General features: G+C 61.5%; 91 protein-coding genes, 1 tRNA gene and 3 pseudogenes. 40 read left to right on the forward strand and 55 right to left on the reverse strand.

Annotated features, from left to right (window positions below):
- Positions 1-447: 447 nt before the first annotated feature.
- Both AC1DUR_RS20240 and AC1DUR_RS20245 read left to right on the forward strand, forming a co-directional pair.
- On the forward strand, positions 448-906 hold the full coding sequence (locus tag AC1DUR_RS20240) for a tetratricopeptide repeat protein (protein WP_477720437.1): 459 nt from the start codon (positions 448-450) through the stop codon (positions 904-906).
- Positions 907-1,100: 194 nt separating this feature from the next.
- Complete coding sequence (locus AC1DUR_RS20245; protein ID WP_477720438.1) at positions 1,101-1,400, forward strand: hypothetical protein; 300 nt, start codon at positions 1,101-1,103, stop codon at positions 1,398-1,400.
- Positions 1,401-1,497: 97 nt separating this feature from the next.
- Here the strand turns inward: AC1DUR_RS20245 and AC1DUR_RS20250 are convergent, their stop codons facing one another.
- From AC1DUR_RS20250 to AC1DUR_RS20300, 11 genes are all read right to left on the reverse strand, one after another.
- Positions 1,498-1,920, reverse strand: coding sequence for a DUF2784 domain-containing protein (locus AC1DUR_RS20250; RefSeq protein WP_477720439.1), 423 nt, complete (start codon positions 1,918-1,920; stop codon positions 1,498-1,500).
- 117 nt (positions 1,921-2,037) lie between these two features.
- Positions 2,038-2,499 carry a DUF1810 domain-containing protein gene (locus AC1DUR_RS20255; RefSeq protein WP_477720440.1) on the reverse strand — a complete coding sequence of 154 codons (462 nt, stop codon included), beginning with the start codon at positions 2,497-2,499 and terminating at the stop codon, positions 2,038-2,040.
- Positions 2,500-2,651: 152 nt separating this feature from the next.
- A complete protein-coding gene (locus tag AC1DUR_RS20260) occupies positions 2,652-3,104 on the reverse strand; it encodes a metallophosphoesterase family protein (RefSeq protein ID WP_477720441.1) in 453 nt (150 codons plus the stop codon).
- A gap of 128 nt (positions 3,105-3,232) precedes the next feature.
- Positions 3,233-3,610, reverse strand: a complete 378-nt coding sequence (locus tag AC1DUR_RS20265; RefSeq protein WP_477720442.1) for a RidA family protein — start codon at positions 3,608-3,610, stop codon at positions 3,233-3,235.
- 307 nt (positions 3,611-3,917) lie between these two features.
- Positions 3,918-4,763, reverse strand: coding sequence for an NADPH-dependent 7-cyano-7-deazaguanine reductase QueF (queF, locus tag AC1DUR_RS20270; protein ID WP_477720443.1), 846 nt, complete (start codon positions 4,761-4,763; stop codon positions 3,918-3,920).
- A 142-nt stretch (positions 4,764-4,905) separates the two neighbouring features.
- Positions 4,906-5,799 (reverse strand): alpha/beta fold hydrolase, encoded by an 894-nt coding sequence (locus AC1DUR_RS20275; protein WP_477720444.1) that lies wholly within the window; start codon positions 5,797-5,799, stop codon positions 4,906-4,908.
- Positions 5,800-6,017: 218 nt separating this feature from the next.
- On the reverse strand, positions 6,018-6,851 hold the full coding sequence (locus tag AC1DUR_RS20280; protein WP_477720445.1) for a 2OG-Fe(II) oxygenase: 834 nt from the start codon (positions 6,849-6,851) through the stop codon (positions 6,018-6,020).
- Between the two features lie 19 nt (positions 6,852-6,870).
- A complete protein-coding gene (gene yaaA, locus AC1DUR_RS20285; protein WP_477720446.1) occupies positions 6,871-7,647 on the reverse strand; it encodes a peroxide stress protein YaaA in 777 nt (258 codons plus the stop codon).
- 106 nt (positions 7,648-7,753) lie between these two features.
- On the reverse strand, positions 7,754-8,344 hold the full coding sequence (locus AC1DUR_RS20290; RefSeq protein WP_477720447.1) for a DUF3501 family protein: 591 nt from the start codon (positions 8,342-8,344) through the stop codon (positions 7,754-7,756).
- Between the two features lie 24 nt (positions 8,345-8,368).
- A complete protein-coding gene (locus AC1DUR_RS20295; RefSeq protein WP_477720448.1) occupies positions 8,369-9,718 on the reverse strand; it encodes a heterodisulfide reductase-related iron-sulfur binding cluster in 1,350 nt (449 codons plus the stop codon).
- A gap of 224 nt (positions 9,719-9,942) precedes the next feature.
- Positions 9,943-10,365, reverse strand: coding sequence for a rubrerythrin family protein (locus AC1DUR_RS20300; RefSeq protein ID WP_011484607.1), 423 nt, complete (start codon positions 10,363-10,365; stop codon positions 9,943-9,945).
- 376 nt (positions 10,366-10,741) lie between these two features.
- Here AC1DUR_RS20300 and AC1DUR_RS20305 point away from each other — a divergent pair, with 376 nt between their 5' ends.
- From AC1DUR_RS20305 to AC1DUR_RS20320, 4 genes are all read left to right on the forward strand, one after another.
- Positions 10,742-12,499: an FAD-dependent monooxygenase gene (locus tag AC1DUR_RS20305; RefSeq protein ID WP_477720449.1), complete on the forward strand. Its 1,758-nt coding sequence runs from the start codon at positions 10,742-10,744 to the stop codon at positions 12,497-12,499.
- Entirely contained in the window at positions 12,496-12,717 is a 222-nt protein-coding gene (locus AC1DUR_RS20310) for a DUF2783 domain-containing protein (protein WP_477720450.1), read from the forward strand. Before AC1DUR_RS20305 ends, AC1DUR_RS20310 begins: the two co-directional genes overlap by 4 nt.
- A gap of 52 nt (positions 12,718-12,769) precedes the next feature.
- The gene (locus AC1DUR_RS20315) at positions 12,770-13,834 is read left to right on the forward strand and encodes a S1C family serine protease (RefSeq protein ID WP_477720451.1); all 1,065 of its coding nucleotides are present in this window, start codon (positions 12,770-12,772) and stop codon (positions 13,832-13,834) included.
- A gap of 150 nt (positions 13,835-13,984) precedes the next feature.
- Positions 13,985-16,885 carry a valine--tRNA ligase gene (locus tag AC1DUR_RS20320; RefSeq protein ID WP_477720452.1) on the forward strand — a complete coding sequence of 967 codons (2,901 nt, stop codon included), beginning with the start codon at positions 13,985-13,987 and terminating at the stop codon, positions 16,883-16,885.
- Positions 16,886-16,947: 62 nt separating this feature from the next.
- Here AC1DUR_RS20320 and AC1DUR_RS20325 read toward each other — a convergent pair whose 3' ends face one another.
- Positions 16,948-17,934, reverse strand: a complete 987-nt coding sequence (locus AC1DUR_RS20325) for an NAD(P)-dependent oxidoreductase (protein ID WP_477720453.1) — start codon at positions 17,932-17,934, stop codon at positions 16,948-16,950.
- A 142-nt stretch (positions 17,935-18,076) separates the two neighbouring features.
- Between AC1DUR_RS20325 and galU the strand changes: the two genes are divergently transcribed.
- Positions 18,077-18,976, forward strand: a complete 900-nt coding sequence (gene galU, locus AC1DUR_RS20330; protein WP_477720454.1) for a UTP--glucose-1-phosphate uridylyltransferase GalU — start codon at positions 18,077-18,079, stop codon at positions 18,974-18,976.
- 42 nt (positions 18,977-19,018) lie between these two features.
- Here the strand turns inward: galU and AC1DUR_RS20335 are convergent, their stop codons facing one another.
- From AC1DUR_RS20335 to cysM, 3 genes are all read right to left on the reverse strand, one after another.
- Positions 19,019-19,246, reverse strand: a complete 228-nt coding sequence (locus AC1DUR_RS20335; protein WP_477720455.1) for a sulfurtransferase TusA family protein — start codon at positions 19,244-19,246, stop codon at positions 19,019-19,021.
- A 113-nt stretch (positions 19,247-19,359) separates the two neighbouring features.
- The gene (locus AC1DUR_RS20340) at positions 19,360-19,893 is read right to left on the reverse strand and encodes an NUDIX domain-containing protein (RefSeq protein WP_477720456.1); all 534 of its coding nucleotides are present in this window, start codon (positions 19,891-19,893) and stop codon (positions 19,360-19,362) included.
- 89 nt (positions 19,894-19,982) lie between these two features.
- Entirely contained in the window at positions 19,983-20,885 is a 903-nt protein-coding gene (gene cysM, locus AC1DUR_RS20345) for a cysteine synthase CysM (protein ID WP_477720457.1), read from the reverse strand.
- 40 nt (positions 20,886-20,925) lie between these two features.
- Between cysM and AC1DUR_RS20350 the strand changes: the two genes are divergently transcribed.
- Positions 20,926-21,010, forward strand: a tRNA-Leu gene (locus AC1DUR_RS20350).
- 214 nt (positions 21,011-21,224) lie between these two features.
- Here AC1DUR_RS20350 and AC1DUR_RS20355 read toward each other — a convergent pair.
- On the reverse strand, positions 21,225-21,845 hold the full coding sequence (locus tag AC1DUR_RS20355) for a flavin reductase family protein (protein ID WP_477720458.1): 621 nt from the start codon (positions 21,843-21,845) through the stop codon (positions 21,225-21,227).
- 210 nt (positions 21,846-22,055) lie between these two features.
- Between AC1DUR_RS20355 and AC1DUR_RS20360 the strand changes: the two genes are divergently transcribed.
- Positions 22,056-22,850, forward strand: coding sequence for an SDR family oxidoreductase (locus tag AC1DUR_RS20360; protein WP_477720459.1), 795 nt, complete (start codon positions 22,056-22,058; stop codon positions 22,848-22,850).
- A 60-nt stretch (positions 22,851-22,910) separates the two neighbouring features.
- On the opposite strand, the gene AC1DUR_RS20365 is transcribed toward AC1DUR_RS20360, so the two are convergent.
- The gene (locus AC1DUR_RS20365) at positions 22,911-23,834 is read right to left on the reverse strand and encodes an SDR family oxidoreductase (RefSeq protein WP_477720460.1); all 924 of its coding nucleotides are present in this window, start codon (positions 23,832-23,834) and stop codon (positions 22,911-22,913) included.
- Positions 23,835-23,895: 61 nt separating this feature from the next.
- Between AC1DUR_RS20365 and AC1DUR_RS20370 the strand changes: the two genes are divergently transcribed.
- Both AC1DUR_RS20370 and AC1DUR_RS20375 read left to right on the forward strand, forming a co-directional pair.
- The gene (locus AC1DUR_RS20370; protein ID WP_477720461.1) at positions 23,896-24,936 is read left to right on the forward strand and encodes a CDP-6-deoxy-delta-3,4-glucoseen reductase; all 1,041 of its coding nucleotides are present in this window, start codon (positions 23,896-23,898) and stop codon (positions 24,934-24,936) included.
- 71 nt (positions 24,937-25,007) lie between these two features.
- Complete coding sequence (locus AC1DUR_RS20375) at positions 25,008-26,012, forward strand: Bug family tripartite tricarboxylate transporter substrate binding protein (protein ID WP_477720462.1); 1,005 nt, start codon at positions 25,008-25,010, stop codon at positions 26,010-26,012.
- Here AC1DUR_RS20375 and AC1DUR_RS20380 read toward each other — a convergent pair whose 3' ends face one another.
- The 9 genes from AC1DUR_RS20380 to AC1DUR_RS20420 all read right to left on the reverse strand — a co-directional run bounded on the left by AC1DUR_RS20380 (position 26,013) and on the right by AC1DUR_RS20420 (position 35,905).
- On the reverse strand, positions 26,013-26,360 hold the full coding sequence (locus AC1DUR_RS20380) for a sensor histidine kinase (protein WP_477720463.1): 348 nt from the start codon (positions 26,358-26,360) through the stop codon (positions 26,013-26,015).
- A 371-nt stretch (positions 26,361-26,731) separates the two neighbouring features.
- Positions 26,732-27,448, reverse strand: coding sequence for an ABC transporter ATP-binding protein (locus tag AC1DUR_RS20385; RefSeq protein WP_477720464.1), 717 nt, complete (start codon positions 27,446-27,448; stop codon positions 26,732-26,734).
- Between the two features lie 13 nt (positions 27,449-27,461).
- Entirely contained in the window at positions 27,462-28,229 is a 768-nt protein-coding gene (locus AC1DUR_RS20390; protein ID WP_305640435.1) for an ABC transporter ATP-binding protein, read from the reverse strand.
- 11 nt (positions 28,230-28,240) lie between these two features.
- Positions 28,241-29,326: an ABC transporter permease subunit gene (locus tag AC1DUR_RS20395; RefSeq protein ID WP_477720465.1), complete on the reverse strand. Its 1,086-nt coding sequence runs from the start codon at positions 29,324-29,326 to the stop codon at positions 28,241-28,243.
- Between the two features lie 26 nt (positions 29,327-29,352).
- Entirely contained in the window at positions 29,353-30,282 is a 930-nt protein-coding gene (locus AC1DUR_RS20400) for a branched-chain amino acid ABC transporter permease (RefSeq protein ID WP_477720466.1), read from the reverse strand.
- 270 nt (positions 30,283-30,552) lie between these two features.
- Entirely contained in the window at positions 30,553-31,860 is a 1,308-nt protein-coding gene (locus AC1DUR_RS20405; protein ID WP_477720467.1) for a replication-associated recombination protein A, read from the reverse strand.
- Positions 31,861-31,893: 33 nt separating this feature from the next.
- Complete coding sequence (gene lolA, locus AC1DUR_RS20410) at positions 31,894-32,610, reverse strand: outer membrane lipoprotein periplasmic chaperone LolA (RefSeq protein ID WP_477720521.1); 717 nt, start codon at positions 32,608-32,610, stop codon at positions 31,894-31,896.
- A gap of 194 nt (positions 32,611-32,804) precedes the next feature.
- Positions 32,805-35,150 carry a DNA translocase FtsK gene (locus AC1DUR_RS20415; RefSeq protein WP_477722073.1) on the reverse strand — a complete coding sequence of 782 codons (2,346 nt, stop codon included), beginning with the start codon at positions 35,148-35,150 and terminating at the stop codon, positions 32,805-32,807.
- A 77-nt stretch (positions 35,151-35,227) separates the two neighbouring features.
- Positions 35,228-35,905 (reverse strand): Crp/Fnr family transcriptional regulator, encoded by a 678-nt coding sequence (locus tag AC1DUR_RS20420; protein WP_477720469.1) that lies wholly within the window; start codon positions 35,903-35,905, stop codon positions 35,228-35,230.
- 159 nt (positions 35,906-36,064) lie between these two features.
- Here AC1DUR_RS20420 and trxB point away from each other — a divergent pair, with 159 nt between their 5' ends.
- From trxB to rpmG, 3 genes are all read left to right on the forward strand, one after another.
- Positions 36,065-37,009, forward strand: coding sequence for a thioredoxin-disulfide reductase (trxB, locus tag AC1DUR_RS20425; RefSeq protein WP_477720470.1), 945 nt, complete (start codon positions 36,065-36,067; stop codon positions 37,007-37,009).
- Between the two features lie 210 nt (positions 37,010-37,219).
- On the forward strand, positions 37,220-37,453 hold the full coding sequence (rpmB, locus tag AC1DUR_RS20430; protein ID WP_477720471.1) for a 50S ribosomal protein L28: 234 nt from the start codon (positions 37,220-37,222) through the stop codon (positions 37,451-37,453).
- An 11-nt stretch (positions 37,454-37,464) separates the two neighbouring features.
- On the forward strand, positions 37,465-37,632 hold the full coding sequence (gene rpmG, locus AC1DUR_RS20435) for a 50S ribosomal protein L33 (RefSeq protein ID WP_007863188.1): 168 nt from the start codon (positions 37,465-37,467) through the stop codon (positions 37,630-37,632).
- A 406-nt stretch (positions 37,633-38,038) separates the two neighbouring features.
- Here rpmG and AC1DUR_RS20440 read toward each other — a convergent pair whose 3' ends face one another.
- Positions 38,039-39,238: a DesA family fatty acid desaturase gene (locus tag AC1DUR_RS20440; RefSeq protein WP_477720472.1), complete on the reverse strand. Its 1,200-nt coding sequence runs from the start codon at positions 39,236-39,238 to the stop codon at positions 38,039-38,041.
- Positions 39,239-39,439: 201 nt separating this feature from the next.
- On the reverse strand, positions 39,440-40,774 hold the full coding sequence (locus AC1DUR_RS20445; protein ID WP_477720473.1) for an RsmB/NOP family class I SAM-dependent RNA methyltransferase: 1,335 nt from the start codon (positions 40,772-40,774) through the stop codon (positions 39,440-39,442).
- Positions 40,775-40,838: 64 nt separating this feature from the next.
- Between AC1DUR_RS20445 and AC1DUR_RS20450 the strand changes: the two genes are divergently transcribed.
- From AC1DUR_RS20450 to AC1DUR_RS20470, 5 genes are all read left to right on the forward strand, one after another.
- Positions 40,839-41,075 carry a DUF1653 domain-containing protein gene (locus tag AC1DUR_RS20450; RefSeq protein ID WP_477720474.1) on the forward strand — a complete coding sequence of 79 codons (237 nt, stop codon included), beginning with the start codon at positions 40,839-40,841 and terminating at the stop codon, positions 41,073-41,075.
- 36 nt (positions 41,076-41,111) lie between these two features.
- Positions 41,112-42,728: a peptide chain release factor 3 gene (locus AC1DUR_RS20455; protein WP_477720475.1), complete on the forward strand. Its 1,617-nt coding sequence runs from the start codon at positions 41,112-41,114 to the stop codon at positions 42,726-42,728.
- Between the two features lie 363 nt (positions 42,729-43,091).
- A complete protein-coding gene (locus AC1DUR_RS20460) occupies positions 43,092-44,024 on the forward strand; it encodes a tripartite tricarboxylate transporter substrate binding protein (protein WP_477722076.1) in 933 nt (310 codons plus the stop codon).
- A 33-nt stretch (positions 44,025-44,057) separates the two neighbouring features.
- Entirely contained in the window at positions 44,058-45,812 is a 1,755-nt protein-coding gene (locus AC1DUR_RS20465) for an IlvD/Edd family dehydratase (protein ID WP_477720476.1), read from the forward strand.
- A 1-nt stretch (position 45,813) separates the two neighbouring features.
- Complete coding sequence (locus tag AC1DUR_RS20470; protein WP_477720477.1) at positions 45,814-46,743, forward strand: 2-hydroxyacid dehydrogenase; 930 nt, start codon at positions 45,814-45,816, stop codon at positions 46,741-46,743.
- Here the strand turns inward: AC1DUR_RS20470 and AC1DUR_RS20475 are convergent.
- Entirely contained in the window at positions 46,740-47,693 is a 954-nt protein-coding gene (locus AC1DUR_RS20475; RefSeq protein WP_477720478.1) for a LysR family transcriptional regulator, read from the reverse strand. The genes AC1DUR_RS20470 and AC1DUR_RS20475 overlap by 4 nt on opposite strands.
- 280 nt (positions 47,694-47,973) lie before the next feature.
- Between AC1DUR_RS20475 and AC1DUR_RS20480 the strand changes: the two genes are divergently transcribed.
- From AC1DUR_RS20480 to AC1DUR_RS20515, 8 genes are all read left to right on the forward strand, one after another.
- A complete protein-coding gene (locus AC1DUR_RS20480) occupies positions 47,974-48,894 on the forward strand; it encodes a dihydrodipicolinate synthase family protein (RefSeq protein WP_477720479.1) in 921 nt (306 codons plus the stop codon).
- 187 nt (positions 48,895-49,081) lie between these two features.
- The gene (locus AC1DUR_RS20485; RefSeq protein WP_477720480.1) at positions 49,082-50,404 is read left to right on the forward strand and encodes an ABC transporter substrate-binding protein; all 1,323 of its coding nucleotides are present in this window, start codon (positions 49,082-49,084) and stop codon (positions 50,402-50,404) included.
- Positions 50,405-50,425: 21 nt separating this feature from the next.
- The gene (locus AC1DUR_RS20490) at positions 50,426-51,400 is read left to right on the forward strand and encodes a carbohydrate ABC transporter permease (RefSeq protein WP_477720481.1); all 975 of its coding nucleotides are present in this window, start codon (positions 50,426-50,428) and stop codon (positions 51,398-51,400) included.
- A 2-nt stretch (positions 51,401-51,402) separates the two neighbouring features.
- Positions 51,403-52,254: a carbohydrate ABC transporter permease gene (locus tag AC1DUR_RS20495; RefSeq protein ID WP_477720482.1), complete on the forward strand. Its 852-nt coding sequence runs from the start codon at positions 51,403-51,405 to the stop codon at positions 52,252-52,254.
- Between the two features lie 42 nt (positions 52,255-52,296).
- Entirely contained in the window at positions 52,297-53,409 is a 1,113-nt protein-coding gene (locus AC1DUR_RS20500) for an ABC transporter ATP-binding protein (RefSeq protein WP_477720483.1), read from the forward strand.
- Positions 53,410-53,411: 2 nt separating this feature from the next.
- On the forward strand, positions 53,412-54,437 hold the full coding sequence (locus AC1DUR_RS20505) for a Gfo/Idh/MocA family protein (protein ID WP_477720484.1): 1,026 nt from the start codon (positions 53,412-53,414) through the stop codon (positions 54,435-54,437).
- Positions 54,438-54,530: 93 nt separating this feature from the next.
- Entirely contained in the window at positions 54,531-55,382 is an 852-nt protein-coding gene (locus AC1DUR_RS20510) for an amidohydrolase family protein (RefSeq protein ID WP_477720485.1), read from the forward strand.
- A 102-nt stretch (positions 55,383-55,484) separates the two neighbouring features.
- Positions 55,485-55,763, forward strand: a complete 279-nt coding sequence (locus tag AC1DUR_RS20515; RefSeq protein WP_198140946.1) for a hypothetical protein — start codon at positions 55,485-55,487, stop codon at positions 55,761-55,763.
- Positions 55,764-56,177: 414 nt separating this feature from the next.
- On the opposite strand, the gene AC1DUR_RS20520 is transcribed toward AC1DUR_RS20515, so the two are convergent.
- Positions 56,178-57,101, reverse strand: a complete 924-nt coding sequence (locus tag AC1DUR_RS20520; RefSeq protein ID WP_477720486.1) for a DUF3616 domain-containing protein — start codon at positions 57,099-57,101, stop codon at positions 56,178-56,180.
- A gap of 271 nt (positions 57,102-57,372) precedes the next feature.
- Here AC1DUR_RS20520 and AC1DUR_RS20525 point away from each other — a divergent pair, with 271 nt between their 5' ends.
- Positions 57,373-58,821, forward strand: a complete 1,449-nt coding sequence (locus AC1DUR_RS20525) for an IS1182 family transposase (RefSeq protein ID WP_477720487.1) — start codon at positions 57,373-57,375, stop codon at positions 58,819-58,821.
- 248 nt (positions 58,822-59,069) lie between these two features.
- Here AC1DUR_RS20525 and AC1DUR_RS20530 read toward each other — a convergent pair whose 3' ends face one another.
- Positions 59,070-59,693, reverse strand: a complete 624-nt coding sequence (locus tag AC1DUR_RS20530; protein WP_477720488.1) for a tyrosine-type recombinase/integrase — start codon at positions 59,691-59,693, stop codon at positions 59,070-59,072.
- A 520-nt stretch (positions 59,694-60,213) separates the two neighbouring features.
- Here AC1DUR_RS20530 and AC1DUR_RS20535 point away from each other — a divergent pair.
- Together AC1DUR_RS20535 and AC1DUR_RS20540 are read left to right on the forward strand one after the other, a co-directional pair.
- Positions 60,214-60,627 (forward strand): (R)-mandelonitrile lyase, encoded by a 414-nt coding sequence (locus AC1DUR_RS20535; RefSeq protein ID WP_477720489.1) that lies wholly within the window; start codon positions 60,214-60,216, stop codon positions 60,625-60,627.
- Between the two features lie 236 nt (positions 60,628-60,863).
- On the forward strand, positions 60,864-61,526 hold the full coding sequence (locus AC1DUR_RS20540) for a TetR/AcrR family transcriptional regulator (protein ID WP_477720490.1): 663 nt from the start codon (positions 60,864-60,866) through the stop codon (positions 61,524-61,526).
- 132 nt (positions 61,527-61,658) lie between these two features.
- On the opposite strand, the pseudogene AC1DUR_RS20545 reads toward AC1DUR_RS20540, so the two are convergent.
- From AC1DUR_RS20545 to AC1DUR_RS20570, 6 genes and pseudogenes are all read right to left on the reverse strand, one after another.
- Positions 61,659-61,982 (reverse strand): annotated as a pseudogene (locus AC1DUR_RS20545) (S-(hydroxymethyl)glutathione dehydrogenase); the annotation flags it as partial.
- A 23-nt stretch (positions 61,983-62,005) separates the two neighbouring features.
- Entirely contained in the window at positions 62,006-63,157 is a 1,152-nt protein-coding gene (locus AC1DUR_RS20550) for an ABC transporter substrate-binding protein (protein WP_477720491.1), read from the reverse strand.
- Between the two features lie 260 nt (positions 63,158-63,417).
- Positions 63,418-63,987 carry a YceI family protein gene (locus tag AC1DUR_RS20555; protein WP_477720492.1) on the reverse strand — a complete coding sequence of 190 codons (570 nt, stop codon included), beginning with the start codon at positions 63,985-63,987 and terminating at the stop codon, positions 63,418-63,420.
- A 5-nt stretch (positions 63,988-63,992) separates the two neighbouring features.
- Positions 63,993-64,529: a cytochrome b gene (locus AC1DUR_RS20560; RefSeq protein WP_477720493.1), complete on the reverse strand. Its 537-nt coding sequence runs from the start codon at positions 64,527-64,529 to the stop codon at positions 63,993-63,995.
- 132 nt (positions 64,530-64,661) lie between these two features.
- Positions 64,662-65,234, reverse strand: a complete 573-nt coding sequence (locus AC1DUR_RS20565) for a YceI family protein (protein ID WP_477720494.1) — start codon at positions 65,232-65,234, stop codon at positions 64,662-64,664.
- A gap of 61 nt (positions 65,235-65,295) precedes the next feature.
- Positions 65,296-66,120: a hypothetical protein gene (locus AC1DUR_RS20570; protein ID WP_477720495.1), complete on the reverse strand. Its 825-nt coding sequence runs from the start codon at positions 66,118-66,120 to the stop codon at positions 65,296-65,298.
- Between the two features lie 313 nt (positions 66,121-66,433).
- Here AC1DUR_RS20570 and AC1DUR_RS20575 point away from each other — a divergent pair, with 313 nt between their 5' ends.
- A complete protein-coding gene (locus AC1DUR_RS20575) occupies positions 66,434-66,559 on the forward strand; it encodes a hypothetical protein (protein ID WP_477720496.1) in 126 nt (41 codons plus the stop codon).
- A 352-nt stretch (positions 66,560-66,911) separates the two neighbouring features.
- Here AC1DUR_RS20575 and AC1DUR_RS20580 read toward each other — a convergent pair whose 3' ends face one another.
- From AC1DUR_RS20580 to AC1DUR_RS20605, 6 genes are all read right to left on the reverse strand, one after another.
- The gene (locus AC1DUR_RS20580; protein ID WP_477720497.1) at positions 66,912-67,301 is read right to left on the reverse strand and encodes a DUF3861 domain-containing protein; all 390 of its coding nucleotides are present in this window, start codon (positions 67,299-67,301) and stop codon (positions 66,912-66,914) included.
- Positions 67,302-67,374: 73 nt separating this feature from the next.
- The gene (locus tag AC1DUR_RS20585; RefSeq protein ID WP_477720498.1) at positions 67,375-68,610 is read right to left on the reverse strand and encodes an ABC transporter substrate-binding protein; all 1,236 of its coding nucleotides are present in this window, start codon (positions 68,608-68,610) and stop codon (positions 67,375-67,377) included.
- 11 nt (positions 68,611-68,621) lie between these two features.
- Entirely contained in the window at positions 68,622-69,635 is a 1,014-nt protein-coding gene (locus AC1DUR_RS20590) for a branched-chain amino acid ABC transporter permease (protein ID WP_477720499.1), read from the reverse strand.
- Complete coding sequence (locus AC1DUR_RS20595) at positions 69,632-70,513, reverse strand: branched-chain amino acid ABC transporter permease (RefSeq protein WP_477720500.1); 882 nt, start codon at positions 70,511-70,513, stop codon at positions 69,632-69,634. Before AC1DUR_RS20595 ends, AC1DUR_RS20590 begins: the two co-directional genes overlap by 4 nt.
- A gap of 1 nt (position 70,514) precedes the next feature.
- Entirely contained in the window at positions 70,515-71,225 is a 711-nt protein-coding gene (locus AC1DUR_RS20600; RefSeq protein ID WP_477720501.1) for an ABC transporter ATP-binding protein, read from the reverse strand.
- Positions 71,222-72,022 (reverse strand): ABC transporter ATP-binding protein, encoded by an 801-nt coding sequence (locus tag AC1DUR_RS20605; RefSeq protein WP_477720502.1) that lies wholly within the window; start codon positions 72,020-72,022, stop codon positions 71,222-71,224. Before AC1DUR_RS20605 ends, AC1DUR_RS20600 begins: the two co-directional genes overlap by 4 nt.
- Positions 72,023-72,606: 584 nt before the next feature.
- Here AC1DUR_RS20605 and AC1DUR_RS20610 point away from each other — a divergent pair.
- From AC1DUR_RS20610 to AC1DUR_RS20625, 4 genes and pseudogenes are all read left to right on the forward strand, one after another.
- Entirely contained in the window at positions 72,607-73,077 is a 471-nt protein-coding gene (locus AC1DUR_RS20610) for a cupin domain-containing protein (protein ID WP_477720503.1), read from the forward strand.
- A 13-nt stretch (positions 73,078-73,090) separates the two neighbouring features.
- Positions 73,091-73,321 (forward strand): annotated as a pseudogene (locus tag AC1DUR_RS20615) (aldehyde dehydrogenase family protein); the annotation flags it as partial.
- A 43-nt stretch (positions 73,322-73,364) separates the two neighbouring features.
- Positions 73,365-74,375 (forward strand): tripartite tricarboxylate transporter substrate binding protein, encoded by a 1,011-nt coding sequence (locus tag AC1DUR_RS20620; RefSeq protein ID WP_477720504.1) that lies wholly within the window; start codon positions 73,365-73,367, stop codon positions 74,373-74,375.
- Between the two features lie 156 nt (positions 74,376-74,531).
- Positions 74,532-75,332: a substrate-binding domain-containing protein gene (locus AC1DUR_RS20625; RefSeq protein WP_477720505.1), complete on the forward strand. Its 801-nt coding sequence runs from the start codon at positions 74,532-74,534 to the stop codon at positions 75,330-75,332.
- Between the two features lie 99 nt (positions 75,333-75,431).
- Here AC1DUR_RS20625 and AC1DUR_RS20630 read toward each other — a convergent pair whose 3' ends face one another.
- From AC1DUR_RS20630 to AC1DUR_RS20665, 8 genes are all read right to left on the reverse strand, one after another.
- Positions 75,432-76,157 (reverse strand): RraA family protein, encoded by a 726-nt coding sequence (locus AC1DUR_RS20630; RefSeq protein WP_477722074.1) that lies wholly within the window; start codon positions 76,155-76,157, stop codon positions 75,432-75,434.
- Between the two features lie 109 nt (positions 76,158-76,266).
- Positions 76,267-77,808, reverse strand: coding sequence for a CoA-acylating methylmalonate-semialdehyde dehydrogenase (locus tag AC1DUR_RS20635; RefSeq protein WP_477720507.1), 1,542 nt, complete (start codon positions 77,806-77,808; stop codon positions 76,267-76,269).
- A complete protein-coding gene (locus AC1DUR_RS20640) occupies positions 77,805-77,999 on the reverse strand; it encodes a DUF1508 domain-containing protein (protein ID WP_477720508.1) in 195 nt (64 codons plus the stop codon). The genes AC1DUR_RS20635 and AC1DUR_RS20640 overlap by 4 nt, the downstream gene beginning before the upstream one ends.
- Before the next feature lie 20 nt (positions 78,000-78,019).
- The gene (locus AC1DUR_RS20645) at positions 78,020-78,679 is read right to left on the reverse strand and encodes a glutathione S-transferase family protein (protein WP_477720509.1); all 660 of its coding nucleotides are present in this window, start codon (positions 78,677-78,679) and stop codon (positions 78,020-78,022) included.
- The gene (locus AC1DUR_RS20650; RefSeq protein ID WP_477720510.1) at positions 78,676-79,506 is read right to left on the reverse strand and encodes an amidohydrolase family protein; all 831 of its coding nucleotides are present in this window, start codon (positions 79,504-79,506) and stop codon (positions 78,676-78,678) included. The genes AC1DUR_RS20645 and AC1DUR_RS20650 overlap by 4 nt, the downstream gene beginning before the upstream one ends.
- Before the next feature lie 2 nt (positions 79,507-79,508).
- Positions 79,509-80,471, reverse strand: coding sequence for a Bug family tripartite tricarboxylate transporter substrate binding protein (locus AC1DUR_RS20655; RefSeq protein WP_477720511.1), 963 nt, complete (start codon positions 80,469-80,471; stop codon positions 79,509-79,511).
- Positions 80,468-81,427 carry a dipeptidase gene (locus AC1DUR_RS20660; RefSeq protein WP_477720512.1) on the reverse strand — a complete coding sequence of 320 codons (960 nt, stop codon included), beginning with the start codon at positions 81,425-81,427 and terminating at the stop codon, positions 80,468-80,470. The genes AC1DUR_RS20655 and AC1DUR_RS20660 overlap by 4 nt, the downstream gene beginning before the upstream one ends.
- Before the next feature lie 138 nt (positions 81,428-81,565).
- Positions 81,566-82,372, reverse strand: a complete 807-nt coding sequence (locus tag AC1DUR_RS20665) for an IclR family transcriptional regulator (protein ID WP_477720513.1) — start codon at positions 82,370-82,372, stop codon at positions 81,566-81,568.
- Between the two features lie 79 nt (positions 82,373-82,451).
- Between AC1DUR_RS20665 and AC1DUR_RS20670 the strand changes: the two genes are divergently transcribed.
- The 3 genes from AC1DUR_RS20670 to AC1DUR_RS20680 are packed head-to-tail and all read left to right on the forward strand — an operon-like array spanning position 82,452 to position 85,022.
- Entirely contained in the window at positions 82,452-83,927 is a 1,476-nt protein-coding gene (locus AC1DUR_RS20670) for an aldehyde dehydrogenase (protein WP_477720514.1), read from the forward strand.
- Positions 83,924-84,457 (forward strand): hypothetical protein, encoded by a 534-nt coding sequence (locus AC1DUR_RS20675; protein ID WP_477720515.1) that lies wholly within the window; start codon positions 83,924-83,926, stop codon positions 84,455-84,457. The genes AC1DUR_RS20670 and AC1DUR_RS20675 overlap by 4 nt, the downstream gene beginning before the upstream one ends.
- Position 84,458: 1 nt before the next feature.
- The gene (locus tag AC1DUR_RS20680; RefSeq protein ID WP_477720516.1) at positions 84,459-85,022 is read left to right on the forward strand and encodes a thiamine pyrophosphate-dependent enzyme; all 564 of its coding nucleotides are present in this window, start codon (positions 84,459-84,461) and stop codon (positions 85,020-85,022) included.
- Positions 85,023-85,188: 166 nt separating this feature from the next.
- Here AC1DUR_RS20680 and AC1DUR_RS20685 read toward each other — a convergent pair.
- The 4 genes and pseudogenes from AC1DUR_RS20685 to AC1DUR_RS20700 all read right to left on the reverse strand — a co-directional run.
- Positions 85,189-85,291 (reverse strand): annotated as a pseudogene (locus AC1DUR_RS20685) (magnesium chelatase domain-containing protein); the annotation flags it as partial.
- A gap of 561 nt (positions 85,292-85,852) precedes the next feature.
- Complete coding sequence (locus tag AC1DUR_RS20690; protein WP_477720517.1) at positions 85,853-87,388, reverse strand: amidase; 1,536 nt, start codon at positions 87,386-87,388, stop codon at positions 85,853-85,855.
- Positions 87,389-87,391: 3 nt separating this feature from the next.
- On the reverse strand, positions 87,392-88,384 hold the full coding sequence (locus tag AC1DUR_RS20695) for a Bug family tripartite tricarboxylate transporter substrate binding protein (RefSeq protein WP_477720518.1): 993 nt from the start codon (positions 88,382-88,384) through the stop codon (positions 87,392-87,394).
- A 247-nt stretch (positions 88,385-88,631) separates the two neighbouring features.
- Positions 88,632-89,660, reverse strand: coding sequence for a 1-aminocyclopropane-1-carboxylate deaminase (locus AC1DUR_RS20700; RefSeq protein ID WP_477720519.1), 1,029 nt, complete (start codon positions 89,658-89,660; stop codon positions 88,632-88,634).
- A gap of 228 nt (positions 89,661-89,888) precedes the next feature.
- Between AC1DUR_RS20700 and AC1DUR_RS20705 the strand changes: the two genes are divergently transcribed.
- Together AC1DUR_RS20705 and AC1DUR_RS20710 are read left to right on the forward strand one after the other, a co-directional pair.
- Positions 89,889-90,353, forward strand: a complete 465-nt coding sequence (locus tag AC1DUR_RS20705; RefSeq protein WP_011484717.1) for an Lrp/AsnC family transcriptional regulator — start codon at positions 89,889-89,891, stop codon at positions 90,351-90,353.
- 29 nt (positions 90,354-90,382) lie between these two features.
- Positions 90,383-90,728 (forward strand): hypothetical protein (locus AC1DUR_RS20710; RefSeq protein WP_477722075.1); only part of this gene is annotated, 346 nt, incomplete at its 3' end.

Consider the following 90,728-nt stretch of genomic DNA (forward strand, 5'->3'; position numbering starts at 1 on the left):
AACTCCGGAACTCCGGACTCGTCAGAACGTTGAAGAATTCCACCGCCTGGGTCGATCTCGCCCGGCGTCCAATGCTGCTGCAACGTTGATGCAAGACGCTTTGGGCATTACGATCCATGGTGGCTGGCCTTTGGGAAGATGGTTTGGGTGCTTCGTAAACAACCATCCTATCGACCCTTTGGTCAGCCATCTCCCTTTGCTTTCAAGCACTTACGCACGTCGCCGAAGGCCAACCTGCCAAAGTAAGTGCCATTCGCTCTAAGCCGACCTTCAAAGAACAAACCCGACCCCAGCCTGAGCGATCGCCACCCGCTCCCACCCGCGACCACCCAATTACAAACTACAAACAAATACGAATTGCCCTGCATCCGCTTTTCAGGTTCCGTCGTTTATCCCAGGTGCTGACCTGCAGCGCATTCAATCCATCAACGATTAAAGGAGCCCGACATGAATACGTTTTCCATCCGCAACTTCATCGCATTGCCCGTCCTGGGCCTGGCTTTGGCCGGTGCCGTGCTGGGCGCCGATATCCAGACCACACCGGTGCAGAACGCACAGATCGACGACTTCGCTGCCGGCAAAAAGGCCCTGGACGCCAAAAACTGGGCTGAAGCCGTGAGCAGCTTCAGCAAGGTCGTCGCCAGGAACCCCACGAATGCCGACGCCTACAGCTACCTCGGTTATTCCAACCGCTGGCTGGGCAAATACGACGAGGCCTTTGCCGCCTACGGCAAGGCGCTGGCGCTGGACCCCAGGCACAAGGGCGCGCTGGAATATTCGGGCATCGCCTACCTGAAGACCAACCAGAAAGCCCAGGCCGAAATCCAGCTCGCCAAGCTGCAGGCCATCTGCGCGACCTGCGAGGAAACCAGCGACCTGGCCAAGGCCGTTGCAGCGGCCAAATAACCCAAAAGCCTTGCCCTTTGCCGCCCTGCCATCCTGGCAACCCGCCGGGATGGTTTCTCGCCTCGTCTCGATCCTGATCCCTTCCCATTGCCCCGGGAGGCTTGCCGTAGCCCGTCCCGGCCTATGAAACGGGTGTCGCAGCATTGACAGAACCTTTCACGAAACTTACAGTAAAGTCTCTGCACGGAGGCTTTATGTCAGACCCTTCCAGATACCATCCGCACCACATCACGTTGGTACACCTGCAGCGTGTCAAGAACTGGCGTGTGGCCCAGCATGGGGCGCACCCTGTGGAATGCCAGGTGTGGGAGGCTGTGCTGACCTTGTGGGTGATGGGATGGACAGGCTGGCTGCCTGCTTACACCTTTGAGGCCCCCTGGGCGTATCCGCTGTGCCTGCTGGGTGTTTTCGCACCGCGGCTTTATGTGCACTGGCGGGCACATGCCCATGCCAGGCAGCTCATCCGGTGCGAATGGCTGGATCTGGTGCGCTGACTTCGCCTGACCGCGCTCAACGGGCAACCGAAGGCAGCCAAGGGCAAACAACACCATCGGTCAGGCTCTTGCCGTTGAGGGGCGCTTGAGCGATGGGTCAAGCGCCGCCTTTGCGCCCAGGTTTTCTGAACTTTGGCGGAAAGTACCACCAAGCCGCCACCACAAGCAAGCCGAACAATGTGTATACCGCACTGAAAACCCATGGTGGTGCCTCGTAGAAAAGCAGGCGCTGAACCCAATACTCAATGAAACTCTCGCGGTAGAACGTGGATCCGGCCTGTATTCGAAGCCAGACTTCCGCTGCTGTCAGTGGGCAGATGATGCCCAGCCACGACTCGGCGACAACAAGCCCTATTGCCGCGATGTGCCCGAGGCGAAACCACAGGCTGTTGACCCAACGCCAGGCCCGCAAGTTGCCGGCGACGATTAGAAGCAGGCCACCGACAACGAACAGGACCACAGCGAAATGCAGGACCAGCACCGCGTCCGCGAGAAGCTGATACGGCAGCGATGCAGGCATTTCGGAGGCGCCTAACATTCGACGTGAAGCGGGACCGACGTGTGGGCTCGCGGAGCGCGACCATACCCCTGGCCGTGGAGCCGGCCCATGCCCCTGGGCCTCGCATCGACGGAGGGGTCAGGCCTCACGCGATTCTCCGCGCTGCGCTGCGAGCAGGACAAGTGTCTGGCGATCAGGCTCGCCCTGGTAATACCTGTTCAACGCCTGACCGAAAAGCGAATCCGGGCCCTCCACCTGGGAAAAGAGCGTCAGGCAGGACCGGAATTTGGCGGCGTCAACGTCGCCCAGGACTTGAGTCGCACTCACACCAGGAAGCGCGTTCAGGGCTGACACGCACTCCTTGAGCCTTGGGCCCAGCAACGGATGCCCGATATATGCGCGCGCCTCCGCGATTGACTTGATCGCATAGAAGGCCGACATCGCACTCGAACCTAAACCCTGCAGCTGAGGCAGGATGTACCAAATCCAGTGCGTTCGCTTCTTTCCTGCGCGGAGTTCACCGAGGGCTCGCTCGTAGTCACTCGCCTGGGCCTGAACGAAGCGGTCGAGGTTGTACGGGTCAGGTGGTTCGTTTGACATGAGGCTGGCGTTGCGACATGGGGTGTTTCGTGAAGCCTGGACAAAAATGGTTTCGTGAACTCGGGTGGCCCGTCCCTCAAAGCCAAACTATCGCTCAGTTTCTTGCACTTGTGGGGGAGTCCATATAGGAATGGTTAGGTGGCATTCTCGCCTCAAAACTCAACGGTGCGTGCAGACACTGCGCGGCCGGTGACGAGCTCTCCGACGGCAATGGGAAGCTTGAAGCGACGTGGCCCAGCACTTCCCGGATTGACGTAGAGGACCCCATCGCGCTCGTTGACCAGTGGCTTGTGCGAGTGACCGGAAACGACAACACGCACTCCAGCGGCACTTGGATCGATATCGATTTGAGCAAGATCGTGCACAACGTAGACAAACACCTCGCCAACCTGCAGAAATTCGGTCTCTCGCAGACGTTCCGCCCATGAGCCCTTGTCGTTGTTGCCTCGCACCGCAGTGACCGGCGCAATGGCTGCGAGTTCTTCGAGGATCCTCGGATCGCAGATGTCGCCGCCGTGAACGATGTAGTCACTACCTTGCAGAAAAGCTCTTGCCTCAGGCCGAAGAAGACCGTGCGTGTCAGAGATGAGGCCTACGCGGAGCATGGCACCGGGCTTTGGTGGCACTTAGACAAGATGGCTTGGCAGCGGGAGGCGGGCGAAGCCCGCTGGAAGCTGTCCGCTCGATGGAAGGCTTAGGCGCGTATTCACGGTACCGGCTCCAACATGCCGCCTCATGGCTTATAGGCAATGACCTCAATCTCAATCTTGGTGTCGACCATGTTTTTCGCCTGCATTGTCGAGCGCGCCGGCCTCTTTCCAGGGAAGAACTCGCTGTAGGCGCGATTGAATTCATCGAAGTCGCGTGCGTCATCGAGCCAAACCATGGTCTTCACCACGTCCTCCAGCGTGCAGCCGGCCAATGCAAGTGCGTAAGCGACATTCGTCATCGTCTGGCGCGTTTGAGCTTCAATGCCCCCGGCGATCATGTTGCCGTTTTCGTCCCTGCCTACTTGGCCGGACACAAACACAAAGCCGCCGGCCTTTGTCGCCAGTGAGCGCGGCAGCGTTCGTGTACCCGCATTACTCTCCTCGAAGTATTCAATGGTCATTTTCGGCACCTTTCGCGAAGAAGGACTCATCGATTCTGTGCGACCGGGCTATTCACGCCCACCTCATAGTCTCGGCAGAACCAACCGTCTGCCCAAGATTGTCCCGCGTTGGCTGAGTCTCCGCAATCACGTTACGTGTCCCGCAAGCACGGTTTTTTGTTTGCCGACATGGCCGGGGCGGCACACGGTAAGGCCGGTGCGCTGGCCGGCCTGGTCTACTGCACCGCAACACGCGCGAAGTCACGCGGACATGCCCTGCACTGCAAGGCTGGCCAACCCATGCGCAAATCAAATACACAAATACAACTTACTGCCGCGCCATCCGGATATTGGCCGGCAGGGCCTGTGGATGGCTGGTGCGAAACGGGTTGATGTCCAGCCCGCCGCGGCGGGTGTAGCGGGCGTACACCGACAGTTTCAGGGGTTTGCAGCGCGTCCACACATCCATGAAGATGCGCTCCACGCACTGCTCGTGAAATTCGTTATGGTTGCGAAAGCTCACCAGGTATTGCAGCAGGCCCTCCTGGTTGATTTGCGGCCCCGAGTAGCTGATTTGCACACTGCCCCAGTCAGGCTGCCCCGTCACCAGGCAGTTGCTCTTGAGCAGGTTGCTGGTCAGCACCTCGCTCACGGGCTGCTCTTCAAAGCTGGCAGTCAGCACCTCGGGCGCGGGCGTGTAGCGCGTGCACTCGACGTCGAGCCGGTCCAGGCTCAGGCCGTCGAGTTCATGCACCGGCTCACGGTCAAAGAGTTCGGGCAGCAGCAGCTTCACGCCCACCGAAGACGGCGAAGGCGCGCCGCGCCACGCGGCTTCGCTGATGTCCGCGCGTATGCGTGCCTGCACCTCGCCGGCATTGGCAAAGCGGGTGTTGTTGAAACTGTTCAGGTAGAGCTTGAAGGACTTGCTCTCGACGATGTTCGGCGTTTCACAGGGCACGGTGATGTGTGCCAGCGCCAGCTGCGGCTTGCCGCGCGCATTGAGCCAGCTCAGCTCGAACGCGGTCCAGATGTCGGCGCCAAAAAAAGGCGGTATTCCGGTGACGCCGATTTCGGCACGTTTTCCCGCACGGGGAATCGGAAAGAGCAAGGAGGCATCGTACTGGTCAACATAGGCCGATGCCTTGCCGAGCTGGGAGTGTTCAGGGGTGTTCATGGGTCGTAAATTCTCTGATCATCTTGATCAATGTAGCTGACCGCGCCGTGAAGGGCCGCGCCGGGCAAGTGAAGACCCTTTTACTAAGGAAAGGGGCAGCGTGCCGCCGAAGACAGGCGAAGCGACAGGCGTGAGGGCCATATCAAGTTGTGGCCTGAAAGTGCGGAATCAATAGCGCCAGCAGGCGGTCCACCACGCCGGGCGGCAAATCATGGCCCATGCCCTCGATGCCGGCCAGTTTCGCGCCCGGAATGCGGCGGGCGAGGTCTTCGCCGCAGGCAAATGGCACCAGCGGATCGGCCTTGCCATGCACCACCAGCGTAGGCACGGCGATGCGAGCCAGCGCTGCGGCACGCGTGCTGTCGGCCACGGCGGCCGCCATCTGGCGGGCAATGCCCCGCGGGTGGTAGCTGCGCTCGGTCGCGGCCGTCACGCGTTCGCGCAGCATCGCGTCATCCATGGGAAAGCCGGGGCTGCCGATGGCCTTGAAGAGTCTGACCGTATGGTCAATGGCGGCCGGCATGCCCTTGCCCGCCGGGCGGCTGAGCAGCGCTCGCGTCACCGCGGGCCGGGCTTCAGGCAGGCCGCGCGCGCTGCTGGAGCTCATGATGCAAGAAAGACTGAGCGCACGCCCAGGGGCCAGCAGCGCAATCCGCTGCGCGATCATGCCGCCCATGCTCACGCCGACCATGTGCGCCTTGTCGATTTGCAGCGCATCGAGCAGGCCCAGCGCATCGCGCGCCATGTCCTCCACGCTGTATGGCGGTGTGATGCGCAAGCCAATCCGGTACTTGAGCCCTTCCCACAGCAGGTTGGGTGTTCCCAGGTGGTCAAAGTGCTGGCTTAACCCGGTATCGCGGTTGTCAAAGCGCACCACGCGAAAGCCGGCGTCCTGCAGGCCCTGCACCAGCTCCGGCGGCCAGGCGATCAGCTGCATGCCTAGGCCCATGATGAGCAGCACCGCAGGCCGGCCCGTGGCGTCGCCCGGGTGGGTGTCTTCGATTTCTATATCGATGTGGTTGGCTCTTATCTTCATGATGGTGATTATGTACACCCCTGTTGAGGCTCACTTCGTGTAGCCTCCTCTCCCCTTGCAGGGGACGGGCGCCTGCGGGCCGGCGTAGCCGGACCCGCGGCCCCCGCAGGTAGGATCCGCCGCCCTCAGCGGGGGCCGCGGAACTGGCTTTGCCAGGCCGCAGGCGCCGCCCCCTTGAGGGGGGAACAGGCTACACGAAGTGAGCCTGGACGGGGGTGTTAAGTGAACTCCCGTTCACGCAGCCACTTGGTGGCAATCCACTTTTCTCCGGCCTTCACGGGCTCGCCGCCGTGCTTGGTGAGGCTGGCGGGATTCGCATTCGGGTAGCTGAAAAAAACCGCGGTGCCGCGGCGGGGTTTCACCTGCAGGGAAATGTCCGGAAATACCGTGGCGCCGCCCTGCTCCGGCTCGTTCAGGTACATGATCAGGGTTGCCACGCGCTGCCCGCCCCGCTGCAGTATGGCAGGCGTGCCGGGCTCGGCCGGATCGAAGTAATCGTAGTGGGGCTTGTACTGGGCGCCCTGCCGATAACGCAGCACCTGCAGGCCCTCGCCCTTGTGCACCGGCCAGTCCAGCAGCCTGGCAATGCGCGCTTCGACGCGCTGCACCACCGGATTCTCGCCACGCGCAAAAAACATGCCCTGGCTGGTGCGGTCACGGTTGCGCTCCTCACCGCCGGTCTTGGTGTTCACTGTCAGTGAGCGCGACAGGCGCGGCCGCGCCGCCTCCATCAGGGCCTCGCATTCGCTGTCGCTGAGCAAATTGCCGAACACCACCAGATCGGGCACCTGCAGGCGCTGGAGCACTTCAACCCAGCGGTCTCCGGCGTCCAGCATCGTGCCGGACCCACCCGCCGGCAAGGGGGGCAAGGCAAACGCCGCTTGCTCCGCCAGCGTCAGTCGCAAGGCACGGCAGGCCGTGGCATGCTGCCAGCCGGCGTCCAGCATCGCCTGGAAGATGGCGGCCCGGGGGTGACCCAGCGCCGTTTGCGCGGCTACCCAGGCCCGCAATTCGCGGCTGACAGGCTGGGCGCTGGCGGGTTGCTGCTTCACACCGGGCCTGTCTAGCGCTTCAGGCCGCCTGCCGGCGCCGGAACACGAGGCGGTCGGCCTCCGATGCGGCGGGGTCAAAGCGGTAACCTTCGGCAGCAAAGCCTTCCAGCTTCTTGACCGTGGCCAGTTTGTGCTCGGTGGCATAGCGCACCATCAGGCCGCGGGCGCGCTTGGCCATGAAGCTGATGATTTTGTACTTGCCTGCCCTGAACTCCTCGAAGACACAGCTCACCACGCGTGGCTTGAGTGCCTTGCGGTCGACCGCCTTGAAATACTCTTCGCTCGCCAGGTTCACGATAACCGGCGAGGTGTGGGCGGCGGCGCGCTGATTGAGGTAATCGGCAATTTGCGAGCCCCAGAACTGGTAGAGATTTTTACCCTGGCCGGTAGCCAGCGCAGTGCCCATCTCCAGCCGGTAAGGCTGCATCCAGTCGAGCGGGCGCAGCACACCGTACAAGCCGCTGAGGATGCAGACATGGTCCTGCGTCCAGCCGAGCTGCTGCTCGCTCAGGGTCTTCGCGTCCAGTCCCCCGTAGACATCGCCATTGAAGGCCAGCACGGCCTGTTTGGAGTTTTTGGCCGTGAATTTGGGGGACCACGCCTGGTAGCGCGCGAAATTCAGGCCGGACAGCGCATCCGACAGCTTCATCAGCGTGCTGATCTGCTGCGGCGTTTTTGTCTGGAGCACGTCAATCAACTCAGCCGACTGGCGTGTGAACAGCGGCTTGGTGTACGTGGAGACGTGCGGGGGGGTGTCGTAGTCCAGTGATTTGGCAGGCGAAATGAGAAACAGCATGGTCCGGCAAAATTAAATTGACAAGCAAGCCTGTGACTGTACGACAGCCAGCGCCCCGAAAGACCGGAAGGCTGCGACAAGCCCTCCCGCACGGGGAGCAGGTTTCTCAGCGCAAGTCGCTAGCCAGCGACGCCAGCGATTCCGCCGGAATCATCGTGTGCGCCGGGTAATTGGTATGGTCGCAGCCCAGCTTGACGCTGGCTCCGGCCTTGACGGCGGCGCACATGGCGGGGTCCAGCTCGAAACGCACAAAATGCACGGCCGAGGTTTTCTCGTCGTTTTCGCGGTCCATGTCTTCGTCGGCAATCGCATAGACGCGGGCGTGGCCTTCCACCTCGACAAACAGGCGGTCTTCCACGCCGATCAAGCGGGCCAGCTCACGCTTGCGCTCGTTGACATCGGGGTACTCCAGCATCATGGTGGCCTTCCAGTTGCTGCCGTCGGGCATCAGGGGCGCATAGGCCTCGATCTCCTGCTCAATGCCTTCTACCTCAAAGATTTTTTCGAGACGCAACATTTCCTGGATCTGGTAGCGGATGCTGGTCTCGCTCTCGAACTGCACGTTGATGTACTCGCCCAGGCGCACGCTGCGCAGCTTGCGGTGGGCCATGATGGCGGCCTTGTGTTCCTTGCGGTACTTGCTGTATGCCTCAAGCGTCATCAGAGACTCGCGCGTGATTTTTCCGGTGGTTTCCATGGGATGCATCCAGGTTTGTGGCGGTTACTTCAGGCCATACGCCGTGCGTATCAGCGTCAGCGGATGTTTTTGCGGCGGCGCGCCCAGGTTGTTGACGTCAAAGCCCTGGGCAATGTGGTGGCCACCCAGCGGGCAGTCACTGCTGATGACATCGGGCAGGCCGCCATCCTTGTGGTTGGCCATGGCCTTGAACAGCGGCTTGCCGATTTTCATCGCCTGCTGGTGGTAGGGCACCTTGACGCCGAAGGTGCCGGCATGGCCCGAGCAGCGCTCGTGCGTCTGCACGCTGGTGCCGGGCACCATCTTGAGCATTTCCTCGGTTTTCTTGCCGATGTTCTGCACCCGGCCGTGGCAGGGAATCTGGTAGCTGATCTTGCCCAGCGGCGTGGGAAACTCGGTCTTCAGCAGGCCGTCACGCTTGCGCGCCATCAGGTACTCGAAGGGATCCCACATGTGCTCCTTGACCAGTTGCACCTCGGCGTCATCCGGGTACATCAGCGGGATCTCCTGCTTGAACATCAGCGTGCAGCTGGGCACGGCGCTCAAAATGGCGAAGCCGTCGCGGGCGTATTTGGCCAGCACCGGAATATTGGCCTCCTTGCTGGTGTTCACCGAATCCAGGTCGCCCAGCTCCAGCTTGGGCATGCCGCAGCACTTTTCCTTTTCCACCAGCACATAGGGCACTTCGTTGTGGTCCAGCACCTTGAGCAGGTCGTGGCCAATGCCCGGTTCGTTGTAGTTGATGTAGCAGGTCGAATAGATCACGACCTTGCCCGGCGTCTTGGCGCCGTCCTTCACCGGATGCGGCGGTGACTCCAGTGCACCCGAACGGAATTTTTGCGTGGCCAGCTCGGGCAGCCAGGCGTTTTTGTCGACGCCCAGCACCTTTTCCATCACGGCGCGCGCGGGCTTGGTCTTGTTGACCGCGTTGGCCACCTGCACCACGATGGGAATGCCGGCAAATTTGCCATGCACATCGGTGGAGGCCAGAAACCGCTCACCCGCGCCGACCTCGCCCTTCTTGAACTTGATGGCCTTGGCGCGCAGCATGGTGTGCGGGAAGTCGACGTTGAACTCGTGCGGCGGCACATACGGGCACTTGGTCATGTAGCACAGGTCGCACATGTAGCACTGGTTCACCACCTTCCAGTAGTCCTTTTTCTCCACCCCGTCGACTTCACCGGATTTGCTCTCGTCCACCAAGTCAAACAGGGTAGGGAATGTGCCGCACAGGCTCACGCAACGGCGGCAACCATGGCAGATGTCGAAGATGCGCTCCAGTTCATGAAAGGTCGCTTCCTCGTTGTAGAACTGCGGATTTTTCCAGTCAATTGCATGACGGGTAGGTGCTTTCAGATTGCCTTCTGTAGCCATGGCGCTGTCTCTCGTTTTGAGGATGAAGGTTTAAGAAATGACTCTGCGGCACTGGGGCTTTCGCGGCAGAACTCTTTCTTAAACTCGCTACCCCGGGGATAGCGAGCAGCAGGTACGGACTGTACGGACGACCCCGGACGTCGCCCGGGTGAGCTACCCGAGACGACGCCGCCCTGCAGCCGTTCCAGCACCGGCAGGGCCGGCGCGCCTGGTCAGTCCGCTGGTCAGTCCACCAGTTCGGCCAGGGCCTTGGTGTAGCGGTTCGCATGCGAACGCTCGGCCTTGGCCAGGGTTTCAAACCAGTCCGCTACTTCGTCGTGACCTTCATCGCGCGCGGTTTTGGCCATGCCCGGGTACATGTCGGTGTACTCGTGGGTTTCGCCTGCTATGGCAGATTTGAGGTTGTCGCGGGTGGCGCCGAAGGGCATGCCGGTGGCGGGGTCGCCGCACTGCTCCAGCCATTCCAGGTGGCCGTGGGCGTGGCCGGTTTCACCTTCTGCAGTCGAGCGAAACAGTGCTGACACATCGTTCTGGCCTTCAACGTCGGCCTTGTTTGCGAAATACAGATAGCGGCGGTTGGCCTGTGATTCGCCGGCAAACGCGGCTTTCAGGTTCTCTTCCGTCCTGGAGCCTTTAAGAGCAGCCATGGAAATCTCCTTCGTGGGTTGATGAATACCTTGCTTGAAGCCTCGGGCAAAGCCAGCCGAAGACGATTCAACCTTAGCGCTGTTGGCGTGACGCGTCCAGTTGCCGCAATCAATGATTGAAATAGCCAATAGCTATCAATAATCACATATTGATAACCATAGACAATTTTTGCAAATGTTAGCAGGATCTGGGCGACGGCCCCAAAAACGCGGCTGCAAGCCAATGGCATTGACGTGATCGACGTGACGGATCACCATATCTTCAAGAGCATTTATTCGCAATGACCGGCCCGAAGTTGCCGCGAGAGCTGGCCAGGGATTGCAGTAGAAAATCGTGCAAGTACATGCAGAAATGCAGGCAGGAGGGACACCACCCATGCAAGAAGAACATCCGGACTACGCCGAAACCGCCTTCACCAACGGTTATGAATTCACGCAGGGCACCGGCTACCATCTGCCCGAATACCCGTTTATCGCGCCACCCGAACTCACCTCGGGCGAGATCAAACGCCACCCGATTGTCATCGTGGGCGGCGGCATCACCGGCCTGACGCTGGCCTGCCTGCTGGCGCATTACGGTGTGCCGGCGGTGCTGCTCGACGAAGACAACACGGTGGGCGTCAAAGGGGCTTCGTCACGCGGCATTTGTTACGCGCAAAAGACACTCGAAATCTTCAAGCGCCTGGGCATTTACGGGCGCATTGCCGCCAAGGGCGTGCAGTGGAGCGTGGGACGCACCTTTGCCGGCGAGGACGAGGTCTACAGCTTCGACCTGCGCCAGCAGCAAACCCACTCCCTGAGCAAGGAACCGCCCTTCATCAACATCCAGCAGTTTTATGTGGAAGGTTTTCTGGTCGAGCGGATCTACCAGCTGGCCCAGGCCCAACCGGGCGTGGAGCTCCGATGGCGCCAACGGGTTACCGGGTTTGAGCAGAATGCCGAATTTGCGACGCTTTCCATAGACACCCCGGCCGGGGCCTATTCGCTGCAGGCCGACCATGTAATTGACTGCACCGGCTCCCACAGCCCGTTTCGCAACTGGTGCCAGGCCACGGCCGCCGCCAAAAAGGGCGACGACCGCTGGTGCATTGCCGACGTGCGTTTCAGCAACCCGCCGCCCGCAGAGCGCCACACCTGGATTGAGGCGCCGTTCAACGAGGGCCGAGCCGTCTGGCAGCACCTGATGGCCGACGGCGTCTGGCGCATCGACTACCAGATGCCGCCCGATGCCGACCTGCAATCGATGAGCCGTGAAGATGTCGTGCGCGCCCGGCTGAACGCCCAGTTCAAGCGCGAGCTGAGTCCGGAGGAATGTGAAATCGTCTGGGTGGGCCCTTACGCCTACCGCAGCGAATGCCTGGACATGCTGCGCCACGGCCGGGTATTTTTTGCCGGCGATGCCGCCCATGTGGTCAGCCCCTTTGGCGCGCGCGGCGGCAACTCGGGGGTGCAGGATGCCGACAACCTGGCCTGGAAGCTGGCCGCGGTGGTGGAGGACCGCGCCGCGCCCCAGTTGCTGGACAGCTACAGCGACGAGCGGCGTGAGGCCGCACAGTTCAACATGCGGGTCACCAACCGCACCACACGCTTTTTGCGTCCCACCGATGGCGCGGAACGCCTGTTTCGCAACGCCGTCCTGAGCCTGGCCAGGCAGCATGTATTTGCCCGGCAACTGGTCAACACCGGCCGCATGTCGACCCCCAACACCTACACCCAATCCAGCGTGTGCGGCAAGACCGGTGGACTGGCCACGCAAAACTGCGCCCTCACCTGGCCCGACGGGACCCGGGGCGAGCTGATTGACCTGCTCAACTGGGCCGGCAGCCGCCTGCTGCTGCTGGTGTTTGGCGACCTGCCCGTCGCCGCCGCCCGGCGGCTCCAGGAGCTGGCCGTGCAAACCGACGTACGCTGCGTGCAGGTGATTCCCCCCGACAGCCGGGCCAGCGCTGTGGAACATGTGATTGACCAGGAGGGTCATCTGCAGGCCAGCTGCCACGTCTTTGGCCATGCCTGGGCACTGCTGCGGCCCGACAGCTACGTGGCCGCGACCGGCGAAAGCATTGACACCTCGCTGGTGCATGCCATTGCCATGGCGCTTGGCACCCATTGGAGCCTGCACGGAGAAACCGCATGAAAACCAACGTCAACTTCCAGGATGCCGATGCGTTTTACGAATCCCTGCTCGACGCCCACCAGGGCCTGAGCCGGGAGCAGTCCGAGCTGCTCAATGCCCGCCTGATCCTGCTCATGGCCAACCAGATTGGCAACACGGCGCTGCTGCAAGCCTGCATCGCGGCTGCGGGCGAGGCAGCGACCCGGCCCGCCATGGCCCCGCACTTGCACGGGATTTGAATCGGGCGCATTCTCTGGATACGCCTGTCACGGCGTTTCCCGGGAGTCCATCATGGGTGCTTCACTTGTCCGGACGCTTCTTGCCTTGTCCCTTGCTTTAGCGCTGGCCCCGGGAGCGCTCACTGCGTCACTCGCTGCGAGCCCACCGCCGCCGCCCACGGTTCAGGCTGTGATCGATGCCCTGAGCAAGGCCAACGCAGCGGTTGTCGGCATCCAGGTAACCGCCATTCCGGATGCCCGGTCAATACAGACACTGGGACGGGAGCGCACCGGCTCGGGCGTGGTGATCGGAACCGATGGCCTGGTCCTGACGATCGGCTACCTGATGCTCGAAGCGCAGCGAATCGAGGTCGTCACGCAGGACAACAAGAGCTTGCCGGCCACCGCTGTGGCTTACGACATCGCCACAGGTTTTGGCCTGGTCAGGCCGCTGCTGCCCTTGCGCGGCGTGGCACCCGTGACGCTGGGAAATTCCCAGGACGTCACGCCCGGTGAATCACTGATGGCCGCCACCGGGGCAACCGTCGACGGCGAAGAAGGTGACGTGAGCATGACGCAGCTGGTCAGCAAGCGCGCTTTTTCGGGCAACTGGGAGTACCACATCGACACCGCGCTGTTCACCAGCCCGCCGGTCACCGCAGGCCAGGGTAACCACAGCGGCGCGCCGCTGTTCAACCAGAAGGGCGAGCTGGTCGGCATAGGCTCCCTGCTGGTGATGGACGCCAGCGGCGAAAACCGCCGCCTGCCCGGCAACATGTTCGTCCCCATCGATCTGCTCAAGCCCATCCTCGCTGAAATGCAGCAGTCGGGCAGCAGCCGCCAAAGCCACCGGCCGTGGCTGGGCCTGACGTCGAATGACCACGAGGGGCGCGTGCAAATCATGCGCGTCAGCGCGGACAGTCCGGCGGAGAATGCCGGCCTGCAGCCAGGCGTGGTGGTACTGGCCGTGGACGGCACCGAAGTCACGACGCTGGAGGGTTTTTACAAGAAACTGTGGGCACGGGCGGCGCCCGACGAGCCGGTCACGCTCACAGTGCGCCAGGGCGATGAAGTCAAGACCATTGTCATCAACCCCGAAGACCGGATGCTGACGCTGAAGAAACCCCCGGGTATCTGAGGGCGCAAAGTGAGGGCTCAACGTGAGGGCGCAAAGACCGGTGATGGCGCAGATAGGGACCACACGGGCACCGACTGGCCAGTCGAATAAAATCGGGGCAGTTACCTCCAACACCAAGCGGCATCCCGGATGCCGCTTTTCCATTGCCCCATGACCAACGCCGCCATCCCCACCCCCGCCAGCCCCGCTCCCGACACCGCCAAGGCGCCTGTTCCCACGCCCGGGCTGGACAGCCTGGCCAAGTCCTTTGAACCGGCGGCCATTGAAAGCCGCTGGGGCCCGTTGTGGGAGCAGAGCGGGCAGTACGAGCCCACGCTGGATGCGGCCAAACCGTCGTTTTCCATCCAGCTGCCACCGCCCAATGTCACCGGCACGCTGCACATGGGCCATGCGTTCAACCAGACCATCATGGACTCGCTGACGCGCTACCACCGTATGCGCGGCCACAACACGCTGTGGGTGCCCGGCACCGACCACGCCGGCATTGCCACGCAAATCGTCGTGGAACGGCAGCTGCAGGGTGAAGGCAAAAGCCGCCACGACCTGGGACGCAAGAACTTTGTCGCCAAGGTCTGGGAGTGGAAAGAGGAATCCGGCTCGACCATCACACGCCAGATGCGCCGCATGGGCGACTCGGTGTCGTGGAAGCACGAGTACTTCACCATGGACCCCAAGATGTCCACGGTGGTCACCGAGACCTTTGTGCGGCTGTATGAGCAGGGCCTGATCTACCGCGGCAAGCGCCTGGTCAACTGGGACCCGATCCTCAAGTCCGCCGTGTCCGACCTGGAAGTGGAGAGCGAAGAGGAAGACGGCTTCCTCTGGCACATCCGCTATCCGCTGGCCGATGGTTCCGGCTCCCTGACGGTCGCCACCACCCGCCCCGAAACCATGCTGGGCGACGTGGCGGTGATGGTCCATCCCGAAGATGAACGCTACAGACACCTGATCGGTCAGCTTGTGAAGCTGCCGCTGTGCGACCGCGAGATCCCGGTGATTGCGGACGACTATGTCGACAAGGAATTCGGTACCGGCGTGGTCAAGGTCACGCCCGCGCACGACACCAACGACTATGCCGTGGGCCAGCGCCACCAGTTGCCCATCATCGGCGTGCTGACGCTGGACGCCGCGATCAACGACAACGCACCTGAAAAATACCGCGGCCTGGACCGCTTCGATGCCCGCAAGTCGGTGGTGGCCGACCTCGAGGAGCAGGGCCTGCTGGTGGAAGTGAAGAAGCACAAGCTCATGGTGCCGCGCTGCGCCCGCACCGGCCAGGTGATCGAGCCCATGCTGACCGACCAGTGGTTTGTCGCCATGACCAAGGTCAGCGACCAGGACCCGACCGGCAAATCCATCGCGCAAAAAGCCATCGACGCCGTCGAGAGCGGTGCCGTGAAGTTTGTCCCCGAACAATGGGTCAATACCTATAACCAGTGGATGGGCAACATCCAGGACTGGTGCATTTCGCGCCAGCTCTGGTGGGGCCACCAGATCCCGGCCTGGTATGACGAAGAGGGCAAGGTCTACGTGGCGCGCGACGAGGCCGAAGCGCAGCAGCAGGCACCCGGCAAGAAGCTCACGCGCGACGAAGACGTGCTCGATACCTGGTATTCCTCGGCGCTGGTGCCCTTCTCATCCATGGGCTGGCCCGAGAAGACCAAAGAACTGGACCTGTTCCTGCCATCCAGCGTGCTGGTCACCGGCTACGACATCATCTTTTTCTGGGTCGCCCGGATGATCATGATGACCACGCATTTCACCGGCCAGGTGCCCTTCCACCATGTGTACATCCACGGTCTGGTGAAGGATTCCCACGGCAAGAAGATGAGCAAGTCCGAAGGCAATGTGCTGGACCCGGTCGACCTGATTGACGGCATTGAACTAGCGCCGCTGCTGGACAAGCGCTCACAGGGCCTGCGCAAGCCGGAGACCGCCCCCCAGGTGCGCAAGAACACCGAAAAAGAATTTCCCGCCGGCATTCCAGGCTATGGCGCCGATGCGCTGCGCTTTACCTTCGCCTCGCTGGCCAGCCTGGGCCGCAGCATCAACTTTGACAGCAAGCGTTGCGAGGGCTATCGAAACTTCTGCAACAAGCTCTGGAACGCCACGCGCTTTGTGCTGATGAACTGCGAAGGCCAGGACTGCGGCCTGGCACAACACACCAAGGCGCAATGCGCACCCGGTGGCGAGTTTGAAAATTACCTGAGCTTCTCGCAGGCCGACCGCTGGATTTCATCGACCATGCAGCGTGTCGAAGCCGACGTGGCCAAAGGCTTTGCCGACTACCGCCTCGACAACGTGGCCGGCAGCATTTACCAGTTTGTCTGGGACGAGTTCTGCGACTGGTACCTGGAAATTGCCAAGGTGCAGATCCAGACCGGCACGGATGCGCAAAAGCGCGCCACGCGCCGCACGCTGATCCGCACACTGGAAGGCGTGCTGCGCCTGGCGCATCCGCTGATTCCCTTCATCACCGAAGAGCTGTGGCAAAAAGTGGCACCGGTGGCGGGCCTCAAAAAAGGCCCCTTGATCGGCCAGGCCGCCTACCCGCAAAGCCAGCCGGAAAAAATCGACCCGCAAGCCGAAGCGCATGTGGCCAAGCTCAAGACGCTGGTCGATGCCTGCCGCAACCTGCGCGGCGAAATGAATGTCTCGCCCGCCACGCGCCTGCCGCTGTTTGTGCTGGGCGACACCGCCTTCATGAACAGCGTGGCGCCCGTGCTCAAGTCATTGGCCAAGCTCAGCGAAGTCAAGGTGTTTGAGGACGAGGCCGCCTGGGCCGCCGCCGCCCAGGCGGCGCCCGTCGCGGTCGTCGGCGAAGCACACATCTGCCTGCACATGGAAGTGGATGTGGCTGCCGAAAAAGCGCGGCTGGGCAAGGAAGCGACCCGCCTGGAAGGCGAGTTGGTCAAGGTCAACGCCAAGCTCGCCAACGAGGCCTTTGTCACCAAAGTGCCCCCTGCCGTGCTGGAGCAGGAGCGCAAACGCCTGACCGATTTCACGGCGACGCTGGAAAAAATCAGGGACCAGCTGGCGCGCCTGGCATAAGCGCATAGGCAGCGCATAGGCAGGCCGGAGCCGCTGTGCCGGCGCCGGGGCAGGCCAACCGCCTACACCGAGAGGTCCGGTTCGGGCCACTGCGACAGTGAGGCTGCGGCGGGCAGCGAATCCAGCCCGCTTTGTGGCGCCCCGATGGCTTCATGCATGCGGTGCGCCACATACCAGCTCGCACGCAAGCGCGCCTCCCGCGTGTACGACCCGAGGCGCGGGGTGGCAAACAGGTTCTTCAGGCCCTTGAGCGGCGAGGTGTCGCCCACAAAACCGGGTTCGACACCATCGAGAATGCAGGCCTCGATGCGGCCATCGCCCAGCGCTGCAGCCAGCGCCGCTTCCTCAAACAAATCGCTGCGGCTGATGCCCACCCACAGCTGGTCACGCCTGCAGGCGGCCAGCAATTTGGCATTGACGAAGCCCCTGTACCGCGTGGCATAGACCATCTGCACCGACACCGCATCGGCCTGGCTCACCAGTTCGTGCAACGAGACCGGCTGAATGCCCAGACGCTCCCAGACGGGCGCGGTGTGGTGCACCGCCGGGTCATAGCCGATCAGGCGAACCCCGAGGCCGCTCAGCATGCCGGCCAGCGTATGCGCGGCGGGCGCCAGGCCCAAAATGCCGACGGTGCTGCCGTGAAGCTCACGCCCTATCTGGGCGCTGGGGTGCTTGTGGCCCATCAGGGCCGATACCAAACCGCGCCGGCAAAGCAGCAGCAGGCTGCTCAGCAAATACTCGGCGTTGGAGCGTACATTGGCGCTGCTGGCGTGTACGACCTTGATGTCCCGCTCCTTGCAGGCGTCGATGTCGATGTTGTCCGTGCCAATGTGGAGGCGGCCAACAGCCTTGAGCTTGGGCAGAAAATCCAGAAACCCCCGGGTGACGATGGTTTGCCTGGGAAAGACAATGCCCCTGGTTTTATAAGCCACCTTGCGCAGGGCGATGAGATCGTCAGCCAGTTCGGGACGGTATTCCACGCTGTGCCTGGTCTGAAGCCAGGTCACAGCCTCCGGCACCAATGCATCAAGAAGTAAGATGTCCACCCAGTTGTCCTTTTTGTCCTTTTCCTGCCAATCCGGCTCGTCCTGTTCATTGCGCGGTTCGCGCACGCCGACTCGGGATGTCGTCCGACGTAGCGTGCTTTACCTGAACCGCAACACTTGAGTTTTTCACTTATCAAAGTCGATGCCAAAATTCACCTTGAACAAAGCCGTTTTCCCCGTTGCCGGGCTCGGTACCCGCTTTCTGCCCGCCACCAAAGCCCAGCCCAAGGAAATGCTGCCCGTCGTGGACAAGCCGCTCATCCAGTACGCGGTAGAAGAAGCCTATGCGGCGGGCATTCGTCACATGATTTTTGTGACAGGACGCAATAAACGGGCCATCGAAGATCACTTCGACACCGCCTACGAACTCGAAAACGAGCTGGAGGTCGCGCAAAAGCAGGATTTGCTGGCCTTGGTGCGTTCGGTTCAGCCCGACGACATGAATTTTTCCTATGTCCGGCAGCCCCGTTCGCTCGGCCTCGGCCATGCGGTGCTGTGCGCCGAACACCTGGTGGGCAACGAGGCTTTTGCGGTGCTGCTGGCGGATGACCTGATGGTTGGGCCGGCGGGCGGCCTGCCAGTGCTGGCCCAAATGGCCGTGCAGTACCAGGAGCTTCAGCAGTCAGTGCTGGCGGTGCAGGAAGTGCCCCTGGCGCATACGCGCCGCTACGGCATCGTGGCGGCGCAAGCTGCCAGCCCGGGAGCCAATCCGAGGCTCATGAAGGTGGAAAAAATCGTGGAAAAACCGGCGCCGGAGGTGGCTCCATCCCGCATGGGCGTTGCCGGTCGCTACATTCTCACACCCGCCATTTTTGAGCATATACGCCGCCAGGCGAGCGGTGTAGGGGGCGAAATCCAGCTGACCGATGGCATCTCAAGCCTGCTGGCCGAGGAAACCGTTTATGCCCTGCAATACCAGGGCAAGCGTTACGACTGCGGCAGCAAGGAAGGGTTCCTGGAGGCCACCGTTGAGCTGGCGCTGCAACACCCGGAAGTCGGGCAACACTTTCGCCAATACCTCAGCGGGCTCAAGCTCGACTGAAGGCCGAACCGCGGGGGGAACCCGGGCAGACGGTGGTGAACTTCAGCGCCGCTTCAGCACATGAATGAAGTCGCTGCCGACGACCTGCTGCTCCACCAGTTCATTGCCGGTCTGCTTGGCAAAGGCCTGGAAGTCGCGGGTTGAGCCGGAGTCGGTGGACACCACGCGCAGCAACTGTCCGCTGAGCATTTCGGTCAGCGCTTTTTTGGCTTTCAGGATGGGCAGCGGGCAATTCAGGCCGCGGGTGTCGAGTTCTTTGTCGATATGCATGCTTATCCTTGGGTTGCTGTTATTTTAAGCACTAACAGGGCACCGCACAGCCGCCGCCGGTGCCACCACCAACCACCGCTATTTCGCTGTTACGCTGTTATTCGCTGTTACTGTTATTCCGACCTTTTGTCCCAGGCCAGAAACTCGGGCTCGTAGCCACGCGTGCGCAGCCAGTCGGCCAGCGCATAGCCGGTACCCGCAGGCCAGCACTTGAGTTTGTCAAAATCGTACAGCCGGTAGTCCACCAACTCCGGCGACAGCCTGACCTCGCCGTTGCAGACGGCGTGGTAGGCGATGATGACCTGGTTCATGCGCTGAAAATCGTACACCCCGATCAGGTCCAGCGCGGTGGTGTCCAGGTTGGTTTCTTCCTTGATCTCGCGCCTGATGCCGTCCTGCGGGGTTTCACCTGCCTCCATGAAGCCGGTGATCAGTGCGTACATCTTGCCGGACCAGGCCGCATTGCGCGCCAGCAAAATCTGCCCCTGGTATTCGACCACCGCCGCCAGCACGGGCGTGGGATTGTTCCAGTGGGTGTAACTGCAGGCCGGGCAGCGCAGGCGCGCCTTCTCCCCACTGTCCTCCATTTGCACCACCATGGCCAGCGGCGTCGCACATTGGGGGCAAAAGCGGAATTCATGGGTCATGGCTGATGCCCCGCGCGCAACAATTTGCTATATTTTCCGTAGCAAACTATCCCAACAAAATATGGGCCTAAAACAGTATTCACGGTCAATCAGGCGGGGAAGACGCCGGTAGACAGGTAGCGGTCGCCGCGGTCGCACACGACGAACACGATCACCGCGTTGTGGACGGTTTTGGCGATCTCCTGCGCCACCCAGCAGGCGCCAGCCGACGAGATACCGGCAAAAATACCCTCTTCGCGCGCGAGCCGGCGGCACATGTCTTCCGCATCGCTCTGGCTGACCAGCACCAGCTCGTCCACATGGCTGGGGTCATAAATTTTGGGCAGGTATTCTTGCGACCATTTGCGGATGCCGGGAATCCGCGAGCCTTCGCTGGGTTGCGCACCGATGACGCGTATGGCCGGATTTTTCTCCTTCAGGTAGCGCGAAACCCCTGTAATCGTGCCGGTTGTGCCCATCGCACTGACAAAATGTGTCACTTTGCCTGACGTATCTGTCCATATTTCGGGGCCGGTGGTCTCGTAATGGATGCGCGGATTGTCCTGGTTGGCAAACTGGTCCAGCACCCGGCCTTTGCCCTCGTTTTGCATCTGCTCGGCCAGGTCCCGGGCGTGTTCCATGCCACCGCTTTTGGGGGTGAGCACCAGCTCGGCGCCAAAGGCCTTCATCGTCTGGGCGCGCTCAATGCTCAGGTCCTCCGGCATGATCAGCACCATGCGATAGCCCTTGATGGCCGCCGCCATGGCCAGCGCGATGCCGGTGTTGCCCGAGGTGGCCTCGATGAGGATGTCGCCGGGCTTGATGTCGCCGCGCTCCTCGGCGCGCTTGATCATCGACAGCGCCGGCCTGTCCTTGACGGAGCCGGCCGGATTGTTGCCTTCGAGTTTGCCGAGGATGACGTTGTTGCGTTCGGTGTTTTCAGCGGCTGCGATGCGCTGCAACGCGACCAGCGGCGTTTTGCCGATCGCGTCTTCAATGGTTGGATAGTTCATACGCCACACTGTGCCATAATTTCAGTCTTCGCTTCTTTCCGCCCGGGTGGTGAAATTGGTAGACGCAGGGGACTCAAAATCCCCCGCCGAAAGGCGTGCCGGTTCGATTCCGGCCCCGGGCACCAGTGGTTTCGCGCTATACATTCGATAGCTGCATACCCTGGGATTGTTGCGCCGTTTCCGCATAACGGCAAATCAACACCCAACTCCCGCCCTGCTTCACCACGACCGGCATGTTCTGCCACCCAAGGGCACCAGCGCACAAACATCAGCGCGGCCGCCTGCCGCTCAATACACGGGCACGGCAATTGACCCCGTCAAGGCTTTCACCATACGGCCTTATCTGGGGCGGCGCATGTGGAACAACTGCTCGGGTCCGATGGAAAAATAATCTCCCGGCCCGCCGCCGCGCAGGATGTGACCGGCGGCCGCGGTGTCGTAAACACCGTCCTTGAGCAGGGCCTGGGCGATATGCACGGCCACGACTTCGCCCAGCACCAGCCAGGTCGGCACCTTGTCGCCGCTGGCCCCCTGAAGCTGCACGATCTGCGTGACGCGGCACTCGAACGAAACCGGGCTTTCGGCGACCCTTGGCACCGCGATCACGCGCGAATCCTGCGGCGTCAACCCCGCGAGCCCGAATTCACTGACCTCGGGCGGCACCGGGGCGCAAGTCTGGTTCATGGCCTCCGCCAGCGGCCGCGTGGCCAGGTTCCAGGCGAATTCACCTGTCTGCTCGACGTTGCGCACCGTGTCCTTGTAGCCGATGCTGGCAAACCCCACGATGGGCGGCGTGTAGTTAAAGGCATTGAAAAAGCTGTAGGGCGCGAGGTTGAGTGCGCCCTCCGCATTGCGTGACGAAATCCAGCCGATCGGTCGCGGCCCGACGATCGCATTGAAAGGGTCATGGGGCAGGCCGTGGCCGTGACGGGGTTCGTAGAAATGATTGGCGTTGGACATGGGCAATTCGCAATTTCGCTGTGAGTCTGGAGCCGACGATAACCTCAAACGCCCTATCGGCATGTCTCCCGTGCCGGGGTCGCGGTCACCCGGCTGCACCCGGCTGCCGGGCCGTTGTCAGGCAAGCCATAACCTGATGGTGCCTGGCGAGGTCAGGTGGTGTCCGCCGGACATTCGGACTAGTATGGAGCCTTCCCGAAGGAGTTGATGATGTCCAGCATACCCACAACGATTCTGGTGACAGGCGCGACCGGTGGCATCGGGCGCGCCGTCTGCCGCAGGCTGGCGAGGGCCGGCAACTCCCTCCTTCTTGCGGCACGCGATGCCGACAAACTTCAGTCACTGTGCACTGACCTGTCCAACGCCTCTCCCGGCAGCCACTCATGGATTTCCGTGGACATGACGCGTGATGCGTCGGTCGGGGAATTTGCCGGGGAGCTGGCTGCAAGGAAGATGACGCTGGACGGGGCGGTGCTGATGCCGCCACAGGACCCGCCCACCAACGATCCGCTCCCCAGCAGTGACAAGTGGCGCGAGGTCCTTCAGAACAGTTTTGTGGGCCCGCTGTCGCTGCTCAAGGTGGCCATCGCCGCCATGAAACCGGACCTGGCGACGGGCAGGCGCGCCAAGATCGTCATCATCTCCGGCATCTCATCGGTGCAGGTCCTGGGCCACTATGCCTCCAGCAATGTGATTCGCTGCGCCTGGCTGGCCGAAGCCAAGACGCTGGCGTTCGCGTTGGGCGACCAGGGAATCCATGTGAATACGCTGTCCCTGGGCGGCACGCTCACGCCCGGGTATCAGGCATCTCTTGAAAAGCGCGCAACCAACGCGGGGATGACGTTTGAACAGCGCCTGGCCGAAGAGACATCGAATGTTCCCCTGCACAAGTACGGCACGCCCGAAGAGGTGGCCGTTGCGGTTGAGGGCCTGTTGTCGCCGTTCTCCGACCACATGACCGGGCTCAATATCCTTCACGATGGCGGATTCACGAGAGCGTATTGAGGGACTCCCCCATCAACGGGTAGATGGAGCCGCCCGTTGCATGCTGTGCCTCAACCCGCCTCAGCCCCGCAAACCCTCCTCCACCGTCGGGTAACGCAGTACCAGCTTCAATTCTTCCTTCATCCGCCGGTTGTCCAGCCGCCGCGACTCACCCATGAAACTCAACAGCATCAGCGGTAACTGTTCCTTGGCGGTGCTTCGCGGCAGGCGCGGAGGTCGCGGCAGCTGGTACAGATCGGCCGCCAGGTCAAAGTAGTCACCCATCTTCATCTGCGTGTCGTCGCTGGCGTTGGTCACCCGTTGCGGCTTGCCGCGCCACAGGGCCGCGACGCAGGCACGGGCCAGATCGTCCGCGTGAATATGGTTGGTGTAGACGTCGTCCTGCGCGCGCAGCACGGGCGTTCCCTTGAGCAAGCGCCCGCGCGGGGTGCCGCCTTCACGGTCGGGGGCGTAAATGCCTGGAATCCGCAAAATGTGGCTGTGCGTTGCGGTTGCGCGTCCGAACAGGCGCACGTGGGCTTCCGCATGCACGCGGCGCAGGGCCCGGGGGGTGTTCGGATTGACGCCCCGCGTTTCGCTGACCCAGTCGCCCTGGCAATCACCGTAGACCCCGCTGGTTGAGCCATAGACCAGCGACTGTGGCCGGCCGCGTAAACGCAGCGTCCTGAGCAGGGCCAGGGTACGTGGATCGCTGCGCCAATCGGGGTTGTCGCCGGGCGGTGGCGCCAGGTGCACCACACGAGTCGCCAGGCCGGCCAGACGGCGCAAGGTGGCACTGTCGTCCAGGTTGCCCTGCAGCGGGGTGATGCGCTGCGCACGCAATGCGGGCACGCGTTCGGCCGATGAGGTCAGGGCCATCAGGCCAACGCGTGCGGGGAGCTGGCGGGCCACCCGCAGGCCGATATCGCCGCAACCGACGATCAGGATGCGTTCGCGGCGGAAACGAAAAGGCAAGGCGCCGAGGGGATTCAGGTTTGAGGGCAAAATTGGGGGTTCGCTGGAAAATCAGCCAAGTCAAGTAACAGATACCGCAAGGATACCGAATATGAGTTTCAACGTGAGCGTTCAGCCCAGCGGCCGGACCTTTACCGCCAATGCCGATGAGGCCCTGCTGGCCGCGGCTATTCGGCAGGGAATTGGCCTGCCTTATGGTTGCAAGGACGGCGCGTGCGGCTCCTGCAAGTGCAAAAAACTGGAAGGCACCGTGACCCACGGCGCGCATCAGCTGAAGGCCTTGTCGCTCGAGGAAGCAGCCAATGGCTTTATTCTGACCTGCTGCGCCGTGGCGCACAGCGACGTGGTCATCGAGTCGCGCCAGGTGACCGACGAGAGCGCCTTCCCTGTCAAAAAAATGCCCACCCGCGTCAACACCATGACCAAGGCGTCCCATGACGTGATGGTGATTCGGCTGCAACTGCCGGCGAGCGACGTATTCAAGTACCACGCTGGCCAGTACGTGGAGTTTTTGCTGCGTGATGGCGACCGCCGCGCCTACTCGGTGGGTAACGCACCGCATACCCAGGCCGAAAACCCGGGCCTGGAACTGCACGTCCGGTACATGCCCGGCGGCAAATTCACCGAGCATGTCTTTGGCCCCATGAAGGAAAAGGAAATATTGCGTATCGAAGGTCCCTTCGGCAGCTTCTACCTGCGCGAAGACGGTGACAAACCCATGGTGCTGCTGGCATCGGGCACCGGCTTTGCGCCCATCAAGGCCATCATTGAACACATGCAGTTCAAAGGCATCACGCGCCCCGCCGTGCTGTACTGGGGCGGCCGCCGCCCTGTCGACCTGTACATGAATGACTGGGTGCTTGGCAAGGTGGCCGAGATGCCGAATCTCCGCTATGTGCCGGTGGTGTCGGACGCACTGGCCGAAGATGCCTGGACGGGCCGTACCGGCTTCGTTCACAAAGCCGTTCTGGAAGATTTTCCCGACCTCTCGGGTCACCAGGTCTATGCCTGTGGCGCACCGATTGTGGTGGACTCCGCGCAGACCGATTACGCCGCAGCCGGCTTGCCTGCCGATGAGTTTTATGCGGACTCGTTCGTCACGGAGAAGGAAAAAGCCGAGGCCGTGGTGTGACGCGCAGGCGCGCCCTGCCGTAGGGTATGCCTAGAGGGTGCCCGTCGAGATTCTTTGCAACAATACAGAACATGAAGATCCAACCTGCCCTGCTCCCATTCGCACGCGCATTCACAAAAAGCCTTGCGAGCCTGTCCATCGCAGCACTGGCCCTGTCATCATCGCTGGCGCTGGCTCAGCCCAAAGTCATGCGCATCATCGTTCCCTACGCGCCTGGCGGCCCGATTGATGTCACAGCCCGCCTGATGGCCGAACGCGTCAAGGATTCCCTGGGACCGGTCATCATCGAGAACCGCCCCGGCGGCGGCGGCAACATCGGCGCGGACGCGATTGCCAAGGCCGCACCCGATGGCTTGACGGTGGGCATTGCGGCGGTAGCGACGCACGCCATCAACCCCTGGCTTTACAGCAAGATGCCCTACAACGCCGCGACCGACTTCGCGCCCATCACGCAGATGCTGCGTGTGCCGAACGTGCTGGTCATGAACGCCGACACGGCGAAACGACTGAACATCAACAGCCTGGCCGACCTGATTCAATACGCCAAGGCCAATCCGGCCAAACTCAACTACGCCAGCGGCGGCAACGGCAGCGCCGGCCACCTCGCGGGTGAAATGTTCAAGGCACAGGCCGGCATTTTTGCGGTGCACATTCCCTATAACGGCGGCAACCCGGCACAGCTGGCGCTGCTGTCGGGCCAGGTCGATTTCAACTTTGACAACCTCGCCACCGCATCGGGCAACATCAAGGCCGGCAAGCTCAAGGCACTGGCAGTGACGACCGCCAGGCGAAGCCCCGTACTGCCGGAAGTGCCGGCAGTGGCTGAAACCCTCAAGGATTTTTCCGTTGACACCTGGTGGGGCCTGGTGGCACCCGCCGCCACGCCCAAAGACGTGGTCACCAAACTGAACCAGGCGTTTGTGGCCGCACTGAACTCCCCGGAAGCGAAAACCCGATTTGCCGCGTTGATGGCTGAGCCCGTGGCCAGTACGCCGGAGCAGTTTGGCGCATTCATGAAGGCGGAACTCGCGAAGTACGAGAAGGTGGTGAAGGCTTCCGGCGCGAAAGTGGACTGATCAGGGCAGCGTGAAGCGCAGGGTAGCGCCTTCTCCCGGCTTTGACTCTGCCCATGCCCGGCCCTGGTGCCGGGCCACGATGCGCTGCACAATGCTCAGTCCGATACCCGAACCCTCGAATTCGTCAATGCGGTGCATACGCTGGAACGGTGTGAACAGCTTGCCGGCATCTGCCATGTCGAAGCCGGCGCCGTTATCGCGCACGAAATAGCATGTAACGCCCTCGTGCTGCTCGGACCCGACTTCAATGCAGGGCTGCGCGGTCTGCAGGGTGAACTTCCAGGCGTTGCCAATCAGGTTTTCGAGCAGGATGCGCACCAGGCCGGGCATCCGAAGTCCGAAAACCACAAGGACACGCCATGACGTGTCCTTGTTTGTCTTGGTATTTTCTTTGTGTATTCGGTATTGCTATCTGCTCCCCACCCGTGTGGCTGGGCCGAGCAGCGCAGATGGAGGCGGGATCAGGGCCGCAGTTGTTTGAGCGAAGCGAGTTCTGCGGACCCCCGCCGGAGTCGAGCAGCGCAGGTTGCCCGCAGCGCAGCGAAGGGACCCAGACTGCGGGTCGCCTTTTCTTTGGTGACGTTCTTTTGGCGAAGCAAAAGAAAGTTACTTGCCGCCGGGCAATCCCCGGCCAGCAACCCTCAGCAGAGTCAACCCGCGATCAATTCAATAGTCGATTAGAGCCGTACATATTCGCTTGGCAGCAACTACCGTGAAGATTACTCGCCCAGGTAAGCCGCCCGTACCCGCGGATCGCTGAGCAGCTGCTTGGCATCGCCGTTCATGGTGACATTGCCCGACTCCATCACATAGCCGCGGTTGGCAATGCCCAGCGCACGGCTGGCATTCTGCTCCACGAGCAGGATGGTCACGCCGCGCGCCGACACGTCGCGCACCACCTCAAAAATCTTGTCCACCATGATGGGCGACAGACCCATGGACGGCTCGTCGAGCAGCAGCACCTTGGGACGGCTCATCAACGCACGGCCCATGGCCAGCATCTGCTGCTCGCCGCCGGACAGGGTGCCGGCCAGCTGGTCTTTACGCTCGCGCAGACGCGGGAACAGTGCAAACATCTTTTCGATGTCTTCGGCAATGCCTGCCTTGTCGCTGCGGATGTAGGCGCCCATCTGCAGGTTTTCGGTGATGGTCATGCGGGCGAACACGCCGCGGCCCTCGGGCACCATGGCCAGGCCTTCTTTCACCAGGTCCCAGGCGCCCCGGCCCTTGATGCTTCTGCCCAGGTACTGAATGTCACCATCGAGCATCGGCAAGGTGCCGGTGATGGCTTTCATGGTGGTGGTTTTGCCTGCGCCGTTGGAACCGATCAGGGTGACGAGTTCGCCCTCATTGACTTCAAAGTCAACGCCCTTGACCGCCTGGATGCCGCCGTAAGCCACCTTGAGCCCGGTCACTTTAAGAAGTGTGTTTGCCATGTTCTTGCTTCCTTCAATGACCTGTGCCCAGATAGGCGGTGATCACTTTTTCATCTTTTTGCACATCTGCGGGCGCGCCTTCGGCAATCTGCTTGCCATAGTCGAGTACGGTCACCCGGTCACACAGGCCCATGACCAGCTTCACGTCATGCTCGATCAGCAGGATGGTGCGGTTGTCCTTGCGGATCCGGTCGATCAGCTCGCGCAGCTGTACTTTCTCTGTCGCATTCATGCCGGCTGCCGGCTCGTCGAGCGCAATCAGCTGCGGGTCGGTGGCCAGCGCCCGCGCGATCTCCAGGCGCCGCTGGTCGCCATAGCTCAGGGTTCGCGCCTTGAAGTTGGCGTATTTGCCAATGCCCACATAGTCCAGCAGTTCCTGGGACCGTTTGGCGATGGCAGCCTCTTCATGCTTGAAACCCGGGGTGCGAAACACCGCGCCCAGCAAGCCGGATTTGGTCCGGATATGGCGACCCACCATCACATTCTCCAGTGCCGTCATGTCGGCAAACAGGCGGATGTTCTGGAAGGTTCGGGCAATGCCGGCCTTGGCCACCTCGTGCACCGCTGTGGGTGTGTAGGGCTTTCCGGCCAGCTCGAACGAGCCGCTGTCGGGTGTGTACAGGCCGGTCAGCACATTGAAGAAGGTGGTCTTGCCGGCACCGTTGGGGCCGATCAGGCCGTACACCTGGCCGCGCTTGATGTGGATGCCGACGTCGCTCAGGGCCTGCAGGCCGCCAAAGCGCTTGGAAACACCGGCCACTTTAAGAATGGTATCGCTCATGTCCATTCTCCTTAGCTTTTAACGGATTCGACCAGCGGCTTGGCGTGCTCTGGCGAGGGCCAGAGACCGCGCGGACGCATCAGCATGACGACGATCATGGCCAGCGCAATCAGCAACTGGCGCAGGATGGCAGAGTCCAGCCGGCCATCGGTCATGGCCTGCAGCGGACCGGCCACATGGCGCAACACCTCAGGCAAGGCGGCCAGCAGCAGGGCGCCCAGAATCACGCCGGGCAAATGGCCGATGCCGCCCAGCACCACCATGGCGACGATCATGATCGACTCCATCAGACTGAACGATTCGGGGGAGACAAAGCCCTGGAAGGCGGCAAACATCGAGCCCGACACACCACCAAAGGTAGCACCCATGCCGAAGGCCAGCAGTTTCATGTTGCGGGTGTTGATGCCCATGGCTTTGGCTGCAATTTCGTCCTCGCGAATCGCCATCCAGGCGCGGCCAATGCGCGAATTTTCCAGCCGGTGGCAAATGACGACCGAGACGAGCACCAGCGCGAGAAAGAGGTAGTAGTACATCGACACGGAGTTGACCGCGATGCCGAGGAATTCATGCTGCTTGCCCAGGTCGAAGCCAAAAAACTTCATCGAATCAATCTGGTTGATGCCTTTGGGGCCATTGGTCAGGTTGATGGGGCGGTCCAGGTTGTTCAGGAACACCCGGATGATTTCACCAAAGCCCAAGGTCACGATGGCCAGGTAGTCACCACGCAGTTTGAGCGTGGGCGCGCCCAGCACCACCCCGAAAAACCCCGCCAAGGCGGCAGCCGCCGGGATAGCGGCCCAGATGGGCAGGTGCAAGCCTTCGGGGAAGGCTGCGGCAATCGCAGGAAACGCCTCCGCCAGATGCGGCGAACCGAGCAGCGCAAACAGGTAGGCACCGAGCGCAAAGAAGGCCACATAGCCGAGATCCAGCAGGCCGGCAAAGCCGACCACAATGTTCAGGCCAAGGGCCAGCAGCACATAGAGCAGCGCCGTATCGACAATGCGCACCCAGGCGTTACCGCCCTGCTGCAACAGCAGGGGCAACACCAGCAGCGCGATGGCGACAATAAAAAAAGTGACCAGTTTGTTGGGTTTCATCAGAATTCTCCTTAGCCAGCGCGGGATCAGGCTCTGTCGGCCACACGTTCACCCAGCAAGCCGGAAGGCCGCAGCGTGAGCACAAAAATCAGCACGATAAAAGCAAAAATGTCGGAATACTGGCTGCCCAGCACGCCACCCGTCAGCGGGCCGATGTAGCCCGCACCGATGGATTCAATCAGCCCCAGCAAAATGCCGCCCAGCACGGCGCCACCCAGGTTGCCAATGCCGCCAAACACGGCTGCCGTAAAGGCCTTGAGACCGGGCAAAAAGCCCATGGTGTGCTGCACCGTGCCGTAGTTGGAGGCGTACATCACGCCCGCCAGCGCCGCCAGGATGGCACCGATGATGAAGGTGGCGGAAATCACGGTATCGGGCCGCACGCCCATCAGCGCCGCCACACGCGGGTTCTCGGCGGTAGCGCGCATGGCACGACCCAGGCGGGTGTAATGCACCAGCCACATCAGCACCGAGAGGGAAACCGCCGTGGCCCCCAGAATGAACAGCTGGGTCACGGTGATCACGGCGCCGCCCACCTGGAAGGGCTCGGTCGGCAAGAGGGTTGGGTAGGGTTTGTAGTTGGGCTTCCAGATCATCATGGCCAGCGTCTGCAGCAGCAGCGACATGCCAATGGCGGTGATCAGCGGGGCCAGCTTGGGCGAATTGCGCAGCGGCCGGTAGGCGATTTTTTCAATCGCGAAATTCAGCGCACCGCACACCACAAAGGCGATCAGCAGCGAAATCAGCAAGATCAGCCAGCCCGGTGTGCCCGGCATGGCCTCCTGCATCCAGCGGATGATGGTCCAGCTGGTGAGCGCACCCACCATCAATACCTCACCATGCGCAAAGTTGATCAGGTTGATGATGCCGTAGACCATGGTGTAGCCCAGGGCAATCAGGGCATACATGCTACCCAGCACCAGACCGTTGATGATCTGCTGAAGCAATACTTCCATAACTCACTCTCCCGTTTGATTGAACTTGCCAACTCTGCCTCTTGCCAACAATGGCCGCGAACCAATGGGATCACCACGGGATCGCGCGAGCTAACAAAAAGCCCGCCTATCAAAACCAGGTGACTGGGTTGGGTGGCGAGCTAATCCGCAAATTGTAGCGACGGGTTATTAGCGAGAATCGGGCCAACAGGCCAGTTTTTGCGGGGTTTACCCTTGAGAAAGTTGGTTTGTATCGCCAAACCCGGCTTTATCAGCCGGTTTTGTTTTTTATTAGTTTTTCTGATTGTTCTTCAGTTTCAACTCATTCAACTTATCAGCAATCCTGATTTCCAGCCCCCGGTTGACGGGCCGGTACCAGTCGGGCGCGCGCAGCCCATCGGGGAAATAATTCTCGCCGGCAGCAAAACCGTCTTCTTCATCATGGGCGTAGCGGTAGTCTTTCCCGTAATCGAGGTCTTTCATGAGCTTGGTCGGCGCATTGCGCAAATGCAGCGGCACGGGACGGGTTCCATCCTTGCGGATAAAGGCTTTGGCTTCGTTGAATGCCTTGTAAACGGCATTGGACTTGGGCGCCACCGCCAGGTAGATCACGCACTGCGCCAAAGCGAGTTCCCCCTCGGGTGACCCCAGGCGTTCATAGACCTCGGCGGCATCCAGCGCCAGCCTGAGGGCGCGCGGGTCGGCCAGACCGATGTCTTCGCTGGCCATGCGGACCAGCCGGCGCGCCATGTAACGCGGTTCGGCACCACCATCGAGCATGCGCATGAACCAGTAGAGTGCAGCGTCAGGGTCGGAACCCCGCACGGATTTGTGCAGCGCCGAGATGGTGTCGTAAAACTGCTCGCCGCCCTTGTCATAACGGCGCAGGCGTTCGCCCAACACTTTCAGCAGCCAGGCACCTGTCACAGCGGTGATTTTCTCGCTGCGCGCCGCCACGCCAAGGGACTCCAGCGTATTGAGCAGCCGCCGCGCGTCGCCGTCGGCATAAGCCACCAGCCGCTCCACCGCATCATCCGCTATGCTCTCAATCGCTGGAAGTGCCCGTTCTTCAAGGACCTTGGCGACGATTTTCTTGAGGTCGGCCTCGACGAGGGGCTGCAGCACGTAAACCACCGCGCGCGACAGCAGGGCCGAATTCACCTCGAACGAGGGGTTTTCCGTGGTGGCGCCAATAAAGGTGAAAAGGCCGCTTTCCACATGCGGCAAAAAGGCGTCCTGCTGGCTCTTGTTGAAACGGTGCACCTCGTCGACAAAAACAATGGTGCGGCGGCCACCCTGACCCTGCCAGATGCTCGCCTGCTCCACCGCTTCGCGAATATCCTTGACACCGCCGAGCACGGCGGAGATGGTGATGAAATGCGCATCGAAACTGCTGGCCATCAGCCGGGCGAGCGTGGTTTTACCCACACCCGGCGGCCCCCACAGGATGCAGCTGTGCGGCTCGCCGGATTCAAAGGCAATGCGCAGCGGCATGCCCTCGCCCAGCAGATGCTGCTGCCCGATGACTTCCCCCAGGCTCTTCGGACGGAGTCGTTCCGCCAACGGCGCTTGCACTTGTGTGTCTGCCTTGGAAACCATCTGGTTAATGCGTGACGCGCCTGGCCATCACGGCTACTGACGGATCACGTCGGCGCCGGCTGGCGGCTTGAACTGAAAGCTGGCCGGACTCAGCACGGGATTGATCTCGAATTGGCTGAAAGTCATGACCGACTTCTGCCCGAAGCTGTCCAGGATTTCCAGCGCCGCGAGCTCGCTCCCCTTGTCCGTGGACCTGAATCCCACCTGGATGCTTTGAAGCTGGCCTTCGCGGGTCTTCGGCACGGCCTGCACCCATTGCAGCCCGCCTTTTTCGGGCAGCGGTGTCAAACTGAAATCCGCCTCCAGGCCTTTGAGGTCGGCCGCGGCAGCCACCACGGCGGCCGGCGTGCCGTTCAGCACCTGCGCCAGCTTGCGGGACGTGACCTGGTTCAGGTCCACATCGTGCAGCCACAGCGTCTGGCCGTCGGCGACGATGCTTTGCTCAAATGGCTTTTTGTAGATGAACTTGAAGCGGTTGGGCCGCAGGAACTCAAAGCTGCCACTGGAGGTCTTGGTCTTGGCCGTTTGCCCGTCCTTGGCCGGACTGGTCACCACCTGGGTGAAGCTGGCGCGCCCGCTCTTCGTGGCCTTGATGAAATTTTCCAGGCTATCAAGGCCGGCCGTGCTTGTGGTTTGAGCGCCTGCAGCCGTGGAAACCACGGCGAACAGGGTGATCAGGACTGCCGAAGCAACCCGCACCACGCCCGGCCAGAGCCTGCCCGGACGGGTGTCAATGAAAGTGTGGTTCATCATGATGTGCGATTCAGGATTATCGGGTGCGGTGAGGGACACGCGTTAAGCAGGTGCGGCAGGTGAAGGGGTTTGTGGAGAAAGGATTTGAGATATCGAGGTTTTTGGGCATTGCCGTGGTATTGCCGTAGGACTCCGGCTGAACCCATAGGTTGCCTCAAGAATGTATCGGCCAGGTAAATCCCGGCCTGCCGTCATTCAGCCCGGGCCGGCACCAGAATTTCGCGCTGGCCGCTGCCCGACATGGCGCTGACCAGTCCGGAATTTTCCATTTCCTCGAGCATGCGCGCCGCGCGGTTGTAGCCGATTTTCAGGTGGCGCTGCACCAGGGAGATGGAGGCCTTGCGGTTCTTCAGCACGATTTCCACCGCCTGGTCATACATCGGGTCCTTGTCGCCGCCGGCTTCTCCGCCCTCGCCCAGCAAGTCGCCACCGTCGCCATCGACCGTACCGCCTTCGAGGACGCCGTCAATGTAGTTGGGCTCGCCCTGCTGCTTGAGGTAGGCCACCACACGGTGCACTTCGTCGTCGCTGACAAACGCGCCGTGCACACGAATCGGAAAACCCGTGCCGCTGGGCATGTAGAGCATGTCACCCATACCCAGCAGGGCTTCGGCGCCCATCTGGTCAAGAATGGTGCGGCTGTCGATCTTGCTGCTCACCTGGAAGGACAGGCGGGTGGGAATGTTGGCCTTGATTAGGCCGGTGATCACGTCCACACTGGGGCGTTGCGTGGCCAGCACCAGGTGGATGCCGGCAGCGCGGGCTTTCTGGGCCAGGCGGGCAATCAGTTCCTCGATCTTCTTGCCCACCACCATCATCAGGTCGGCCAGCTCGTCAATCACCACGACGATGTAGGGCAGGCGCTCCAGCGGCTCGGGCTGATCAGGGGTAAGGCTGAAGGGGTTGTAGATGAAGTCGCCGCGCGCCTTGGCTTCGTCGATCTTGCCGTTGTAGCCGGCCAGGTTGCGCACGCCCAGCTTGCTCATCAGCTTGTAGCGCTTTTCCATTTCGGCCACGCACCAGTTCAGGCCATGTGCCGCCTGGCGCATGTCGGTCACCACGGGGGCCAGCAGGTGCGGAATGCCTTCGTAGACACTCATCTCCAGCATCTTCGGGTCGATCAGCAACAGGCGTACATCACGCGCGTCGGCCTTGTAGAGCAGGCTCAGGATCATCGCGTTGATGCCCACCGACTTGCCCGAACCGGTGGTGCCAGCGACCAGGCAATGCGGCATCTTCGCCAGGTCGGCCACCACGGCATTGCCGCCGATGTCCTTGCCCAGTCCAATCGTGAGCATGGATTTCGCTTCGTTATAGACCTGGGAGCCCAGAATCTCGCTGAGCTTGATCGACTGGCGCTTGGCATTGGGCAACTCGAGCGCCATGTAGTTTTTGCCCGGAATGGTCTCGATCACGCGGATGGATATGAGGCTCAGGGCGCGCGCCAGGTCCTTGGCCAGGTTGACGACCTGCGAGCCCTTCACGCCGGTTGCCGGCTCGATTTCATAGCGGGTAATGACCGGGCCGGGCGCCGCGGCCACCACGCGCACCTCCACGCCGAAGTCCTTGAGCTTTTTCTCGATCAGGCGCGAGGTCATTTCCAGGGTTTCGGGAGCCACGGTCTCCTGCCGCGTCAGCGCGCCGTCGAGCAGGTCGACCTGCGGCAGTTTGGAGTCGGGCATCTCGCTGAACAGCGGTTTTTGCCGCTCCTTGGCAACGCGCTCGCTCTTCGGAATATCGGGCCGCGTCGGCTCGATCAGCACAGGCACCGGATGGTGCTCCTCGATTTCGATGCGCTCGTCGATCAGCGTTTCTTCACGCTCGCGCGCCGCCAGTTTGCCGAAGGCCAGATCCTGTGCGATTTCGCGTTTTTCGCGGCGCGAATCGATCAGGTTGTCAATCCACGCGCCAATCCGCAAGGCTACATGCGCCCATGAGAAGCCAAATACGACAGACACCGCAATGACACCCAGAGCAATAAAAACGAGGCCCGAGCCGGCAAAGCCCAGCCATTTGACGCCCAGCGTGCCGACCAGATAACCGAGCACGCCGCCCGCATGCCCAGGCAACCGGAATTCAAAACGGTACAGCCGCGACCATTCCAGCGCGGCGCTGACCATCAACAGCAGCAGCAGACCCACCCAGAACCTGATGCGGTCCGCCTGCTGGGAGGCGGCGGATGYCAGAGGCTCCCCACGCAACCAGCGCGCCAGTGAAGACAGCCAGACGCGGACACCCGCGGCCAGCGTCCACCAGACGGAAAACCCAAGCAGGAAGTAACTCGCATCGGCCAGCCACGCACCCAGACGCCCGCCCCAGTTGCGGGCGGCTGCGGACACGCCGCTGGCAGCATCTGCCGTGCCCGAGGTCGACCAGGCGGCATCCTGCGGTGAATAGCTCAGCAGCGCAGCCAGCCAGAAGATCAAGCCCAGCAAGCCCAGAATCAGGCTGACTTCATGGGCGAAACGTTTGATGCCGCCGGGCACGCCGGCGGCAGGGGATGTTCTGGAGTTCAGGGTATCAAGTGAGTATGTCATGGACCGGCTCAGAGCTTACCGCAGTTGGCAAGCACTTCGGTGAAGAGCGGACGCGCAAAGAAGACAGCGAGGTGGCGTCAACCCAGCGAATGAAGGCGGTCCCTCACCAGGAGCGAGCTGTCAGCGCGGGTTTCAATGAATCCGCGCTCTTCCAGGTCCTTCATCACCCGGCTGACCATCTCGCGCGAGGCGCCGACCATCTTGGCCAGATCCTGGCGCGAGACCTTGTCGCGAATCACGGCATTGCCTTCGGCGTCCTTGGTGGCAAATTCCAGCAGCGCCCGGGCCACACGGCCGTAGACGTCCATCAGGGCCAGGGATTCAATTTTGCGGTCCGCATGACGCAGGCGCTGCACCAGCCCCCGGAGCACCGCATAGGTCATGGAGCTGTTCTCGGGAAGGCAACGCGCAAACTCCTGCTGACCGAGTATCAAGGCATCGGTCTGGATCTCCGCACGCACGGTGGCTGAATGGGGCTCGTTGTCAATCAGGCTCATCTCGCCCACATAGTCACCGGGGTGCATGGTGGCCAGAATGACCTCGCGGCCGCGGGTGTCGGTGGTGATGACACGCGCACGGCCCGTGAGGATGATGGACAGGGCATTTGATTTTTTTCCCTGCTCCACAATGGCTTCGCCACGCTTGAAACGGCGCTTCACCACCCCGTCGGCCACGGACTCGGCCTGATTGGCTGTCAGCATCGAAAAAAGAGGTACCCGGCGAATCAATTCCAGGTTTGACACCATCGTCGTCATATCAACTCTCTCCCAACCTTGCGGCGACGGCGAATCGCGCGAGTTCTTACAATGGCCTTAACGTGCAAAAAACAAATACAGTCAAGGTTTTACCTGCTGCTGCATTTGCTCCGCACGACTCTACCTGAGTTCTAACACTTTCCCAATCGCTTTTTCACCATGAAACATTCCAAAGTCCTTATCCTCGGCTCAGGCCCTGCGGGTTATACCGCTGCGGTGTATGCAGCGCGCGCCAACCTCGACCCCGTACTGATCACCGGTATTGCGCAGGGGGGGCAGCTGATGACCACCACCGACGTGGACAACTGGCCGGCCGATGCGCAGGGCGTGCAGGGGCCGGATCTCATGCAGCGCTTTCTCGAGCATGCCGAGCGCTTCAAGACCGAAATAATATTCGACCACATCAACCAGGTCGATTTCAGCAAGCGCCCTTTCACGCTGACGGGCGACAGCGGCACCTACACCTGCGACACACTGATCATTGCCACCGGTGCGTCGGCCAAATACCTCGGGCTTGAATCCGAAACGGCGTTCATGGGCCGCGGCGTTTCCGGCTGCGCCACCTGCGACGGCTTCTTCTACCGCAACCAGGATGTCTGCGTGGTGGGCGGCGGCAATACGGCCGTGGAAGAGGCGTTGTACCTGTCCAACATTGCCAGCAAGGTCACGCTGGTGCATCGCCGCGACAAATTCAAGGCCGAGGCCATCCTGATCGACAAACTGCATGAGAAAGTAGCCGCCGGCAAGATTGACCTCCGGCTACACCATACCCTGGACAAGGTGCTCGGGGACGCCTCGGGCGTGACCGGCGTGCGGCTCAGAAGCACGCAGCATGACGCGACGCAAGACCTGGAACTCAAGGGTTGTTTCATCGCCATCGGCCATCAGCCCAACACTGAGATTTTTGCCGGGCAGCTGGAAATGAAAGACGGCTACATCATCACCAAAACCGGTTTGCAGGGTTTTGCCACCATGACCAGCGTGCCGGGTGTGTTCGCGGCCGGAGACGTGCAGGACCATGTTTACCGCCAGGCCATCACCAGTGCGGGCACCGGCTGCATGGCGGCGCTGGATGCCCAGCGCTTCCTGGAACAAAGCAGCTGATTCAGAGCCGCAGGACTGCGGTTCAGCCATACGGTCGACCACACGTTCGACCACCTTGTTGCCTGTTTTTGCCATCCACACGGCAGCGGTGAAGGTCGGTTTTGTGGAAAGCCGATTTTCAGGCTATAATTTAAGGCTTAGCTGCGCATCCGCAGGGCATCCCCCCTTCGAGGCCAGCATCCGATTTCTAATTTTTTACGGAGAGTGCTCATGGCACGCGTCTGTCAGGTAACGGGCAAAGGCCCGATGGTGGGAAACAATGTTTCTCACGCCAACAACAAAACCAAGCGCCGGTTTATGCCTAACCTGCAATACCGTCGCTTCTGGGTCGAGAGCGAAAACCGCTGGGTGCGCCTGCGCATCACCAGCGCCGGTCTGCGCTTGATTGATAAAAAAGGCATCGATGCCATCCTCGTGGACCTTCGTGCCCGCGGTGAAGTCTAAGGAGAAACACCATGGCTAAAGGCGCACGCGAAAAAATCAAGCTGGAATCCACTGCCGGCACCGGTCATTTCTATACGACGACCAAAAACAAGAAAACCACGCCCGACAAAATGCTGATCATGAAATTTGATCCCAAGGCACGCAAACACGTGGAATACAAGGAAATCAAACTGAAGTAATTCAGCTTGACTCCCTGCAGCGCTCCATGCGCTGCCCAAAAACCCGCTGCATCACAGCGGGTTTTTTTATGCCCGAGCGATTCCAGTCCCCTGTTCGCCCTCCTCTCCTTGCCGCGCCCATCATCGGCCCGCCAGGGAGTCAATGAGGTCGATGATCGCACTCTGACCCCCCTCACCCTCACACGCCCCCCGCCACCTCAAGAACTGACAGCCAAGGGTAGGCACAGCTGGCATTGGGCTTCACTGGACTCATTTCATTACCCATTACCCTCTCCTTGCGGTGCCAGGGACGACGGAACCCAGGGGGGGGGAAGAGACGGCCATGAAAAAGCCGCCTGAGCAAAACATCGCTGAGGCGGCTTGGCGCAACGAAACGGGGTCAGTCCGTTTCGTCTTAAGGATCAGATCAGGTGCGGGCGGCCCGGAGTTTCATTGAAAACTCGCGAAGCGCGGCAATACCGCTTTCCTCGGCACGGTGGCACCAGGCCTGCAGGTCGGTAGCCAGTTGCTCACGCGAGGCGGAAGTGCTCAACCACATCTGGCGCAGCTCTTCACGCATGGTGACCATCTTGTCGAGCACAGGATGCTCGGCGCGGACCTGGGCAAGCTGCGGCTTGGCCGCTGCAGGCACCTTGTCATCATCACGGTGTAGCCAGCGATTGGCCGCGCGCAGTACCGACACGTCCGCCTTCCTGGCTTTCAGGACTTCAATTTCGGCCTTGCCTGCACGGCGCAATTCGCGCGCAAATCCGGCCATCACTTCGTAGCGATGGGCAATCAGGGCTTCGAGTGTTTTCTCGTCTGCGACAGGCTGGATCGCGCCCAGCTGAAGCTTGGGCGGCACTTTCTTCACGGAAGCCAGGCCGACCTTTTCCAGGGCGCGGATATACACCCAGCCGATGTCGAACTCGTAGGGCTTGACCGAGAACTTGGCCGACGTGGGATAGGTGTGATGGTTGTTGTGCAACTCTTCGCCGCCAATCATGATGCCCCAGGGCGAAATGTTGGTGCTGGCGTCAGGCGCTTCAAAATTGCGGTAACCCCAGTAGTGGCCAATACCATTGATGATGCCGGCCGCCGTCACGGGAATCCAGGCCATCTGGACCGCCCACACGGCAAGACCGGCGACACCAAACAGCGCCAGGTTCAGGATCATCATCAGGCCGACACCCTGCCAGCTGTAGCGCGTGTAGACGTTGCGCTCCAGCCAGTCATTGGGGGTGCCATGACCAAACTTGGTCAGGGTTTCCTTGTTTTTGGTTTCCGCGCGGTAGAGCTCGGCACCCTTCCAGAACACGGTCTCGATGCCGTGCGCCTGGGGGCTGTGCGGATCTTCCATCGTTTCGCATTTGGCGTGGTGCTTGCGGTGCACAGACACCCATTCCTTGGTGACCTGGCCCGTACCCAGCCAGAGCCAGAAGCGGAAGAAATGCGCCGGAAGGGCGTGCAGATCCATGGCGCGGTGCGCCTGATGGCGGTGCAGATAAATCGTCACGCTGGCAATCGTGATGTGCGTTGTCACCAGGGTGTACAACACAATTTGCCACCAGCTGGCAGCTACCAATCCATGAGCCAGCCAGTCGATGGCGGCATCAAAAAAGATCATAAAAGTCCTTTAAACAATCTGCACCAGCCGCTCACCATCTCTGGCTTGTCTCCAGTGGCTGCACCAGACAACCTATTATTGTAATGGGAGAGCCTCAAAACACCAAGTCCTCTGTAAGGACCCCAAAATCGCCAGAAGCTCCCAAAATCCGGGATAAATCTGTAACTTTGGTCTATTCTCCCGCAATTTCCGCCAAAAATATCACAACTTTTGCCATACGGCGGCGAAAAAGCCATCCGTTTGATGCAGGTAGGGCCAGAGCCGGAGATGGGGACCCCTGCACAGTTTTTCGGCCCCTTCTACCCCCAGATGGGTCAACAAGGGGGCAGCTTCAAGGACGTTGAACTCTTTATTGGCGGCGCTAAAGGCCTCGGCAATCGCCTCATTTTCCTCGCGCAAAATGCTGCAGGTGGCATAAACCAGGCGTCCGCCAGGCTTGAGAAGACGTGCGGCGCTCTGCAAAATCGCGGTTTGCTTGGCCGACAGCTCCTCGATGGCCTTGGGGTTCTGCCGCCATTTGAGGTCGGGATTGCGCCGCAGGGTGCCCAGACCCGAGCACGGCGCATCCACCAGCACCCGGTCTATCTTGCCGGCCAGGCGTTTGATGCGGTCATCGCGTTCATGGGCGATGGCCACGGGATGGACGTTGGACAGGCCGCTGCGCGCCAGCCGCGGCTTGAGTGCATCCAGCCGGTGCCCCGAGGTGTCAAAGGCATAGAGGCGCCCGGTGTTGCGCATCGAGGCCCCGATGGCCAGCGTCTTGCCACCCGCACCGGCACAAAAATCAACCACCATCTCGCCGCGCTTCGCATCAAGCAGCAGGGCCAGCAACTGCGAGCCCTCATCCTGCACTTCAATTGCGCCCCGCGTGAAGGCGTCCAGCTTGCCCAGCTGCGGCTTGTCCACCAGGCGCAAGCCCCATGGGGAATACGGCGTGGCTACTGTTTTAATAGCATGCTTGCCCAGTTCCTTTTGGATCTCAGCCCGTTTTTCCTTCAGGGTGTTGACCCGCAAATCCAGCCCTGCCGGGGCATTGAGGCTTTCGACGAGCGGCCAGAAGTCATCACCCAGCTGCGCCTTGAGCGGCTCCACCAGCCACTGCGGCAGGTTATGGCGGTGCAGCTCCATCAGGTCTGCAGGCTTCACCTGATCGCAGCGCCCCAGCCAGTCTTTTTCCTGGTCGGTCAGCGCACCCAGAAGAAAATCGCGGCCAGCGGGGGCATGTGCCCCCACGCTTTTCACGTCGTGTAATGCGCTGCCCCCCGAGGGGGCTGTTTTGCCTTGGGACGGCCCGGCGGCAAAACCCAGGATGGCCAGACGCCGCTCCGGCGGGCCGCTGCCGTGCTGGGCAAGATAGGCATAGAGGTTCTTTTTGCGCAGCACACCATAAATCGTTTCCGCCACGGTGGCGCGCTCGCGCGGGCCGAGGCGCATCTCGCGAAAATAGCGCGACACGACCATGTCGGCGGGGTGTTCAAATTTGAGGACCTGCTTGAGAAGCTCGGAACAACTATCGAGTAAGGCTTTAGGATGCATAGCCCTCCATTGTCCCACTGCACCCCGCAAACCCACCCAACGGGCTTTTTGAACCTTTTGAACCATGTCCGACCACTTGCCGCCGCTCATTGAAACACCGCCTGGCCTCTACCGGCATTACAAGGGCATGCTCTATGAAGTGGTGGGTACCGTGCGCCACAGCGAGAGCCTGGAGCCCATGACCCTGTACCGTGCACTCTATGGTGAAAAAGGCCTGTGGGTACGCCCGGCGATCATGTTCAATGAAGACGTGGTGATCGACGGCATTCGACAGCCGCGCTTCGCGCGGCAACCCGCCTGAGGCAGCAATCACCGCCGTCGCCGATAATCGTGGGTTATGTCTGAATCCACCGAAATCGCAAAGCAGGTCAAGCGCCGCCGCACGTTTGCCATCATTTCCCACCCCGACGCCGGCAAGACCACGCTGACCGAGAAGCTGTTGCTGTTTTCCGGTGCGATCCAGATCGCCGGCAGCGTCAAGGCCCGCAAGGCCGCGCGCCATGCCACCTCGGACTGGATGGAGATTGAAAAGCAGCGCGGCATCTCGGTGGCCAGCTCGGTCATGCAGATGGAGTACCGCGACTGCGTGATCAACCTGCTCGACACCCCCGGCCACCAGGACTTTTCGGAAGACACCTACCGCGTGTTGACGGCTGTCGATGCCGCGCTGATGGTGATTGACGCGGCCAATGGCGTGGAGCCGCAGACGCGCCGCCTGCTGCAGGTCTGCCGCGCCCGCAACACGCCCATCCTCACTTTTGTGAACAAGATGGACCGCGAGGTGCAGGACCCGATGAGCGTGATGGACGAGATCGAGCGCGAGCTCGGCATGGCGGTGGTGCCTTTCACCTGGCCGGTGGGCATGGGCAAACTCTTTCACGGCGTTTATGACCGGCGTGAAGACCGCATGCGCGTCTTCAGCCCGGGTGAAGAAAAAGCGGGCGGCGACGATGAGATCCTGGCCGGCCTGGACAACGCGGAAGCCGCGAAACGCTTTGGCGCCGAATACAAACAGGCACAGGACGAGATTGAGCTGGTCGCCGGCGCCTCGCACGAATTTGACCGTGCCCAGTTCCTCAGCGGCAAACAGACGCCCATGTTCTTCGGCTCGGCCATCAACAACTTTGGTGTGCAGGAGGTGCTGGACGCGCTGGTGGATCTGGCCCCCGCCCCCGCAGAGCGCGAAGCCATCCAGCGCGTGGTGCAGCCTGACGAAAAGAAATTCTCCGGCGTGGTGTTCAAGATCCAGGCCAACATGGACCCGGCCCACCGCGACCGCATTGCGTTTTTGCGCGTGGCCAGCGGCGAGTTCACGCGCGGCATGCGCCTGAAGGTGGTGCGCAGCGGCAAGGAGCTGCGGCCCAACACGGTGGTGAGCTTCATGAGCCAGCGCAGGGAATTGCTCGATACTGCTTTCGCAGGTGACATCATCGGTATTCCCAACCACGGCGTGCTGCAGTTGGGCGACACGCTCACCGAAGGCGAAGCGCTGCAATTCACCGGCCTGCCCTTCTTCGCGCCCGAGATGTTCCGCTCCGTCGAAGTGGCCGATCCACTGCGCAGCAAGCAGCTGCGTGCCGGCCTCACGCAGTTGGGTGAAGAAGGTGCGATCCAGGTGTTCCGGCCCATTGCCGGCTCCGTGCTGTTGCTGGGCGCCGTCGGCCAGCTGCAGTTTGAAGTGGTGGCACACCGCCTGGAACATGAGTACGGCGTCAAGGCCCGCATCATGGGTAGCAACTTCAACCTGGCACGCTGGGTCACCAGCGACGACGCCAACGAGTTGAAAAAATTCATGGATGCCAACGCGCACCGTGTCGCGCTCGATGCCGTGGATGCCCCCACCCTGCTGGTGGACCACAGCGCAACCTTGCGCGCAGTCGAGCAGCAGTGGCCCAAGATCCGGTTCCATGCGCTGCGCGAGCATGCCGGACTGGTGTTTCAGTCAAAGATGTAAATCGTTCACTAGCCTCGTTCGCTGCCCGCTCACTGGCCGTGCGGCCAGTTTTGCCGCATTTGCACACCCGGTCGACTTGCAGCCGGCGGCCCCGCATCTCCGGCTGGCTCAAGCCGGGTTGCCATCCCGTGCGGATTGAAAACAAAATTTATTATCTTTTGAAGATAACAAACAATCATTCCTTTTATCCATTGCCACACCCAGAATCCATATCTTCCAGGGACGTGCAGAGACGGTAGTCAATCCATGATCTAGCCGCCGGCAACGTTTTTATGTTGAACCGAAAGGGATTACATGGACAGCGGCAAATGGAATCAAGGACGGCGCAAGCTCATTCGCGCAGGACTGGTGCTGGGGATGGCAATGTGCACGTCATGGGCGTTCGCGGCCTACCCTGACAAGCCCATCAAGCTCATCGTTCCTTACCCTCCCGGTGGCGCGACAGATGTCATTGGCCGCATCCTGGCCCTGAAGCTGGGTGAATCCCTTGGCCAGCAGGTGATCGTGGATAACCGGGGTGGTGCTGGAGGCAATCTTGGCGCCGAAGCAGCAGCCAAATCGGCGCCCGATGGCTATACCCTGCTGATGGGTGCCTTGACATCCCACTCAACCATGGCCACCCTTGAGAAAGGAAAACTTCGTTACGACATCATCAAGGACTTCACCCCACTGATGGTGGTCGGATCCGTCCCCCTTGTCCTGGTCGTTAACCCGCAACTTCCCGTCAAAAACCTGCAGGAGTTGATCACTTATGCGAAGACGAATCCGGACAAGCTGTCTTACGCCTCTTCCGGCGCAGGTGCACCGCAACGGATGGCGGCGGAAATTTTTCGCAAGGAGGCATCGGTCGGCATGCTGCACATTCCATACAAGGGCAGTGGTCCTGCGATGACCGACCTGGTCGGCGGCCAGGTGAACCTGATGTTCGAAACTGTGCCGGCCGCGCAGCCCTTCATCAAAAGCGGGCAACTGCGGGCTCTGGCCGTCACGACACCCACGCGCATCTCGATGTTGCCTGAAAGTCCGACGACGGCAGAAGCCGGCCTGCCTGCGCTTGAGGTGAGCTCCACATTCGGTGTACTGGCTCCCGCCGGCACGCCGGCCGCCATCGTGGACCAACTAAATGCAGCGCTGGCCAAAATCGTCCAATCGCCGGAGGTCAAGGAGCAATTCCTGCGCCAGGGCGTGTATGCCCTGCCGCCCACCACGCCGGCAAAAGCTGCGGAGCGCCTGCGCAGCGAAGTGTCTCGCTGGGAAAAAGTCATCAAGGAAACCAACATCAAGGCAGACGACTGAGTCGTCGGCCACCAGATATTTTCAAACACCCTCATGACCATGACATCAAGCGACACATCCAAAAACCATTCCGAAGAAACAGGCATGAAAAAAGGCCTGACCAGCTACGGCGACAAGGGCTTCTCGCTCTTTCTTCGAAAGGCTTTCATCAAGGGGGCGGGCTATACCGATACGGCGCTGGACCGGCCTGTGATCGGCATTGCCAATACCGGCAGCGCGTACAACCCGTGCCATGGCAATGCTCCCCAGCTCATTGAGGCCGTCAAGCGCGGTGTCATGCTGGCGGGCGGGCTGCCCATGGACTTCCCCACGATTTCCATTCACGAGAGCTTCTCGGCGCCGACCAGCATGTACCTGCGCAACCTGATGTCTATGGATACGGAGGAGATGGTCCGGGCCCAACCGATGGATGCGGTGGTGCTGATTGGCGGCTGCGACAAGACGGTTCCGGCGCAACTGATGGGCGCGGCATCGGCGGGCATTCCGGCCATCCAGTTGATCACGGGCTCCATGCTGACCGGCTCCCACCGGGGCGAGCGTGTCGGCGCGTGTACCGACTGCCGCCGCTATTGGGGCAAGTTCCGCGCCGGCGAGATCGATGCCGAGGAAACAACGGACGTCAACAACCAGCTGGTAGCCAGCGTAGGCACCTGCTCGGTGATGGGGACCGCCAGCACCATGGCATGCATTGCCGAGGCCCTGGGCATGACGGTTCCGGGCGGCGCATCGCCTCCGGCTGTCACGGCCGACCGCATCCGGATCGCGGAGGAGACCGGTGCGCGGGCCGTGCAAATGGCACGCGATGGACTGACCATCGACAAAATCCTGACACCCGCGGCTTTCGAAAATGCCATGCGGGTGCTGCTGTCCATCGGCGGGTCCACCAACGGCATCGTGCACCTGGCAGCGATTGCGGGTCGCGTCGGCCTGGAAATTGACATGCAGGCGCTGGATCGCATGGGGCGCGAAACTCTGGTCCTGCTGGACCTCAAACCCTCCGGCCAGCACTACATGGAAGACTTCCACAAGGCAGGCGGCATGGCCACGCTATTCAGGGCGCTCAAGCCCCTGCTGCACCTGGATGCATTGACGGTGACGGGACGCACCCTGGGTGAGGAAATTGAATTGGCCGGACCAGGTTTTGCGCAGGATGTGGTTCGCCCCATCGACAACCCGATCTACCCGCAGGGAGGAATCGCCGTGCTGCGCGGCAACCTGGCGCCGGGCTGCGCCATCATCAAGCAATCCGCGGCCGACCCCAAGCTGATGGAGCATGAGGGGCGCGCCGTCGTGTTCGAGAACGCGGAGGATCTGGTCAACCGCATCGACCGCGACGACCTGGATGTCATGGCAGACGACGTGCTGGTGCTCAAGAACATTGGCCCCAAAGGAGCGCCAGGCATGCCCGAGGCTGGCTACATTCCCATTCCGCTCAAACTGGCGCGTGCCGGCGTGAAGGACATGGTCAGGATTTCGGACGGCCGGATGAGCGGCACCGCCTTCGGCACCATCGTGCTGCATGTGACGCCGGAATCCGCCGTGGGTGGGCCACTGGCGCAGGTGCGCAGCGGAGACCGCATTCGGCTCAGCGTGCGCAACCGGGAGATCAGCCTGCTGGTATCCGATGAAGAACTCGCCCGACGGATGCGCGAGAACGTGGTGAGCGAGCCGACCGCCGAGCGGGGCTATCGCAAGCTGTTCCTGCAGACCGTCACGCAAGCCGACAAGGGCGTCGATTTTGACTTTCTGAGGGCCGCAAAGATCACCGGAAAGACGCCTCGCTCCTGACATGCAGGCTATCGTCAAAATCGGGATCTTTGCCGGAGAGCTTCAGCAGACCATTGACCGGGAATTCCAGTGCCATGGGCCTGAGGACATTGCGCGAAACGATGGGCTGCGCCAGTCCATCCGCGGACTGATCACCCGGAGCAACTACCAGGTGCCCCTGGCGCTGCTGGAGTTGCTCCCGGCCCTGCAGGTCATCTCAACCTGCGGCGTAGGCTACGACGGCATCCCCGTGGCGTATGCCCAGGCAAGAGGGATCGCCGTCACCCACACGCCAGGCGTGCTGGATGACGCGGTCTGCGAATTAGGCGTGGGTTTGCTCCTGAGCCTGCTACGCGACATCCCCGCTTCAGACCGCTTTGTGCGTGAGGGGCGATGGTCAGATGGCGCTTATGCACTCACCACCAGCCTGGCCGGAAAGGCCGTTGGCATCGTCGGCCTGGGCCGCATTGGCCGGGGCATCGCAGCAAGGTTGCAGCCATTCGGTGTGACACTGGCTTATTCCGGGTCCAGAAAAATCGACGTTCCGTATCGCCATGTCCAGAGCGTGCTGGCACTGGCCGGCGAATGCAACATTCTCATCGTCTGCTGCAAGGGTGGAAGCGAGACCCGGCATTTGGTCAATGCGGAAGTTCTGCAAGCCCTTGGACCGGCTGGCTACCTCGTCAACATCGCGCGCGGCAGCGTCGTCGACGAAGAGGCATTGGTCCATGCGTTGACGACGGGTGGCATTCGCGCCGCGGCACTGGATGTGTTCGAGGACGAACCGCTGCGCAATTCTGCGCTGACGTCGCTGCCCAATGTGCTTTTGTCGCCCCACGCCGGATCGGCCACCCGGGAAGCGCGGACGGCCATGTTGCGCCTGACGCTGGACAACCTCCATGCCGTCCTGAACGGGCAGCCAGCGCTGTCGCCCACGCCCCGCATCGGCTAGCCCGCCTCAGCGATTTGTTTCTTCCGGCGGCTGCTTGCTGCCGGCTTGATGGTCTGGCTGGGCGCCTGCTGTGGGACCGGCCTGGCAAACACCGCTTCCGCCTCGGCCAGAAATGCGCGAGCCAATGAGGCGCGTGGACCATGCTCGCCCCAGATCAGCCCGACGTGCCGGACCGGTGGGCGCTCCGGCAAGGGAATGCGGGCGATGGCCAGACCCGATTGCCACAGCGGTGCCCAATCGGGCAGCAGGGCCACACCCAGGCCTTGCGCCACCAGGGCGGCGATCGCCATGAGGCCGTCAATCTCAAGACGCTGCCTGGGCCGGATACTTTGGTCGCGCAAATACCGATCGGCCAGTTGCCCTCCGAGGACCGACCGGTCATAGCGGATGAATGGCTCAGATCGCAACAGTTCGTGGGCCTCATGACCGGCCAGTTCAGCGGGCGCCACGACCACCAGAGGCTCCGCCACAAGCGAACGCCATGCGCAACTTTTGGCCACGGCAAATTGAGGTTCTACAACAATCGCGGCATCAATGGCACCAGTGCTGACCTGCCGGCACAACTCCACCGAGGACCCCGTGGCCACGAAGACATTGAGGTCCGGGTACCTGGCATAGAGTCGCTTGAGCACCGGCGGAAGCACGCTGGTCATGGCCGACGCGAACACGCCCAGCCGCAATTCGCCCAACGCAATCCCGTCGCCTGCCACCACGCGCAGATCGCGTATGTCACGCAGCACTGAGCGGGAAGGCTCCAGGATTTTCACGCCCGCCTCGGTCGGCTTGACGGATCGCCCGGCGCGCTTGATGAGCGCCACACCCAGCGCCTCCTCCAGTGCATGAACACGCGCCGCGATGGCGGCAGGCGTCAAGTCCAGCCGTCTGGCGGCTTCCGCCAGCGAGCCGACTTCCACGACGGTGACAAAGCTTTGCAGGTAGCGGACATCCATGATTTCACCTTGGGGAAACGCTGCTCGGAAAGTTAAAAATTTTATCGTATGAACACATGGAAAGCCTGTTTTATTTGCCAGTGTGTGCAAGGAAACTCTGGGTACGAAAGAAGGCGGCCCGGAGATGCAGGTGTGTGGCGGCATCCACATCCAGGGGGTTGCCGATTTCAACTTCGTCGTGGGCCCAAGGCGCCCTTGAACCGCTTGAACCGCTTTAACCACTTGAATTTCTTGAATCGATCCCCTCTTCCCGTCATTCCATTTGAGGCAACTGCACACCATGACCACCAGAATCCGCGGCGTTCTCGCCCCCGTCCTGACACCTTTCAACCGGCGTTTGGAGCCTGATGTCAATCGCTTCATTGCCCACTGCCGCTGGCTGATCGACAACCAGGTCGGTTTGGCCATTTTCGGCACGAATTCTGAAGCCGCTTCACTGTCGGTAAACGAGCGCTTGTCGATGACGGATGCGCTCTTGAGCGCCGGTGTTCCTGCGGCCCGCATGATGCCGGGCACGGGTGGCTGTTCGTTGGCCGATTCGGTCGTCCTGACCAAACATGCGGTTGAAAACGGTGCCTCGGGCGCCTTGATGTTGCCGCCGTTCTACTTCAAGGGCGTGTCCGACGAAGGCTTGTATGCCTATTACTCCGAGGTGATTGAGCGGGTTGGCAGCGATCGCCTGAAGGTCTATCTCTACCACATCCCCCAACTCACGCAGGTGCCGATCACGCTGAATCTGATCGGGACGCTGCGCAAGCGCTATCCCGACACGGTCGTTGGCGCCAAGGACTCATCGGGCGACTGGCCCAACACCCAGGCCATGATCGACAACTTTGCCAAAGATGGTTTTGACGTCTTCCCTGCCAGCGAGTCGACGCTCTCCAAGGCGCTGCCGCTCGGTGCCGCCGGCTGCATCAGTGCCACCGTCAACATGAACCCTGGCGGGATCCATGCCCTATACAAAGGCTGCAACAGCGCACAGGGCGAAACCTTGCAGGCCAATGCGGACGTGATCCGCAAGATCTTCCAGGCGGTGCCCATGATCCCGGCCATGAAGCGGGTAGTCGCCGAATTCTCGTCTGACCCCGGCTGGCAAGTGGTGCGTCCACCCCTGGTTGGGCTGGACGACGGCACCACCCACAGCGTGCTGGCGGCCTTGCGCGACGCGCAATTCACCATGCCGGGCTATCCGGGCCGCTAGGCGATCGGCAATCGGCGCTCGGTGCTCGGTGCTCCACAACCAAACGAAACCACCCACCAACAACGAGGAGACAACTTGCAAAACACCCGAGAAAACAGCAGAGAAAACACCACCACGCGGCACCAACGCCCGGTGTAGTGCCGAGCCAGCATTTACATAAGACAACTTTCCCAGCCAGGAGACAACCATGCCTTTGCCCAGATTCCTTCCTTCCGCAGTTTTCGTCCAGCGCTTCGCGCCTGCTCTGGCAGGCGCGCTGGCTTGCGCCGTCCTGGCTGGCCCAGTGCTGGCCCAGACCTCGCAGCAAACCGTCACCATGTGGAGTCATTGGCCCGACGAGCAGTCCAAACGCGGCTTTGTCGAAGAGCGCGTGAAAAAGTTCGAGGCCGCCACACCGCAGTGCAAAGTCAACCTTCAATTCGTCCAGAAGTCCGACCTCTATGCGTCGGTCAAGACCTCGGTGCGAACGGGGCAGGCACCCGACATCTTCTGGCTTGAGCCCGATGAAATTGCGTTCGCGAAGAGCGGCTACCTGGAGCCGCTGGACAGCCACATCAACCTCAACAACCTGGAAGACTGGGCGCGCCAGTCCTGGAGCCATAACGGCAAGGTCTACGGACTGCCGGTGGAGGCCTACACGGTGGAGCTGTACTACAACAAGGACCTGATGAAGAAAGTCGGCGTAACGCCGCCGCCTGGCCTGCAGATGTCGCAGGCGCAATTCACGGACCTGGTGAAGAAGTCCGCCGCCGCGGGCATCACACCGGTGGCCTCAGGCGTGGGCGACCGCCCCTACCCTGGCGCCTACCTGCTTCAGGAGATGCTCCTGCGCAAACTGGGGCTTGACGACTATCGCGCCTTGCTGACGGGGAAGCTGTCGTTCACTGACCCGCGTGTCATCGAAACCATGAACTGGATCAAGGAGCTGGTGGATGCCGGCGCCTACCCGAAGAGTTTTTCGACGCTCAAGCTCGGCGAGTCGCACTACTACTTTCACACCAATCCGGGCGCCATGATGTTCCCGATCGCCAGCTGGTACACCGGCCGCGCTTTCGTTTCAGCGGAAAAAGGGGGGCAGCCACAAGGGTTCCCACTCGGCCTGATGAAGTATCCGGCAATCAACGATGCGAAATGCCCGGAGTGCAAGACACTCGCCGTCGGTGGCAGCTACGTGATGTACTCGCGCAGCAAGAATAAGGAATGCGCGGGCAAGCTCCTCAACTCGATCGCCACTGTGGAAAATGGCAACAAGTGGATGGAGGATGTGCTGCTGCAGACCGGCGTGCGCACGGACCCTTCGCGCATACAGAGCATTCACGCGCAGTACTTCAAGGACCTGCAAGACCGCAGCATCGGCGCAAAATTCTTCATCGGCACACCGCTGCACTACATGAGCGGCAAGTGCGGGGACACCTTTTCGCAGGTACTCAATCGCGCCTTTCCCGCCGGTCTGATCAGCGTCAAGGACGCGGCCACCCAGATGGACGCAGCTTGCAAAGCGGCTTCCTGAAGTTTTTCCGAGACGCCGTCCATGTCCAATTCCATTTCGAACGCCCTGCCCGCCCCAAAACCCGGGTGGCACCCGAAACTCGGCGCCTTGCTGGCGCCACCCGAGGCTGACTCGCGGCGCACCTCATGGCCGACCCTGATGCTGTTTCTCGCGCCGGCGCTTCTGGTGTACGCGGCGCTAACGGCCTATCCCGTGGTGCGGACGTTCTACAACAGCTTTTTCATCATCAACGACATCGCCTCGTCGGATTTCGTGGGCCTGGCCCATTTCGCCGAGGTGTTCCGTGACGCCACCTTTCTGGCGGCGGTGCGCAACACGGCCATCTGGTCCACCGTGGCACCGTTTCTCGACGTCATCACCGGTTTGTTGCTGGCACTCTGTCTGTACGCGGGCGTGCCGTTCGCCCGCTTTCTGCGGGTGGCCTGGTTCACGCCGGTGCTGCTGTCCTATGTGGTGGTCGGCATCATGTGGGTCTGGATCTACAACTACGACTGGGGCGTGGTCAACGTCGCCCTGCGCAACGTCGGCTTGGGGCATTGGGCGCAGGCCTGGATCGGCGACCCCCGGTTCGCGCTGGCCTCGCTCATGGTGACACATGCCTGGAAATGGGCGGGCTTCAACATGGTGGTGTGCCTCGCCGCCCTTCATTCACTGCCCTCCGAGGTGCTCGAAGCCGCTGAACTCGACAACTGCGGCTGGTGGGACAAGCTGGTGCACGTCATCGTGCCCATGCTATGGCCCACCCTGCTCAACCTCTACATCCTGGCCTTCATCGGCAAGATGAAGGTGTTTGACCTGGTCTGGATCATGACCGAAGGTGGACCCGTGTGGTCTACCGAGACGGTGTCCACCTATGTCTACAAGCGTGCCTTCAACTGGAACACCTTCGATCTCGGTTATCCGTCGGCCATCGCCGTGGTGTGGTTCTTTGTGGTGGTGGGCTTCGTTGTGTTCTTCAATGTGCTGTTTCGCCGTCGCGAGCGTCTGGAATACTAAACATGCGTGCATCCAACTCCTTCGGCGACTCGGCTTCGCGCCTGCTGCGGCAGGGCGGGCTGATGGCTGTCATCGTCCTGTACACCCTGTACTCGGCAATGCCCTTCGTCTGGCTTGGCTCGATGTCGCTGCGCACCACGTCCGAGATCAGCGCCGCGCACTTTACCTGGCCGCAAACACTGCACTGGGAAAAATTCCGTGTCGCCTGGGTTGACTCCAATTTTGCGCAGTATTTCTGGAACAGCACGCTGGTGGTGGGCGCGGCCGTGGCCATCGTGACCCTGTTCGGCGCGGCCGCTGCCCACTGCCTGGCGCGCTACAACTTTCGTGGCAACCGGCTCGTGTACTTCACCCTGTTCAGCTCCATCGTCTTTCCACCACAGATCATCCTGATCTCCCTGTTCCAGGTGCTGGTGGAATTCGACCTGTACAACACGCGCCTGGGTCTCACCCTGGTGTATGTCGGTTTGCAGCTGCCGTTGACCGTGTACCTGCTGGAAGGCTTCTTCGCCCGCATCCCGCAGGACCTGTTTGACGCGGCCAAGATCGATGGTTATTCAGACTTCGAGATCTTCTGGAAGATCGTTCTGCCGGTGGGCATGCCCGCCATCGCCACCACCATCATCCTGAATTTCATTCAACTGTGGAACGAATTCCTGTTTGCGGTGGTGCTGGTCAGCGAACCGGGCCTGCGCACACTGCCCATCGGCATCCGCGCTTTCATGGGCGACTACTTCCAGGACATCGGAATGATTGCCACCGGAATGATGATCGCCATCATCCCGGTCGTGATTGTCTACGCCTTCTTCTCGGAAAAGCTCATTCAGGGGATGACGGCTGGCGCCGTGAAATAAGCCCGCTCATCGTTCACTTGCCCACACAACGGAGAAACCCAATTGGCTACCGTCACTCTCAAAAATATCTGCAAAAGCTACCGCGGCACCCCCGTTCCATCCGTCAATGACGTCTCATTCACTGTGAACGACGGCGAATTCATGGTCTTGCTCGGCCCCTCGGGCTGCGGCAAATCGACCACATTGCGCATGATTGCCGGCCTCGAATCGATCACCAAAGGCCAGCTGGATATCGATGGCCGCGAAGTCAACGAGGTCGCGGCCAAAGATCGCGATATCGCCATGGTGTTCCAGTCTTACGCGCTCTACCCCCACATGACCGTGGCTGAAAATCTGGGTTTTGGCCTGAAGCGCCGCAAGGTCGACAAGAGCGAAATCGCCGCGAGGGTCAAGAAAGCCTGCGGCATTCTCGGCCTGGACGAGTTGCTGGAGCGCAAGCCTTTTGCGCTGTCAGGCGGCCAGCGCCAGCGCGTGGCGCTGGGCCGCGCCATCGTGCGTGAGCCCAAGGTTTTCCTGTTCGACGAACCGCTGTCCAACCTGGACGCGGCCTTGCGCGTCAACACCCGCAACGAACTGGTGCGCTTGCACCAGCGCCTGAACGCAACCATGATTTACGTGACGCACGACCAGGTCGAGGCGATGACCATGGGCCAGCGCATCTGCGTCATGAACAAAGGACGCGTGGCGCAGATCGGTCGGCCACTGGACGTGTACCGGGCACCGGCCGATGCCTTCGTTGCACGCTTCCTGGGCAACCCACCGATGAACATCGTGCGGGCCCAATTGCGTGAACACAATGGCCTGCGCCACGCGATGGTGGGCGGCTGCGCACTGCCCCTGGAGCGCTGGAAAGGCGTCTCATTCAGCGCCGCTGACGAGGTATTGCTGGGGGTGCGGCCTGAAGAACTGTCGCTGGCCACGACGCCAGGCAGCGAGCAGGCATCACTGCGGGGCACGGTGTCCGGCGTGGAACCCCTGGGTGCAGAAACGCTTGTGATCGTCGAACTGGAGCGCCAGGCGGGCGAGGTCACGGCGCGGCTGCACCGCGAAACATCAGTCCGGGTCGGTGACACGGTAGGCCTCAGCTGCGCTTCGGAGGCCATCTATCTGTTTGACGCGGTCAGCGAGAAAGCCATTGTGGCAACGGATCATTAAGCATGGGCACAACACAGACACCACAGACACACCAGGCCCAGCCGCTGCGGATCGGCCTCATCGGCGCAGGCTGGGTCACCCAGCATCACCTGGCAGGCTGGCGGCAACACGCATCGCGCGCCCGGGTGGTGTCCATCACCGACCCCCATACGGCACAGGCACAAGCGCGAGCCAGCGCCTTTGGCATCGACCAGGTCTTCGCCAACGCCGAACAGATGCTCGGCCGGGGCGACCTCGATGCCGTGGATGTGGCGGCGCCACGCGAAACCCACGCGGACCTGGTGCGCCTGGCCGCGCGGCACGGCCTGCCCGTGCTATGCCAGAAGCCACTGGCTCCGACCTATGAAGAAGCTTGCGCACTGGTCGCCGAAACCCAGGACTGCACGCGCCTGATGGTGCATGAGAACTGGCGCTTCAGACCCTATTACCGCCAGATCTCCCGCTGGCTGCACGAGCAGCGCATCGGCCAGGTGGTACAGGCGCACATGAGCCTTTTGACCTCGGGCCTCATTGCAGATGGACAAGGCAGGTATGCCGCCCTCGACCGCCAGCCGTTCGTGGCGACGCTCCAACGCGCGTTGGTCATGGAGATCCTGATTCACCACATCGACACACTGCGTTTCCTGCTGGGTGATCTGCGCCTGGTGCATGCCCGTCTGGGCAAGGGCTGCAGCGCCATGGCGGGAGAAGACCGCGCGTCGCTCGTTTTCGAGAGCACCAGCGGTGCGGCGGTGAGCCTTCTGGCCAACCTGCGGGTGTGGGGTGAACCCGAGGCCAAATCTGATGAACTGTTGCTGGTCGGTGAGCGCGGCTGCATCCGCTTATCTGGTGATTCGCTGCGCTGCCAGGGAGATCAGCCAGAACAGCTCAACTACGACCTGCCGGCCTGCTACACCGAATCCTACGCCGCAACCATCGGTCACTTCATTGATGCGCTGGGTGATGGCAAACCGTTCGAGACCAGCCCACAAGACAATCTCCAGACGCTGCGCCTGGTGGAGGAGATCTACAGCTTCTCCCGCATCTAGCCCGGCCAAATCCACCCCTCTTTTTTTGCCATGACAACCACACCATGTATTGACACTTTGAGTGGGTCTCATCCACCTATCCGAAGGCAACAAATGAAATTCTCATCGGGTTCGAACGCTCCCGGCATCAGGGTGCCCCCCGGCGCCATCGACTGCCATCACCATATTTACGATGCGCGCTACCCTGCAGCGGAGAACGCCACCCTCAGGCCTGCCGACGCCTTGATCGCCGACTACCGCGCGCTGCAAGCGCGCATCGGCACCACCCGCAACGTGATCGTGCAACCCTCCACCTATGGCGTAGACAACCGCCTGCTGGTCGAGTCGCTCGCCGCATTCGGGCTGAGGAATGCACGCGGTGTCGCTGTCGTCAACACCAGCGTGACCGACGCCGGGCTCAAGCAACTGCACGACGCTGGCGTGCGCGGCATTCGGTTCAACCTGGCGCCTCCCGGCACCACCACGCTCGACATGGTGCGCACGCTGGCACGGCGCGTTGCGCCCATGGGCTGGCATATTCAGCTCAATGCACCGGCGGCAGCGCTACTCGATGCCAGATCAGTCTGGAGCGATCTGCCCGTTCCCGTGGTGTTCGACCACCTGGGCCGTGTGCCGCAACCGGGCGCTGTCAACCACCCCACCTTCGCCATGATTCGTGGACTGCTTCAGCGGGGCAAAGCCTATGTCAAACTTTCCGGGTTCTACAACGAGTCCAACGTCGGCTACCCGTCCTATTCAGACAGCGTGCAAGTGGCGACCCTCTACGCCCGGGAAGCGCCCGAACGTGTGGTCTGGGGAAGCGACTGGCCGCACCCCACCGAAAAAGACAAAGGCTATCCAGACGACGCCCATTTGATCGATTTGCTGTCCGAAGTCGTACCCGACGAGGCGGCCCGCCATCGCATACTGGTAGACAACCCGGCAAGGCTGTACCAGTTCGCATGAGCCCTGGACGGTTCCCGTCTGAGCTTTGACGTATTCCCGGCCAGTGAGTCAACGCCGTCCAAGGCCTTGCCGCTCGGCGCCGCAGGCTGTACCAGTGCCACCGTGAACATGAACCCGGCGGGCATCCGCGCTGTCTATGAGAAGAACTGGAGTACCGCGACGGGCGAAGAGCTTCAGGCCAAGGCCGACGTTGTTCGACAAATCTTCGAGGCGATGCCCATGATCCCCGCCATGAAGCGGGTCGTCGCCGGGCTTTCAAACTATCCTCGGTGGGGCGCGGTTCGCCCGCCGCTGTGGGCATTGAACGACAGCGCCGCAACGGATTTTTTCAAAGCCCCCGGCAAGGCAGGATTTGACATGCCCGCCTATCCGAAGGCCTGACAGACCGTTGATTTCCCGCCCCTTGCCCCGATTTGGGATGCGCCCTGGCATGTGAACCGCAGGGCGCTGGACATTGCCGTTGTCAGTCAAGGGAAACATCCATGACGATTACAGGACGCTCAATCCCGTTTTTAAGTGTGATGCGAGATTTCGCCATTCCGCCTTCGTCAGCGATTTGGGCTCAGGAATATCACCTCGGTCAATGTCTCCATGCGCACACATGCGGGACTGGTGTTTCAGTCAAAAATGTAACAATTTAATGCTCTGGCCCAATGAATACGGGCGCGAGCAGCTATTATTTTTGCAGCAACCAGTCGTGCGCGAGCGACCCATCAAGGTCGACCTGTTGCCGTTTCCCTGGTTTGGCTTGTCTGAGCGAAGAACACTGATGGCTTCTTGCCCGCATTGACAGCGTCAGGGCGCGATCTGCAGTTGCCCAGGGTCAAGCAGCACAAAACGGGCGAAGCGCCCTTCTTTGCGGCTACCGTCATCGCTGACGATGACGATGCGCAGCACGCCATCGGTGACAGCCGGGCTCACCCCTTCTGCGCGCTCGAAACCCTGCAAGCCTGGCACCGTGACGCGGCGCGCCGACGCAGCTGGCTGCCCGCTCCAGAACCAGAGCGCAAATTCATCTTTCTCGCGTGAGGCGGGGCCGCTGATGACCAGGTAGCCATTGAGCGAAGCCATGTAGGACATACCGCGAATCCCGTGCCCGCCCAGGTCCAGCGCCTGCAGCGTACTTGACACCTGCGGTGCTGCGTCTGCTTCAAAAATCGCAGAAGGATTTTCAACGCTGGCGATGATGGCATGACTGCCCTGCAAGGGACTGCGAAATCCAATCAGCAGGCGCTGCTGGTCTGGCGTGATCTCCAGCGCCTCGATGTTGAGCCCAGCGCCCGCCTTAACGTCCTTGACTTGCGCAGCGGCTGCCAAGAGGGGATGCGCCTCGACCAGCGCGCGCTTCAGCCCGCCAGTCACTACGGGCTCGACTATCCGGTCTTTTTCGATTCGGAAACGGGCCAGTTTTTCACGCCCCTTCTGTTCATCGCCGTCGTCATCGCGTGAATGCGAAGTAACGGCGTAAAGGTAGCCCTGGCTGTCAAGCGCCAGCCCCTCCAGATCGTCCAGCTTCCAGATCGGGTCACCGCCATGAAACCAGCCAGGGCTCAGCGACTTGCTGCTGACATCTCCGTCGGCGTTGATGGTGACCAGACTGAACGAATGCCCCTTTTCATCTTCAACCGCCAAAAAACGCCCGTCCGGAAGCTGCTGGATGGCAGAGGGCTCATAAAGACCGGTCAGGGGCAGGAACATGGGAGTGGTGTTCGGCGTCATGACGGTCATTGTGACTTACGGTGAGTGTTTGGGGTATGGGAAATACAGGGGAAGAAGCGCATTTACCGCAGGTCCCCCATGGCTGGCTGATTGGCGCAGGAGTGGAAAACGTGAGGACGTGTTGCGGTGTTGGGAGGGACTTGGACGTAACTCAAGCCGGCCAGCCAATGCTTCTTGCTTGAGTGCCCGTAATGCAGCGAGGCTGTGTGAAAACCCCTTGAACCGTGCATGAAATTTGCTGTCACATATCGAACCGTACGGAGGGTTGGATATGGCGAGATTCATTGTGGGAGCGGATCGGCAACAAGTCACGCTGCTACCGGAGTGCTTGGACGACTTCATCACTGAAGACAACACCGTTCGGGTGGTTGATGCGTTCATAGGTGAGTTGGATATGGTGGCCCTGGGTTTCGCGGGGGCAACCCCGGCTGCAACGGGTCGACCTTCGTACCACCCATCAGTGCTGTTGAAACTCTACCTCTACGGTTACCTCAACCGCATCCAGTCCAGTCGCCGCCTGGAGCGCGAATGTCAGCGAAATGTGGAACTGATGTGGCTGACCGGGCGCTTGGCCCCTGACTTCAAGACCATTGCGGACTTCCGTCGTGATAACGGCAAAGGTATCCGCAATGTGTGTCGGCGCTTTGTGCTGTTATGCCGTGAGCTGAAGTTATTTAGCGAAGCGGTGGTGGCCATCGATGGCAGCAAGTTCAAGGCCGTCAACAACCGGGAGCGCAACTACACGCCCGGAAAGATCGAGCGGCGTGAACGCGAACTCGAAGAAAGCATCCAGCGCTACCTGGACGCCCTGGAAACAGCCGACCGCACCCAACCCACAGAGATGCAGGCCAAGACGGAGCGCTTACAAGGCAAGATCCAGAAGATGCGCCAACGCATGCAAGACCTGCAGGCTGTCAAGGCACAGCTAGAAACCCTACCGGATCGACAACTCTCCCAGACCGACCCGGACGCACGGGCCATGACCACCTACAGCGCCAAGGGCACAGCCATGGTGGGCTACAACATACAAACAGCGGTAGACACCAAGAACCACTTGATCGTGGCGCATGAAGTTACGAACAACGGCAGCGACAGGTCACAGCTGAGTCAGATCGCACTGGCTGCACGCGAAGCCATGGGCAAGCGAAAATTGAAAGCTATCGCTGACCGCGGGTATTACAGTGGCACGGAGCTCAAGGCTTGCGAGGATGCGGGGATCGCAGCAATTGTTCCCAAGCCCATGACGTCAGGCGCCAAAGCCGAGGGGCGTTTCGACAAATCAGACTTCATCTACATCACCCGCGATGACGAGTACCAATGCCCTGCAGGGCAGCGTGCCATCCACCGCTTTACAAGCGACGAGAAGGGAATGCAGATTCGTACCTACTGGAGCAGCTCGTGTATTGGATGCGCAATCAAGGCGCAATGCACTCCCAGTGACTACCGGCGCATAAGGCGCTGGGAGCATGAGGCGGTGATGGACAAGGTGCAGCAGCGTCTGGATCGTATGCCAAAGGCCATGACGGTGCGCAAGAGCACTGTTGAACATGTCTTTGGAACGCTCAAGCACTGGATGGGCTGGACGCACTTCCTCACGCGGGGCATGCACAACGTGGCAACGGAAATGAGCTTGAGCGTGCTGGCTTACAACCTCAAACGTGTCATCCGCATTCTTGGCTTTGCGAAGACGATGAAGGCAATGCAACTGGTGGGTGCATAGGCATCTATTTAGATCGCAGATCCGCCAATACTGGCCGTCCAACGACCCATAGGGTTCCCGTATAGGGTCTGCGGTACAACATTAATTAAGAAAATCTGACGCACCCGAGAAATCGTGGAGCGCGCGATGATGATACGGCTTGCCGATGCGTTATCACACAGCCTCCAGCGTAACCCGACGCCCGCCAGTACCCGCTTTCTGGCAGCCCAGCGAACACGCGGTTTTTGTTGCCGGGCAGCTACTACCGATTAAATCTCAGTTTGCTCGGCCATCTCCAGAGCATCATCCACCTCAATACCAAGGTAGCGTACGGTGCTCTCCAGCTTGGTGTGGCCAAGAAGCAGTTGCACTGCCTGAAGATTTTTTGTCCGTCGGTAGATCAAGGATGCTTTGGTTCGCCGCATTGAATGTGTCCCGTATTCGGAAGGATTCAGCCCAATCGCTGTGACCCAGGAATCAACGATGCGGGCGTATTGACGGGTTCCAATGTGAGGGGAATCATGAATGCGACTGGGGAACAAGTATTCGTCCTGCCCAAGTTTGGCCTCTTTGATCCAGTCGCTGACTGCGTCACGGGTCGGTTGGGTAATTTCGAATTGAACGGGTCGCGAGGTCTTTTGCTGCATCACGGTTGCTCGGGGCGCTACGCGTTCGCCATGGCAGATGTCGCGCACTCGCATCTTTACCAGGTCACAGGCTCGCAGTTTGCTGTCCAATCCCAAGTCGAACATGGCGAGTTCACGAACTCGGTGTTGAAGTTGAAGGCGGACCCGAATAGCCCAAATCTCCTTCAATTTGAATGGAGATTTTTGTCCGACGATCACGCCCTTGTTCCAGGGGGCGTGTTGTTCGTGGTCTGTGGTGTTTTCCATGGTGGACTCCTTCTTGATTGAGGGAGTCCGACTGTGGGCTGATCGCCCGGAAGCGCAAGCACATTTTTTGCGGCAGGAATGCGGACCGTGGCCACCTGCGGCAATGTGCCCCAAGGAGTCGCCGATTCTTCTCCGAAGCCGACATTTTATGGTCAATGATTACCAGCATCTGCAGCTGTGTGCGAATGTGATCTTGGTGGCTGTTGATGGTGAACCAGCCATGGAGTCAGCGGTTGCACAACTCAAGCAGGGTCTTGGGAACAATTGGGGCCCCGTCACTGCAATGCAATTCATGTCGGGCCGACGTGGAGAATTCGCCGCTGATTGCGCAGCGCCCCACGAGCAAGCCCAGCTGTTTTGGCGCACCTGATGGCAAAGCAGATCTGCAGTGCTGAAGGTCTTGGTGCGGTCGCGCCGCCCGATGGTAGTAGGGCACAGGCCTTCTGCTTGGAGCAGGCACCACCTATAGTTTTCCGAAATCCGAGGGCGATCACCCGCCCGCAAAACTCAGGACTTGTTCATGAAGATCATCCGCAATGGATCCAAGCCATCCGCCAAGGCGCCGGCCTCGTATTTCACTGGCACGGTCCGCATCGATAGTCCGTTCCAGGCGGACGGCGAAGGTCGTTCTGGTGGATCCATCGTGATCTTCGAGCCAGGCGCACGCACCAACTGGCACTTCCACCCGGCCGGCCAGACCCTCGTCGTTCTCTCTGGCGTAGGGTGGACGCAGTGCGAGGGCGGAGCACGCACCGAGATTCGCGCCGGCGACGTGGTCTGGTGTCCCTGTCGCAAGCGCCACTGGCATGGAGCTGCCATCACCACAGCGATGTCCCACCTGGCGATCACCGAGATGGTCGATGGCAAGAACGTCGAATGGATGGAGCCGGTTACCGACGAGCAGTACCAAGACGGTCCGCTCGTGACCGCCTGACCGCCCAAGCAATCACTCCGCCTGATTGCCTATGCGCAAGCTTTTCACGGCAGTCTTGCTAACCGGTATGCGGTGCTCAAAATCAATGGCTTCAACTGGCGGTGGCAGAAGCAAGGGCCCGAATTTATGGTTTTCTGGGCTGCCGCGTGCATACTGTCCGTATCGGGATGAGATAATTTTCGGTTCGAAGCAAAGAAAGGCATACATTGGCACGCCTGACCAGAGAAGAAAGCCGCATGCTCACGCGCACGAAATTGCTGGCGTCTGCACGAGCAGTCGTGGCGCGCGAGGGTTACGAAAACGCGTCGGTTGACCGCATCGCCGAAGAGGCGGGCTTCAGCAAGGGGGCGTTTTACTCCAACTTCGACAGTAAAGAGGAAATCATCCTCGAGCTGCTGGAGACGCATTCGCTACAGGATGTGTCCGAGATCGCCGACTTGTTGCGCGAGGTTCGCGATCCCCTGGAGATGATCGAGGTCATCAGCAACTGGTCCGTCAACCGGTCTGCCGATCCGACCTGGGGGATGCTCGCGCTGGAGCTGTTTCGGCGTGCGCGACGTGACCAGACCTTCGGGGAGCGCCACTCCAATCTATTTCGCGCGCAGTGGCGTGGCCTGGGGGAGATCTTGTTTCGCATGTTTCCGCAAGGCGCCGAACCAGCCGATTCCGAGGCTCTGGGCGGCGTCGTCTTCGGGCTGACCTACGGCTCGGCGGCGGGCTTCAAGACCGGCCCCACGTCGGGCGACTTGGTCCGCCTGGTACTGACCGGCCTGCATCTCGCCTATGGAAAGCGGTCGCGCGCGCGCTCGACGCCGGCCGAGAAGACCCCTTTGGCTGCTGCGCCCTCCGCACGCAAGCGAAGCAGCACGGTTCGGCCGAAAATAAAAGCCGCGGCATAATCCGACATCACGACCGCCGGGCATTCTGCTAAATGCCTCAGTCTCTGCCTGCGGCGGCTTCCCGCCTAGGGATGCACAGATTTATTCGCTGATGTTGCCAGCTCCTGGAAAAACAGGATGAGGTAGCAAGGATCAGTAAATCACGACGCCGCGAATCGATTCGCCGCTTTTCATCAGGTCAAAACCCTTGTTGATGTCCTCCAGCGGCATGGTGTGCGTGATCAGGTCATCGATGTTGATCTTGCCTTCCATGTACCAATCGACGATCTTGGGCATATCGGTGCGACCGCGCGCGCCGCCGAAGGCCGAGCCTTCCCACTTGCGGCCGGTAACCAGCTGGAAGGGCCGGGTGCTGATCTCGGCGCCGGCTTCGGCCACGCCGATGATGATGATGCTGCGGCCCCAGCCCTTGTGTGTGCATTCCAGCGCCTGGCACATCACCTGCGTGTTGCCTATCCGGCCTTACGACCGACGATGACCTACCGGGTGAGTTTCCCATTTGCGCCGAGCAAGACCAGTTCTATGTAGGTTGACCCCGTACGATTTGCAGACCCGTAGTGCACTGAGATATCACCCATCTCATAGGGTTTGAAGGTTTCAAGAGCACTGGCGAGGCTCGATCGAGTCAGGGGCGGGCGAGTACGCCTAAGGCCCTCCACCAGCACTTTGGCTTCCAGGAAACCTTCCATGCCGTTGTATGACGGCGCCTCTGAGGGGAGGTGCGACGACAGCGCCGCGCGGTACTCGATAGCCAATGGAGATGTTGGACTCAGTGGCCAGGGAACGGCCTGCGAAAGAGCAATTCCCTCCGATAGTTGCCTCAGTTCGGCATGCAGATCCTCTATTCTGATGACTGACAGGCCGAACATCCTCGCATGTCCTTTGATGGCGCGGTATTCTTTCGCCACAGGCGCAAAAAATTTGGGAATAATCGATAGAAAAATCACGTCCGGCCGGCTGTTATTTATCTTCTCGGCGATGAGCTTTGGGTCATCCGATGCGCTGAATGAGATTTCCTCCAAAGGCAACTTCGCATCGCGTACCGCGTCGGCATATGCTTTTGCACCAGAGGGGCCAAATGCCTCCTTGCTCGAAAGCACGGTGAAACGCCGAGCGCCTATCGTGGCCTGGTGTCTCACGGTAGTGGTCGCCTCGTGATGCGCAGAAATCCTTACGGGAAAAACGAAGCGACGAGCAGGCTTACGTGCCTCATCCGAGATGCTTGCCGCACCCACTAGAGGCACGCGCGCGTTTTCAACATGTTCAATGACTGTTGGCAGTGTCGGCGTGCCGAATGCCCCAAGCAACGCCAAAACCTTGTCGACTTCGATCAGGGACTGAACCTCCTGCGCCGCCCGGATTGCTTCGTACTGATCGTCCCGGTCCCTCACCACAATGCGGCGACCGGCGATTCCACCCCTGGCATTGACGCTCGCAATGTACGCATCGGCTCCTGCGGCCCGCTGTTTAGCCATTGCACCAAAGGCGGGCGAGCCTAAGGGTGAGACGCGACCGATCACAACTTGATTGGGTATGTTGACCGAATCATCTGCAGAAAAGCAGACGCCTGCGACAGCATTTAGCAAGAGAAATGCGGCAGGAATAGCTCGCCGCAGGGTTTGAAAATACATAAGCTGTACCAATAGTGTTTGGGCGTTACGCCCTCGAACGAGATCAGGCCGCCCAGCGCGTCGGGATCGGCTGGCTCGGCGCCTTGCGGAAACATGCGAAACAAGATCTCCCCAGGTCACGCCACTGCGCGCGGGATAAGGTTTGGGTTGTTATCCGCTTTCGCGGTCATCGCAGAAATTGCGAATTATTAATTTTCATGAACCGATGAATTTGTCGTAAAGACGGGGCCGAACCGAGGCGGCCTGCGACCGGGGCCGCGTCACTTCGCGGCAGTTCCGGCCAGGAGAAGCTTGAACTTAACCTGCACCTCGTTGCTCACCAGTGACGTATCCTTCCAATCACCATCGCCAATGCCGAAATCGAGGCGCTTGATCACAAAGACACCAGTCGCATTTGTGCCAGCCGTGGTCTGCGCCATGGCAACGGGCACCACGAGGTCGCGGACGGCGCCTTTTATTGTTAGCTTGCCGACGACATCGAATTTGCCGTTCCCGGCCTCTTTTACGGTGATGCTCTGGTACGTCGCTTGTGGAAACCGTTTGGCATCGAACCAGGCAGGTTTGGCCACCTCGGCGTCCAGCTCAGCCACGCCTAACGAGACGCTGCCAACATCGATGGTGAATGCAATCTTGCTGGTTTCGAGCTTTTTCGGATCAAATGCGACCTGAGCATTGAAACTCCTGAACTTGCCATGCACGGGCACACCCATCTGCGTGCTCGTGAAGGCGATTTCACTTTGTGCTGGAATTAGGCTTTGTTGGGCCGACGTTGGGGAGGCCGAGGTGGCCGCGAGTAAGGTCAAAATTACGCCGGGAAGACAGGCTTTCATATTGATCACTCTCTTGGAATAGGGTTGAACCACATTCGCGACAGGAGGCCATCGCGGTCTATGAATTGGTGCTTGAGCGCTGCGCCGATGTGCGCTATAGCGAGTAATGCCATCGCCCACGCGAGCCCCTCGTGCCAGGGCTTGATAGCCTCTGCCAGCGCCTTGTCCACCGGCACGAAGTCCGGCAGGGGAAGAACGCCAAAAACGACGATGGAAAACCCGGCGGCCGAACTGTAGGCCCAGCCTGCGACTGGCACGGCCACGAACAGCAGGTACAGCAAGCCATGAACACCGCGCACCATCCCTTTCTGCCAGGACGGCATGCGAATATGCTCTGGCGGTCGGTGTGTCAAGCGCCACAGCAATCGCAATAACGACAAGGACAAGATCGTGATACCGACCCACTTGTGCCAGTTGTAGAGTCGCAGTCGCCCGGGCGATATCGGTAGCTCGGTCATGTAGAACCCGAGACAGAAGCACCCGACAAGTGCCAAAGCAAGCACCCAGTGCAGAACGATGGCGATACTGCCGTAATAGCGCATGGAATTCCTTCAGGTGAGTTAACTGTCGTCGGATAGACCTCTGACGTGAGCGGGCTCATCAGGGGTACTCACCGCACAGACGCGCGGCGCGTACCCCAGACCAGATCCTGCGCGGCCAGAGGGTCCGGGTCGTCACGGTTTCTGAAGCAACTCGAGCGCAATCTTCAGCTCGACCTCGTCGGCAATCACCGCTGGATACTGCGACATGCCAAAGTCACTGCGTTTGATCTTGGCATTGCCAACGAAGCCGACCATCGGAATCTTGAGGAAGGGATTCACGGCGCGGTTCGTCAGCACCGTGTTGAAGTCCACCGGAAGCGTCTTGCCGCGAATGGTCAAGTTGCCGGAAATGACATAGTTCTTGTCATCGACACGACGAACCGACGTTGAGACAAAGTTGATCTTCGGGTTCTTCTCCGCATCGAACCAGGCCGCGCTGCGCAGATCGCCATCGCGCGCGCCGTCGACGGTATCGATCGATGCCGCGTCGATGGTGATCGCGACGCTCGATGCCTCGACGTTCTTGTCGTCGTAAGTCACACGCCCTTCCACTTTCCGGAAGATTCCTGGGGTGTTGCTGATTCCGAGATGCGACACCTGGAAGCTCACATGGGTGTGGGACGGATCAATCTCCCATCCAGCGTGAGCGGCATTCAGGAGGAGTGCCGGCGTCAGAACGGCGAGTCGAAGTAATGAGTGGATCATGTTGAAAGTATCCTAGATGCCAGCACCGCCTTGCGGCGCCGGCGTGGTTGAGACGTATCGATCAGAAGTGGTATCTGGCGATCAGGAGCGCCGTGTTCTGCTTCGCACCGGGAACCACGTTCTGGTTTGCCCCGTATTTGTTCCTCCACAGCTCGTAGCCCACGCCGACGAGCAGCCCGGTGTCCTTCCCTACGGGCGTCAGCAATTCGGCGTGCAGGCGGAACTCGGGCTTCGTGCCGTTGCCGAAACCGTCCTTGCCCTTGCTGGTGATGTACTTGGCATCGCCCGCGAAGGTCAGTGGGATCCCAAGGGTGAATGGGACGGACCAGGCGGAGTGCAGCATCAGCGCGGTGTCGAAGTTCACCTCCGTCGCCGTGATGCCGTTGTAGTTCCGCTCCTTGTACGCATAGACGTTCAGAACGCCGAATCCGTGGGTGACGGGCAGATCGAACGCCAGACCGGCCGCGAAGGCTCGCTTCCCGGGCGCGAACTGGGTGTTCAGCGTATCCCGCTCGAAGACGAAGGCCAGGGACGTATCCTGGACGGGCCCGAACTTGAATTCGCGACCCGAAAGCTTCGAAAGCGAGAAGGTACGGCGCAGCAATCCATAGAACTCCTGCGATCCAGTCCCTCCGCCGGCGGCGGGGTAGTTCATGTCGGATTCCAGGATCTGCCCGAGCACGAGGTTCGTGCCGAGCTTGTCGCCGCTGTTGTGGACGAATTCGTAGACGTTCTTGCGGATCGGTTGCGCAGTTCCCGGCTCTGCGAACCGCAGCCCCCTCTGGACACTGACCTGGTTGTCGCTCCATTCGAAGGCATGGCCCGTCACGGAATGCGCAATCAGAGCCGCTGCAGCTAACGCCTTTATAGGTAGTCCAGATTTCATTTTTGTCTCCTCCATATGTGGAAGTTGTTGCTTATAGGCACCACTGGCATGCCCCAAAAATCTCCTTGCCCACCTACTGATAGGCGGGAGCATCCAGGTGCCGGAGGAAGATCAGCTTTGTTCAGTCCCGGGATGCGTCTTGACGAGCCCATTCATTCGAGGCCCGAGCAGAAAGCGTCATTGAAACCAAAAAACATACCGTTTAGAGTTTGAATACCAGTAAGTATCTATAAACCTATTGGTATGTTAAATGCGTGTTTTCCCGTACTCGGCAGTACGTCATCGATTGGCGATTGCGGGCGAGCAAGTGACCATGAGCCAAAGAAATCTGTGCCGGTTGCGATGGCTCGGGGAGGCGAACAACAAGCTCAAACGCCTGGTGGCCGACACGAGTCTGGACGAGGCCATGCTGAAGGGCGACACAGAAAAAGAGTTTTGAAGCCAGGGCAGCAGCGCGAACTGGCGGTCGATCTGGTGTTGCGATATGGGGCAAGATGCGAAAGGCTTGCGCTGCCATTGAGTTCAGTCGTGTGCTGTGCCAGTACCGGTCGGTCGCATGTGACGACACGGCACTGGTCATGCGCATGGGCGACGCTACTCCAGCCCGAGTGCCCTGTGGTTAGCCGCGCGAGCACCATATGCTCAAACGAGATGGTTTCAAGGACGGCCACACGCGGGTTTCCCGCCTGCACCGGGAGGGCTGGTCCGTTCCCCCTTGGTCAGATCTGGGGGATGGGCCGTGTGGCCGACAAGCTGGTTGACGGAAGGATGCTGCGCAGTATTGGCATGTCCTAGCGGTTGGACAGCTCTTTGAGCCGCTGCATGAACTTACCGACATGGGGATAGAACTCCTCGAACAGCGGGTCCTTTCTGTGGACGAGCATCACCTCGCCGAAGAGCTTCAGGCCCACGAGAAGAGCGGAGGACTCATCCGCATCGAATGGGAGCGAAGGTCTTGCTCGCTGCACGATGGCTGGAATGTCGTCGTGGTTCCTGGCCAGGAATGTGAAGGCCGGTGTCGCGACGGGACTGCCGTCTTGATCGGCGAGATGCTCGATGGTGATTCGGTAGGTGTGCTGCTTCATGATCTCAAGCATCGACAGCAAGGTGCGGACTGCCTGCATGCGGGTGGGGGAGTTTTGGCGTCTTGAGGGCGAAGGGAAGACCTCTGGGTCTTCCATGCAGCTCTCCGCGCGGACGCCATGGCGCCCGCGCGTTTTCGGATGTGCTGGGAGGTTCAGCGAAGAGGAATGCTCAGTGCTTGGGCGTCCGGCCTTCGAACGAGACGAGGCCGCCCAGCGGCTGGTAGTTCTCGCCATCGAAACGCATCAGTTGCAGAGTTTCGACTGGGTAGACGTCGGTATCACCCTTGGTGGTAAGCGTGATGCCCGGCAGCAGCATGCCGAGTTGGGCCTTGTTCATGTTGCGAGCCGCATCGAGCATGGCCTGGCGCGTGGGCTGCTTCATGGTCTCCAGTACATGCAGTAGCGCTTCCCCGGTGACGTAGCCGATCTGGCCCTGGGTGTCGGTCTTGTCGAAGCGCGGCTTGGCACTGGCATGATCGGCGAGGTAGCGGCGCACGCCGGCATCCGCGGCATAGGCGGGGGCGTCGACGGGCTTGACGAACTGGCTGGTGATCAGCCCCTTGGCATTGGCCAGGCCCGCGGGTTTGAGAGCAGCGACCGAAGAGGCAATGTAGGACAGCATGGTGGTGGGGTTCCAGCCGCTCTCGGCCGCCACGCGCACGGCCTGGGCACCCTGCCGGGGCGGTGCGATGATCACCAGCGTGTCGGCTCCAGATGCCTTGAGGTTGCTCATCTGCGTGTCGATCGTCGGATCCACTGGCGTGACGGGCTGCTCGGCGACAAGGCGCACGCGGGAGCCCTTGATCGCCTGCATGAAGCCGGCCTTGAAGGTCAGCCCGGTCTCGGTGTTGAGAAACAGCATCGCTACCTTGGCGTCAGGCTTGTTCGCCTTGAGGTGCTCCGCGAAGGCGGCGGCCTCGGTCGTGAATGAGGGCACCAGCCCGATCGTCCACGTAAGGCTTTCCGGCAGTTCCTGCACGCCCGAGTACATGAACAGGTTGGGCACCTTGTTCTGCTCGACGTAGCGGCCGATGGCCTGGTTGTTGGGTGTGCCGGAAATGCCGACCAGCGAGAACACTTCGCCTTGCTCGACCATCTTGCGCACGTTGGTCAGCGTGCGCTGTGGGTCGATGGCGTCATCCTGGACTACCAGTTCGATGGTGCGGGTCTTGCCGTCACCCATCTTGACGCCGCCGGCGGCGTTGGCCGCGGCCACGCGTACTTTGATGCCCTCGGACATCGCGCCTACCGCGGCCACGGGACCGGTCAAGGGTGCGGAGACGCCGATCTTGATGGTTGTGTCGGTGATGCCGACGTTGGCGGCATACGCGCTGACGCAGGACAGGCTGGTTGCGGCAATCGCTGCCATAAAAGTCAGGTGGCGCATCATCGAGGTATTTGTCATGGGTTTGTCTCCTATTTGACAATGGTTGTGGGAATCGATGTCCCAGGGTGGGGTGAGCGATAACGGGAAGCAGCGCTTCGCAGCGCGCAGCCCCAGGTAGTGAAGAGGCCGACCAGGCCGTCGCGGGCCAGCAGCATCATGACGATCAGGCAGGCGCCATAGACGAGTCCGCCGAGTGCTGGACTGAATTCGGCAGTCCACTCTGGCACAAAGACGACAAACAATGCGCCCAGCAAAGCCCCGCTGACACTGGCGATGCCGCCGACGATGGCGCCGATCAGGATTTCGATGGACTTGGCGGCGAGGAATGACTGAGGGCTGACATAGGCGTTGAGCATCGCGAACATCGAGCCGCCGAGTCCGGCGAAGCCGGCGCTGACGGCGAAGGCCGACAGCCTCGCCTTGGTAAGCTGAACGCCCAGTGATTGAGCGATCAGTGGATCATCCCGCATCGCGCGCAGCGTACGGCCGGTGTCGCCGTGCAGTATCCGCCGGATCAGTGCCACGCAGACCGCCGCGCACAGCAGTGACAGCCAGTACAGCCACACGTCCCTGCCGACCGGCAACCATGACGGCGGCGCAGGCGCCTCGAAGCTGATGCCGGTGACGCCATGGGTCAGCTTGTCGAACTTGAGAATCAACTGGGGCACCACGGCGGCAATGCCAAAGGTCACGATGGCCAGTTGCAGCCCGCCCAGTCGCAGCGCCGGCAGTCCGACGACGACGCCCATTGCCGCCGTCACGACCGCAGCAATGGGCAGGGTCATGATCGGATCAAAGCCTGCCTTGGTCACCAGGATGGCTGTCGTGTAGGCCCCGCAGGCGAAGAAGGCGCCCTGGGCCAGGCACACCTGGCCGCCATAGCCCAGCAGCAGGTTGAGGCCCAGGATAGCCATGGCATAAGCCAGGGCCAGGCTGACCTGCAGCAGCAGGAACTTGGGCAGCAGCAGCGGCAGCGCGGCCGCCACCACCAACAATGCAATCAGCGCAAGCGCCGACTTGAGATCAAGATTTTTGGAGTTCATACCCGGACAACCATTTTTTGACCGAACAGGCCGGTCGGACGAAACAAGAGCACAATGAGCGTGACGGCAATCGGGATCACTAGTCGCAGCTCCGCGCCGATGAATGTCAGGAAAGTAGCGCCGACACTCTCCACCACGCCGATCAGCAGGCCACCGACGACCGCGCCGACGGCGCTATCCCACCCCCCGAGCGTGGCCGAGGCCAGCGCGTAGATGAGCACTGGCGCCATCATGATCGGACTGAGAAACAGGCGTGGCGCGACCAGTGCGGCCGCGACGAAGCCCACTACCGCCGCCAGGCCCCAGCCGAACATGAGCATGGTTTCGACGCGAATGCCCACCAGCACGCTCTTGTCGCGATCCGCTGCGGAAGCACGCATGGCAAGACCCAAGCGCGTGAAGCGGAATAGCGCACCCAACAGCACGGCAATGACGCACAGCACGCCGGCCACGCCCACCGCATTGGCGGTCAGGCGCACTCCGGCCAGCGTCCAACCGCCATCCGCAAAGATGCTGGGAAAGGTTTGCTGATCGGAACCCCACAGCCATAAGCAAAGCGCATCGAAGACCAGGAATAGGCCCAGCGTCACGACAACGACGGTTTCGACCGGTGCGCGGGATACCGGCCGTACAATCGTCCTGAACACGACGACCCCGAGCACGAAGGCAATAATGGCGGCGCCCAAAAAGGCCAGCCACAGGGGGGCGCCCCACTCATGCAGCTGCCAGGCCACATAGGTGCAAAACGTGGCCATCTCTCCTTGTCCGAAATTGACAATGTGAGTGGCACGGTAAATAAGCACAAGCGCCAGGGCCAATGCGCCGTAGATGGCGCCTGCAGCCAGGCCGTCGATGATTTGTTGGACAAGCAACTGCATGTCATGCTCCCAGGTAAGAACGCTGAATCGACGGGGAGGCGAGCAGCTCCTCGGCCGTCCCTTGTGTGGTGATTGCGCCGACTTCCATCACATAGGCCCGGTGCGCGATGCGCAGCGTCAGGTCTGCGTTCTGCTCGACGATGAGCAAGGTGGTTCGCTCCTCCTCGTTGATGCGCCGAAAGATGTTGAACATCTCCTGCGTGATGGCTGGCGCAAGGCCGAGCGAGGGCTCGTCGCACATGAGCAGCCGCGGGCGCGACATGAGCGCGCGGGCGATTGCCAGCATCTGTTGTTCGCCGCCGCTGAGTGTGCCGGCGGGCTGCCGCCTACGTTCGCGCAGACGCGGAAAAACGTCAAACCAGCGCGCGATGTCGCTGGCAATCTGGCGACGGGATTTCACCGTGTAGGCGCCCAGCTCGAGGTTCTCCTCGACGCTGAAGTTGATGAACGTGCCCCGTCCTTGCGGCACTTGGGCCAGTCCCATCTCCACGCGTTTGGCCGGGTGCAGGTCGATCAGATCGACGCCATCGCAGAGGATGCGGCCCTGCGCCGGAATGACACCCGACAGCGCGCGCAGAGTGGTTGTCTTGCCCGCGCCGTTGGCGCCCAGCAGCGCGACGATTTCCCCGGGCTCCACCGAGATGGACACCTGATGCAAGACCTTGGTCAGGCCGTAGCCCGCATTGAGTCCTTGAACCGCGAGCAAACTCATGCTGGTCTCCCGAGATAGGCCGCCACCACCGCCGGATGTGATCTCACCTCGGCTGGCGTGCCCTGAGTCAAATTTTTTCCCAGATGCAGCACGACCAGGCGGCTGCACAAATTCATGACCAATCCCATGTGGTGCTCGACCAGAAGCACTGCCAGGTTATGGGTCTGACGAATGCGTTGGATCAACTCCCCGAACTCCGTCACTTCGCCATGGGTCAGGCCGCCCGCCGGCTCGTCGAGCAACAGCAGGCGAGGGCGTGCAGCGAGTGCGCGCGCGATCTCCACGCGCTTGAGCGCCGGATAAGGCAAGGAAGCCGCCGGGGCGTCGGCGACACGCTCCAGGCCGAGGTCGGCCAGAATGGAGCGACACCAATCGGACAACTCACGCTCAGACCGTTCGCTGTAGGTCGGCCGTAACCAGGCGCGAAGCACCGACTGGCCGCATGTATGGTGCGCCCCCAACATCACGTTTTCCAGCACGGTCATACGGCCATACACACCCAGGTTTTGGAAGGTGCGCGCGACGCCTGCCGCGATGATCCGGTGCGTCGGCAGCATGTCAATGCGCCGCCCCTCGAACTTGACGCTGCCCGCGCTCGCGTCGTACATGCGGGTGATGCAGTTGAACAGCGTCGTCTTGCCAGCACCGTTGGGACCGATCAGGCCACAGATCTCTCCGGCTCGTACCTCCAGATTGACGTTAGTGAGGGCCTGCACGCCCCCAAAGCGAACGCTAAGGTTCTCGACTTCCAGCAATGGTGGCGGGCTGGCAGTTGCTCCGCCCTGTAGATGCACCATCTTGTCTCCATTTAAATTTGTAATGTTCGGCCTCGACAAAGAAAGTGGAGCCCCGCGTATTGACAGCAGTTCTACAACTGTTGATACCATACGGTATCTGAAAACCAATTTGAATGTCAAGTGGGTTTTCACCGATCCGCCAGGCTCCTATTTGGAGCCAGGTTTTTCATCCATTGAAACCCCAGGACTTCACAGGCCAGCCACGCCCTAACGCGTAAGCGCAGGTGCCGAAATACGCACTGTTCTGGAAAGCTCCTTCGGGCCTGGCTCTTCAGCATCTCAGCAAGGGCACGGTAGCGTCCCAGGGTGTAGGGCACCGCGCCACCGCCATACGGGATGAGCAGACTCGCCCCGGTTTCAAGGTGGATGCCATGGGCGGTGTCTCCTGATTGAGTAAATCCGCTTTCGGGTGCTTGCAGTATTTTCAGATACCATATAGTATCTGCAAACCGATGCGCATGTCTCGGCGGTTGCTTGGCAACAAACGCAAGTTCGCTTTTTTTGCCGCAGGCCAGTTATGAATCACCCTACTCGTAGCGCCTAGCTCAGTGCGGTGCCCATCTCAAAATTTTCAGGAGACACCCATGGATTCCATTAAACGGTCCGCCTTCTTCATCGAACCCGCCGGCTACCCGCGCCCACTCGAGGTCGTCGGTGTGCGCATTACGGTCCTCGCCTCGGCCAAGAAGACGGGCGCATACGAAGTCCTCCTGCAGGACGGCGTGGAAGGCAGTGGTCCGCCGCCGCACCATCACCCGTGGGACGAGTCGTTCTATGTAACGCGCGGCGAAATCGCTTTCAAGTTCGGCACCGGCGATCAGGAGCAGCGGGTTCTCGCCCGAGCCGGGACGCTCGTGCACACGCCGGCGGGCACTGTTCACTCGTTCCGTTTCGGCGAAGGCGGAGGTCAGTTGATCAATGTGGGTAGCCGCGACGCACTCGAGTCGATGTTCGAGCATATTGATCGAGAGATCTCGCCCGCCTCACCTGACCTCAAACGTCTAGTGGCCGTCTCGGCCGAGCATCAATCGACGATCCTGGTTCCGGGTCAATAGGCCGTATGTTCGAGCACGCGAGTTCGCGCGCCACATCCAGGTCGGCATGGTCGGCATCAACGTGCCGATCCCCGTGCCCATGGCCTGGCACGGCTTCGGCGGCTGGAAGAAGGGCCTGTTCGGCGACATGCACGCCTACGGCGAGGAAGGCGTGCGCTTCTACACCAAGCAGAAGTCGGTCATGCAGCGCTGGCCCGAGAGCATTGGCAAGGGCGCCGAGTTCGTGATGCCTACGGCCAAGTAAGAATGCGCCCGCCGATATCCACGACACAACGACGAGACATACCATGAATGCATTTGCAACTGTACAAGTGAGTCGCGGCAGAACTCTCAAGCACGTCCTTGCAAGCGTTTGCTGCGCGCTCTTCGGAGTCGGCTTCGCTGGAAGCGCACTCGCGCAGACGCCCTATCCAAGCAAGCCGATTCGGCTGATCGTCCCGTTCTCTCCTGGAGGAGGGGTTGACCTGATTGCCCGCCTGGTTGGTCAAAAGTTGGGAGAACGCTTGGGGCAATCGATCATTATCGACAACAGAGCAGGCGCAAGCACGATCATCGGTACGGATGCTGTCGCCAAAGCCGCACCTGACGGCTATACGCTGTTGATGGCAAGTACGTCTCATACGGCCAACATCAGTCTCTTCAAGAAGCTGCCATTCGATATTCACCGGGACCTGATACCCGTCAGCCTCGTGGCGAACTCTCCGGCGATTCTCGTGGTCAATCCTGCCGTCCCTGCAAAGTCTCTGACTGAGTTCATTCGGTATGCCAAGAGCAAGCCGGGTGCCCTAGGCTACGCGTCGTTCGGCAAAGGGTCATCGCCTCACTTGGTGACGGAACTATTCCAGGACATCAGCGGCACAAAGTTTCTGCATGTCCCGTACAAGGGAGGCGGACCCGCCGTGCTGTCCACCATGGCAGGTGAGACCAGCATGGTTATTCCGAGCATTGTGCCGGTGCTTACGAATCTGAAAGACGGGAAGCTGAGGGCATTGGCCGTCGCATCCAGGCAGCGTCTCCCTTTGTTGCCCAACGTTCCAACCTTCCGCGAACAAGGCGTGTCGCTGGAGACAGGTACCTGGTTCGGAGTGCTTGCGCCCGCCGGGACGCCTCCCGAAGTGGTTCGCAAGTTGAACCACGAGATCGCCACGCTGCTAAGCCACAAAGACGTTCAGCAAAAGCTCATGGCTGAGGGGGCGGAATCAGTCGGCGGGACGCCACAGGAGTTCGGAGCATTCCTCAAAGCAGAGACGGAGCGCTGGAAGCGCGTCGTGCAGCAAGCCGACATTCAAGCTGAATGAGTAGTTCATCGGTATGCTTCCGGCAAAGGCATCTTGAAAGAGGCGAAGCAGTGGCCGACAATGGTGTCCACCAAGCACATAGGTGGACACCATGGATTCCAAGCCAGTTATGCGCCGCCGGCACGGCGACGATCTGAAGGCGCAGGTTCTGCGCGAATGCAACGAACCAAGAACCCGGGGGCGGCGATGAAGGAAGACAGTGGCTCGATGCGGACAAGCATTCAAGGACGGAGCATGCAATCCCCGAGCCTGGCGACCCATCACGGAACCGAGTTGATCGTTTTCAGCACGCTTTCTCCCAGGGAAGCACTGCGCCACCTGATCCCTGCGTACGAACGAGACTCTGGGCGCGCGGTGCGGATTTCCTACGAGGCAGGCTCCGTGCTGGGCAAGCAGCTGACGACGGAGACCGCCGCAGACCTTTTCATTGGCCCGGCGACACTGACGAACGAGCTTGTGGAATGCGGTGTGCTGGATGGGACCAGCACGCAGAGTCTCGCCCGTTCCGTGACAGCCTTGGCCATTCCCGCCGGCGAGACTAAGCCCGATACGGGGACGTTGGACCAGGTCAGGTCATTTCTGGTGCAGGTCGCCACTTTCTCCTTGAGCCATGGTCCGAGCGGCACCAGCTTCACGCGGCTGCTGGAGTCCTTCGGCATCGCCGATGCGGTCGCGGCCAAGTCCGTGATGCCGCAACCCGGCGAGACGGTGGGCGAGGTGATCGCGCGAGGAGCGGCGAAGGCTGGCGTCTCGCAGATCAGCGAGCTTCTGCCGGTCGCAGGGATCCAGATCCTTGCCTTGCCCGCGCAACTGCAGCAAGGCATTCCCTATTTCGCGACTGCTTTCTGCAAATCCAGACACCCTGCGCAAGTGGCCGAGCTCGTCGCGGATCTACGCTCCGAAAAGTATGCGCCGGTCTGGCGCGAGAACGGACTGGAGCCGTCCAGCGCGGTGTGACGGCGATACGAGGGACTTCCGAGGCCCGCTCACGCTTGCCTCGCCGACGGAAGTTCACCAGAACATCCGTCGGCGAGGATTAGTGCCTTCCCGGCTGTCTCAGGCGTTCGCGGGCAGGTCCGCAACGCCGAGCCCCTCGTCGATCAGGCGGCACTTGCGCTCTTCGGCGGCGTGCTTCTTCAGCGCGAGTTCCAGCACTTCCCGAGCGCGCTCGCGTGGAACGAAGCAGATGCCGGTGTCGTCAGCCAGCACGATGTCGCCTGGAGAGACCCGGATGCCTCCGATGTTCACGTCGCCGTTGATCTCCACCGTCTCGATGCGACATTTGCCGGTGACAGGCGTGATTTCCGTCGCCCAGAGAGGATAGGAGACACTGCGGGAGTGCGCCACATCGCGGATGCCGCCACTGACGACGGCACCCGCCTCGCCCTGACGCTTGCCGGTTTGCGCCGAGATCCCGCCCATATTCGACACGCCCGAGACACCGTCGATCACGACCACGTCGCCAGGCAGGGCCAGGTTGTGTGCTTCGAATTCGGCCATCCGATTGACCTTGGCGCGCGCTGCCTCGTAAGGGTGCTGGCGCAGCGCGATGTTCCGCACGGTCAATGCCGGGCCCACCATTCGTGCGCCCGGCATCGTGGGGGCGAAGCGACTCGCGGGAAGCGCTCCGGTGATGCCGAGTTCGTCCATGATGTCCGACAGAATGCCACTGGCGTCGCCCAGCGAGCGAAACCCCTCGATGAGGACGGGATCCGGCCGGGGAACTTCCATCAGACGAATGCGCTCGCGCGCGATTTTGCCGGTAAGTTTGCGTTCAGTCATTTGGGTTGGTCTCGATAAGTTGAAGAGTGTGTGTTCCGCACGGTGTCGTGCGATGTGGATTGGGCGTTTTCAGCGGCCGGAGATTTGAAGATCGCTGTTGAGAACAACGCTAGGCGGACGTGGGCATAGCGAAATCGGCTCCGGCCGCGCGTCCCTGGGGCCAGCGCTGCATGATCGACTTCTGGCGGGTGTAGAAGCGCACGCCCTCCTCGCCGTAGACGTGGCAATCGCCGAACAGGCTCTTCTTCCAGCCGCCGAAGCCATGCCATGCCATGGGCACCGGGAGCGGCACGTTGATGCCGACCATCCCGACTTCGATCCGACGCGAGAACTCACGTGCCGAATTGCCGTCTCGCGTGAAGAGGCACACGCCGTTGCCGTATTCGTGGGAGTTGACGAGCTGGATCGCTTCACTGAGGTCCGCAGCACGCATGCAGCCCAGCACCGGTCCGAAGATTTCGTCCTTGTAGATGCTCATGTCGGGCTTCACTTGGTCGAACAACGTGCCGCCCATCCAGAACCCGTGTTCGCACCCGGCGCCCGCCGCACTGCCCTTGAACGTGCGGCCGTCGATGAGGAGGCGAGCACCCTCCTGCTCGCCACGGTCGATGTAGCCGACGATCCGCTCGAGCGCCGTGCTGCTCACGATCGGACCCATGTCCGCGTGGGGGTCCGTGCCCTCGCGCACTTTCAGCGCGCGCGTCTTTTCCTGGAGCAGCGGCATGATGCGCTCGGCGGCGTCGCCGACGAGGACGCCAACGGACACCGCCATGCAGCGTTCGCCGGCGGAACCATATGCGGCACCAATGAGTGCATCGGCGGCCTGTTCCATATCCGCATCTGGCAGGACAACCATGTGGTTCTTGGCGCCGCCGAGCGCCTGCACGCGCTTTCCGTGCCGCGCCCCCGTCTCGTAAATCTTCTGCGCGATCGTCGTAGAACCGACAAAAGAGATCGCTTTCACATCGGGATGCTCAAGCAGGGCATCGACCGCGACCTTGTCACCCTGGACTACGTTGAAAACGCCAGGCGGCAAGCCGGCTTCCTTCAGGAGACGGGCGATGATCAGCGAAGGCGTCGGATCGAGCGGACTCGGCTTCAGGATAAAGGTGTTGCCCGCCGCGATTGCAACAGGGAACATCCACATCGGGACCATCACCGGAAAGTTGAAGGGTGTGATGCCGGCGACGACGCCGAGAGGCTGCCGCACCGTCCAGTTGTCGATACCTGTCGAGACCTGCTCGGTGTGATCGCCCTTGAGCAGATTCGGGATGCCGCAGGCGAACTCGACGACCTCGATGCCCCGCGTCACTTCTCCCTGTGCATCCGAGAACACCTTGCCGTGCTCGCGGGTGATCGCACGCGCCAGTTCGTCGCGCTCGCGATTGAGCAGTTCGAGAAAACGGAAGAGAACCCGCGCCCGGCGGATCGGCGGCGTCTCTGCCCATTTCGGAAAAGCCGCTGCCGCATTGCGCACGGCCTCATCCACGACTTGAGGCGTCGCCATCGCCGCTTCGGCCAGGACCGCGCCGGTGGCGGGGTTGAAGACGCTGGAGGCGGCGCTTCCCTCGGGAAAGTACGCTTCACCGCCGATCCAGTGGCCGATGCGGGCAAGTTGTCCGGTTGCCTTCGAAAGCGTGCCCGTGTTCATGCCGCTCCTCCCGAGGTGGTGCGCTCGACTACGGTCGCATCCGCCGAGCCCCGGATCTTTTCGATGGCGGCAAGGCAGTCTCCCTTGTTGTAGTACTTCTCGACGCTGACGGCCATCTTGCGTCGGTCTTCGCCATAAAGGGTCCAGCACCAGAGATTGGAGCTTTCTTCGCGGTAATACATGTATTGCATGGTGTTTGTCCTAAAGGTTTTCAGCGCGGCGTTTCGGCTTGGGCGGTTTCGCGCATGGAAGGCCGCTGGTTAAATTTGTCGAACCACTTGGCCAACTTGGGCGCCAGGTTGCGCCAGTCGTCCTCGGGGAAACGGAAATCGGAAGTTGCGCAGGCGCACGCCACGGCGATCTGGCCGAGATCGGGCTCCGAGCGGAAGGTGTGGACGATGTTCTCCAGGTACGCGTAGCTGCGGTCCTGTCGGTCCATCATCTTGCGCACGTAGTTCAGGGAGAACTCCTGCGGGTTTGGCGAGCCCTCGCGCTTGCGCAGCATTTCGGCCCGGCGGAACACCTGCGGCTCCATGAGGCCGTTACTCGCGATGGAGACGAGCGACAGGATTTCCCAGCGCTCTCGGCCGGAGCGGGGACAAAGGCGGAAGTCGCCCAAGTCGTCATTCAGGTACTCGCAGATCGTCGACGAGTCGGACAGCCTCAGCCCATCCTCGGTGACCAAAGCGGGGATGCGCGCGATCGGCGAGGCGTCAAGGAATTCGGGCGCGTAGGGCGTGGTGTCGGTGCCCCAGTTGTGCGGCCACGTGGTTGGGATGTACTCGAAGCGATCCTCGAGGCCGAGTTCCTTGATGGTGACCTTGCATTTGCGGACGAAGTGGGATGCGGGAGTGATGAATAGTTTGATCATGGTGTGCGGGACTCGCGGCCCCAGAAGTAGAAGCGCAATGCGGTTTCGGAAAGCGCGCGTCGGGTGCCCGCGTCGGGCACAGCCGTCATGAAGGCGTCGATCGCGTCCTGGTAGGTGTAGCCTTCGTGAGCCGCGACGAAGGGCCAATCGGTGCCCCACATGAGGCGCTCGGGCCCGGCCGCGGAGAGGAGTGTCTGCGTGAGCGCGGTGCCGCTCGCGCCGAGCCGGTGCCAGGCAGCGAGCTTCACCCAGGTGCGCTGGTTGTCAATGGCGCGCAAGGCAGCCTGGAACCCGGGACATTTCGTGCCCAACGCGGGGTCGGGGAAGCCGAAGTGGTCGATGACGAGCTTCACCCCGCTCTTCTGGATCGCTTCGACCAGCGGGCCGAGCCGCTCGCCGCCCAGCAGCAGCTGCACGTGCATGTCAAGGTCCGCGAGCCGCACGAGGAACTTGCGGTACTCCGGGGAGGTGACGTCCGGCAGTTGTTCGCGCTGGAACCATACCCAGCGCACGCCCACGACGCCGTTGTCCGCCATTTCCCGCAGGATGTAGGGCTCCGTGTCGGGAGAGGCGATCACGGTTCCGCGCAGTCGCGGGTGGTCGCGCAGCGCGTCGAGCGTGTAGGTGTTGTAGTCGCCGTACATGCTGGCGGCGGCAATGACACCGAACGGGATGTGGTGCGCGTCGAGCGTGGCGAGGTAGTCCTCGACGCGCGCCTCCCGGACGGGCGTTCGCCACGCGTCCGCCGCCAGCGGCATGCGCTGCGTGAAGATGTGCGCGTGGGTATCGACGATGGGCAATTCGCCCAACTGTGCTGCGGCAGCCATGGTCAGTTGCCCTCGAGTTTGATGTTGGTTTCCCTCAGCACGCCGCGGTACAGCGCGATCTGGTTGTTCCAGAACTCGTCGAAGTCGCGGATGCTGGCGCCAACGCCCTCGGCGCCGAACTCGCGCAGCTTCTGCGAGAGCTGCGGAGTCGCGATGGCCTTGTGCATGGCGGCGTGAATCCGGTCGACGACCGGTCTGGGGGTGTTCGCGGGTGCGAAGACGCCGGTCCAGAACGGCATGTCGAAGCCCGGGTACAGCTCGGCGAGCGCCGGCACGTCCGGCAGTTGCGGCGCGCGCTTCAGGGTGGTGACGGCGAGAGGACGCACGCGGCCGGTCTTGATATTTCCCGACTGTGGCGGAAGCCCGTCGAAGAGCACGTGCACGCGGCCGGCCAGCAGGTCGGGCATCACGGCGCCGGTGCCTTTGTAGGGCACGTGCAGCAGATCGATGCCTGCGCGCTTCTTGAGCCATTCGGCGGCAAGGTGGGTGCCGGTGCCGGTCCCGGCGGAGCCGAAGCTGTACTTGCCGGGGTTCTTCTTGGCGAGCTCGATGAACTCGCGGATGTTCTTCGCGGGGACTTCCGGATTCACCACCATCACCAGGGGAAAGCGGGCCGCATAGCTCACCGCCTGGAAGCTCTTTACCGGATCGAACTGCAGATTGCTCAGCGATGCAGCGTTCACCGCGGCTGTCGTCGCCTGAAAGATCAGCGTGTACCCGTCAGCAGCAGCGCGGGCAACCGTCGCCGATGCGATCGTGCCGCCGCCGCCGCCCATGTTCTCGACGACGACCTGCTGGCCCAACTGCTCGGACATGGCTTGCGCGAACATGCGCGCGAGCAGGTCAATGCCGCCGCCCGCGGCGGATGGGACCAGCATCCGGATGGGCTTGGTGGGGAAGTTGTCCTGCGCCAGCGCGGGCAGGGCCGCGGAGGCGAGCGCGATGGAAAAGTGGCGACGCTTCATGACAGTACCGCCTTGAAAACGCGCAGCGCGTTGTCGCGTGCGATCTCCTGCACCTGTGCGGCAGAGAAGCCTGCCGGTTGCAGAGACTCAAGGAACTCCTGCTGCTGCGCGAGCGATTCCACCGGGAAGCGCCACGGCCAAGTGCCGTAGATGTCGGGCCGGCGCATGAATTCCTGGTAGCGCTCCGGCGGCTGGTCCGTGATGAAGTCCGTCCCGATGGCCACGTGCTCCACGCCAATTCGCTGGGCGATGTGCACGACATGCTTCGCGACATCGGCCGGCGTCGGCCTCGCGCTGCCGGGCAGGGTGACAATGGGCGGCAGGTAGCAGACGCCGATGACGCCGCCATTTGTTTTCAGCCGGTCGAGCAGTGCGTCCGACCGGTTGCGGGAGTTGGGGCACACGGTGTACGAATTCGCGTGGGTCACCGCGACCGGATGGCGCGACGCGTCCATGACTTCGATGCCGCTGCGATCTCCGGTGTGTGAGAGGTCCATGATGATGCCCAGATCGTTGAGCGTCGCCACCAGTTCGCGGCCGAGCGAGGAGAGCCCGCCGTCCTGCGGTTCTCCGCAGCCATCGGCATACAGGTTCCGGATGTTGTGCGCGATCTGGATGCAGCGCACGCCCGCGCAGTGGAAAATTTCCAGGATGCCCAGGTCATGCTCCACGCCAGGCACGTTCTGGTATCCGATCAGGACCCCGACCTTGCGTTGCTCGCGCGCCCGCTGGAAGTCGTCGAAGCGCTCGATCACATGCACGACATCGTGCAATGTCGCGAGGTGTTTGCGATACGCCGCCAGCTCGCGCAGCGACTGCCGCAGGTCGGGCAAGGGGTTTATGCCGCGGTAATTGTTGATCGTGATGAGGATGGCCTCCACCCCGTGGGTAAGGCACTGCTCCGCGTACTCGCGGGTGAGCCGCGAGCCGTTGAGCAGGTCGAAGATCTTGAACATGAAACCTCTTTCCTTTGACATGAAAGATCCACTTAGTGGACCTCGTTTGGGAGAAGGTGATCTTCGGCGTTGTGTCAGTCATTGGCAACAACGTTCTTAAATGTTCCGGATATTGGACCATTCGCCCGTGAGCAACGCTCAGCGGCGGGACACCACAGTGCGTGTGCTGCCGTGACGCGCCCTGCTGCTCGCCGCCACCACGCGCTGCTCGATGCTGTTGGCGTGCATCTTCAGGATCTTCAGGATTTCGGGAATGCGCCGGGCGGTCATGCGGTCACTGATGGCCGCCGTACCAATGGCGGCAATGGTGCGGCCTTCGCCGTCGCCGATCGTGATGGCGAGTCCTCGCACGCCCTTCACCATGAAGCCGTCGCTCAACGCATAACCTGCCTTGCGGGCCGCCGCGACGGCTTCGCGCACCTGCTTCACGCCGGTGTTCGGGTAATTCGCCAGCTGACTCGCTATTGCATCGAGCACCACCTCCGCGGCATCCGGCTGCAAGGCGGCCAACAGCGCAATCCCCGTGGCGCCGACGCCGAGAGGACGACGGGCTCCCACTTCCACTGTGAATGCCTTGACCGGGTATGAACCCGTCTGGCGGTCGATGACCACCGCTTCGTTGCCGCTGCGGATCGCAAGGTAGCTCGTATCTCCGGTCTTGGTGGCCACTGAGGTCACGTCTTCTGTGGTCAGGTCCTTGAGGTCGTACACGGTGCGTCCGGCGGACCAGCCGAGCACCGCCAGTTCGTTGCCGAGCCGGTAGCGGCGGGTGTCTTCCACCTGTTCGACAAAGCCCTCCCCCTTCAGCGTGTCCAGGATCCGGTGCACGGTGGGTTTGGTGAGGCCGGTGTCACGCTGCAGGTCCGCCAGTCGGCTGCCGTCATGGCCGGCCGAGGCCAGCAGCCGCATGAGGTTGATGGCGCGTTCGAGGGTTTGGGTGGTCATGGTAAAGGTCCATTATTCGGAACATTGGATCGCCAGTTTGCCAGAGGACAGGCATCTCGTCTAGAGTTCACGTCTAACGATGTTCCGTATTCTGGAAGGTGCGCAAGAAATGAAGTTTTTCTCCATGTACATTGACGGCGCCTGGCGCGAGCCGGAGGGCGGCGAGTGGCTGGACTCGCTGGACCCCTCGACGGGCGAGGCCTGGGCGCGGATTCCGCGCGGGCGCGCGGCGGATGCCATGCGCGCAGCGGAGGCAGCGCATCTCGCGTTCACGCAAGGCCCGTGGTCGCGGATGCGCCCGACGGCGCGCGGTGCGCTTCTGCGCAAGCTCGCGGACCTGCTCGCGCGCGATGCACACGTGCTGGCCGAACTCGACGTCCGCGACAACGGCAAGCCCATCGCCGAGCTGCGCAAACAGTTCGGCTACCTGCCGGAGCATTGGCATTACTACGCAGGCCTCGCGGACAAGGTGGAGTCGCACGTGATTCCGGTCGACCGCCCCGGTGTTCTCAATTTCACGCGATTCGAACCCGTGGGGGTGGTGCTGGCGATCACGCCATGGAACTCCCCGCTGCCCATCGCCTCATGGAAGATCGCTCCCGCGCTGGCCGCCGGATGCACGGTGATTCTGAAGCCCTCGGAGCATGCATCGGCTTCGACGCTGCATTTCTGCTCCTTGGTGGAGGAGGCTGGTTTCCCCCCCGGTGTGCTGAACGTCGTGACAGGCTACGGCGCTGAAGTCGCGGCTCCGCTGGTCGAGGACCCGCGTGTCGCCAAGATCACCTTCACGGGTGGTGAAGCGGGAGGGCGCGCGGTTTATGAACTCGCGGCGAAGCACCTCAAGCCCGTATTACTGGAGTTGGGTGGCAAATCGCCAGTGGTCGTGTTCGATGATGCCGACCTGGCGAAGGCGGTACCCGCCACGCTCGCTGGTATCTATTCTTCGTCAGGACAATCGTGCGTTGCGGGATCGCGGCTGCTGCTGCAGCGAGGCATCCACGACGAATTCATGCGGCGCCTGCTCGAAGCGGCGCAGCGCATCGAAGTCGGCGCCCCGCAACTCGATGGAACGACAATGGGCCCGATCAGCACACGGGCGCAGTACGACGCCGTGCGCAGGCGCATTGAGGAGGCTCGCGCGGACGGTGCGAAGCAACTCCTGGGCACCGAAGCGCTGCCGCGCGGCTACGAGAAGGGATGGTACGTCCCGCCCACCGTTTTCGCGGATGTTGAACCCGACATGCGGCTCTGGAAGGAAGAGGTGTTTGGCCCGGTCCTGGCGGTCACCGCTTTCGATTCCGAGGAGGAGGCGGTTCGGCTGGCGAACGATAGTGAATATGGCCTCGCCGCCGGCGTCTGGACGCAGGACATCTCGCGCGGCCTGCGCATGTCAGAAGCCATCCAGGCCGGGACGGTCTGGATCAACGCGTACCGCGGCGTGAGCAGCATGACGCCGCTGGGCGGCTACAAGAAATCCGGCTTCGGCCGAGAGAACGGGAGCGAGGCGATGCGCGAGTACCTTCAAGTCAAGAGTGTCTGGGTGGAGTTCCAATGAACAGCCTCACGATGGGGGCACCCGACATGCAACTACAGGGGGCGGGAATCATCGCTGCGATCAAGGCAGCGGCCATCACGCACGTGGTGTCGGTGCCGGACCTGACCACATCCGAAGGCGTGCTGTGGCCGCTCTCGCGTGACCGCGACCTGCGTCTCGTGCGGGTCTCGCGTGAGGAGGAGGGTGTCGGCATCTGCGCCGGACTGGCGGCAGCCGGTGTGCGAGGCGTCATGCTGATCCAGTACACGGGCTTCCTCGCGTCCATGAACGCGATCCGCGCGATCGCGATGGAGTACCGGCAGCCTATCTGCATGCTGGTGGGGCTGCTGTTCGCCGATTCCCCCGAGGATCCCGAGCAATCCGCCAACTACGGCGTGAACCGCATGCTGCCGCTGCTGCGGACCCTGGGAATGCAGCACCTCGTGGTGTCCAGCGATGCCGACGTGGCGCAAATCGCGCCGGCGCTCGAGACCGCCTTCCGCGAGAGCACGCCCCTGTGCATCCTCATTTCCCGCTATCCGAGTGCCTGACATGAAACGCGACGCCTGCTTCCGCATCTTGGCCGATCTGCTGCCCGACGACATCGTTGTGTCGACGTACACCTCCGCCTTCGAGTTCACGGCCATCCGGCCGCACCCTCTCAACTACGTCAGCATCGGGGCGATGGGGCTGGCCTCGTCGCATGGACTAGGTCTCGCCCTCGCGATGCCCGAGCGCCGCATCGTGGTGCTTGACGGCGACGGCAGCCTGCTCATGAACCTGGGCACCCTCGTCACGGTCGCCTCCGCGGCGCCGCGGCGGTTTGTCCACTTCGTCTGCCGCAATGGAAGCTACGAGGCGAACGGGGGGCACCCCCTCCCGGGACGGGCCACGATCGACTTCGCGGGCTTTGCGCGTTCGGCAGGCTATGCGCAAGCACACTCCTTTTCCGACATCGAGACGTTCCGCCAGTCGGCGCCGGCGCTGCTGGACGCGCAGGGTCCGGTTTTCGTCGAGCTCCACCTAGAGCCCGGCGACACCGCGCCGGTCGCGGACTACGGTTACATCCATGGCGAGGAAGCGCGCGCGGGCTTTGCCGCCGCCCTTCGGCGCTGAGTCCCCATTCCAACCTGTGTTCGACCACCATGAAAAGACGCGGCTTTTTCTCTGATGCTGGCCGCTGCGGCCGCCGGCCAGCTGGCCTACGCACAGGCCTCGTTTCCCACCAAGCCAATCCGCCTGATCGTCCCGTTCGCTGTCGGCGGCGGAATCGACCTGCTGGCGCGGATGGGCAGATCCGCCGGGGCCAGATTCACCGTAATTCTTTTATTCGCAGGAAACTCGAGTCCGGTGTTCTGTATGGCTGAACGCACCCGATGGCGGCTGCTCCCGTCAATGAAATAGGTGCCAGTTAGCCGACAAACAGCCCGCAGTTCTGAGTGACCGGTCTGGAGCAAGCAGTTTGGATTGCTCTACTTCCGCCTTCAGTCTGATCCTGACATCGAGCGAGACACTTGCCCATATACAGTTCGCCAGAAGCGGCCATTGACCCATCCCGACGACCGGCGTCTCGGAAGTCAAATGGCGCACAGCTATAGCACCTGGGATGCGTTGAAAATGCATCCCGAAATGGCGACATTTCTGCGTTGGGTTGCCAGCAAACCGCCAGCGTTTTACGCGAACTCGCGGCGTCCGAACCGGCGGCGTTGAGGGGTTCACGCCAAAAAAGACTTTTAAAGATTATTTAGGTCTATATCCCAATAAAGACGGGAACTATTAGCTATTGTTTTAATAGCAAAATCATGGAGCAAACGGCACCTCGTGCGAGCGGGCGCTGAACACCGGGTCCAGGGGACAGGCAGCCCATGGTCAGCCGTTGCGCCATAGCCCAAGGCATGGGCTCTTGGGGGCCAAGCGGTCAAGCAGGTCCATTCCTTGTCTCCCGTTCAGGCGGCCGACGTCGGGGCCGCTGCGCCGCAAGCGCCACCGCCGAAAACGGGAGGCGCCGTCACGATCGAGGTCAGGGCGGGCTCGACGGGGCGCAGGCGGTCGAGCGCGGGACGCGGCCGCCGCAGCTCATCGGACTTGGCAAAGGCCTGCTCCAGGGCCGCGGCGACGCCAAGCACCTGGTGGTCCGCGCGGAAGCGGCCGATCAGCTGCAGCCCGAACGGCATGCCGGCGTGATCGAGTCCGCAAGGCAGGCTGAGGGCCGGCAAGGTGGTCAGCGTGACCACATAGGTCAGCGCCAGCCAGCGGTAGTAATTGCTTTGTGCCTGGCCATCGACCGTGTCGGCATACAGCGTGGTCCAGGGGAAAGGCGACACCGGCGTGGTCGGCGCGAGGATCAGGTCGCAGCCGGCCATTGCAGCATGGAAGCGCGCGAGGATGCGCGTTTGTTCTGCCTGCGCCCAGGCACTGTCAAGCAGACTCATCGCGGCACCGATCTCGAAATTGGCCCGCGTGTTGGGGCCGAGACTCGCGGGGTCGCGTTCATAGGCGTCTCGCGTGCCAGCGACAAAAGCCTCGGCGCGCAGCACGTCGAAACAGCGGTGCACATCGCCCAGCTCGAACTTCACCTCGTCGCAACTGCGGAACAGGTGTTTCATCGAAGCGATCTTGCGGCGAAAGGTCCCGCGGATCGAGGCATCGACGTCGCAGGCACCGAAGTCCTCGGTCCAGCCCACACGCAGGGCCCCGAGGTCCACCGCCGGCGGATCCAGGAAACCGGCCGGATCCACCGGGTAGCTGAGCGGGTCGCCCACTGATGGGCCGGCCGATGCCGCCAGTTGCAGGCAGGCGTCGGCGACGCTGCGCCCCATCGGCCCGACCACCGAGATCGGCGTCCAGCCGAGCAGCTTGCGCGAGCTCGGCACCAGGCCTGGCGAGGGCCGAAAACCCACCACACCGCACAAGGCCGCCGGAATGCGCAGCGAACCACCGGTATCGGAGCCCGTGCACACCGGAAGCATGTCGCAGGCCAGCGCCGCGGCCGAACCACCCGATGAGCCACCTGCGTTGAGTCTCGGGTCGAAGGGGTTGCCGGTGGCGCCCCAGACCGCGTTACGTGTGTTCGCGCCGGCGCCCAGCTCGGGCACGTTGGTCTTTCCGACCACGATTGCACCGGCTGCGCGCAACCGCGCCACGAGCACGTTGTCGGCCACGGGCAGGTGGTCGCGGTACAGCGGCGAGCCAAGGGTGGTGAGCAGGCCCTCCGTCGCCTCCAGGTCTTTCACGCCCATCGGCAGGCCGTGCAGCAGGCCCAGCGGGCGGCCCTCGAGCACGGTGCGTTCGGCGGCCCTGGCTTCGCTGCGTGCGCGCTCGAAGCAGGTGGCCGTGACGGCGTTGACGAAGGGGTTCACCGCCTCGATGCGCGCGATGCAGGCTTCGAGCAGCTCGACCGGCGAAATCTGCCTGGCCTCGATCAGCCGCCTCAATTCGACGGCGGACAGGACGACCAGGCTGTCATCGGTTGCCCTATTCATTCCTCATTCCGCCCGGATGTTCGCGCGCTGCGCCACGGCGCGCATGCGCGGCAGCTCGTCTTCGATCCGCGCCGCCACCGCGGCAGCGGGCTCGTACGCGGGCTGCAGCCCGTTGGCAATGAGTTTGTCGCGGATCTCCGCATCCGCCATGGTTTCGGCCAGTGCCTTTTGCAGCTTGGCCTTCGCATCGGCTGGCAGGCCGCGCGGCGCGACGACCGCCAGCCAGGAGTCGGCGGAAAAACCCGGGAAGCCGCTTTCCGCCACCGTCGGCACGTCGGGCAGCTGCGTGGCGCGCGTGGCGCCCGTGACGGCGATGGCCTTGACGTTGCCCGCCTTCAGATGAGGCAGCGACGCGGCCACGGTGTCAACCGTGAAAGGGATCTGGCCGCCGATCAGGTCGCTCATGGCCGGCGCGCTGCCCTTGTAGGGGACGTGCAGCAGCTTGATGCCGATGGCGCTCCACATCAGCTCACCCGCGAAATGGCCCGTCGTGCCGCTGCCAAACGAGCCATAGACGTACTTGTCCGGCGTGCCGCGCACGGCGGCTATCAGCTGCTTGAGGTTGCTGACCGGCACGTCGCGGTTGGCAATCAGGATCAGAGGGACGCGCGCGGCAAGGCCGATGGGCTCGAAGCTCCTGACCGGGTCATAGGGCAGCCTGGGGTTGAGCGCAGGGTTCACGGTGAAGGTGGAACCCGAGCTGATCAGCAGCGTGTAGCCATCGGCGGGTGCCTTAGCGACAAAGGCGGCGCCGATGACGGTGCCGGCACCGGCCTTGTTCTCGATCACCACAGGCTGGCCGAGGTGCTCGCCCAGCTTTTTGCCGACAAGCCGGCCGACGATGTCGGTCGCCCCACCCGGTGGAAAGGGAATGACCAGCTGGATCGGCTTCGACGGATAGCTTTGTGCGCGGGCGCCACTCCATGGCACCAGCCCGGCCAGGACTGCCGCGAAGATGGCGAGGCTTGTAGCCAGGTTTGCGAGTTTCAGTTTCATCATGTTGTCCACCGTTTCAATGGCAGCCCGAGGGCCGCGGTTGGCATGCGCGAAGGCCTCGCTGCAACAGCGAATCCTCGCTCCAGGATGAGCACGTCTCCTCAACGGCTTGTCAGCAGCGATGTGGGCTCAACACCCGCTGCCCGGAAACCATGCGGGCGCACGGCTCTCCGAGGCTCTCTCGATAATCAGATCGCAGATCGGTGTGATTCCCCTGCTGAGTCACTTCCTCGCACCTGGGCAGCGGTCAGCCGTTGCGGAACAGGAAGCTGTAGGCATTGAGCGCGGGCACGCCGCCCAGGTGGGCATACAGCACCCGCGAACCCTCGGGGAACTCGCCACGGCGCACCATGTCGATCATGCCGTGCATGGACTTGCCCTCGTAGACCGGGTCGGTCAGCATGCCCTCCTGCCGGGCACACAGGCGGATGGCTTCCAGCGTGCCTTCGTTCGGCAGGCCATACTCGGGCCCGCCGTAGCGGGTGTCGAGCACCACGTCTTTCGCGGTGATGTCGCGATCGAGTTCGACCAGCCTGGCGGTGTTCTGCGCGATGCGCAGGATTTGCGCCTTGGTCTGCGCGGGCTTGGCGGAGGCGTCTATGCCGATCACGCGGTCGGCACGGCCGTCGGCGGCAAAACCCACCACCATGCCGGCCTGCGTGCTGCCGGTGACCGAGCAGACCACGATGTAGTCGAACCTGAAGCCGAGTTCAGCTTCCTGCGCCCGCACTTCTTCGGCAAAGCCGACAAAGCCCAGGCCGCCATAAGGATGTTCGGAGCAGCCGGCCGGAATGGGGAAGGGCTTGCCGCCGGCTTTGCGCACGTCGTCCATGGCCTGCTCCCAGCTCGGACGGATGCCGATGTCAAAACCGGCCGCATCCAGTCGCACGTCGGCGCCCAGGATGCGTGACATCTCGATGTTGCCGACGCGGTCGTACACGGCGTCGGAATAGTTCACCCAGTTCTCCTGCACCAACACGCACTTCATGCCCAGGTGCGCGGCCACGGCTGCGACCTGGCGCGTCTGGTTGGACTGGATGCCGCCGATGGAGACCAGCGTGTCGCAGCCTTGCGCCAGCGCCTCGGGAATCAGGTACTCCAGCTTGCGGGTTTTGTTGCCGCCAAAGGCCAGGCCGCTGTTGCAGTCCTCGCGCTTGGCGTACAGCTCGACCTTGCCGCCCAGGTGGGCGCTCAGGCGCTTGAGCGGCTGGATGGGCGTGGGGCCGAAGGTTAGCGAATGTCTGGGAAACTTTTTGAGGTTGAGCGTGAGTTCCATGGTCGTGGCTCCGGTGAAAGCCCCCATTGCGTGGACTGTGATGGCCGCAAATGGAGGGCATGGTTGGCTGAAATGTCTTGCGCAGTCGTGAATAAATCGTAGCCAAGAGCACCAGAAATTAATTGCAAACTTTCAAAATTAAACATTCTTTTAAAATCTATTTTTCCATTCACTAGGAAATTCATTTCGATTTTTATAAAATTAACGCAATATTTAACCAATACACCTATGGAAATCACCCTCGACCGGATTGACCGCAAATTGCTGAAGCTGTTGCAGCAGGACGCGTCCCTGCCCAACATAGACCTGGCCGAAAAAACCAACCTCAGCCCACCCGCGTGCTCGCGCCGCATTGCCAAGCTCAAGGAGCTGGGGTTGATCCGAAAAACCGTGGCGCTGGTGAACCCGCGTGCGCTGGGCTACAACGGCCTGGTCATCATCGGCGTGGTGCTGGACCGCTCGACCACCGACTCCTTTGCCGCCTTTGAGAAAGCCGTTGCCGGCCTGACGGGCTGCCTGGAAGTGCAACTGGTGACCGGCGAATTTGATTACTTCGTCAAGCTGCGCATCCAGAGCATCGACTCTTTCAACGAACTGCATGCGGCGCAGCTGATAGGTCTGCCGGGCGTGAGGCAGATTCGCACGTTTGTGTGTTTGAAAGAAGTGTTCGAGACTACGGCGATTCCTGTTTAGTTTCGAAATTGGGTGTTGATGGCTATTGAATGGCTATTGAACTGATAGCGACTACTGGTGCTGTGTTGATGCTGTGGGCCTTCACGATCAGGCCGGGACTCGCCCCGGCGGGCGACTTACTTTTCTTTGCTTCGCTGTATGGACAGGAGACATGGGAAACAGGTGTTCGGAGACATAGGAAACACTTTGCCCGGTTAGTTGGAATCGAGGATGGTGTTCATGTTGATGCGCATGAAGTGATGATGGCAGAAGAAAGCATCGAAGCAACCATCGGCCCGGGGATCTGCCCTGAACGCGATGGGCAGTCGGTGCAGCGCAGTGGAGACCCTGAGCTTGACACCCTGAAACGCGACAGCACCATTCCAGCCCACGACC

Source organism: Polaromonas sp. P4_F4, from assembly GCF_056401355.1.

What these genes read in the sequence shown, in the direction of transcription:
- AC1DUR_RS20240 (WP_477720437.1), top strand. Translation starts at nt 448, where the DNA reads ATGAATACGTTTTCCATCCGCAACTTCATCGCATTGCCCGTCCTGGGC.
- AC1DUR_RS20245 (WP_477720438.1), top strand. Translation starts at nt 1,101, where the DNA reads ATGTCAGACCCTTCCAGATACCATCCGCACCACATCACGTTGGTACAC.
- AC1DUR_RS20250 (WP_477720439.1), bottom strand. Translation starts at nt 1,920, where the DNA reads ATGCCTGCATCGCTGCCGTATCAGCTTCTCGCGGACGCGGTGCTGGTC.
- AC1DUR_RS20255 (WP_477720440.1), bottom strand. Translation starts at nt 2,499, where the DNA reads ATGTCAAACGAACCACCTGACCCGTACAACCTCGACCGCTTCGTTCAG.
- AC1DUR_RS20260 (WP_477720441.1), bottom strand. Translation starts at nt 3,104, where the DNA reads ATGCTCCGCGTAGGCCTCATCTCTGACACGCACGGTCTTCTTCGGCCT.
- AC1DUR_RS20265 (WP_477720442.1), bottom strand. Translation starts at nt 3,610, where the DNA reads ATGACCATTGAATACTTCGAGGAGAGTAATGCGGGTACACGAACGCTG.
- queF (WP_477720443.1), bottom strand. Translation starts at nt 4,763, where the DNA reads ATGAACACCCCTGAACACTCCCAGCTCGGCAAGGCATCGGCCTATGTT.
- AC1DUR_RS20275 (WP_477720444.1), bottom strand. Translation starts at nt 5,799, where the DNA reads ATGAAGATAAGAGCCAACCACATCGATATAGAAATCGAAGACACCCAC.
- yaaA (WP_477720446.1), bottom strand. Translation starts at nt 7,647, where the DNA reads ATGCTGTTTCTCATTTCGCCTGCCAAATCACTGGACTACGACACCCCC.
- AC1DUR_RS20290 (WP_477720447.1), bottom strand. Translation starts at nt 8,344, where the DNA reads ATGGAAACCACCGGAAAAATCACGCGCGAGTCTCTGATGACGCTTGAG.
- AC1DUR_RS20295 (WP_477720448.1), bottom strand. Translation starts at nt 9,718, where the DNA reads ATGGCTACAGAAGGCAATCTGAAAGCACCTACCCGTCATGCAATTGAC.
- AC1DUR_RS20300 (WP_011484607.1), bottom strand. Translation starts at nt 10,365, where the DNA reads ATGGCTGCTCTTAAAGGCTCCAGGACGGAAGAGAACCTGAAAGCCGCG.
- AC1DUR_RS20305 (WP_477720449.1), top strand. Translation starts at nt 10,742, where the DNA reads ATGCAAGAAGAACATCCGGACTACGCCGAAACCGCCTTCACCAACGGT.
- AC1DUR_RS20310 (WP_477720450.1), top strand. Translation starts at nt 12,496, where the DNA reads ATGAAAACCAACGTCAACTTCCAGGATGCCGATGCGTTTTACGAATCC.
- AC1DUR_RS20315 (WP_477720451.1), top strand. Translation starts at nt 12,770, where the DNA reads ATGGGTGCTTCACTTGTCCGGACGCTTCTTGCCTTGTCCCTTGCTTTA.
- AC1DUR_RS20320 (WP_477720452.1), top strand. Translation starts at nt 13,985, where the DNA reads ATGACCAACGCCGCCATCCCCACCCCCGCCAGCCCCGCTCCCGACACC.
- galU (WP_477720454.1), top strand. Translation starts at nt 18,077, where the DNA reads ATGCCAAAATTCACCTTGAACAAAGCCGTTTTCCCCGTTGCCGGGCTC.
- AC1DUR_RS20335 (WP_477720455.1), bottom strand. Translation starts at nt 19,246, where the DNA reads ATGCATATCGACAAAGAACTCGACACCCGCGGCCTGAATTGCCCGCTG.
- AC1DUR_RS20340 (WP_477720456.1), bottom strand. Translation starts at nt 19,893, where the DNA reads ATGACCCATGAATTCCGCTTTTGCCCCCAATGTGCGACGCCGCTGGCC.
- cysM (WP_477720457.1), bottom strand. Translation starts at nt 20,885, where the DNA reads ATGAACTATCCAACCATTGAAGACGCGATCGGCAAAACGCCGCTGGTC.
- AC1DUR_RS20355 (WP_477720458.1), bottom strand. Translation starts at nt 21,845, where the DNA reads ATGTCCAACGCCAATCATTTCTACGAACCCCGTCACGGCCACGGCCTG.
- AC1DUR_RS20360 (WP_477720459.1), top strand. Translation starts at nt 22,056, where the DNA reads ATGTCCAGCATACCCACAACGATTCTGGTGACAGGCGCGACCGGTGGC.
- AC1DUR_RS20370 (WP_477720461.1), top strand. Translation starts at nt 23,896, where the DNA reads ATGAGTTTCAACGTGAGCGTTCAGCCCAGCGGCCGGACCTTTACCGCC.
- AC1DUR_RS20375 (WP_477720462.1), top strand. Translation starts at nt 25,008, where the DNA reads ATGAAGATCCAACCTGCCCTGCTCCCATTCGCACGCGCATTCACAAAA.
- AC1DUR_RS20385 (WP_477720464.1), bottom strand. Translation starts at nt 27,448, where the DNA reads ATGGCAAACACACTTCTTAAAGTGACCGGGCTCAAGGTGGCTTACGGC.
- AC1DUR_RS20390 (WP_305640435.1), bottom strand. Translation starts at nt 28,229, where the DNA reads ATGAGCGATACCATTCTTAAAGTGGCCGGTGTTTCCAAGCGCTTTGGC.
- AC1DUR_RS20395 (WP_477720465.1), bottom strand. Translation starts at nt 29,326, where the DNA reads ATGAAACCCAACAAACTGGTCACTTTTTTTATTGTCGCCATCGCGCTG.
- AC1DUR_RS20400 (WP_477720466.1), bottom strand. Translation starts at nt 30,282, where the DNA reads ATGGAAGTATTGCTTCAGCAGATCATCAACGGTCTGGTGCTGGGTAGC.
- AC1DUR_RS20405 (WP_477720467.1), bottom strand. Translation starts at nt 31,860, where the DNA reads ATGGTTTCCAAGGCAGACACACAAGTGCAAGCGCCGTTGGCGGAACGA.
- lolA (WP_477720521.1), bottom strand. Translation starts at nt 32,610, where the DNA reads ATGAACCACACTTTCATTGACACCCGTCCGGGCAGGCTCTGGCCGGGC.
- AC1DUR_RS20420 (WP_477720469.1), bottom strand. Translation starts at nt 35,905, where the DNA reads ATGACGACGATGGTGTCAAACCTGGAATTGATTCGCCGGGTACCTCTT.
- trxB (WP_477720470.1), top strand. Translation starts at nt 36,065, where the DNA reads ATGAAACATTCCAAAGTCCTTATCCTCGGCTCAGGCCCTGCGGGTTAT.
- rpmB (WP_477720471.1), top strand. Translation starts at nt 37,220, where the DNA reads ATGGCACGCGTCTGTCAGGTAACGGGCAAAGGCCCGATGGTGGGAAAC.
- rpmG (WP_007863188.1), top strand. Translation starts at nt 37,465, where the DNA reads ATGGCTAAAGGCGCACGCGAAAAAATCAAGCTGGAATCCACTGCCGGC.
- AC1DUR_RS20440 (WP_477720472.1), bottom strand. Translation starts at nt 39,238, where the DNA reads ATGATCTTTTTTGATGCCGCCATCGACTGGCTGGCTCATGGATTGGTA.
- AC1DUR_RS20445 (WP_477720473.1), bottom strand. Translation starts at nt 40,774, where the DNA reads ATGCATCCTAAAGCCTTACTCGATAGTTGTTCCGAGCTTCTCAAGCAG.
- AC1DUR_RS20450 (WP_477720474.1), top strand. Translation starts at nt 40,839, where the DNA reads ATGTCCGACCACTTGCCGCCGCTCATTGAAACACCGCCTGGCCTCTAC.
- AC1DUR_RS20455 (WP_477720475.1), top strand. Translation starts at nt 41,112, where the DNA reads ATGTCTGAATCCACCGAAATCGCAAAGCAGGTCAAGCGCCGCCGCACG.
- AC1DUR_RS20460 (WP_477722076.1), top strand. Translation starts at nt 43,092, where the DNA reads ATGTGCACGTCATGGGCGTTCGCGGCCTACCCTGACAAGCCCATCAAG.
- AC1DUR_RS20465 (WP_477720476.1), top strand. Translation starts at nt 44,058, where the DNA reads ATGACCATGACATCAAGCGACACATCCAAAAACCATTCCGAAGAAACA.
- AC1DUR_RS20470 (WP_477720477.1), top strand. Translation starts at nt 45,814, where the DNA reads ATGCAGGCTATCGTCAAAATCGGGATCTTTGCCGGAGAGCTTCAGCAG.
- AC1DUR_RS20475 (WP_477720478.1), bottom strand. Translation starts at nt 47,693, where the DNA reads ATGGATGTCCGCTACCTGCAAAGCTTTGTCACCGTCGTGGAAGTCGGC.
- AC1DUR_RS20480 (WP_477720479.1), top strand. Translation starts at nt 47,974, where the DNA reads ATGACCACCAGAATCCGCGGCGTTCTCGCCCCCGTCCTGACACCTTTC.
- AC1DUR_RS20485 (WP_477720480.1), top strand. Translation starts at nt 49,082, where the DNA reads ATGCCTTTGCCCAGATTCCTTCCTTCCGCAGTTTTCGTCCAGCGCTTC.
- AC1DUR_RS20490 (WP_477720481.1), top strand. Translation starts at nt 50,426, where the DNA reads ATGTCCAATTCCATTTCGAACGCCCTGCCCGCCCCAAAACCCGGGTGG.
- AC1DUR_RS20495 (WP_477720482.1), top strand. Translation starts at nt 51,403, where the DNA reads ATGCGTGCATCCAACTCCTTCGGCGACTCGGCTTCGCGCCTGCTGCGG.
- AC1DUR_RS20505 (WP_477720484.1), top strand. Translation starts at nt 53,412, where the DNA reads ATGGGCACAACACAGACACCACAGACACACCAGGCCCAGCCGCTGCGG.
- AC1DUR_RS20510 (WP_477720485.1), top strand. Translation starts at nt 54,531, where the DNA reads ATGAAATTCTCATCGGGTTCGAACGCTCCCGGCATCAGGGTGCCCCCC.
- AC1DUR_RS20520 (WP_477720486.1), bottom strand. Translation starts at nt 57,101, where the DNA reads ATGACGCCGAACACCACTCCCATGTTCCTGCCCCTGACCGGTCTTTAT.
- AC1DUR_RS20525 (WP_477720487.1), top strand. Translation starts at nt 57,373, where the DNA reads ATGGCGAGATTCATTGTGGGAGCGGATCGGCAACAAGTCACGCTGCTA.
- AC1DUR_RS20530 (WP_477720488.1), bottom strand. Translation starts at nt 59,693, where the DNA reads ATGGAAAACACCACAGACCACGAACAACACGCCCCCTGGAACAAGGGC.
- AC1DUR_RS20535 (WP_477720489.1), top strand. Translation starts at nt 60,214, where the DNA reads ATGAAGATCATCCGCAATGGATCCAAGCCATCCGCCAAGGCGCCGGCC.
- AC1DUR_RS20540 (WP_477720490.1), top strand. Translation starts at nt 60,864, where the DNA reads ATGCTCACGCGCACGAAATTGCTGGCGTCTGCACGAGCAGTCGTGGCG.
- AC1DUR_RS20550 (WP_477720491.1), bottom strand. Translation starts at nt 63,157, where the DNA reads ATGTATTTTCAAACCCTGCGGCGAGCTATTCCTGCCGCATTTCTCTTG.
- AC1DUR_RS20555 (WP_477720492.1), bottom strand. Translation starts at nt 63,987, where the DNA reads ATGAAAGCCTGTCTTCCCGGCGTAATTTTGACCTTACTCGCGGCCACC.
- AC1DUR_RS20560 (WP_477720493.1), bottom strand. Translation starts at nt 64,529, where the DNA reads ATGCGCTATTACGGCAGTATCGCCATCGTTCTGCACTGGGTGCTTGCT.
- AC1DUR_RS20565 (WP_477720494.1), bottom strand. Translation starts at nt 65,234, where the DNA reads ATGATCCACTCATTACTTCGACTCGCCGTTCTGACGCCGGCACTCCTC.
- AC1DUR_RS20570 (WP_477720495.1), bottom strand. Translation starts at nt 66,120, where the DNA reads ATGAAATCTGGACTACCTATAAAGGCGTTAGCTGCAGCGGCTCTGATT.
- AC1DUR_RS20575 (WP_477720496.1), top strand. Translation starts at nt 66,434, where the DNA reads ATGAGCCAAAGAAATCTGTGCCGGTTGCGATGGCTCGGGGAGGCGAAC.
- AC1DUR_RS20580 (WP_477720497.1), bottom strand. Translation starts at nt 67,301, where the DNA reads ATGGAAGACCCAGAGGTCTTCCCTTCGCCCTCAAGACGCCAAAACTCC.
- AC1DUR_RS20585 (WP_477720498.1), bottom strand. Translation starts at nt 68,610, where the DNA reads ATGACAAATACCTCGATGATGCGCCACCTGACTTTTATGGCAGCGATT.
- AC1DUR_RS20590 (WP_477720499.1), bottom strand. Translation starts at nt 69,635, where the DNA reads ATGAACTCCAAAAATCTTGATCTCAAGTCGGCGCTTGCGCTGATTGCA.
- AC1DUR_RS20595 (WP_477720500.1), bottom strand. Translation starts at nt 70,513, where the DNA reads ATGCAGTTGCTTGTCCAACAAATCATCGACGGCCTGGCTGCAGGCGCC.
- AC1DUR_RS20600 (WP_477720501.1), bottom strand. Translation starts at nt 71,225, where the DNA reads ATGAGTTTGCTCGCGGTTCAAGGACTCAATGCGGGCTACGGCCTGACC.
- AC1DUR_RS20605 (WP_477720502.1), bottom strand. Translation starts at nt 72,022, where the DNA reads ATGGTGCATCTACAGGGCGGAGCAACTGCCAGCCCGCCACCATTGCTG.
- AC1DUR_RS20610 (WP_477720503.1), top strand. Translation starts at nt 72,607, where the DNA reads ATGGATTCCATTAAACGGTCCGCCTTCTTCATCGAACCCGCCGGCTAC.
- AC1DUR_RS20620 (WP_477720504.1), top strand. Translation starts at nt 73,365, where the DNA reads ATGAATGCATTTGCAACTGTACAAGTGAGTCGCGGCAGAACTCTCAAG.
- AC1DUR_RS20625 (WP_477720505.1), top strand. Translation starts at nt 74,532, where the DNA reads ATGCAACGAACCAAGAACCCGGGGGCGGCGATGAAGGAAGACAGTGGC.
- AC1DUR_RS20630 (WP_477722074.1), bottom strand. Translation starts at nt 76,157, where the DNA reads ATGACTGAACGCAAACTTACCGGCAAAATCGCGCGCGAGCGCATTCGT.
- AC1DUR_RS20635 (WP_477720507.1), bottom strand. Translation starts at nt 77,808, where the DNA reads ATGAACACGGGCACGCTTTCGAAGGCAACCGGACAACTTGCCCGCATC.
- AC1DUR_RS20640 (WP_477720508.1), bottom strand. Translation starts at nt 77,999, where the DNA reads ATGCAATACATGTATTACCGCGAAGAAAGCTCCAATCTCTGGTGCTGG.
- AC1DUR_RS20645 (WP_477720509.1), bottom strand. Translation starts at nt 78,679, where the DNA reads ATGATCAAACTATTCATCACTCCCGCATCCCACTTCGTCCGCAAATGC.
- AC1DUR_RS20650 (WP_477720510.1), bottom strand. Translation starts at nt 79,506, where the DNA reads ATGGCTGCCGCAGCACAGTTGGGCGAATTGCCCATCGTCGATACCCAC.
- AC1DUR_RS20655 (WP_477720511.1), bottom strand. Translation starts at nt 80,471, where the DNA reads ATGAAGCGTCGCCACTTTTCCATCGCGCTCGCCTCCGCGGCCCTGCCC.
- AC1DUR_RS20660 (WP_477720512.1), bottom strand. Translation starts at nt 81,427, where the DNA reads ATGTTCAAGATCTTCGACCTGCTCAACGGCTCGCGGCTCACCCGCGAG.
- AC1DUR_RS20665 (WP_477720513.1), bottom strand. Translation starts at nt 82,372, where the DNA reads ATGACCACCCAAACCCTCGAACGCGCCATCAACCTCATGCGGCTGCTG.
- AC1DUR_RS20670 (WP_477720514.1), top strand. Translation starts at nt 82,452, where the DNA reads ATGTTCCGTATTCTGGAAGGTGCGCAAGAAATGAAGTTTTTCTCCATG.
- AC1DUR_RS20675 (WP_477720515.1), top strand. Translation starts at nt 83,924, where the DNA reads ATGAACAGCCTCACGATGGGGGCACCCGACATGCAACTACAGGGGGCG.
- AC1DUR_RS20680 (WP_477720516.1), top strand. Translation starts at nt 84,459, where the DNA reads ATGAAACGCGACGCCTGCTTCCGCATCTTGGCCGATCTGCTGCCCGAC.
- AC1DUR_RS20690 (WP_477720517.1), bottom strand. Translation starts at nt 87,388, where the DNA reads ATGAATAGGGCAACCGATGACAGCCTGGTCGTCCTGTCCGCCGTCGAA.
- AC1DUR_RS20695 (WP_477720518.1), bottom strand. Translation starts at nt 88,384, where the DNA reads ATGAAACTGAAACTCGCAAACCTGGCTACAAGCCTCGCCATCTTCGCG.
- AC1DUR_RS20700 (WP_477720519.1), bottom strand. Translation starts at nt 89,660, where the DNA reads ATGGAACTCACGCTCAACCTCAAAAAGTTTCCCAGACATTCGCTAACC.
- AC1DUR_RS20705 (WP_011484717.1), top strand. Translation starts at nt 89,889, where the DNA reads ATGGAAATCACCCTCGACCGGATTGACCGCAAATTGCTGAAGCTGTTG.